At 58.2% G+C, this 113182-nt stretch carries 113 protein-coding genes and 2 tRNA genes (2 of these 115 cut by a window edge); 68 read left to right on the top strand and 47 right to left on the bottom strand.

What is annotated here, in order from left to right; all coding sequences use genetic code 11:
* Positions 1–551, bottom strand: partial view of a PP2C family protein-serine/threonine phosphatase gene (locus tag SJY32_RS12185; protein WP_376877717.1) — the start only. 667 nt of this gene lie to the left of the window's left edge; only the first 551 of its 1218 coding nucleotides appear in the window; its start codon is at positions 549–551; its stop codon lies beyond the left edge, outside the window.
* A gap of 214 nt (positions 552–765) precedes the next feature.
* Between SJY32_RS12185 and SJY32_RS12180 the strand changes: the two genes are divergently transcribed.
* Positions 766–1110, top strand: a complete 345-nt coding sequence (locus SJY32_RS12180; protein ID WP_376875600.1) for an Hpt domain-containing protein — start codon at positions 766–768, stop codon at positions 1108–1110.
* A gap of 5 nt (positions 1111–1115) precedes the next feature.
* Here SJY32_RS12180 and ilvA read toward each other — a convergent pair whose 3' ends face one another.
* Positions 1116–2363, bottom strand: coding sequence for a threonine ammonia-lyase IlvA (gene ilvA / locus SJY32_RS12175; RefSeq protein WP_376875597.1), 1248 nt, complete (start codon positions 2361–2363; stop codon positions 1116–1118).
* A gap of 38 nt (positions 2364–2401) precedes the next feature.
* A complete protein-coding gene (locus SJY32_RS12170) occupies positions 2402–3214 on the bottom strand; it encodes a hypothetical protein (protein WP_376875594.1) in 813 nt (270 codons plus the stop codon).
* Between the two features lie 100 nt (positions 3215–3314).
* Here SJY32_RS12170 and SJY32_RS12165 point away from each other — a divergent pair, with 100 nt between their 5' ends.
* A complete protein-coding gene (locus SJY32_RS12165; protein WP_376875591.1) occupies positions 3315–4541 on the top strand; it encodes an argininosuccinate synthase in 1227 nt (408 codons plus the stop codon).
* On the top strand, positions 4538–5065 hold the full coding sequence (gene mog / locus SJY32_RS12160) for a molybdopterin adenylyltransferase (protein WP_376875588.1): 528 nt from the start codon (positions 4538–4540) through the stop codon (positions 5063–5065). The genes SJY32_RS12165 and mog overlap by 4 nt, the downstream gene beginning before the upstream one ends.
* Before the next feature lie 21 nt (positions 5066–5086).
* Here the strand turns inward: mog and SJY32_RS12155 are convergent, their stop codons facing one another.
* A complete protein-coding gene (locus SJY32_RS12155; RefSeq protein WP_376875585.1) occupies positions 5087–6118 on the bottom strand; it encodes a LacI family DNA-binding transcriptional regulator in 1032 nt (343 codons plus the stop codon).
* A 282-nt stretch (positions 6119–6400) separates the two neighbouring features.
* Between SJY32_RS12155 and SJY32_RS12150 the strand changes: the two genes are divergently transcribed.
* The 6 genes from SJY32_RS12150 to SJY32_RS12125 all read left to right on the top strand — a co-directional run bounded on the left by SJY32_RS12150 (position 6401) and on the right by SJY32_RS12125 (position 11887).
* A tRNA-Arg gene (locus SJY32_RS12150) sits at positions 6401–6477 on the top strand.
* 855 nt (positions 6478–7332) lie between these two features.
* Entirely contained in the window at positions 7333–8025 is a 693-nt protein-coding gene (locus SJY32_RS12145; protein ID WP_376875582.1) for a YHYH protein, read from the top strand.
* A gap of 393 nt (positions 8026–8418) precedes the next feature.
* A complete protein-coding gene (locus tag SJY32_RS12140; RefSeq protein ID WP_376875579.1) occupies positions 8419–9390 on the top strand; it encodes a YHYH protein in 972 nt (323 codons plus the stop codon).
* The gene (locus SJY32_RS12135; protein WP_376875572.1) at positions 9387–9971 is read left to right on the top strand and encodes a YbhB/YbcL family Raf kinase inhibitor-like protein; all 585 of its coding nucleotides are present in this window, start codon (positions 9387–9389) and stop codon (positions 9969–9971) included. The genes SJY32_RS12140 and SJY32_RS12135 overlap by 4 nt, the downstream gene beginning before the upstream one ends.
* Positions 9972–10003: 32 nt before the next feature.
* A complete protein-coding gene (locus SJY32_RS12130) occupies positions 10004–10651 on the top strand; it encodes a PEBP family protein (protein WP_376875569.1) in 648 nt (215 codons plus the stop codon).
* A gap of 321 nt (positions 10652–10972) precedes the next feature.
* Entirely contained in the window at positions 10973–11887 is a 915-nt protein-coding gene (locus SJY32_RS12125) for a calcium/sodium antiporter (protein WP_376875566.1), read from the top strand.
* 165 nt (positions 11888–12052) lie between these two features.
* Here the strand turns inward: SJY32_RS12125 and SJY32_RS12120 are convergent, their stop codons facing one another.
* On the bottom strand, positions 12053–12514 hold the full coding sequence (locus SJY32_RS12120; RefSeq protein ID WP_376875563.1) for a DUF302 domain-containing protein: 462 nt from the start codon (positions 12512–12514) through the stop codon (positions 12053–12055).
* A gap of 288 nt (positions 12515–12802) precedes the next feature.
* Here SJY32_RS12120 and SJY32_RS12115 point away from each other — a divergent pair, with 288 nt between their 5' ends.
* Positions 12803–13261: a rhodanese-like domain-containing protein gene (locus tag SJY32_RS12115; RefSeq protein ID WP_376875560.1), complete on the top strand. Its 459-nt coding sequence runs from the start codon at positions 12803–12805 to the stop codon at positions 13259–13261.
* A gap of 27 nt (positions 13262–13288) precedes the next feature.
* Entirely contained in the window at positions 13289–14386 is a 1098-nt protein-coding gene (locus SJY32_RS12110; protein WP_376875557.1) for an FAD-dependent oxidoreductase, read from the top strand.
* 27 nt (positions 14387–14413) lie between these two features.
* On the opposite strand, the gene SJY32_RS12105 is transcribed toward SJY32_RS12110, so the two are convergent.
* Positions 14414–15541 carry an alkane 1-monooxygenase gene (locus SJY32_RS12105; RefSeq protein ID WP_376875554.1) on the bottom strand — a complete coding sequence of 376 codons (1128 nt, stop codon included), beginning with the start codon at positions 15539–15541 and terminating at the stop codon, positions 14414–14416.
* Between the two features lie 95 nt (positions 15542–15636).
* On the bottom strand, positions 15637–16668 hold the full coding sequence (locus SJY32_RS12100) for an A/G-specific adenine glycosylase (RefSeq protein WP_376875551.1): 1032 nt from the start codon (positions 16666–16668) through the stop codon (positions 15637–15639).
* A 183-nt stretch (positions 16669–16851) separates the two neighbouring features.
* Between SJY32_RS12100 and SJY32_RS12095 the strand changes: the two genes are divergently transcribed.
* Together SJY32_RS12095 and SJY32_RS12090 are read left to right on the top strand one after the other, a co-directional pair.
* Complete coding sequence (locus SJY32_RS12095; RefSeq protein WP_376877714.1) at positions 16852–17361, top strand: DUF721 domain-containing protein; 510 nt, start codon at positions 16852–16854, stop codon at positions 17359–17361.
* Entirely contained in the window at positions 17362–18027 is a 666-nt protein-coding gene (locus SJY32_RS12090) for a DsbA family protein (protein ID WP_376875548.1), read from the top strand.
* A 102-nt stretch (positions 18028–18129) separates the two neighbouring features.
* Here SJY32_RS12090 and lpxK read toward each other — a convergent pair whose 3' ends face one another.
* From lpxK to SJY32_RS12075, 3 genes are read right to left on the bottom strand one after another with little or no spacing between them, the layout of a single operon-like run.
* Complete coding sequence (gene lpxK, locus SJY32_RS12085; RefSeq protein ID WP_376875545.1) at positions 18130–19113, bottom strand: tetraacyldisaccharide 4'-kinase; 984 nt, start codon at positions 19111–19113, stop codon at positions 18130–18132.
* Positions 19113–20318, bottom strand: coding sequence for a 3-deoxy-D-manno-octulosonic acid transferase (locus SJY32_RS12080; RefSeq protein ID WP_376875542.1), 1206 nt, complete (start codon positions 20316–20318; stop codon positions 19113–19115). Before SJY32_RS12080 ends, lpxK begins: the two co-directional genes overlap by 1 nt.
* Before the next feature lie 6 nt (positions 20319–20324).
* Positions 20325–20582, bottom strand: a complete 258-nt coding sequence (locus SJY32_RS12075) for a DUF4170 domain-containing protein (RefSeq protein WP_376875539.1) — start codon at positions 20580–20582, stop codon at positions 20325–20327.
* Positions 20583–20722: 140 nt separating this feature from the next.
* Between SJY32_RS12075 and zapE the strand changes: the two genes are divergently transcribed.
* Entirely contained in the window at positions 20723–21802 is a 1080-nt protein-coding gene (gene zapE, locus SJY32_RS12070; protein WP_376875536.1) for a cell division protein ZapE, read from the top strand.
* Positions 21803–21825: 23 nt separating this feature from the next.
* Here zapE and SJY32_RS12065 read toward each other — a convergent pair whose 3' ends face one another.
* Positions 21826–23097 (bottom strand): bifunctional folylpolyglutamate synthase/dihydrofolate synthase, encoded by a 1272-nt coding sequence (locus tag SJY32_RS12065; RefSeq protein ID WP_376875533.1) that lies wholly within the window; start codon positions 23095–23097, stop codon positions 21826–21828.
* Between the two features lie 94 nt (positions 23098–23191).
* Positions 23192–24202: an acetyl-CoA carboxylase, carboxyltransferase subunit beta gene (gene accD, locus SJY32_RS12060; protein ID WP_376875530.1), complete on the bottom strand. Its 1011-nt coding sequence runs from the start codon at positions 24200–24202 to the stop codon at positions 23192–23194.
* 177 nt (positions 24203–24379) lie between these two features.
* Here accD and SJY32_RS12055 point away from each other — a divergent pair, with 177 nt between their 5' ends.
* The 3 genes from SJY32_RS12055 (at position 24380) to SJY32_RS12045 (ending at position 26403) form a co-directional block, all read left to right on the top strand.
* On the top strand, positions 24380–25117 hold the full coding sequence (locus SJY32_RS12055) for a hypothetical protein (protein WP_376875527.1): 738 nt from the start codon (positions 24380–24382) through the stop codon (positions 25115–25117).
* Positions 25118–25255: 138 nt separating this feature from the next.
* Positions 25256–26032 (top strand): DUF6478 family protein, encoded by a 777-nt coding sequence (locus tag SJY32_RS12050; protein ID WP_376875524.1) that lies wholly within the window; start codon positions 25256–25258, stop codon positions 26030–26032.
* Positions 26033–26043: 11 nt separating this feature from the next.
* Positions 26044–26403 (top strand): hypothetical protein, encoded by a 360-nt coding sequence (locus SJY32_RS12045; protein ID WP_376875521.1) that lies wholly within the window; start codon positions 26044–26046, stop codon positions 26401–26403.
* 24 nt (positions 26404–26427) lie between these two features.
* Here the strand turns inward: SJY32_RS12045 and SJY32_RS12040 are convergent, their stop codons facing one another.
* The gene (locus SJY32_RS12040; RefSeq protein WP_376875518.1) at positions 26428–28434 is read right to left on the bottom strand and encodes an FAD-dependent oxidoreductase; all 2007 of its coding nucleotides are present in this window, start codon (positions 28432–28434) and stop codon (positions 26428–26430) included.
* 258 nt (positions 28435–28692) lie between these two features.
* Here SJY32_RS12040 and SJY32_RS12035 point away from each other — a divergent pair, with 258 nt between their 5' ends.
* Positions 28693–29598 carry a LysR family transcriptional regulator gene (locus SJY32_RS12035; protein WP_376875515.1) on the top strand — a complete coding sequence of 302 codons (906 nt, stop codon included), beginning with the start codon at positions 28693–28695 and terminating at the stop codon, positions 29596–29598.
* 94 nt (positions 29599–29692) lie between these two features.
* On the opposite strand, the gene SJY32_RS12030 is transcribed toward SJY32_RS12035, so the two are convergent.
* From SJY32_RS12030 to SJY32_RS12020, 3 genes are read right to left on the bottom strand one after another with little or no spacing between them, the layout of a single operon-like run.
* Positions 29693–30661 carry an OmpA family protein gene (locus SJY32_RS12030; RefSeq protein ID WP_376875512.1) on the bottom strand — a complete coding sequence of 323 codons (969 nt, stop codon included), beginning with the start codon at positions 30659–30661 and terminating at the stop codon, positions 29693–29695.
* Positions 30658–31377: a GNAT family N-acetyltransferase gene (locus SJY32_RS12025; protein WP_376875509.1), complete on the bottom strand. Its 720-nt coding sequence runs from the start codon at positions 31375–31377 to the stop codon at positions 30658–30660. The genes SJY32_RS12030 and SJY32_RS12025 overlap by 4 nt, the downstream gene beginning before the upstream one ends.
* A complete protein-coding gene (locus SJY32_RS12020; RefSeq protein ID WP_376875506.1) occupies positions 31377–32102 on the bottom strand; it encodes a competence/damage-inducible protein A in 726 nt (241 codons plus the stop codon). The genes SJY32_RS12025 and SJY32_RS12020 overlap by 1 nt, the downstream gene beginning before the upstream one ends.
* 116 nt (positions 32103–32218) lie before the next feature.
* On the opposite strand from SJY32_RS12020, the gene map reads away from it, so the two are divergent.
* Positions 32219–33028 carry a type I methionyl aminopeptidase gene (gene map, locus SJY32_RS12015; protein ID WP_376875503.1) on the top strand — a complete coding sequence of 270 codons (810 nt, stop codon included), beginning with the start codon at positions 32219–32221 and terminating at the stop codon, positions 33026–33028.
* A gap of 112 nt (positions 33029–33140) precedes the next feature.
* On the opposite strand, the gene SJY32_RS12010 is transcribed toward map, so the two are convergent.
* The gene (locus SJY32_RS12010; protein WP_376875500.1) at positions 33141–35387 is read right to left on the bottom strand and encodes a transglycosylase domain-containing protein; all 2247 of its coding nucleotides are present in this window, start codon (positions 35385–35387) and stop codon (positions 33141–33143) included.
* A gap of 273 nt (positions 35388–35660) precedes the next feature.
* Here SJY32_RS12010 and SJY32_RS12005 point away from each other — a divergent pair, with 273 nt between their 5' ends.
* Complete coding sequence (locus SJY32_RS12005; RefSeq protein ID WP_376875497.1) at positions 35661–35999, top strand: P-II family nitrogen regulator; 339 nt, start codon at positions 35661–35663, stop codon at positions 35997–35999.
* Positions 36000–36025: 26 nt separating this feature from the next.
* Positions 36026–37387 carry an ammonium transporter gene (locus SJY32_RS12000; RefSeq protein WP_376875494.1) on the top strand — a complete coding sequence of 454 codons (1362 nt, stop codon included), beginning with the start codon at positions 36026–36028 and terminating at the stop codon, positions 37385–37387.
* A 75-nt stretch (positions 37388–37462) separates the two neighbouring features.
* Here the strand turns inward: SJY32_RS12000 and SJY32_RS11995 are convergent, their stop codons facing one another.
* The 6 genes from SJY32_RS11995 to smpB all read right to left on the bottom strand — a co-directional run bounded on the left by SJY32_RS11995 (position 37463) and on the right by smpB (position 43233).
* Positions 37463–38992, bottom strand: a complete 1530-nt coding sequence (locus tag SJY32_RS11995; protein WP_376875491.1) for a DHA2 family efflux MFS transporter permease subunit — start codon at positions 38990–38992, stop codon at positions 37463–37465.
* Between the two features lies 1 nt (position 38993).
* Positions 38994–40073, bottom strand: coding sequence for an HlyD family secretion protein (locus SJY32_RS11990; protein ID WP_376875488.1), 1080 nt, complete (start codon positions 40071–40073; stop codon positions 38994–38996).
* Positions 40063–40536, bottom strand: a complete 474-nt coding sequence (locus tag SJY32_RS11985; protein WP_376875485.1) for a MarR family winged helix-turn-helix transcriptional regulator — start codon at positions 40534–40536, stop codon at positions 40063–40065. Before SJY32_RS11985 ends, SJY32_RS11990 begins: the two co-directional genes overlap by 11 nt.
* Before the next feature lie 119 nt (positions 40537–40655).
* Complete coding sequence (locus SJY32_RS11980) at positions 40656–41837, bottom strand: aromatic amino acid transaminase (RefSeq protein ID WP_376875482.1); 1182 nt, start codon at positions 41835–41837, stop codon at positions 40656–40658.
* Entirely contained in the window at positions 41837–42688 is an 852-nt protein-coding gene (gene sseA, locus SJY32_RS11975; protein ID WP_376875479.1) for a 3-mercaptopyruvate sulfurtransferase, read from the bottom strand. Before sseA ends, SJY32_RS11980 begins: the two co-directional genes overlap by 1 nt.
* A 74-nt stretch (positions 42689–42762) precedes the next feature.
* Complete coding sequence (gene smpB / locus SJY32_RS11970; protein ID WP_376877711.1) at positions 42763–43233, bottom strand: SsrA-binding protein SmpB; 471 nt, start codon at positions 43231–43233, stop codon at positions 42763–42765.
* Between the two features lie 226 nt (positions 43234–43459).
* Between smpB and SJY32_RS11965 the strand changes: the two genes are divergently transcribed.
* The 5 genes from SJY32_RS11965 to SJY32_RS11945 are packed head-to-tail and all read left to right on the top strand — an operon-like array spanning position 43460 to position 50246.
* Positions 43460–46918: a chromosome segregation SMC family protein gene (locus SJY32_RS11965; protein ID WP_376875476.1), complete on the top strand. Its 3459-nt coding sequence runs from the start codon at positions 43460–43462 to the stop codon at positions 46916–46918.
* 39 nt (positions 46919–46957) lie between these two features.
* Positions 46958–47419 carry a RidA family protein gene (locus SJY32_RS11960; protein ID WP_376875473.1) on the top strand — a complete coding sequence of 154 codons (462 nt, stop codon included), beginning with the start codon at positions 46958–46960 and terminating at the stop codon, positions 47417–47419.
* The gene (locus SJY32_RS11955) at positions 47419–48174 is read left to right on the top strand and encodes a glycerophosphodiester phosphodiesterase family protein (protein ID WP_376875470.1); all 756 of its coding nucleotides are present in this window, start codon (positions 47419–47421) and stop codon (positions 48172–48174) included. Before SJY32_RS11960 ends, SJY32_RS11955 begins: the two co-directional genes overlap by 1 nt.
* Before the next feature lie 16 nt (positions 48175–48190).
* Positions 48191–49351 carry a GNAT family N-acetyltransferase gene (locus tag SJY32_RS11950; protein ID WP_376875467.1) on the top strand — a complete coding sequence of 387 codons (1161 nt, stop codon included), beginning with the start codon at positions 48191–48193 and terminating at the stop codon, positions 49349–49351.
* 37 nt (positions 49352–49388) lie between these two features.
* Positions 49389–50246, top strand: a complete 858-nt coding sequence (locus SJY32_RS11945; protein WP_376875464.1) for a mechanosensitive ion channel family protein — start codon at positions 49389–49391, stop codon at positions 50244–50246.
* Between the two features lie 85 nt (positions 50247–50331).
* Here the strand turns inward: SJY32_RS11945 and SJY32_RS11940 are convergent, their stop codons facing one another.
* The gene (locus tag SJY32_RS11940) at positions 50332–50820 is read right to left on the bottom strand and encodes a peroxiredoxin (protein ID WP_376875461.1); all 489 of its coding nucleotides are present in this window, start codon (positions 50818–50820) and stop codon (positions 50332–50334) included.
* 76 nt (positions 50821–50896) lie between these two features.
* On the opposite strand from SJY32_RS11940, the gene SJY32_RS11935 reads away from it, so the two are divergent.
* Genes SJY32_RS11935 through SJY32_RS11925 form a run of 3 tightly spaced genes read left to right on the top strand, consistent with a single transcriptional unit; the run spans position 50897 to position 53342 of the window.
* A complete protein-coding gene (locus SJY32_RS11935; protein ID WP_376875458.1) occupies positions 50897–52093 on the top strand; it encodes an NAD(P)/FAD-dependent oxidoreductase in 1197 nt (398 codons plus the stop codon).
* Entirely contained in the window at positions 52090–52656 is a 567-nt protein-coding gene (gene rsmD / locus SJY32_RS11930; RefSeq protein WP_376875455.1) for a 16S rRNA (guanine(966)-N(2))-methyltransferase RsmD, read from the top strand. Before SJY32_RS11935 ends, rsmD begins: the two co-directional genes overlap by 4 nt.
* A gap of 29 nt (positions 52657–52685) precedes the next feature.
* A complete protein-coding gene (locus tag SJY32_RS11925; protein WP_376875452.1) occupies positions 52686–53342 on the top strand; it encodes an HAD family hydrolase in 657 nt (218 codons plus the stop codon).
* Positions 53343–53403: 61 nt separating this feature from the next.
* Here SJY32_RS11925 and SJY32_RS11920 read toward each other — a convergent pair whose 3' ends face one another.
* Complete coding sequence (locus SJY32_RS11920; protein WP_376875449.1) at positions 53404–54027, bottom strand: phospholipid-binding protein MlaC; 624 nt, start codon at positions 54025–54027, stop codon at positions 53404–53406.
* Positions 53996–54733 carry a VacJ family lipoprotein gene (locus tag SJY32_RS11915; protein ID WP_376875446.1) on the bottom strand — a complete coding sequence of 246 codons (738 nt, stop codon included), beginning with the start codon at positions 54731–54733 and terminating at the stop codon, positions 53996–53998. Before SJY32_RS11915 ends, SJY32_RS11920 begins: the two co-directional genes overlap by 32 nt.
* Positions 54734–54849: 116 nt before the next feature.
* Between SJY32_RS11915 and SJY32_RS11910 the strand changes: the two genes are divergently transcribed.
* Positions 54850–56586, top strand: coding sequence for a type I secretion system permease/ATPase (locus SJY32_RS11910; RefSeq protein ID WP_376875443.1), 1737 nt, complete (start codon positions 54850–54852; stop codon positions 56584–56586).
* Positions 56583–57896, top strand: coding sequence for an HlyD family type I secretion periplasmic adaptor subunit (locus SJY32_RS11905; RefSeq protein WP_376875440.1), 1314 nt, complete (start codon positions 56583–56585; stop codon positions 57894–57896). The genes SJY32_RS11910 and SJY32_RS11905 overlap by 4 nt, the downstream gene beginning before the upstream one ends.
* A 72-nt stretch (positions 57897–57968) precedes the next feature.
* On the opposite strand, the gene SJY32_RS11900 is transcribed toward SJY32_RS11905, so the two are convergent.
* Positions 57969–59171, bottom strand: a complete 1203-nt coding sequence (locus tag SJY32_RS11900; protein ID WP_376875437.1) for a lytic murein transglycosylase — start codon at positions 59169–59171, stop codon at positions 57969–57971.
* A 208-nt stretch (positions 59172–59379) separates the two neighbouring features.
* Here SJY32_RS11900 and SJY32_RS11895 point away from each other — a divergent pair, with 208 nt between their 5' ends.
* Entirely contained in the window at positions 59380–59724 is a 345-nt protein-coding gene (locus SJY32_RS11895) for a hypothetical protein (RefSeq protein ID WP_376875434.1), read from the top strand.
* A gap of 44 nt (positions 59725–59768) precedes the next feature.
* Here SJY32_RS11895 and fmt read toward each other — a convergent pair whose 3' ends face one another.
* From fmt to def (SJY32_RS11880), 3 genes are read right to left on the bottom strand one after another with little or no spacing between them, the layout of a single operon-like run.
* Entirely contained in the window at positions 59769–60680 is a 912-nt protein-coding gene (gene fmt, locus SJY32_RS11890; RefSeq protein WP_376875431.1) for a methionyl-tRNA formyltransferase, read from the bottom strand.
* Complete coding sequence (gene def, locus SJY32_RS11885; protein ID WP_376875428.1) at positions 60680–61177, bottom strand: peptide deformylase; 498 nt, start codon at positions 61175–61177, stop codon at positions 60680–60682. The genes fmt and def (SJY32_RS11885) overlap by 1 nt, the downstream gene beginning before the upstream one ends.
* Entirely contained in the window at positions 61177–61710 is a 534-nt protein-coding gene (gene def, locus SJY32_RS11880; RefSeq protein ID WP_376875425.1) for a peptide deformylase, read from the bottom strand. Before def (SJY32_RS11880) ends, def (SJY32_RS11885) begins: the two co-directional genes overlap by 1 nt.
* A gap of 55 nt (positions 61711–61765) precedes the next feature.
* On the opposite strand from def (SJY32_RS11880), the gene SJY32_RS11875 reads away from it, so the two are divergent.
* Genes SJY32_RS11875 through SJY32_RS11860 form a run of 4 tightly spaced genes read left to right on the top strand, consistent with a single transcriptional unit; the run spans position 61766 to position 64176 of the window.
* Positions 61766–62944 carry a MalY/PatB family protein gene (locus tag SJY32_RS11875; RefSeq protein WP_376875422.1) on the top strand — a complete coding sequence of 393 codons (1179 nt, stop codon included), beginning with the start codon at positions 61766–61768 and terminating at the stop codon, positions 62942–62944.
* Positions 62941–63735: a murein L,D-transpeptidase family protein gene (locus SJY32_RS11870; protein WP_376875419.1), complete on the top strand. Its 795-nt coding sequence runs from the start codon at positions 62941–62943 to the stop codon at positions 63733–63735. Before SJY32_RS11875 ends, SJY32_RS11870 begins: the two co-directional genes overlap by 4 nt.
* A gap of 46 nt (positions 63736–63781) precedes the next feature.
* Complete coding sequence (locus SJY32_RS11865; protein WP_376875416.1) at positions 63782–64021, top strand: GlsB/YeaQ/YmgE family stress response membrane protein; 240 nt, start codon at positions 63782–63784, stop codon at positions 64019–64021.
* The gene (locus tag SJY32_RS11860; RefSeq protein ID WP_376875413.1) at positions 64021–64176 is read left to right on the top strand and encodes a hypothetical protein; all 156 of its coding nucleotides are present in this window, start codon (positions 64021–64023) and stop codon (positions 64174–64176) included. Before SJY32_RS11865 ends, SJY32_RS11860 begins: the two co-directional genes overlap by 1 nt.
* Positions 64177–64194: 18 nt before the next feature.
* Here the strand turns inward: SJY32_RS11860 and SJY32_RS11855 are convergent, their stop codons facing one another.
* From SJY32_RS11855 to SJY32_RS11835, 5 genes are all read right to left on the bottom strand, one after another.
* The gene (locus SJY32_RS11855) at positions 64195–64854 is read right to left on the bottom strand and encodes a trimeric intracellular cation channel family protein (RefSeq protein ID WP_376875410.1); all 660 of its coding nucleotides are present in this window, start codon (positions 64852–64854) and stop codon (positions 64195–64197) included.
* Positions 64851–65306: a ribonuclease HI gene (rnhA, locus tag SJY32_RS11850; protein ID WP_376875407.1), complete on the bottom strand. Its 456-nt coding sequence runs from the start codon at positions 65304–65306 to the stop codon at positions 64851–64853. Before rnhA ends, SJY32_RS11855 begins: the two co-directional genes overlap by 4 nt.
* A 22-nt stretch (positions 65307–65328) precedes the next feature.
* Complete coding sequence (locus tag SJY32_RS11845) at positions 65329–65760, bottom strand: DUF3429 domain-containing protein (protein WP_376875404.1); 432 nt, start codon at positions 65758–65760, stop codon at positions 65329–65331.
* A complete protein-coding gene (ispH, locus tag SJY32_RS11840; RefSeq protein ID WP_376875401.1) occupies positions 65757–66704 on the bottom strand; it encodes a 4-hydroxy-3-methylbut-2-enyl diphosphate reductase in 948 nt (315 codons plus the stop codon). The genes SJY32_RS11845 and ispH overlap by 4 nt, the downstream gene beginning before the upstream one ends.
* A gap of 186 nt (positions 66705–66890) precedes the next feature.
* Positions 66891–67439, bottom strand: a complete 549-nt coding sequence (locus SJY32_RS11835; protein ID WP_376875398.1) for an NYN domain-containing protein — start codon at positions 67437–67439, stop codon at positions 66891–66893.
* A 35-nt stretch (positions 67440–67474) separates the two neighbouring features.
* Here SJY32_RS11835 and folK point away from each other — a divergent pair, with 35 nt between their 5' ends.
* The 12 genes from folK (at position 67475) to recO (ending at position 77405) form a co-directional block, all read left to right on the top strand.
* Positions 67475–68119 carry a 2-amino-4-hydroxy-6-hydroxymethyldihydropteridine diphosphokinase gene (folK, locus tag SJY32_RS11830; protein WP_376875395.1) on the top strand — a complete coding sequence of 215 codons (645 nt, stop codon included), beginning with the start codon at positions 67475–67477 and terminating at the stop codon, positions 68117–68119.
* Between the two features lie 98 nt (positions 68120–68217).
* The gene (gene rpoZ / locus SJY32_RS11825; RefSeq protein WP_376875392.1) at positions 68218–68574 is read left to right on the top strand and encodes a DNA-directed RNA polymerase subunit omega; all 357 of its coding nucleotides are present in this window, start codon (positions 68218–68220) and stop codon (positions 68572–68574) included.
* A 27-nt stretch (positions 68575–68601) separates the two neighbouring features.
* A complete protein-coding gene (locus tag SJY32_RS11820; protein ID WP_376875389.1) occupies positions 68602–70719 on the top strand; it encodes a RelA/SpoT family protein in 2118 nt (705 codons plus the stop codon).
* A 103-nt stretch (positions 70720–70822) separates the two neighbouring features.
* Complete coding sequence (locus SJY32_RS11815; protein WP_376875386.1) at positions 70823–71515, top strand: DUF2062 domain-containing protein; 693 nt, start codon at positions 70823–70825, stop codon at positions 71513–71515.
* 87 nt (positions 71516–71602) lie between these two features.
* Positions 71603–72343 carry a pyridoxine 5'-phosphate synthase gene (locus SJY32_RS11810; protein WP_376875383.1) on the top strand — a complete coding sequence of 247 codons (741 nt, stop codon included), beginning with the start codon at positions 71603–71605 and terminating at the stop codon, positions 72341–72343.
* A gap of 24 nt (positions 72344–72367) precedes the next feature.
* Positions 72368–72814, top strand: a complete 447-nt coding sequence (locus tag SJY32_RS11805; RefSeq protein WP_376875380.1) for an ABZJ_00895 family protein — start codon at positions 72368–72370, stop codon at positions 72812–72814.
* Between the two features lie 84 nt (positions 72815–72898).
* Positions 72899–73675 carry a signal peptidase I gene (lepB, locus tag SJY32_RS11800; protein ID WP_376875377.1) on the top strand — a complete coding sequence of 259 codons (777 nt, stop codon included), beginning with the start codon at positions 72899–72901 and terminating at the stop codon, positions 73673–73675.
* Positions 73676–73679: 4 nt separating this feature from the next.
* Positions 73680–74711 (top strand): signal peptidase I, encoded by a 1032-nt coding sequence (lepB, locus tag SJY32_RS11795; RefSeq protein WP_376875374.1) that lies wholly within the window; start codon positions 73680–73682, stop codon positions 74709–74711.
* A gap of 26 nt (positions 74712–74737) precedes the next feature.
* On the top strand, positions 74738–75397 hold the full coding sequence (gene rnc / locus SJY32_RS11790) for a ribonuclease III (protein ID WP_376877708.1): 660 nt from the start codon (positions 74738–74740) through the stop codon (positions 75395–75397).
* Complete coding sequence (gene era / locus SJY32_RS11785; protein ID WP_376875371.1) at positions 75390–76301, top strand: GTPase Era; 912 nt, start codon at positions 75390–75392, stop codon at positions 76299–76301. The genes rnc and era overlap by 8 nt, the downstream gene beginning before the upstream one ends.
* Positions 76301–76633, top strand: a complete 333-nt coding sequence (locus SJY32_RS11780) for a DUF1491 family protein (RefSeq protein WP_376875368.1) — start codon at positions 76301–76303, stop codon at positions 76631–76633. The genes era and SJY32_RS11780 overlap by 1 nt, the downstream gene beginning before the upstream one ends.
* Positions 76634–76667: 34 nt before the next feature.
* Entirely contained in the window at positions 76668–77405 is a 738-nt protein-coding gene (gene recO, locus SJY32_RS11775; RefSeq protein WP_376875365.1) for a DNA repair protein RecO, read from the top strand.
* On the opposite strand, the gene SJY32_RS11770 is transcribed toward recO, so the two are convergent.
* The 3 genes from SJY32_RS11770 to SJY32_RS11760 form a co-directional block, all read right to left on the bottom strand.
* On the bottom strand, positions 77380–79017 hold the full coding sequence (locus SJY32_RS11770) for an acyl-CoA dehydrogenase family protein (protein ID WP_376875362.1): 1638 nt from the start codon (positions 79015–79017) through the stop codon (positions 77380–77382). The two genes, recO and SJY32_RS11770, sit on opposite strands and share 26 nt — an antisense overlap.
* Positions 79018–79176: 159 nt before the next feature.
* The gene (locus SJY32_RS11765) at positions 79177–80265 is read right to left on the bottom strand and encodes a Hint domain-containing protein (RefSeq protein WP_376875359.1); all 1089 of its coding nucleotides are present in this window, start codon (positions 80263–80265) and stop codon (positions 79177–79179) included.
* Entirely contained in the window at positions 80262–81845 is a 1584-nt protein-coding gene (locus SJY32_RS11760; RefSeq protein WP_376875356.1) for a Hint domain-containing protein, read from the bottom strand. Before SJY32_RS11760 ends, SJY32_RS11765 begins: the two co-directional genes overlap by 4 nt.
* A 355-nt stretch (positions 81846–82200) precedes the next feature.
* On the opposite strand from SJY32_RS11760, the gene dapE reads away from it, so the two are divergent.
* A complete protein-coding gene (gene dapE, locus SJY32_RS11755) occupies positions 82201–83340 on the top strand; it encodes a succinyl-diaminopimelate desuccinylase (RefSeq protein ID WP_376875353.1) in 1140 nt (379 codons plus the stop codon).
* A gap of 72 nt (positions 83341–83412) precedes the next feature.
* A complete protein-coding gene (rnr, locus tag SJY32_RS11750) occupies positions 83413–85674 on the top strand; it encodes a ribonuclease R (RefSeq protein WP_376877705.1) in 2262 nt (753 codons plus the stop codon).
* 91 nt (positions 85675–85765) lie between these two features.
* On the opposite strand, the gene SJY32_RS11745 is transcribed toward rnr, so the two are convergent.
* Complete coding sequence (locus SJY32_RS11745) at positions 85766–87364, bottom strand: phosphoenolpyruvate carboxykinase (protein WP_376875350.1); 1599 nt, start codon at positions 87362–87364, stop codon at positions 85766–85768.
* A 344-nt stretch (positions 87365–87708) separates the two neighbouring features.
* On the opposite strand from SJY32_RS11745, the gene SJY32_RS11740 reads away from it, so the two are divergent.
* Genes SJY32_RS11740 through SJY32_RS11715 form a run of 6 tightly spaced genes read left to right on the top strand, consistent with a single transcriptional unit; the run spans position 87709 to position 92201 of the window.
* Positions 87709–88410: a response regulator transcription factor gene (locus SJY32_RS11740; RefSeq protein ID WP_376875347.1), complete on the top strand. Its 702-nt coding sequence runs from the start codon at positions 87709–87711 to the stop codon at positions 88408–88410.
* Positions 88407–90134 carry a sensor histidine kinase gene (locus SJY32_RS11735; RefSeq protein ID WP_376875344.1) on the top strand — a complete coding sequence of 576 codons (1728 nt, stop codon included), beginning with the start codon at positions 88407–88409 and terminating at the stop codon, positions 90132–90134. The genes SJY32_RS11740 and SJY32_RS11735 overlap by 4 nt, the downstream gene beginning before the upstream one ends.
* 3 nt (positions 90135–90137) lie before the next feature.
* Entirely contained in the window at positions 90138–90584 is a 447-nt protein-coding gene (locus SJY32_RS11730) for an HPr kinase/phosphorylase (RefSeq protein ID WP_376875341.1), read from the top strand.
* A complete protein-coding gene (gene rapZ, locus SJY32_RS11725; RefSeq protein WP_376875338.1) occupies positions 90581–91534 on the top strand; it encodes an RNase adapter RapZ in 954 nt (317 codons plus the stop codon). The genes SJY32_RS11730 and rapZ overlap by 4 nt, the downstream gene beginning before the upstream one ends.
* A complete protein-coding gene (locus SJY32_RS11720; protein WP_376875335.1) occupies positions 91531–91932 on the top strand; it encodes a PTS sugar transporter subunit IIA in 402 nt (133 codons plus the stop codon). Before rapZ ends, SJY32_RS11720 begins: the two co-directional genes overlap by 4 nt.
* Positions 91929–92201: an HPr family phosphocarrier protein gene (locus tag SJY32_RS11715; RefSeq protein WP_376875332.1), complete on the top strand. Its 273-nt coding sequence runs from the start codon at positions 91929–91931 to the stop codon at positions 92199–92201. The genes SJY32_RS11720 and SJY32_RS11715 overlap by 4 nt, the downstream gene beginning before the upstream one ends.
* Before the next feature lie 49 nt (positions 92202–92250).
* Here SJY32_RS11715 and SJY32_RS11710 read toward each other — a convergent pair whose 3' ends face one another.
* Complete coding sequence (locus SJY32_RS11710) at positions 92251–93126, bottom strand: 3-hydroxybutyryl-CoA dehydrogenase (RefSeq protein WP_376875329.1); 876 nt, start codon at positions 93124–93126, stop codon at positions 92251–92253.
* Between the two features lie 172 nt (positions 93127–93298).
* Here SJY32_RS11710 and SJY32_RS11705 point away from each other — a divergent pair, with 172 nt between their 5' ends.
* Positions 93299–94132, top strand: coding sequence for a DUF6473 family protein (locus SJY32_RS11705; protein ID WP_376875326.1), 834 nt, complete (start codon positions 93299–93301; stop codon positions 94130–94132).
* 60 nt (positions 94133–94192) lie between these two features.
* Here the strand turns inward: SJY32_RS11705 and SJY32_RS11700 are convergent, their stop codons facing one another.
* The 6 genes from SJY32_RS11700 to SJY32_RS11675 all read right to left on the bottom strand — a co-directional run bounded on the left by SJY32_RS11700 (position 94193) and on the right by SJY32_RS11675 (position 98214).
* Complete coding sequence (locus SJY32_RS11700) at positions 94193–95119, bottom strand: FAD-binding protein (RefSeq protein ID WP_376875323.1); 927 nt, start codon at positions 95117–95119, stop codon at positions 94193–94195.
* Complete coding sequence (locus tag SJY32_RS11695; RefSeq protein ID WP_376875320.1) at positions 95119–95877, bottom strand: electron transfer flavoprotein subunit beta/FixA family protein; 759 nt, start codon at positions 95875–95877, stop codon at positions 95119–95121. The genes SJY32_RS11700 and SJY32_RS11695 overlap by 1 nt, the downstream gene beginning before the upstream one ends.
* Positions 95878–96032: 155 nt before the next feature.
* Entirely contained in the window at positions 96033–96605 is a 573-nt protein-coding gene (locus SJY32_RS11690) for a cob(I)yrinic acid a,c-diamide adenosyltransferase (protein WP_376875317.1), read from the bottom strand.
* A gap of 1 nt (position 96606) precedes the next feature.
* Entirely contained in the window at positions 96607–96810 is a 204-nt protein-coding gene (locus tag SJY32_RS11685; protein ID WP_376875314.1) for a twin transmembrane helix small protein, read from the bottom strand.
* 53 nt (positions 96811–96863) lie between these two features.
* Entirely contained in the window at positions 96864–97697 is an 834-nt protein-coding gene (locus SJY32_RS11680) for an SDR family NAD(P)-dependent oxidoreductase (protein ID WP_376875311.1), read from the bottom strand.
* Between the two features lie 94 nt (positions 97698–97791).
* Positions 97792–98214 carry an SH3 domain-containing protein gene (locus SJY32_RS11675; protein ID WP_376875308.1) on the bottom strand — a complete coding sequence of 141 codons (423 nt, stop codon included), beginning with the start codon at positions 98212–98214 and terminating at the stop codon, positions 97792–97794.
* Positions 98215–98364: 150 nt separating this feature from the next.
* Here SJY32_RS11675 and parC point away from each other — a divergent pair, with 150 nt between their 5' ends.
* The gene (gene parC, locus SJY32_RS11670; protein WP_376875305.1) at positions 98365–100617 is read left to right on the top strand and encodes a DNA topoisomerase IV subunit A; all 2253 of its coding nucleotides are present in this window, start codon (positions 98365–98367) and stop codon (positions 100615–100617) included.
* A gap of 60 nt (positions 100618–100677) precedes the next feature.
* Here the strand turns inward: parC and SJY32_RS11665 are convergent, their stop codons facing one another.
* Entirely contained in the window at positions 100678–101430 is a 753-nt protein-coding gene (locus tag SJY32_RS11665) for a DUF533 domain-containing protein (protein WP_376875302.1), read from the bottom strand.
* A 266-nt stretch (positions 101431–101696) separates the two neighbouring features.
* On the opposite strand from SJY32_RS11665, the gene tuf reads away from it, so the two are divergent.
* The 10 genes from tuf to rpoC form a co-directional block, all read left to right on the top strand.
* Entirely contained in the window at positions 101697–102872 is a 1176-nt protein-coding gene (gene tuf / locus SJY32_RS11660; protein WP_376875299.1) for an elongation factor Tu, read from the top strand.
* A gap of 162 nt (positions 102873–103034) precedes the next feature.
* A tRNA-Trp gene (locus SJY32_RS11655) sits at positions 103035–103110 on the top strand.
* A gap of 64 nt (positions 103111–103174) precedes the next feature.
* A complete protein-coding gene (gene secE, locus SJY32_RS11650; protein ID WP_376875296.1) occupies positions 103175–103447 on the top strand; it encodes a preprotein translocase subunit SecE in 273 nt (90 codons plus the stop codon).
* Positions 103448–103689: 242 nt separating this feature from the next.
* Positions 103690–104229 carry a transcription termination/antitermination protein NusG gene (gene nusG / locus SJY32_RS11645; protein ID WP_376875293.1) on the top strand — a complete coding sequence of 180 codons (540 nt, stop codon included), beginning with the start codon at positions 103690–103692 and terminating at the stop codon, positions 104227–104229.
* Between the two features lie 97 nt (positions 104230–104326).
* The gene (gene rplK / locus SJY32_RS11640) at positions 104327–104779 is read left to right on the top strand and encodes a 50S ribosomal protein L11 (protein ID WP_376875290.1); all 453 of its coding nucleotides are present in this window, start codon (positions 104327–104329) and stop codon (positions 104777–104779) included.
* Positions 104780–104782: 3 nt separating this feature from the next.
* A complete protein-coding gene (gene rplA, locus SJY32_RS11635; RefSeq protein ID WP_376875287.1) occupies positions 104783–105481 on the top strand; it encodes a 50S ribosomal protein L1 in 699 nt (232 codons plus the stop codon).
* A gap of 264 nt (positions 105482–105745) precedes the next feature.
* Entirely contained in the window at positions 105746–106258 is a 513-nt protein-coding gene (rplJ, locus tag SJY32_RS11630) for a 50S ribosomal protein L10 (protein WP_376875284.1), read from the top strand.
* 64 nt (positions 106259–106322) lie between these two features.
* Positions 106323–106694 (top strand): 50S ribosomal protein L7/L12, encoded by a 372-nt coding sequence (gene rplL / locus SJY32_RS11625; RefSeq protein WP_376875281.1) that lies wholly within the window; start codon positions 106323–106325, stop codon positions 106692–106694.
* A 257-nt stretch (positions 106695–106951) separates the two neighbouring features.
* The gene (gene rpoB / locus SJY32_RS11620; protein ID WP_376875278.1) at positions 106952–111088 is read left to right on the top strand and encodes a DNA-directed RNA polymerase subunit beta; all 4137 of its coding nucleotides are present in this window, start codon (positions 106952–106954) and stop codon (positions 111086–111088) included.
* A gap of 53 nt (positions 111089–111141) precedes the next feature.
* Positions 111142–113182, top strand: the 5' end (the start) of a protein-coding gene (rpoC, locus tag SJY32_RS11615) for a DNA-directed RNA polymerase subunit beta' (RefSeq protein ID WP_376875275.1). It continues 2192 nt past the right edge of the window; the window shows 2041 of its 4233 coding nt (coding positions 1–2041); its start codon is at positions 111142–111144; its stop codon lies beyond the right edge, outside the window.

Below are 113182 nucleotides of genomic sequence, written 5' to 3'. Positions count from 1 at the left end.
CCGACTTGTCCTGAGGGCCGCAGCAGCAGGGAAATTTCCGAGTTCCCGAAGGATCGGTTGCGTTCCTTCACTAGGCTTTGCTGAAGCTTTCCGGCCTCATCAAGATCGCGATCAACATTCGCATAGAGTTGCCGCAACTCGGTGAGCGTAGAGTTGACCAGCCGGTTCTTTTCTCGAAGCTCAGCCTCCATCCTGAGGATGCGATCGCCCGCTGAAAGCCGCGCGCGCAGTTCGTCGCCGTTCACGGGCTTTGATAGGAAGTCGTCCGCGCCACTTGTGAGGCCCTGAGCAATTTCGGATTTCTCGGACTTTGAGGTGAGAAGAATAAAGTAGCCGTAGGAGTCGCGGTTCATCTCCCGAAATGCCCGACAAAACTCTATTCCGTTCATTTCCGGCATCATCCAGTCCGAAATGACGATATCAGGTGTCGTTTCTGTGCACTTTTTCAATGCCTCGGCGCCGGATGCGGCCTCGACAACATCATAGCCAGCGCGTTGCAATAAGGTTTTGAGGATGCGCCGCTGCATCCTGCTGTCATCAACGACAAGCACGCGACGCTTGAAGGCGCGCTCGGGGGATCCTCCCTCGTTAGTCTGACTGTTTGACGCTTGCGACACGGCCAACCTGCTTATGTAAGTTGAAGCAGCCTAGCCGATGCCGCTTAACAGCAAGTGAAACCGCAACATTTTAGGTTTTAAACCTTCTACAACTTTTCGCGTGTAGCCTCATCCGCGGTGAAGAAAACACGTCAGTGTGGAGGGTGAAATGATTGACTGGGAACGGGTTGCCGAGTTGCAATCCGAAATCGGACGCGATGGCTTCGGCGAGGTGCTGGAGCTATTCGTCGACGAGGTTGAAGGGGTCGTCTTGCGGCTCGGTATGCGGCCTGAAAAGCTTGAGGATGATTTGCATTTCTTGAAAGGGTCGGCTTGGAATTTGGGCTTTCGATCCTTCGGGGCGATGTGCCAAGCAGGCGAGCGCATGGCTGCGGCCGGAATGGCGTCACACATCAACGTGCCGGAGTTACTGGCCTGCTACGGTGAATCTAAAAAGTTGTTTATGACGCGGGTTTCCGAATTCTGTGATCGGGATTTTTCCAGCGTCGCCTGAAAGTCTTAGATCAGGAACTCCGATAGCAACGCATCCTCAGTGATGTCGCGATAGCTAAATCCGGCGTTGTTCAACTGTTCCAAGAGGGCCGCGAAGTTTGCGGCCCTTTTCGTCTCAATGCCGATGAGGACAGAGCCGAAGTTCCGCGCGGACTTCTTAAGATATTCAAATCGCGCAATATCATCGTCCGGACCTAGCATGGAGAGGAACTCTTTCAACGCTCCCGGACGTTGCGGCATGCGGAGAATGAAATACTTTTTCAATCCGGCAAAGCGTTGCGCGCGCTCTTTGACTTCCGGCAAACGCTCAAAATCAAAGTTCCCGCCCGAGGTCACGCAAACCACCGTTTTTCCGCGAATTTGATCGGCAAGCTCGGGGAGAACATCAATTGACAACGCGCCTGCTGGCTCGAGGACAATCCCCTCCACGTTGAGCATCTCTAGCATCGTCGTGCAGATCCGATCTTCTGGTGCGAGTAGGATCTGATCGCTGTCGACCCATGTCAGATGCGAGAATGGCAACCCACCCAGGCGGGCAACAGCGGCGCCATCAACAAAGCTGTTCACATGCGACAGGGTGACAAGGTCTCCGGCCTCCACGGCGGCTTTCATCGAGGCGCCGCCAAGGGGCTCGACGAACCGGAAATCAGTCTGAGGCGTTGTCGCGCGCAGGTAAGCTGTGACGCCGGCGGACAGTCCTCCGCCGCCAACCGGAAGAATGACGAGGTCGGGTGGCGTTCCGAGCTGATCTAGGATTTCAACCCCGACGGATGCCTGACCCTCGACAACGTCTGCGTCATCAAACGGAGATAGGAAATGTGCATTCACCTCGGCGCAAAAGTTTTTCGACGCCGCAAGAGTTTGATCGAAGTAATCACCCGTCAGTTTAATCTCGATGGCATCGCCACCGAAGGTCATCGTCTTGTCAATTTTCTGCTGCGGTGTCGTGACGGGCATGAAGATCGTTCCCTTCACACCGAAATGCCGGCAGGCGAAGGCCACACCTTGGGCATGATTTCCTGCGCTGGCGCAGACAAAATGACCCTGATCGGGTGAGGCGTCGCGAACTTTGCGCATCGCATTAAAGGCGCCGCGTAGCTTGTAGCTGCGCACGGGGGTCAGGTCCTCGCGCTTAAGCCAGATGTCCGCCTCATAGCGCGCTGACAAAAAATCGTTGCGTTGCAGCGGCGTGGGATCGAACAGCGCGCGAAGGGCGCGGGTGGCGGCTTGAGCGTGAAGGGCAAACTGGGTCATGGGCTAGCTGTGCCAGAACCTTTGCGTCGGGCGCAAGCTTATTCCTGCGTGGGGGCAGCGCGCGCGGCCACCTCGGGCATGAATTTGATCATGAGCGCGCGGGTAAAGGATATGAGGAGAAGCGGCAGGATATAGCTCGATATTGGTGAGACCATGCTCAGTACCAAAAAACGCGCGCTGTTCGGATCGTCGACTGCAAATGCGTTGATCGCGGCGTAGGTGCTGTGTCGCAGGGCGACGTTCAGCATAGATGCGAGGATCAGGATCAGGGAGATGCTTGCGGTAATGGCGAATATGTATCCCCGCAGTCCCCGCGCCATATCGATGATGGAGATGCCGCGCCCAAGTGCAAGATGCGCGGACCAGAGGGAGAGAATTGCGAGAGCGCTATACGTAACGGACAGGCCGCTCCAGTAGAGACACGCCCGTATAATCTCAATCATCGCGCCCAATGTGCCAATGATCCGATGACTTGTTGCGGCGAGATAAAGCAACTCATCCACTGACCCGAGCAGCGATATCGATGCGTGACGTAAGACCTCGTAGAGGAGGGCTGCCATGAAGTAACGCGCGAAGGATAACGGGATGCCGCCGGGCGCGGTTATAAAACAGCGCCTGAACCAGTAAAAAGCGACAAGTGAGAAGCAGAACACAACGATGAGGCCCTCAAGCATTGGAACGCCGTTGGTTCCTAGCCAGCGCGTCAGCCAGTCGAAGAATGCGCCGTATCGGGGCAAGCTTTGCCACATTAACAGGCAAAGCAAAGGCCCAGCCGCGCAGATCGCCAAAGACCGCCCATCCTCGATGAAACCCAGAGCCGTCACTTTGAGAAGACTGATCACGGATCGCATCGCATGTCCCCGATAAACGGCGACAAGTTCCGGCCCGGAGCCCTTGTCGTCAAGGATAAAACCCATTATTCCGACGCAAACTCATATCTCGGAGATGCCCATGTCTGCTCCCAAGAAAGTCGTCCTTGCCTATTCCGGCGGCCTCGATACCTCGATCATCCTGAAATGGCTGCAAACCGAATACGGCTGTGAGGTGATCACCTTCACCGCCGATCTCGGCCAAGGCGAGGAATTGGAGCCTGCGCGTGCCAAGGCCGAACTTCTGGGCATCAAGAAAGAGAACATCCACATTGAGGACGTGCGCGAGGAATTCGTGCGCGATTTCGTGTTCCCGATGTTCCGCGCCAATGCGCTTTACGAGGGGCTGTATCTGCTCGGCACCTCGATCGCGCGGCCGTTGATTTCCAAGCGTCTCGTTGAATTGGCGCATGAACATGGCGCCGATGCCGTGGCGCATGGCGCGACCGGCAAGGGCAATGACCAAGTTCGTTTTGAGCTGTCGGCCTATGCGCTCGACCCCTCGATCCGCGTGATTGCGCCTTGGCGTGAGTGGGATTTGACCTCGCGCACCAAGCTGATCGAATTCGCCGAAGCAAATCAGATTCCGATCGCCAAAGACAAGCGCGGCGAAGCTCCGTTCTCCGTTGACGCGAACCTGCTGCACACCTCGTCCGAGGGCAAGGCGTTGGAAGATCCTTCCAAAGAAGCGCCCGAATACGTCTACCAGCGCACCGTGTCGCCGGAAGAGGCCCCCGATACGCCCGAATATATCGAAGTCGCGTTCGAGCGCGGCGATGCGGTTGCGATCAACGGCGAGGCGATGTCGCCCGCAACGATCCTGACCAAGCTCAACGAACTTGGCGGCAAGCACGGTATTGGCCGTCTCGATTTCGTTGAAAACCGTTTCGTCGGTATGAAATCGCGCGGGATTTACGAGACGCCGGGCGGCACGGTTTTGCTGGAAGCTCACCGCGGAATCGAACAGATCACGCTGGATGCGGGCGCTGGGCACCTCAAAGATAGCCTGATGCCGCGCTACGCCGAGCTGATCTACAACGGTTTCTGGTTCTCGCCGGAGCGCGAAATGCTGCAAGCCGCGATTGATAAATCGCAAGAGCATGTGACGGGCACCGTTCGGTTGAAGCTCTACAAAGGCTCGGCAACTTGCGTGGGCCGTTGGTCGGAGCATTCGCTTTACTCTGAGGCGCATGTGACCTTTGAAGACGATGCCGGCGCCTACGATCAAAAGGACGCGGCAGGCTTCATCCGCCTCAATGCGCTGCGCCTGAAACTGATCGCGACCCGCAATGCGCGTGTGAAAAAATGACCGTTTGGGCCGCAATTGTTGTCGTATCAGACCGTGCATCGCGCGGCGAATATGAGGACAAAGGTGGCCCGGGCTGTGAGGATTGGTTGCGGGGCGTGGTCACCACGCCCCTTTCCATTACGCGGCACATTATTCCCGATGGGCGTGAAAGTGTTGCGACGATGGTGCAGCAACTGGTCGATGAAGAAGCTGGATTGATCCTTGTGACTGGCGGCACTGGCCCCGCTCCGCGCGATGAAACGCCTGAGGGCGTGAGCGATGTGATCGAGAAAGAGCTGGCCGGATTTGGCGAGGAAATGCGTCGCGCGTCCCTGCTCGAGGTTCCGACCGCGATTCTATCGCGCCAATCCGCAGGTATTGCCGGCAAGAGTTTAATTATCACTCTGCCAGGCAAACCAAGCGCGATTGCAACTTGTTTGAATGCGGTCTTTGCGGCAGTTCCCTATTGCCTTGATTTGATCGGGGCAGGGCGTATCGAAACCGATCCGCAAAAAATCGAGGCGTTTCGCCCCAAAGGGGCGTAAACAGTGTTTTTCTGACCGCGATTAGATTTTCCGAACCGTATCGCCAAGCTCCAGCACTGGTTCAAGCTCAATCAGCGCGCCGCCGATTTGGCCATCTTGTGCCTTCCCTGATATGATATCGGCGGCCCGCAGGCCGATTTGGCGGCGGCAGGCATCCATAGTCGCCAGCCTGCGTGGCAGCCCATCGAGGAGTTCGACGCCGTTAAATCCGGCGAGACCAAGCCTCCCCGGGATGTCGATCCCGTTCTCAAGACACCAGAGCAAACCGCCCGCGCCGATCATGTCGTTGGAATAATATAGGAAATCGATATCCGGATTACGCTTTAGGATCGCTTCCGTCATTTCGCGACCCTTTAGGAGCGCAGAGCCGCCGTGATAAAACTCGGTATCGGCAAGCTCTAACCCCGCGAGGGAGAGCCCCTCTTTAAAGCCCTCAAAACGTTTACGGGCGCGGTGATCGTCCGGCATCTTGGTGCCGAGGAATCCAATTTTGCGATAGCCGGCCGCGATGATTGCCTCTGCCATGTGAAGACCTGCGCGGCGATGTGAAATCCCGATGACGGAATCGACGCCCTGCCCGTCAACATCCATAATCTCGACGATCGGGACGCCGGCGTTTTCCATCATCGCGCGCGCGGCGTCAGTGTGTTCCAAGCCCGCGACGATCACCCCTGACGGCCGCCATGAAAGCATTTCGTAGAGGACTGCTTCCTCTTTCTCGGGTGAGTAATTTGTAACCCCGACAACAGGTTGTAGCCCAGTCTCCTCTAGTCCGGCAGAAATCCCGCCAAGGACTTCGGGGAACACCAGATTCGAGAGCGAAGGTATGATGACCGCCACCAAATTGACGCGCTGCGACGCAAGGGCGCCGGCGATCTTATTGGGGACATAGCCCAAGCGTTTTGAGGCTTCGAGCACCTTTTCACGTGTTGTGTCCGAGACATCTCCGCGATTGCGCAGAACGCGGCTGACGGTCATCTCCGATACGCCGGAGGCTTCGGAAACGTCGCGCAAGGTCAACGGTCTACGTGGGGAAATTGGGGGCTGGCTCACGCGGGACCTCTCACAAGCGTTTCAATATCATTGATAGCGATAAAAGTTTCTCTTGTGCAAGCAAGGGGGCACGGGTATGTTAACGCTAACATTGCGGCTTTATTAATGAATACGCAAGAAATGTCCGGGCGCTCATCAAGCTCAGTTTGAACAGGCGCAACGGATTCGGGGGGGCGGTGGGCCGAAAACGCCCCCCCACCATACCGCACAAGCCACAGAAATCGCTATCTACCAAATCACCGGAGTTGCGATCTCTCGTCCGATGTCGCATTAAGCTGGCGTGGTCCCGTGGCTCAACTGGATAGAGCAGCCCCCTCCTAAGGGGCAGGTTACTGGTTCGAATCCAGTCGGGATCACCAAAATCTTGCTGTAGTCGGGGCAATCGATACGCGAGCGCAGCAAGCCCACCCCACAATCTAGCGTTGACGCCGCCGCGCACGGTGAGTGCGAAATCGTCTGGATCATTCCGAGAGGCCTGTGCCGTCCCCTTCCTGCATTTGGGCAAGAGTGGGTGAGGAGAATGCGAGTGCGATGCGCGCGCCCCCTGATCATCCGGTTCATTGCAATTCCTCCAATCTGGTTGAGGTGGAGCTCAACCTGTTGTCCGGTGCCCCAATCTCGGGCGCTCGGGAACACGGAGAACCTGAAACGCAGATAGCTTAGCATGCCAGCTTGGTGCGAGGCATGTCATCCACGCGTGATGAAGATCTCACAAAGAGGTGGAGCTTTTGATCATTTTGCGCTCGGCTTAGTCTCGGGGCGCTTGGCAAGCAGGCGTGCGAAATAGGTTTATCTCGCTTCATCATGCGTGATCGTATGCTTCAATTATAAGGCGCTTTGGCTGTTCTGTTTCGCGCCGCCATCCCTCCAAGTCTCGATGAGGAACGCATCAATTTCCGTCCAAGCGTAGAAAATTTCGCTCAAAAAGGCGCGGCCTTTTTCCGTGAGTTGCAGGATGTTCGCGCGGGTATCTGTGTCGCTCACATGCCGGCAGACATAGAAGCTGGCATCAGGCGCGCGGTCATCTGATACTTCGTATGCTAACTTTTCATGGATTTAGGTAGCACACAAAGTACCTTGCGCAGGAGCAGAACGGCAACCGGCCGCCGCGTCGCAATCATACCGCCACGCAAGTGCAGCCGATCGAGCTGGTTCCGGCCACGGTCCAACTTGACGGCTTTCTCTACAGCGAGAAAATCTCCGGCGATTAGCGCGTGATCGGGGTGACCGGCATCGCCAACCATCTCGTCGGCACCTTCCCAAATCCCGGCAACCCCAACAGCATTGTCGAACATGATCTGCAATTGCAGGTTCCAGTCACGCCCAAGCGCCTGTCCGAGCCGATGTATTTCCCGCTGGTTTGGGATTTCGGGATCGCGCGCTCCTCCACGAAAATCGATCCGTTGGCGGCGGAATGGTTGCATGATGATCCCAAAAGCGGCTGGCAATATGAGGCGCTGAGCGGCGCGGTGGCCTTGGGTCTCGATGCAAACCACGCCCATGTGCAGCCCACCGGCGAATACCATTATCACGGCTGGCCCACCGGCGTTTTGGAGGCGCTGGGCGCGGCGGATATGCAGGGCTCGCCGCTTATCGGCTGGGCGGCGGATGGCTACCCGATCTACACCGCCAATATGACGGAGGAGCCGCTGAGAAGCTCGTATCAGTTGAAATCCGGCAATCGGGATGGCGGAGCGGATGGCCCGGCCGGCCTGCATGACGGGGCATTTATCCAAGATTATGAATATGTTGCGGGGTTAAGCGCATTGGATGAGTGCAACGGCACCAATGTGGTCACACAAGGTTTCCCGCAAGACACCTACGCCTATATCATCACCGCCGATTACCCGACCTATCCGCATTGCTTCTCAGGTCAGCCCGATAAGAGCTTTATGAAGCGTCGCTAAATCGACGCACCTGCATAGTTTCGACCGGACCCACAAACTTGACCGAAACGCCGCTAATCCGACCCGATCAAACCTTGATGAAGAGTGCTGGGAAGGTCCGAGTGCCGTCTGTCGTACCTGTGGAGCAGCCCTGCAAAAGCTTTCAGGGTAGGGTTATGATCGAAAGCCAAACCCCCATACGGCCGTTTGCATCTAACTCGGATGTCGAGGGTCTTGCGCGCAGCCGGAGGCCCGATTGCGACCCCGTGCAGACCTACTGATCATAAAGCGATCACCAGTCTGAGGCGTCGACCACGGCCCCGCCTTTCAAATTTTATGAGGGGAAACGACGGAAAAGTCCAGAAACTGCGTATAATCCCGTAAACCATCCGTCATCCGACAAAGGGTACCCTTATGCGCGATTATCTCCTTCCGTCTAGCCTCGCCTTGCTTGCCTGCCTCTCCGCGACCACTGTACACGCCCATGATGAGGCCTCGCATTGCGCGGCGGTAACGCAATCGGTCGCGGAGGCTGGGTTTGCCGATGTGGTCACGGTGACTTGCACCGATGATCAGGCTTTGATCGCAGGCGATACCTATCCTGATCACGAGATGATGACGGGCATCATTGGCACGAACGAACAGGTGCCGGTGCCCGCGGTCAATTACGCCTCTCCCGTCGCATTGGCCCCCGTCAAGAGCACCGAGCCCCACACCCGCGATGCGGCGCTTGGCGTCGCAGTGAACGGCGTGCCGATCTATGATTACACCGCAGGCGGGGAGATGTCGCAGGAGGACCTAGGCAGTTATCAGGCCCATCTGGACACGGTTGCAACGGGTCAATTGGATGCCTGCGGCGGCCATGCGGGGCGGGGCGATGACTATCATTATCACGCGGCACCGACCTGCATGATCGAGCAAATGGCGAACAAAGGGCCCGATGCGATCATTGGTTGGGCGTTTGACGGATATCCGATCTACGCCGATACCAATCCCGACGGCAGTGCGATTGATGCGGGTGTTCTGGATGTGTGCAACGGGCAGGCCGACGATACCTTTGGCTATCGCTACCACACGTCCGAGGGCGCGCCCTATATCATCCAATGTCTGATGGGCGAGGTGCCTGATATCGATGCTCTGCCGCGTGTGCGCCCCTTGACTGCGGCGGAGGGCGGGCCGGAGGCCGGTCAGCCGCCACGCGGCGGGGTTGAGGATCTGGTCTTCGCGCAAGAGGGCGATGGCACCCGTACGATGACCTACAGCTATCAAGGCGGCCAGTATTACATTAAATATGCCCCGTCGGAGACCGAGAATTGTTATAATTTCGAAACCCGCACCGTCACCAATGGCGGCGAACTTTTCGAGCAAGAGCTGTGCCGCGAATGACCCGTTTGCGCGCCCTTACCCTTGCGCTGCTTTGCGGGGCGATCGCCTTGCCCGCCACCGCGCAGCAGACCCCGCGAGAGCCTCGCGCAGACGCGCGGGAGTTCACCCTGACCAGCGCCGCTCTGGTGGACGGCGCGGCCTTGCCCGCCGATCTGCGCTGTACCCGCAGCGGCGGAGAGGGCGTGTCCCCGCCGCTGTCATGGGACAACGCGCCCAACGGCACGCAGGCCTATGCCATCGTCATGAAACATTATCCCAAGGGCACCTATCCCGGTGTCAACGCGCCAAGCCACTATTGGCTGGTCTGGAATATTCCCGCAGACGCAACGGGCGTGGCGCGGGGCAACCCGACGTCCCTCGGCTTTGAGGGCAGCGATAAGGACCGCCGCGCAACCGGCTATACCCCGCCGTGTTCGCCGGCCGGTGCGGGCACCCATGAATATACGATCTGGGTCTATGCCCTTGATACGCCGTTGAAAGATTTACCGGAACAAGATGACATTGGCACGGGTTGGACTGAGGTCATGGCCGCGCTGAACGGTCACGTCCTTGCCGGCGATTCTTTGAGCTTTCTGAACTAACTGACGACATCTTTCATATGATTGGACACGACATGCGTTTTATCCTCGCGACAGTTGCCGCCCTGACGGCGGGCACCGCTCACGCCGAAACCCGCGACATCACCACCGATATCTGGGTCGATAACTGGTTCTCGATGTCGGCCAATGGTGAAACGGTGCTCGAAGACTCGGTGCCGATCACGACGGAGCGGTCGTTCAACAAGGAGACCGCGACCTTCTCCGTTGAATTGCCGGCGGTGATCGCGATTGAGGCCAAGGATTTCAAGGAAAACGATAGCGGACTGGAATATATCGGCACCCGCCGGCAACAAATGGGCGATGGCGGTATGATCGCGCAGTTTAGGGACGCGGTCTCGGGCGAGACGCTCAAAGTCACGGATGAGGATATGAAATGCCTCGTTGTGCACTTCGCTCCGGTAGAGACATCTTGCGCCGATGAGGCGAACCCCGTCGCGGGGCAGGGCGCCTGTGGATTTGTTGCGACGGACATTCCCGCCGACTGGACCGCGCCAGATTTCGATGACAGCGACTGGCCCTCCGCAACCGTCCATTCCGCCGCCGACGTCAGCCCGAAGGACGGCTATGACGAGGTCACATGGGACGAGAGCGCAGAGTTGGTTTGGGGTGAAAGTTTGAAGCAGGACAATACTTTGCTGTGCCGTTTGACGATCGGCGAATAGGCGAGTGAACTCTTGAAGGTGCGGCATGTAACATCCCGCACCTTCTATGCCTGCATATCTTTACCATGACGAACAAATGGCGGCCGCCACGCGCGGCCGTTGCCTTGCGCGCCCACTAGGGGCCGAACTCGGGTCGCGCCCTTGTTCCCCCAGACTGCCAGTTTAGAAACAGTGACTTCAGAGCCTCCCCGCCAAGGCCAAGCGAGCCGAAAATAAGTCTAATCTTCGGTTCGAAATATACTTCGCGCGGCCCTTGCAAGTGACGAGCCTCACTCACATTTCATCCCGAATGGCAGGGCAACTGCCTATGGGGGAACCGCTTTGGACTATCTTTACGTATTTAGCGGCTTGATCGGCCTGTTCTTCGGGGGGGAGGCGCTTGTGCGAGGCAGCGTCGGTATCGCCCGTCGCATGGCGATTCCACCGCTTTTGATTGGCTTGACCGTGGTTGGCTTCGGCACGTCCACGCCTGAGCTTCTGGTTTCGGTCGAGGCTGCTTGGCGCGGCGTTCCCGATATCGCATTGGGCAATATCATCGGATCCAATATCGCCAACATTCTTCTCATCGCAGGCTTCTCGGCCCTGATCTGGCCTATCAAGGTCATGGGCGCGACCTTACGGCGTGACACGGCGGTGATGGTGTCTGCGGCGCTTTTGCTGGTGCCGATTTTCGCCTTTGGCCAAGTGACGCGGCTTGCTGGACTGGTTCTGTTCGGCGGGTTGGTCGCCTATCTCGTCTGGGCCTATCTGGCGTCGGATGCTGCAGAAGACGTGGACGACGGTCAGAAACCGCCAGCCTCGATGCTTATCTCGATGCTCTATGTCCTCGGCGGTCTTGTTGCGCTGATGTTCGGCGCACGATTTCTGGTCGATGGGGCTGTGTCGATCGCGCGCGGATACGGCATTTCGGAGGCCTTCATCGGGTTGACCATCGTCGCCGTGGGTACGTCTCTGCCGGAGTTGGCCACGTCACTGATCGCGGCCCTCCGCCGTCAGTCTGAAATCGCCATCGGCAACATCATCGGTTCGAACATCTTTAACGTTTTAGGCATTCTCGGGGTCACTTCCCTTATCGCGCCGATCCCCGTGGCACCGCGGTTCTTAACCTTTGATCTTCCGGTGATGATTGCCATGTCGTTGATGCTGACCGTGCTGCTGCTCACCCGTCCGGTGATCGGACGTGGTATCGGGCTCGTGATGCTGGCGGTATATGCGGCCTATGTTTTATCTGCATAAAGCTGCCCAATGGGCGTGAGCATACAGTCAGGGAGATAGCCGCGACTCTGTCGCGGCTTTTTCATGTGCTCGCGCCCATCAAGGTGCATCCTTTCGCCGCGGAAACATCCAGACGAGCGTCAATGCCTCAGTGCGGCACACCGCAGGCCAACGCGCGCAGTCGGTTCACTTCGTTGCACTTTCCGCGATGGCTTCAAAAATCGTGTCCAACTCATCCGCAGCCGTTTCCAGATCAGGCCCCCCTTCGTCGAAATAGGGCGCGAAGACGGTGGTGGGTGTTTTGTAGGATAATGTTGCGGTGTCGTCTGGATTTTCCGTAACATAGAGCCTCACAGGGGCCTCGATCATTGCTGCGGTTGAAAGCCCCAAGATGCGCACAGCATAAACGTTATTGAATACACCAATCACGCGATTGCCCGGGATCGTGATCCCCCGAGCCCTTGCCGTCTCTGTTGGTCCGGCTTGTGTGACGATCCCCATCCCCTGTGCCTGTACCGCCGGCCCGATATCGGTCAGCAACTGATCGAAGGATTTCTCGGTTTGAAGGACGGACCACCCTTGGCGAGGCTTCATCTCGGCAGTTGCGGGCATCGCCAAAAGGCAAAGAGCAGCGGTGAGATAGCGCATCGCGATCCTCCTATCGGGGCTTCCTGACGTCGGCATCGAACTATTCCGCGTCTTGATACCAAAGCATCACCCCATTTTGAATTTTGTGCAAGATTAGCGAGGTCATGGATCACGTCCCCGTGCAATGCAGGCGGGAAGGGTGGGTTTTTCGTGACTTAGTCACCAAGGATCGCCATCTTGATCGCCTATTGGAAGACTATGTTTGCGGTATAGGGGCGGTGCGTAATGCCAAAATCTGGGGTCAGTCGCTTAGATGCGGGAGCCTTGAAGGTAAATCGGAGATGGGTCTTGTTCGGTAGCGCGGCGGCGCTGGCGGGGGCGGCCTTCGTATCGACGCGCTGGTTCAACGTCTTTGCAGATTCCGATGCCGCGGGCGCGATCACTGCGCGCCAAGCCTTTGAAATGGCGGAGGCCGGGGAGATTTATCTCGTCGATATTCGCCGACCCGATGAATGGCAGGCCACGGGCGTCGCCGCGCCTGCGACCCTGATCGATATGCGGCGTGATGATTTCGAGGCGGCTCTTCAATCCATCTTTACGCAAATGGGGGTACGACCCTTGGCGTTGATTTGCGCGCGCGGTGTCAGATCCGACCGGATGAATGAGCGGCTGGCGAAGGCTGGTTTTACCGATGTGCTCGATGTCCCCGAAGGTATGATCGGATCCGGTGCTGGGCCGGGTTACATTGAGCAAGGGTTGCCGTTGCGGGCGCCGACCGAGGCTGAATTAAGCGCGATTAAATCCTGACTTTGGCGAACCAAACGAGATGAGATCATGAGCGAGAAACCCGAAAAGTCTGTTGTGCTGGTCGGCGGTGGCCACACACATGCCCTTGTGTTGCAGGGGATGACCTCCGCGCCACTGGAGGGTGCGCAGGTTACGGTGATCAATCCGGGCCCCACAGCGCCTTATTCAGGCATGCTACCGGGGTTCGTCGCAGGGCACTACACGCGCAAAGAATTGGATATCGATCTCGCCGCCCTCGCGCAAAAAGCAAACGCGACGTTGATCGACGGGGAAGCGAAGGGCATAGATCTGGCGCATAAGCTTATCCATCTGGAGAACGGTGAAAGCGTTTCTTATGATTTCGCCTCAATCGACGTGGGGATCACCTCGCGGATGGATGGCTTGCAAGGATTTAGACAATACGCAATTCCGGTAAAGCCCTTGGGCCCGTTCTCCGCGCGTTGGGACGCATTTCGGAGTACGGCAGGCCCGAAGCATGTCATCATTATCGGTGGCGGAATAGCGGGTGCCGAGCTGGCGATGGCAATGGCCTTCGCGTTGAGGGGCGCGCGGGAACCGGTGTCTGTGCGTTTGCTCGATCGCGGGCGTATCTTGTCAGCAAATAGCGTGAAGGCTCAAAAACGTGTTCGCAAAGAACTCGACGCGAATGGCGTTCAGGTACTCGAGGGCGTGGAGGTCGCGGAGGTCCGCGAGCGCGGAGTGGTCTTCACGGATGGTCGCGTCTTTGAGGCGAATTTTGTGGTGGGCGCTGCAGGGGCGACACCTCACGCTTGGGTACCCTCCACGGGTTTGGTGACGAAGGATGGATTTATCGACGTAAATCGATCCCTTGAAACGAATGAAAAAGGCGTTTTTGCAGTCGGAGATTGCGCGAATATGACTGTCACCCCGCGTCCGAAAGCGGGGGTCTATGCCGTGCGCCAAGCCCCGATCTTGCTCGCGAATTTGCGCAAATCCTTGGCGGGTGAGGCGTTGGATCACTACAATCCCCAGACCGATTATTTGAAACTTGTATCGCTTGGCGGGAAACGGGCTTTCGGCGAGAAGTCAGGGCTGGGCTTTGCCGGCAACTTGGTTTGGCGGTTGAAAGACCGGATTGATCGTAGCTTCATGGACCAATTCTAATTCACCCGCTGTATCAGGCCGGAGGCATCAATACCGTTTTGGCGTCTGGCCCTTATTATAAGCAGACCAATCGGTGATATGCGGATAATGCTGACGACGCCATGCCCGCACGCGCGGGTTCATACGCCTGCGCCAAAGCGGCGGGATCATCGCGACAGCAGCCATTGCGGGATAGCCCAGCGGTAGTTGCGGAGCTGCATCGGCATCATAAGTTTGTAGCAACGGGAAGCGCCGGTCAGGCTTATAGTGATGGTCCGAATGTCGCTGGAGGTTAATCATCAACCAATTTGAGGCAGTGTGATCGGCATTCCACGAATGGTGTGGCTTAACATGTTCATATTTCCCGTCGCCGAGATGTTCGCGCGTAAGGCCGTAATGCTCGATGTAATTTGTCAGTTCCAACTGCCAAATAGCGACGACGGCCTGAACGATGAAAAGCCCGATCCCCGCCCATCCGCCAAGGATGAAGGCTAAGAGGAGCATACCGCCCTGCAATGCGGCGTAGCGCCAAAACGGGTTGGATCGGTGCCATGTGCTGCGCTTGGCGCGGGCCAGCTTGCGGGTTTCGGCGGCCCATGCCGAGCGCGGACATTCTTTCAAAACGCGCGGGAAGAACCGATGAAACCCCTCATTGTAGCGCGCTGTAACGCCGTCCATCGGTGTTCCGACATGCCAGTGATGCACCAAAAGATGCTCAGAGCGGAAATGCGAATAGAGCACGCTCGCCAGCAACAGATCGCCCATCCAGCGCTCCAGCTTGCTTTTTTGGTGCATCAATTCATGTGAGTAGACGATCCCGATTGTTCCAGCGGCAACGCCCATGCCAAAAAACAGGCCTAAGCTCTCACCGAGGGACAAATGATCCGTGTGCGTCACATAATAGATCAGCGAGAACACCGTGACGACCTGCACGGGAAACCAGAGCAGCGTGATGAGGCGATACCAGAATAGATCGGCATCGGGCGTCTGCGTATCGGGTTGATCCGTGTTGCGTCCCAAAATCGCATCGAGGAGGGTGATGAACAGCCACCCGTAAAGCGGCGGCAGAGCCAGTGTCCAACCACCCTGCACAGCGCCAATCGCAAGTAGCGGGATCATCCCCAACGATAGCCAAAACGGCAAGGCGCGGCGGACTGTCGTGAAGTCATTTGCCATCAAACACACTTACTCTCGCGCATGGAACAACGGGGTAGTGAAAGAATATCGAAAGTTGCGCCCGATACAACGCGACATCGTAGCATAGGATGTGCTCACAAAAACGGAACGGCGGCGTCCCAGGCTTTTCGCATCAACGTCGGGAGATGGGCGGGATCGAACAGCGGGTCGAACTCTCCGCGCTCGGGGTTGCCTTGCGTTTGTGCGACGCGCACTTCGAGCGTCAGGTGAAAATGCGTGAACGTGTGTCGTACATTCGTCGGCACGGTGCGCCACTCGGCGGCGACAGGCGGAAGGTCAATCGGCGTGTTCCGCCAATCGGTCGTGGGGAAACCGACCGTCCCGCCCAACAGCCCTTTCTCAGGCCGCGTCTCTACCAGAGTCGCACCTTGGTTTTGGGCAATCCAGACGATCCCGAAACATTCGGGTTTAACAGGCTTCGGTTTTTTGCGCGGCAATGTCTCCGCGGTGCCACTTTCGCGCGCGCGGCAGTCCTGCGAGAGCGGGCAAAGCGCGCATACCGGCTTGCGCGGGGTGCAGATCGTCGCACCAAGATCCATCATCGCTTGCGCAAAGTCGCCCGGCCGTAGCGTTGGCGTGATTCGGCTGGTCGCCTCAAAAATATCGGGTTTCGCGTCGGGAAGCTCTTTTGTGATTTCAAACAGTCGCGATACGACGCGCTCGACATTGCCATCTACAACAGGGGCAGGTTCGTCGAAGGCGATGGAGGCGATTGCCGCTGAAGTGTAAGGGCCAATTCCGGGGAGGGTTTGCAGTTCTGCGGCGGACTCGGGAAATCCGCCGCGCTCGGCAACCGCGCGCGCGCACTTCAGCAGGTTACGCGCCCTCGCGTAATAGCCTAATCCTGCCCATTGGGCCATGACATCGGCGTCCTGCGCGTGCGCTAATGCCTCCACCGTTGGCCACCGATCGGTGAAGCGCCGGAAATAGTCCCGCACGGCGGCGACCGTTGTTTGTTGTAGCATCACTTCCGATAGCCACGTCGCGTAAGGATCGGGCCGAATGCCGGCAGCGCGATCCGCTGGTGACACCCGCCAAGGCATCACGCGCGCGGAACGGTCATACCACGCGAGCAACGCGGCGCTGATATCTGTGTCGTCACGCAATGTTTATGGCGCCTCCTCACGCATTTGGGTGGCATCACCCGCCCTTGCGCATAGTATAGGGCGCGAACGAGGAACACCCAGATGGAAAACCAAACACCCTTTGAGCCGCCGGAATCGGCAAAGCCGCGCAAAACCGCGGCTAAAAAGGGTGCGGCTGCATCAGGTCCGAGCCCAAGGCGGCGGATGCGGGGGTTCGAGCCCACCGTAGGTTTGCTGCGCGAACGAATCCGCGTTGCCGGCGAAACACGTGGTTTCGCGGTTGCGAAGCTGCTCACGCATTGGCATGAGGTCGTGGGCGAGGAGTTTGCCAAATGCACGCGTCCGGTCAAAATCGGATACGGGCGCGATGGATTCGGGGCGACGCTTACGCTGCTGACGACGGGGGCTGCGGCACCAATGCTGATGATGAGCCGTGATAAAATTCGCGACCGCGTCAACGCTTGCTATGGTTATAGCGCAATTTCCAAAGTGGTGCTGACCCAAACGGCACCGATCGGGTTTTCTGAAGGGCAGGCGCAATTTGGCGCGGCCACGACAGTCGAAAAACCCGCGCCTTCCCCCCAAGTCGTTGCGCAGGCGCGGGAAACTGCGGAGGGAGTTGGAGATGACCGGCTTCGCGCCGCTATTGAAATGCTTGCAACAAATGTTCTCGCGCGGACTGAACAGCGGTCCGGTGGAAAGAAAGGCGATTAAATGTCGAACAATAAATTGATCCTTGGAGCTGTCGCGGCAGTCGCGGCGCTAGCGGTCGGCGGTTATGCTTTTTCGAGCATGAACAGTGGCGCGCAGGGTAACCTTTCGGTTCCGGCTGCAGCGCAAGCCGAAGAAGCGAACCTGTTGCCAGATATCCCGCTGGGTTCGGCACAAGCGCCGATCACTGTGATTGAATACGCAAGCTACACATGCCCGCATTGTGCGACGTTCCACGATACGGTGTTTGACAAGCTGAAGGCGGAATATATCGACACGGGCAAGGTGCAGTTCATCCACCGCGAGGTTTACTTTGATGCCTTTGGCCTCAAGGCCGCGCAGGTCGCGAATTGCGGTGGGGTGACGAAGTACTACCCGATCAACGATATGATCTACTCGACGCAAGGAACTTGGATTGGGGATGGTGATCCGGCGACGATTACCGAGAATCTCAAGAAAATCGGTCTCAAAGCAGGGCTGACCTCGGAGGCGATCGACGCTTGTATGTCGGATGATGCGCGAGCCGAGCAGATGGTTGCGACATTCCAAGCGCGCGCCGAAGCGGATGATGTGCAAGGTACGCCAACGCTTATCATCGACGGCGAGAAGAATTCCAACATGAGCTACGCCGACCTCAAAGCCATCCTCGACGCGAAGCTCGCGCAGTAAGCGAGCGCTACAGGTCAAAATTCAACGCCCCGCTAAGGTTTAGCGGGGCGTATTAATATCTTTATAACAGTAGATATCAGCGGCAGGCTTGGAGCGAACGGCTTAAAGCCCAAGACGATCTAGCGCAGCGTCCAACGCAGCCGGGTCCTCAATCGCCAGCCGCACGGGAAGCGCCAAAACTTTTGGACGAAAATGCGCAGGGAGACGTGCCGCGTCCTTTTCCGTCGTCACCAACTGCGCGCCCGAGAGCCGTGCTTCCGTTTCCAGCCGTGTCAGAAGGGCGGGTGTGTAGGGCTGGTGATCGTCCAACGATTCTGCGCGAATCAGCTTGGCGCCGAGGTTGCGTAAAGTTGTGAAAAACTTCTCAGGTTGGCCGATACCCGCAAAGGCCAAGACCTCTAGGCCTTCCCAATCCATACCCGTTTGCAGTGGCGCCAACGCTGCCTTCAAACGGGGAAGCCCGACCACTTCGCCCCAAGCTTCCTCAAATGCGGCCTGCGCTTTCGCGTCCCCGATGGACAACACAAGATCGGCCCGCGCGAGCCCTACGTTAAGCGGCTCGCGCAATGGGCCTGCGGGAATGCAGCGTCCGTTGCCGAAGCCCTTCGCGGCGTCGACCACGATCAAAGACAGGTCTTTTTCCAGACTTGGGTTCTGATGCCCGTCATCCAGCACAATTACCTGTGCCCCTGCCGCGACTGCGGCGCGAGCCCCTGACGCGCGATCCTTGGCGACCCACATCGGCCCGAACGCTGACAACAGCAAAGGCTCGTCGCCGACTTGGGCGGCGGTGTGAATGCGCTCATTCACCTGAACCGGCCCCTCCAACGAGCCACCAAACCCGCGCGACACGATATGCGCGTCGAGCCCGCGCGCCTGTAGACGTTGTAGTACGGCGATGGTTGTCGGCGTCTTTCCCGTGCCGCCTGCATTGATGTTTCCGACGCAAATAACGGGGACGGGCGCGCGCCAAGGCGTTGCATTGGCGATGCGGCGGCGTGTTCCCTCGGCGTAGAGGAAACCAAGGGGCGCGAGGATCCGCGCTTGCCAGCTCGATTTGCGATCCCAAAAGGACGGGGCTTGCATCAGGCGGGGATCTCCAGCGTTTCAAGTTGCGCCAGAATAGCATGGGTGATCGCCATTGTAACGCCCGCCCCCCCTGACGTGACGACCCAAGCGTTATGCGCAAGCATGGCCATCCGGTCGGGTGCGAGCAAATCCGCGAGCGCGTCCCCTAAGCCAGATGCCGAGGCGACGCGATGTGTGGCGCGCGCGGCCTCGAGACGCTCAAAATCGGTTGCGAAGCATGCGGTGTTCGGCCCATGCAAAATTGCTGAACCAAGAGCGGCGGCCTCAAAGGGCGATCGGGGCGCCTTCCCCTTGCCAAACAAAGTTCCGCCCAAAAAGGTCAGCGGCGCAATCCGATACCATAGTCCCGCTTCGGATGGATCATCTGCGATGAATATCTCGGTGTCATCATCGGGTTCACCCTCGGACCACCGAGTTGCGATGGACCAACCTGCTTCCTCTAGGGTTTCGGCAAGCTCATGCGCCCGCGCGGGATCCTCAGGTTGGAGAATTAGCAACGTGCGATGTGCATGGCGCAGGGCTTTGCCATGGGCGGCGAGAACCGCGCGTTCCTCGCCTTGAGGCACCGCCAAGGCCGCCCATACCGGGCGCGCGCGCAGCGTCTGTGAAAAGGCGTTCCGCTCGGCCTCGGATGCTTCCAACGGGTTTGGCGTTTCCGTGATCACGCCGGACACGATCGCAGGCGGCAATTTCATACGCGCGATTTCTCCCGCGCTCGCCTGATCCTCGACATGAATTTCGCGCATTTTCGCAAGCATCAGGCGCTCCGCCTTGCGCCAAAGGCGGGCGCTCATTCCATGCGGCGGCTCGACCCTTGCGCCGACGAGCATCTGTGGTGTCTCGATATGAGGTACGAGATCTGCCTGCAGCTTTGCACCGATATGGACGATCAGATCCGGCCGCCACCGCGCGAGAAACGCGAGCGCGCCGCCGTTTGACGGGGCGCAAATCACATTTGGCAAGTCGGACGGTGGAAGCGATGCGGAATCGCAATTGACCACAATCGCCAGATCGGGCCGCTTGTCGCTCATCGACCGCGCCAGCAACTTCGCGGCGGCGAGATCAGTCTCGTGCGCCGTATTGAGCCAAACCACGGGCCCTTTGGGCCGCGTGGGCTCGCTCCCGAGGGGGGCGGTGTGAGTTTGCGCAGTTTTCGTGCGCCGCGTCGCCGCCCACATCCCGAGAACGAGTTGACCGATCATAAGAGATTAGCCGCCCAATTCCTCGGTCGGGGAAGCCGGTGCGGCTTCGTCGCGCAGGCGATGCAGATGCGCGATGAAATAGCGCGTATGGGCGTTATCGACTGTGCGCTGGGCTTCTGCCTTCCACGCGGCATGTGCGGCCTCGTAGTTGGGGAAGATGCCGACGACATGGACATTTTCGGGGTCTTTAAACTCGGTACGCGTGGGATCGATCAGATCGCCGCCGAAGACAAGATGAAGGCGTTGAGGGGATTTGTCGCTCATTTGGGCTCCTAGGCGATAAGATTACGCGCCTAACCCTATGCGATGCGGGCCGCGCGCTCAAGTGGGACAGACGAGGCGCGGTGACATGCCCCGACTGCGAGGGGCTTCCCTTACGAGGTGGCGCGCGCTATCGGAGAGACATGAAAACCTTGATCGAGATTTACGAGGCGCGTGTCGCCAATGGTTCGCTTCGTGCAGACGCAGCGCAGCGCGCCGTCTTGCCCCTGCTGGAGCGGGTCCGCCGCGAGCTTGATGCACAACCTGCGCCCAAGAAAGGTCTGTTCGGCCTGTTCGGTAAAACCTCCGCGCAACCCGTGCAGGGCCTCTATCTTTGGGGGGGGGTTGGTCGCGGCAAATCGATGTTAATGGATTTGTTCTACGACGCGTGTGATGTGCCCAAAAGACGCGTGCATTTCCATGCCTTCATGCAAGAGATTCAGGCGCAACTTCACGAGGCCCGCAAAACCGGCGCGCAAGACGCCATCCGGCCCGTAGCGCAAGAGGTCGCGCAATCGATCCGCCTGTTATGCTTCGATGAGATGCAGATCACAGATATCGCGGATGCCATGATCGTTGGTCGATTGTTTGAATACCTGACAGAGGCGGGTGTGGTGATTGTCACAACGTCCAACCGTGTGCCGGAAGATCTCTATAAAAACGGATTGAACCGGCAATTATTCTTGCCGTTTATCGCCTTCATCAATCAGGTGATGGAAGTGCAGGAAATTGTCAGCGAAACAGATTACCGCCAGCATCGGCTCGCGGGGGCACAGGTCTATTTCACAGGCGCGGGCCGTGAGGCTGCGGTGGAGGGGCTCTGGTCGGATCTTGTGGGGGGGCAAAAGGCTGGCCCTCTGAAACTCGCGGTTAAAGGGCGGGAGGTTGTCATCCCCCGTTTTTATGCCGGTGTCGGACGCGCATCGTTTTGGGATTTGTGTAGCTCGATGCTGGGTGCGGCCGATTATCTCGCGATTGCTGATGCCGTTCGCGTGCTGGTGCTTGATGATATTCCGCTGCTCTCGGCGAGCAACTTTAACGAGGCAAAGCGCTTCGTTATGTTGGTTGATACGCTGTATGAGGCCAAGGTACGCCTGATCTGTTCTGCAGCAGAAGCGCCCGAGCAGCTTTATATCGAGGGCACAGGTAGCTTCGAATTTGAGCGCACAGCGTCCCGTCTACGAGAAATGCAGGCGGCAGATTGGGCCTCTGACGCGCAGTAACCGCCAGCGCGAGGCGAGTTGCGCTAGCCGTTATCTTTGAGGACTTGGCCCGCGAGGTAAAGCGATCCGCAGATCAGCACGCGCGCGTTCGGCGAGGCGGCAATAATAGCCTTTAGTGCTGATAATACGTCCGGTGCGGATTGCGCTCGCATCCCGACATCGCGCGCCGCAGCTTCCGTCGTTTCCGCCGGCAACGTATTGACTTCGTCCGGGATCGAGACCGCCGTGAGGCTTTTGGTATGTGGCACCAAGGGCGCTAGATAGCCGTGAATATCTTTCGTATTCAGCATGCCGCAAATCAGATGTGTCTCGCGCGAAGGCATACGCCCCAAGGTCGCCGCAACGGCTTTGCCCCCCGCAGGATTATGCCCCCCGTCGAGCCAAATCTCCGCAGACGGCGCACTCTCGACGAGCGGCCCTGTGCGCAGTCTTTGCATACGTGCGGGCCAGACGGCGCGCGTAACAGCCGCCTCGGCATTGCCTTTTTTAAGAACGCGGAGCGCGGCGATCGCGGCGCCCGCGTTTTCAATTTGGTGCGGCCCGGGCAGATTGGGCATCGGCAAATCGAGCAGGCCATCCTCATCTTGAAAGATCAGGCGGTCGCGTTCCTCAAAGGCATGCCAGTGTTGTCCGTGAACAAACAATGGTGCGCCAAGGCGGGCGGCGCGCGCTTCGATGACGTCCAATGCCGCCTCTTGTTGTGGCCCGACGATACAAGGCACGCCGCGCTTCAAAATCCCGGCCTTTTCACCGGCAATTTCTGCCAAAGTTTCCCCGAGATATTGCTGATGATCGATGGATACTGGCGTGATCACGGTTAAAGCGGGTGCGTCGATCACATTGGTCGCATCGAGGCGTCCGCCAAGGCCAACCTCGAGAAGGGTGAAGTCCGCGGGCGCGCGCGAGAAGGCGAGCATCGCGGCAGCCGTCGTGATCTCAAAGAACGTAATATTCTGACCGCCGTTCGCGACGTCGCATTCGTCGAGAAGCGCCATCAGGGCAGGCTCGCTGATCAACTCGCCTGCAAGCCGGATGCGTTCATGAAACCGTGCGAGATGCGGCGAGGTGTAGGCATGTACTTTCAGACCATCCGCCTCAAGCCCTGCGCGAATCATCGCTTGGGTCGAGCCTTTCCCGTTTGTTCCGGCCAGATGGATCACGGGGGGCAATTGGCGTTCCGGATTCCCAAGCGCCGCGAGCAAGCGCGTCAGGCGATCCAAGGTCAAATCGATAATTTTGGGATGAAGCGTCATGAGCCGCGTGAGGATGGCGTCGGAAGTTGCGGCATGCGTCATCTGGTGCGGCCTTTAAACAATGGGGAATGGGGCGCGGCTCTCCCGCGCAGCCGATGAATTCCGCGCCACCCGTCGGGGGCGCGGAATTGTATCGTTACTTGGCTTCGCGTTTCGCGCTAGGTGCGACGACGGCTTTATCCGAGGCCGCTTTTGGCGCCGATGCCTTCGCGTCGCCAGCCTTGGGCGCCTCGTCTTTCTTAGGTGCGACAGCAACATCCGTGGTCGCGGGAGCAGGCAAGTCCCCCTTCACCGCGGGGGGCATTTTCATCAGCAAGCGCACAATCGTGATCAACTCGTCGCGCATGTCTTTGCGATGCGTCACACGGTCCAGCATCCCGTGATCGAGCAGATACTCCGCCCGTTGGAACCCCTCGGGAAGGGTTTCCCGGATGGTTTGCTCGATGACGCGCGGCCCTGCGAAGCAGATCAAAGCGTTCGGTTCCGCGATTTGGACATCGCCAAGCATCGCATAAGACGCCGTCACGCCGCCCGTCGTCGGATGGGTAAGTACCACGATATACGGCAGGTTCGCTTCTTTGAGCATCTGCACCGCAACCGTCGTCCGCGGCATCTGCATAAGGGACAAAATCCCCTCTTGCATGCGCGCCCCGCCCGCGGCCGAGAACAAGATCAACGGACGGCCCAGCTCGACGGCACGTTCCGCTGCCGCAACGATCGCGTTTCCGACATACATCGACATCGAACCGCCGATGAACGAGAAATCCTGGCATGCGGCGACAATCGGCGTGCGGCCCATCTCGCCTTGCACGACGAGCATTGCCTCTTTCTCGCCGGTCTTCTTCTGCGCCGCTTTCATCCGCTCGGGATATTTTTTCTGATCGCGGAATTGCAGCGGGTCGGACACCGGCTCGGGAACTTTCACTTCGGTGAAAATACCGCCATCAAACAGAGCGCCAAATCGCTCTCGCGGGGTGATCGCCATGTGGTGATTGCAGTTGGTGCAAACGTTGAGGTTGTCCGAAAGTTCACGGTGGAACAGCATCGTCCCGCATTCGGGGCATTTCGTCCAAAGGTTCTCAGGCACCTCGCGACGCGAGAAGAGCGAGTTGATCTTCGGGCGGACGTAGTTCGAAATCCAGTTCATAATCTGGCCCTTTGGCACGGAATTTGAGCCATCGAAATAGTCCCCTGCGCAGAGAATTGCAATCCGCGAGGGCCAACCAAGCAAAACTTGATGTGGATGAGGTTGTTATCGACCATGTGATGCCATTTCGCGCCTTGGTATCGAAAACGCTGGTTGCCCCTCGGGGGGCACCCCCTTATGCCTGTTCCAGAGTTGAAAATCAGAAGCCGTGCGGGGATGCTCGCGGGCGGGGAGTTACAACGGGTGTCACACTTTTCCATTAAAGGCCGGACGGCGCCGCGGGCGCTTCGCGCACAACGACATCGTCTTGGCGCTGTGTTGGCGCTCGTTTTTGCGCTTTCTGGCTGTGCGGTGACCCAAGAGGGGGGCTTGGCATCGCCCGCAAAGCGCGATGTTTTGCTTGCCGCTGGAACAATGAAGTTTACGGCACCGCGTGGCTATTGTGTTGATGCGCAGGCCACTCGGGCGACGGCAGATGGGGGCTTTGCCCTGTTTGGAAGCTGTGCGTCGCTGAACCCGTTGCGGAGCTTCTCGCGCCCCAAATTGCCTGTTGCGCTGGCCGCGATGGTGACAGGGGCAGGGCCGGAACAACCCTTGCGGCAAAGTTTCCCAGCCTTGGAACGGTTTTTCCAAAGCAGGGCGGGGCGGGCAGCCTTGTCGCGCACGGGGGATGCGTCGACGGTCGCTTTAATCGAACTGCGGCGAGAGGGCGACATCTTGATGATTCACCTCACAGATACATCGGTCATGACGGATTCCGCACAGATGTCAGAGACCTACTGGCGTGCGCTGGCCTCTATCGGGGGGCGGATGGTGTCGCTGTCGGCTTTACCGCGCGCGGGATACGAGATTGATGATGCGGATCAACGTGCGCTTCTGCTCGATTTTGCGTCGCGCGTCGAGGATCTTCGCTGATGAGCTTACGCGTGAGGCAAGGCCTTTCGTCATAACCGAATTTTCAAGGCAATTAGCCATTTGTTCAGGTGTCCGACCTTTGCAAATCGGATACTTTGAGTCTTTATTGTTGCGACTAGTGAAACGATTGATCTGTAAATGAGTAAAACCCCTACATCCTTTTTGAAACGCATGTCCCAAAGTCGCGCCGTGGCGCGTTGGGCGCGGTTTGCGCGGCTCGCTAAATCCGCGCCGCTCAATGATGTGCGCACTCTATTAACGGATGCGGAGGCCTTGCGGGTTGAATTGGATGCGTTTCGGCGGGTTGCAGAAGATCGTGTCCGAATGCCGCCGATTGACGCGGAGAAAATGCGCCATCCTCTCGGCACAGATCGCTCGTGGCGGCCGGAATTGTGGAAGTCGCGGTTGAGCAACGGCGCAATCGCCGCAGCGGAAAGCCGCAGCGCGTTGGGCACGGAGCTGAAGGTCTTTCACGATTGCATCGAGTCGGAACTCACCTTGCGGCAGGTGCGCAACCAACGTGCCGAGGATCTTGCGCCGTTCGGCCTGAGGATGGATGTTTTTCGGTTCGATGGCACCTTCTTGTCGCTGGTATTGGATGTTCCGCAGATGATGCTGGATGGGTTGCGTCTGACGCATCTGGTCCGGTTGGATCTTCGCGTTGAATTGGAAAAACCGTTGGAGATGTTCGCGCGCTTGAATGTCAAACACGGGCCAAATACGGAGCAGATCGTTCGTGAAATTCCGTTGTCGGGCACGGTCGAAAGCTGGGTTGAGTTTGATCTCGCCTATACCAAATTGAATGAAAAACGGATCGAGCGTGCGTGGATCGATTTGATCTTTGAGGGGCCGCAAATGAACCAAGTTGTCCTGCGCGATCTCAACCTGTCGCGCCATCCGCGCGCAGAAATCTAAGGAGAGCCGCCATGTTGCAAATGTCGCGCCTGCGGGCGGGTCGCTGGGAGGGAATTGTCACCTCCGACGCGGCACCGGAGATCGAAGTCCTGCACCTCGACAAGCCGATTGGGGCGCCTGAACTTGAAGATATGGGGAAGGGGCGCTGGCGTGTCAGCGTTATGATCCCCGCTGCGCTGCTGAGTGAGGGAATCTTGTCGTTCATCGTGTTCGATAAGATCGCGCAGGACAAGATTGGCGAATTTATTATCAATGCTGGTCTGCCCGTAGGTGAGGACCTGCGTGCCGAGGTTGATCTGCTGCGGGCAGAGCTCGATCTTTTGAAGAAGGCTTTCCGACGTCACTGCGTGGAGACGGGCGCGCAGGGATAACCTGCACGCCCAAAGCCCTGAAACTTACAGTGCTGCGCCCAGTCGTACACCTTGATCAATCGCGCGCTTCGCGTCTAGCTCGCCTGCGAGGTCGGCGCCGCCAATGATATGCGCACGGGGCAGCGCATCGAACAGGCTACGTTCCGAAAGCTGGCCCGCGCAGAGCACGATCGTATCTGCGGCGATGGTTTCGGGCCGCTCGCGGGCCTCACCAAAACTGATCTCCAGCCCCTCCGGCGTGATGCGTTCGTAATTCACGCCCCCCATCATTTTGACGTTGCGGGCCGCCAATTGCGCGCGGTGGATCCATCCGGTCGTTTTACCCAGCCGTCGGCCCGGCTTTTCGGCCTTCCGTTGCAGCAGGGTGACTTGGCGCGCGGGCGCCTCGGGGTGCGGGGCTGTCAATCCGCCTGCGGTTTCAGCCGGATCCCCGACCCCCCATTCGCGACGCCATGCATCAAGGTCTAGGGTCGCGCTCTCACCCGACTGCGTCAGGAATTCCGCGACATCGAACCCAATCCCGCCCGCGCCAATGATCACAACCTTCTCGCCGGCGGTCACGCGCCCTGTCAGAATATCGACGTAGCTGACCACTTGGCCTCCCGATGTGGGAATGTTCGGGTCGCGCGGCACGACGCCTGTCGCGATAATAACTTCGTCGAACCCGTCGAGCATGGCCGCATCGACGTCTTGGCCAAGGCGAAGTGTTACGCCCGATCGATCTACCATCACCTTGAACCAGTCGGTCAGTCCGTAGAACTCCTCTTTTCCCGGAATTTTGCGTGCCATCGTCAACTGGCCGCCAATCTCGGTTGCACGATCAAACAGCGTGACGTGATGCCCGCGCCCCGCAGCGGTAATCGCGGCGCTGAGCCCTGCAGGCCCTGCGCCGACGATGGCGATGCTGCGCGGAGTCGCGGCCGGTGTAAGGGTGAGTTCCGTTTCATAGCCCGCAACGGGGTTCACGAGGCAGGTCGACAGCTTGCCGGAGAATGTATGATCGAGGCAGGCTTGGTTACATGCAATGCAGGGCGCAATTTCGTCCGCGCGGCCTTGTGCGGCCTTCGTCACGAAATTCGGATCTGCAAGGAATGGACGGGCCATGGAGACCATATCGGCCTGACCAGAGGCCAGAAGCGCGTCGCCCACCTGTGGCGTGTTGATCCGGTTCGAGGTGATCACAGGGATCGAAACTTCTGGCCGCAACCGCGCGGTCAGCCACGCAAAGGCGGCGCGTGGAACGGAGGTCGCGATGGTCGGGATACGCGCTTCGTGCCAGCCTATCCCTGTATTCAGCATCGTCGCGCCGGCGGCCTCGATTGCGCGGGCAAGCTCAAGAACCTCATCCCAAGTCGAGCCGTCCGGCACGAGATCGATCAGCGAAATGCGGTAGATCACGATGAAGTCTTGGCCAACGGCCTCGCGCACGCGCCGCACGACCTCGACAGGAAGGCGCATCCGGTTTTCATACGACCCGCCCCAGCGATCAGTCCGCTTATTTGTATGCCGGACGAGGAATTGATTGAGGAAGTAGCCCTCTGATCCCATTATTTCGACACCGTCATAGCCCGCCTGCTGGGCTCGTGTCGCCGAAGTGACGATATCGCTGATTTGTTTCTCGACCCCCTCATCGTCCAACTCTTTGGGAGGGAAGGGCGAAATCGGGGATTTTACGGCTGATGCCGAGACGCAGTCTTTGCTATAGGCGTAGCGGCCCGCGTGAAGGATCTGCATCGCGATGCGGCCGCCTGCCTCATGAACGCGATCAGTGACAATCCGGTGGTTCGCGATATCAACGGGCGAGAATAAGCCCGCCGCTCCGGGAAATACTCCGCCCTCTGCATTAGGCGCCATTCCCCCCGTTACCATGAGGCCAACGCCGCCGCGCGCACGGGTGGCATAGAATTCTGCAACGCGATTCCAATCGCCTGTTTCCTCTAGCCCTGTGTGCATCGAGCCCATCATGACGCGATTCGGCAGTGTTATGTGGCCCAGATCGAGCGGGGCGAGAAGATGCGGGTAAGCGGTCATGTTGGTCCTCCTGTTGGCATCAATCTTGCGCGCCCCGCGGTGGCTGTCACCTGAAACGCGGCGTCATTCGGGCGGGATATGTTCAATGATTGCGGGGCGATACGGCTATCCTTGCGTGTGAAACGCCCGCGGTTTGACCGTTTCGGAGATCGGACCAACCCGTCGAATTCCCTGCTATTGTCCGCGATGGGCCGCATTTGCGCCCGATTTGGCAACGATACCTTCTTTCAACGACGGACTGTAGAAGAGAGATGTGAAATGGATCGCCTAACGGAAATGGAAGCTTTCGCGATGGTCGTAGACCAAGGCGGCTTTACCGATGCTGCGAAAAAGATGGGCATTTCGAAATCTGCTGTCTCGAAGCATGTCTCCGCGCTTGAAGCGCGTTTGGGCGCCCGTCTGTTGAACCGCACGACGCGGCGTGTCTCTCCGACGGAGATTGGTCTGGCCTATTACGATCGTGCGCGCCGTGTTCTGAATGACGCTGGCGAGGCAGATGCCCTTGTCACGTCGATGCAAGTCGCGCCGTCTGGCCTCCTGCGAATTTCTGTTGCGACAGATTTCGGCGTCAATTTGCTGTCGCCCGTCTTGGGTGATTTCTTGCAAGAATTCCCTGATATCAACGTGAATATGGTGTTGAACAACCGCTATGTCGAACTCATTTCGGAGGGCTTCGATATGGCGATCCGCGTGGGCGAGTTGGAGGATAGCACCCTGCGTGCGCGCAAGCTTACCGAGACATCGCGCCGCATGATCGCATCCCCCGCCTATTTCGAGAAATATGGCCGTCCGACGAAGATCGACGACCTGAACGAGCACAAACTTCTCCACTATTCGAACCAATCAGCCGGAAATGTTTGGAAAATCACCGCCCCGTCGGGCGAGCGACGTCAAGTTCGGTCGGCCGGTTGGCTGACGGTGAATGACGGTCAGTCGTTGCTCCATGCCGCGACGGCCGGACTCGGCATCGCGTATCTCCCCTCTTTCCTCTACGCGGATGCGATGAAGGCAGGGCTGGTGGAGGAGGCTATCCCAGATCTGCCGATGGAAACGCTTGGTATCTACGCCGTCTATCCGCCCGGCCGGTTTACGCAACCTAAGGTGCGCGCGTTTATCGATTTCCTGGCGCAGACCTTTACAGATCGCGGGCCGGATAACTGGTAAACGTGGTTGATATCCCCTTCGCGCGGCGGGGTTAGTCGCGCGGTTCCCTGCCGCAAAGGCCGCTTCCCCCGGACCCTAGTCCGTGCGGCTTATGCTAACTTCGGGTCGAGGTGATAATCGCCTCGACCCTTCTGTTTTGCATGCGCCCTTCTTGTGTCGCGTTGGTGGCACGTGGCGCGAGCCAGCCCGCGCCTTGGGCAGTCAGTTGTGCCTCAGGCACGTTCCAACGCTCAATGAGGCGATCACGAACTGCCTCTGCCCGCCGTTTTGACAGGGCGATATTCGCGTCGAGAGACCCATCCATATCTGTATGACCAACAAGAGCGATGCGTAGGTCAGGTGACGCGATAAGATAATCTGCCAGCCGCTCCAACGATGCATAATCTTGTGGTTCGAGCGATGCCGAACCTGAAGCAAATACCAAATCATCCAAGGCCGCGCGGCCCAGCGCGCTCAACGCATGTGCGATATCGCCTGGGCTTTGATCGGCGGCCTCGCTCGAGTTGGAAACGGGCGCCTGTGTTTCAAACGTTGGCTGCACGTAGCCGGAGGTTTCTCGTACTTTGGTCAGGTGGATAAATCCGCTTTCGGAGGAGCGCGAAGTGACGAGTGACACGATATCCGCGCCTTTCCGGCCAATAAAATACTGAAAATCGGCTAAGTCTACGTGCATCTGAGGTTCTGGCAGGAGCGGAAGCGCATATCGGAAATCGAACCCCCCGCAATCCCGCGCGGCACATTCAAAGATTGTCGTGTATCCTTGCGCGAGTAGATCCGCGCGGATCGGTGACATCAGATCAAGCGGACTCATCCGACTTTGAGGGATGCGCCACGCGCTTTTCACAACTTCGCCTTCGATATTCGCCGTGGCAACATCATCGTTGCGCCATGCGTCAATGGGCAGGGTCAAACGTGCGGTCGTTTGCGGGGCGCTTGCGCTAAGGGTTGCATCGCTTGGTAAACCCGCGAGGGCTGGCGCGGCGGCCAGGCTGCCGGCGGTGTCCTGCGCGAAAGCTGGTGCCGCAACGGCGATCAAGCAAAAGCATAGAGAAAGGCGTTTCATACATGAGCCTTTAGACGATAGTGATAACTGCAGTGTTCACGCATCCCGAGCGATTGATACAGTGAGTTCGCGGGGTTTGCGCGGGTGACGGCAAGTGTGAAATCTTCCGCACCGTTTTCAGACGCCCAATGCGCAGCTTGCGCAATGACGTGACGCGCCAAGCCCTGCCGCCGGAATGATGGGGCGGTGATGAGGGCATGAAGCATTGCCGTGCGTTGATGAATGGCGACGAAGGCGCCGCCTGCGGCGCGATCGTGAAGGCGGCCCAGAATGGCGGTCTTTCTCACGGGGGTCCGTTCCATGACGGCTTGGCGCGGCGGGGTCACGCCGTTCGCGGCCCACACCTCGCGCAGAATTTGGAGAGGCGGCCAATGCGCGAAGGCGGTGACAGGGGGAACTCGGCTCAGGAGACGTGCGACCGGCGCGTGATACACCGTCACGGGATCATTAATACGGTAGCCTTTGCGCTTAAGCGCAACGTCCAGCGCCATCTCGTCGGGGCCGCGATACGGGCGGATCATGAAGAGGGAGGGTTGACCCAATTGGGATTGTGCTTGTTCAGCAGCGTCGATCTCGGCGTCGCTGAAAACGCCGTTGAGTGTCGCGCAGGAGATCCTCTGGATACCATCGCCGCCCTCGCGCAGCGTGAAGCCGCCGGCTACAGACATGGACTTCGCAGGCCATGTGACATCAAGGATCTCGTCGACGGGACGCATCACGCGACCGGAAAACTGGATTTCAGGTCGTCATACGCTGCGGCAAGGAGAGCGGCATCCGTGCCGCGGACGACGAGATTTGTACCGTATTCGCCCTTTATCGTGAAAGGGTAAGACCCGAATGACAGGGCCGGATAGGCGTCTGCCAAGGCACGCAATTGATCGGCTACGTCCGATTCCGGCCGTTGGACGCGCCAGCTTTCTGACAAAAGCGGCGCGCCGCCTGTGAGGGTCGGCAGAACCGTCGCGACCATCGCTTGGAAGACCGACGGAACGCCTGCCATCACGTAGGTATTCCCAATTGAAAAGCCCGGCGCCACCGAGACGGGGTTTTCAATCAACAGGGCCCCTTCCGGAATGCGGGCCATACGCATGCGTGCGGCGGTGAATTCCAAGTCGCGCGATTTGTAATGTGCCGCCAAAAGCGCGCGTGCGTCGTCGCGGACATCGATGCTGCGCCCGAACGCATCCGCCACCGCATCGGCGGTGATGTCGTCATGTGTCGGGCCGATGCCGCCAGAGGTGAAGAGGGTATCGTTGCGCCCTGATAACTCGACAACGGCGGCCTTGATTGTGGCGTGATCGTCGGGGATGACGCGGATTTCCGCAAGGGTGATCCCGGCGGCCAGAAGCTCTCCCGCAAGCCAGTAGGCGTTCCCTTCGCGGGTGCGCCCCGAGAGGATTTCGTCTCCGATAATCAGGATCGCTGCGGTTGGATTTGTCATGGCTATCACCCCTCGTTTTGCAAAGGTGTAGCGCCGGATGCGCGCGCGGGGAAGCCTCAGGCTGGTCAAGCCGCGGATTTGTGACTATTTGGGAAGAAAGTCTGAGGAGAATGCCTGTGCAAGACCATAAAGGACGCCTGACGAAGGACGGAATCCGTATTTACGAGACCTCCGAATTTGAGGGCATGCAAGCGGCGGGCCATCTGGCGGCGCGGATTCTGGATGAGGTTGCGGACCTCGTCGAACCCGGGGTCACCACAGGTGCGCTGGACGCGTTTATTAACCAGCGTGTCACGGAGTTGGGATCGGTTTCGGCGACCATCGGGTATCGCGGGTATCAACATGCGTCGTGTATCTCGGTGAACCACGTTGTTTGCCACGGTATTCCGGGCGATAAAGTGATTAAAGACGGTGATATTCTCAATATCGACGTCACCGTTATCTTGGATGGCTGGTTCGGTGATACGAGCCGGATGTATGTTGCGGGCACGCTTTCGCGCAAGGCCGAACGTTTGATCCAAGTTACGCATGATGCGCTGATGTTGGGGATTGAACAGGTCAAGCCCGGCAACACATTCGGGGACATCGGGTTTGCGATCCAGCAATTCGTCGAAGCGCAGCGGATGTCGGTTGTGCGCGACTTTTGTGGCCATGGAATCGGGCAAGTCTTCCATTCGCCGCCGAACGTTCTGCACTACGGGCGCAAAGGGTCGGGGGCTATGCTGGAAGAAGGCATGATTTTCACGATCGAACCAATGGTCAATCTGGGCCGTCCAGAAACCAAAGTTCTTGCGGATGACTGGACGGCAGTGACGCGTGATAAATCTTTGTCAGCTCAGTTCGAACATTCGGTTGGCGTGACCGCCGACGGGTGCGAGATTTTCACGCTTTCGCCTGCGGATCGATTCCACCCAACTTGGCGGTGATCACGCTGAATGGTCTGATGCGCGACAGGTAGCCGTCGCTTCATGTTTCACTAAAAAGGGCGCCAGAAACGGCGCCCTTTTTGCGTTTTTTGGGAGGCATCCCGACTTGGGGTCAATTGCCGCCTGAAAAGACGCCGAGCACCTCCCGAAGGATACGCTCTGCGATGTCGGGCTCGTCGGGGGCGGGCTGTTGCACTTGCGGCGCGGTCCACCCCGAGACGTTCCCATCCGTTTGCGACGACGACAGCGTTTGCCCGCCGTAGCTTTGTTGATTGGAGATGCCGCGCCACTCCGACGGATCGGCCTTTGGCAAAGGCACGACCGGCGTGCCCGCCGAAACACGCACCATTACCTCATGCCATATCTCAGCAGGAAGGCCACCGCCGGTGACCCCGTTCAGGGGGGTATTATCGTCATTGCCCATCCAGACGCCTGTGACGTAGTCACCGGTGAACCCGATAAACCAAGCATCGCGCGCGGCCTGCGTCGTCCCTGTTTTGCCTGCGACTTCGCGATCATCCAAAGCTGCGCGGCCGCCGGATCCCTCGGTGACGACTTTATTCATCATCCAAATGAGTTCCCGCGCTGCCTTCTCGGAGATCACCCTCTCCCCGATCCCGCCGGTTTGCGAGATCAGGGACTCTGTGTCGCCCTTGAAACGCAAATCAACGAGGCCGTAGGGGCGCACGGATGAGCCGCCGTTGAGGATGCCCGAGAAAGCGCCTGTCATCTCGATAAGGGTGGATTCGGAGACGCCTAAGGCAACGGCTGGCCCATTCGCGAGATCAGAGGCGAAGCCGAAATCGGTTGCGACCTTTTTAACGGCCTCCAAACCGACATCTTCCGAAACGCGCACCGTGGCGGTATTCACGGAATTGGCGAGCGCCTTGTAGAGCGGGATCGGCCCCAAGTATCGCTTGGTATAGTTCTGGGGGGACCATGGGCCGGAGCCCTTCACATTGATCGTCAGCGGCGCATCCTCGACGATGGTATCGGGCGTATAGCCTAGATCAAGCGCGGCGGCGTATACGAAGGGCTTGAAGGTAGATCCTGTCTGGCGCTTCGCGTGGGTCGCGCGGTTGAAGGCGCCCGTTACTTTGGTAGTCCGCCCACCAACCATCGCGCGGACGGCCCCATCAGCCGACATGACAACAACCGCGGCTTCCGCTTTGGAAGTTTCCTTCACCTTGGCGTCGAACACTGCGCGGATGGCATCCTCTGCCGCCGTTTGAACGCGCTGGTCCAACGTCGTTTGAATGATGACATCTTCGGTTGTGTCCGTGGTCAAGAAATCGGGGCCCGTTTCCATGACCCAATCCGCAAAATACCCGCCAGCACGCGCCTGCGCAGCTTCGGAGAGGGTTGCAGGATTGGCCCAGGCTTCGTCTCGCTCGGCGGTGGTCAGGAATCCTTGTTCCCACATCAACTTGATGACGGTGTCCGCGCGATCCTGACTGCGTTGCAAGTTATTCGTGGGCGAATAGCGCGATGGCGCAGGCAGGAGACCTGCGAGCATTGCGGCCTCTTGAGCGTTCACGTTCGCCGCCGATTTGCCGAAGTAGCGCTGCGCGGCAGCCTCAAAGCCCCGCGCACCCGCGCCCATGTAGGCGCGGTTCAAGTAGATCGTGAGGATTTCGGCTTTCGAGTACTTGATTTCCATCGCGAGCGCGTAGGGAATCTCCTTGATCTTACGCGATACGCCGCCCGAACGGCAGTCATCCTCGTATTCGACTTCGCTTTTCCACTGTTTTGGATCGAATGGCACCCCGAGGCAGACCAGTTTTGCGACCTGCTGGGTGAGGGTCGAGCCACCGTTGCCCGACAGCGGGCCGCGGCCCTCTGATAGGTTGATTTTCACTGCACCGGCAATCCCGCGCGGGGAGACGCCGAGGTGCCCGTAAAACCGTTTGTCTTCTGCCGCGATGACCGCGTTGCGCAGATGCGGTGAAACGTTCTCCGATGAACTTTGTCCGCCGAAAGTCTCACCGCGCCACGCGAAGACTTTCTGCTCTCTGTCGAGCAAGGTAACAGAGCCTCGCGAACGCCCGTCAAGCAGCGCCTCGAGAGGGGGGAGCTGGCTGTAGAAGTAGAATGTCGCACTGCCCAAGATCAGGGCGCCCACGGCGGCCACGCGCCACCCGATGCCCCAAATCACACGCCATATCAAAGTGAATAAGCCGATGATCGCGCCCATCAACAATCCGCGCTTGCGCGGGTTGCGTCGCGGAGCTTTCGCGCGGCGGGTAGGCGGTTTTCTCGGGGGCTTCCCGCCGCCTGATTTCGGTTTTGGTTTTGGGGCGCTGGGCGCATAGCGCCTGTCTGCCACCAGCGGCGTGCGCCGCCCGCCTGTTCCCGCCATGGATCTCCGTCCGGTATTCGCTCGTTTCGCGGAAACTACACCGGACGGCGCGCGTTATGAAGGCTCTTTACCTTTCGATTCGATTTGTTGATCGCCTAATATTTAGACTTAGCTGCTTAATTGTTGAATTTTTGGGCGGATATTGGCCGGTTCTCCCCCTTCTGGCCACGCGCTTTTATTGTCGGATGCCTCCGATGCGCGCTTTGTGACCCCATAGGGTTGTTTCGCCGCGACCCGAGACCACGCGGAAAAGCATATAAGAAGGGACAGCACGTGAAACTTATTATCGCAGCGATCAAACCGTTCAAGCTGGAGGAGGTGCGCGAAGCGCTCACCGTCATCGGCGTGCGCGGCATGATGGTGACCGAGGTTAAGGGCTTTGGCGCCCAGTCTGGCCATACAGAGATCTACCGCGGCGCAGAATATGCCGTGAATTTCGTGCCGAAGGTCAAGCTGGAGATCGTCGTCGCAGACGCGCTCGCGGAGACCGTTGTCGATACCATCCTCAAAACCGCCAAAACCGACAAGATCGGTGATGGCAAGATCTTCGTCCTCGACGTCGATCAAGCAGTACGTGTGCGCACCGGCGAGGCCGGCGACGACGCGCTTTGAGAATCAGGGACTCAGGGAAACAAAAAATGAAAAATCTCACCAAAATTTCGGGCCTCGCCGCGGCGCTTGCCGTTGCAGCCCTTCCGGTGCTTGCTCAGGACGCGCCCGCCGAGGCCGCCGCTGCAAGCGCCGTTCCGACAGATACTGTCTGGATCCTCAACACATTGCTGTTCCTTATCGGCGGCTTCCTCGTGTTCTGGATGGCGGCGGGTTTCGCAATGTTGGAGGCCGGTCTCGTTCGGTCCAAAAACGTTACGATGCAGCTTCTCAAGAACGTTGCGCTCTTCGCGATCGCTTGCACAATGTATTACATCATCGGTTACAACCTGATGTATCCTCTGGGCAGCTGGTCCATCGGTTCGGATGAAACCGGCGGCTATCTCGGTGCGTTCGCGATGGCGGTTCTTGAAGCGGTTGGCGTTGGCGCTGACGGCGTTGATGATTATTCCTACGCTTCGACCGGTTCGGACTTCTTCTTCCAAGTTATGTTCTGCGCAACAACAGCGTCGATCGTTTCGGGCACTTTGGCCGAGCGCATCAAGCTTTGGCCGTTCATGGCATTCACCGTCGTTCTGACCGCTGTGATCTACCCGATCGTCGGTTCGTGGAAATGGGGCGGCGGGTTCCTCGACTCGCAGTTCGGCTTCCTCGATTTCGCCGGTTCGACTGTTGTTCACTCGACTGGTGGCTGGGCGGCTCTTGCGGGTGCGCTTATCCTCGGCCCACGCCTTGGGAAATACAAAGATGGTCGCGTGACACCATTCCCAGGCTCCAACCTTCCGCTTGCAACGCTCGGGACGTTCATCTTGTGGCTGGGTTGGTTCGGCTTCAACGGCGCTTCGCAGCTCGCTATGGGCTCGATTGGCGACGTGGCTGACATCTCGCGCATCTTCGTCAACACCAACGCAGCAGCATGCGGTGGCGCCATCGTCGCGATGATCGCTACTCAGCTTCTGTTCAAAAAGCCGGATCTCACCATGGTGCTCAACGGCGCGCTGGCTGGTCTCGTGTCGATCACCGCAGAACCTCTGACGCCGTCGATCGGCGCAGCGACCCTGATCGGTGCTTTCGGTGGCTTCCTTGTGGTTGTTTCGGTTCCGATGCTCGATAAGCTGAAAATCGATGACGTTGTTGGCGCCATTCCGGTTCACCTCGTTTGCGGCATCTACGGCACCATCGCTGTTCTGTTCACCAACCCTGACGCGACCTTCATGGGTCAAATCGCACCGATCGTCATCGTAGGCGTGTTCGTCTTCGTGACCTCGTCGATCGTCTGGCTGGCTCTCAAAGCTCTGATGGGCGGGATCCGTGTCTCGGCAGAAGACGAGATGATGGGCCTTGATAAGGCAGAACTGGGTATGGAAGCCTATCCAGAGTTCAAAGCCTGATCTTAACGGCATGAAACCAGAAAAGGCCCGAGGATTACCTCGGGCCTTTTTGCATTCGCGCGTGCGTCCAGCTTGCTAGTCCATATGGACAGCGGGCGCCGATCCTCCCCCGACATCGGGTTTGCGCAAAAGAAGCGCCAAAGGAATAGCACCAAGCGTGATCCACATCATCGCCTTGAAGTCGTCGATGTAGGAAATCATCAAAGCTTGAATCGTCATTAAATTATCAAGCGTCTGCCAAATCGCGGTCTCACCGTATTTCGCGAGAGCCGAGCCTTGGGTGCTGATTGTTGATAGGTTGGGGTTATCGGCCGACAGAGTCGAGGCAAGCTCAAGATGGTTTATCCGGACGTTATGGGTCAGCAACACCGTCACGAACGAAATTCCAATCGATGAGCCAATGTTGCGCACCAAGCTGAACAGCGACGTTGCATCCCCCCGAAATTCGGGGGAAAGGGTCGCGAAAGCTACGGTGGATAATGGCACAAACACCATCCCCAATCCCAACCCTTGAATGAAGCCCGATGAAACAATCAATGTGGCGTCCATTTGCGGGGTGAACCAAGTCATCATCCAAAGCGATGCCGCCGTGAACATAAGCCCAGTGACGACGAGTTTGCGCGGATCGATGAACTGCATCAATTTGCCTGCGAGGATCATCGTGATCATCGTTCCCACGCCGCGCGGCGCCATGACCATGCCTGTCGTGATCGTCGGATAGCCATAGATCGTGGAGAGCATCGGAGGCAACAACGCCAGTGATGACAGCAAGATGATCCCCACCACGAAGATGAAAACGAGGCCGGTTGCGAAGTTGCGATCGATGAACATTCGCGGATCGAGAAAAGGCTCTTTCGTGCCGATGATCCAAGTCACAAAAATCCAAAAACCTGTCGCTGAAAGTCCAGCCTCGATCCAGATCTCGGTCGAGGCAAACCAGTCGACCTCGGCGCCGCGATCCAACATGAGCTGAAGGCAACCGACCCCGAGGGCGAGCATCGCAAAGCCGACGAAATCAAATTGCCGGACCCTGCGTAACATATTGGGCAGGAACGAATAACACCCCAGAAATGCGATAATGCCGATGGGCAGGTTGATGAAAAAGACATATCGCCAATTTAACGTTTCGGTTAGATACCCTCCCAAAGTCGGGCCGATGATGGGGCCAACCATGATGCCGGCGCCCCACATTGCCATGGCAGAGCCGTGCTTTTCGCGGGGGTTGATATCGAGCAGAAAAGTTTGCGACAGTGGGACAATGGCAGCGCCGAAGACACCCTGTAGGACGCGGAACATTACCATCGATTCCAGTGACCAAGCCAAGCCGCAGGCCATCGAGGTCATCACAAACCCTGCAATCGAGATCAGAAAGACTTCGCGCCGCCCAAACGTTTCCGATAGCCAGCCCGAGAGCGGCGTAACGATTGCGGCGGCAACGATGTAAGATGTCAAAACCCAGTTGATCGTGTCGGACGCCGCGCCGAGGTCGGCCCGCATTGAGGGTAGGGCGACGTTGGCAATCGTTGTATCAAGGACTTGCATGATCGTTGCCAACATCACCGACAGCGTGATCAACGTCCTTTGTCTATCTGTGATCTCGCCCATTTTACTCGGCTTTCGCGATGAGCGCGCCAAGCTTGCTATCGTGGGTCGTGTCCACGGTCACATGCGCCGAGAGGCCAGTTCTCAGGCCGGCTGTCGCCGCGCCGTCGATAAGCCGCAGGCGAACGGGAACGCGCTGCGTCACTTTTACCCAATTGCCGGTGGCATTCTGTGCCGGCAGAAGCGAGAATTCCGCACCCGTGCCTGCGCCAATGGCGTCGACAACCGCGTCAAAATGTCGATCTGGGAAGATGTCGAATTCGACCTCGGCGGTTTGCCCTATCTCGATATTTGTAAGTTGCGTTTCCTTGAAATTTGCCTCGATCCACGTATCCGCCGTCTCAACGAGTGTGAACGCTGACGAGCCGGTGCTCGCGAATTGTCCCGGCTTGAAAGAAGATGCTTGATAGACGAGCCCATCCGTCGGGGCGCGTACAAGTGTTTGATCCAGTTGCCACGCCGCTTGGTCACGTGCGACCTGCGCTGCGCGGACGGTTGGGTGGTCCTCGGTTTTGATGTCTGCGTCGCCGCCGAGGGCCGCGAGCGCGGCCTGAACGCCTTGTTGCGCAGCGGCAAGCGCCTCATCCGCCGCGGCGGAGGCGTAGCGCGCCTTGTCTAAAGAGCTATCTGATGCCGCGCCGCGTTGTGTTAGGTTTGTCTGGCGTGTGAACTCGGTTTTCAGATAGGCCGCTTCGTCGCGTGCAAGCGTGACTTGCGTCTCGGCCAGGCGGTGGGCGGCGCGGAGTTGCTCAACGCCGATTTGAGCCTGCGCGAGGGCCGCATCGGCCTGCGCAAGTGCGAATTTGTAGCTCTCTGGATCAATCCGGAACAGAGGCGCGCCCTTTTCAACCATTTGATTGTCGCCCACGAAGACCTCTGTGACGCGGCCCGACAGCTGTGGGGCGACGGAGATTCGCGCTTGTTGAACGGCTGCATTCTCGGTTGACTCAAAACGTCCGGCGCTAAGCCACATATAAGCGCCACCGACAATCAGAGCGACAGGAAGCGCAGCCATGAGCGCCTTGTTGGGGCGTTTGGAGGATTTCGCTTTCGCGGCGGTCGAGGGATTTGTCTCAGTTGTCATTGTGAGGCTCCGAAGGGGCGGTATTCGTTGGCTGTGCGAGATTGGTGATGATGAGGGAGAGGGTATGGCGAAGCGCGGATTGGTCGGCCTCGCTCACGCCCTTGAAGGCTTGGGCGTAAACGGTATCCGCCATCTTGCGCGCATCTTCGAATGCAGCCTCGGCCCGCGGCGTCGGCGTGATGATGCGGATACGGCGATCATTAGGGTCGGCGTGACGATCAACCCAGCCGCCTTCTTGCATTCTATCGACGATGCGGGACACAGAAATTGGCTCAATCTCCAAGGCTTCCGCGAGGCGCGCCTGAGGCAGGGATCCGTTCACGATCAGCTGAACCAAAACCCGCCATTGCGCGGAGGTTAAGCCCAGCATCGCGGCGTGCATCTCGAATTGGCGTTTTACCGCGCGTGCCGCGTTATGAAGCAAAAAGCCCAAGGAGTTTTCAATATCATGTTTTTGCGACATTCCGCCCTCACTTTCGTAAGCCTCGTTATTATAAGCATGTATACCTTTTCAAGAAAAAAAAGGGCGACCCGGTGAAGGCCGCCATCTTAAAGAGTTATGTTATCGCTCTAAGGCTTCGCTTAAACGCCCGCGTCGATGATCGCTTTTGCCAAGATAGGCACGGTGGTGGGGTTCAAGCCCGCGATATTCAGGCGCGAGTCACCCACCATGTAGATGCCGTTATCAACGCGCATTTTCTCGACCGCCTCAGGCGAGCAACCAATGCGTGAAAACATCCCGCGGTGCTCTGCGATGAAGTCGAAACGATCCGAGTTGGAGAGCTGGCGGAGTTCAGCGGCCAATTGCTCGCGCAGGCCGAGCATCCCGAGGCGCACGTCTTCGAGTTCCGCCTGCCATTGGGCGCGCAGCGTGGGATCGGTGAGAACCTTTGTGACCAAAGCCTGTCCGTGGAACGGCGGAAAGGAGTAGTTCTGGCGATTCAGGTAAGCCAGCGTGCTCTGGGTCAGATCTCGCGTTGCGACATCGCCAAGAACAAACAAAACGCCTGCGCGCTCACGGTAGATGCCGAAGTTTTTCGAGCAAGATGCCGCGATCAGAACTTCCGGCAAACGCGACGCAATGAGGCGCGTTCCTGCGGCATCTTCTTCGAGGCCATCGCCGAAGCCCTGGTAGGCCAGATCGATCATGGGGATCGCGCCAGTGTTTTCCAACAAATCGGCAACCGCGCCCCATTGGTCCAAGGTCAGATTGGCGCCGGTCGGGTTATGACAGCAGCCGTGCAGCAAGACGATATCGCCTTTCTTCACGCCCTTGAGATCTTCCATCATTGCGTCGAACGAAACCGAGCGCGTTTCGCTATCGAAATAGCGGTATGGCTTGTGGGCCTGCCCCATGAAATTCAAAATCGACAGGTGGTTTGGCCATGTCGGATCCGAGACCCAGATCGTGCAGTCTGGATTTGCCATCGCGGCAAGCTCAAACCCCTGACGGCAGGCGCCTGTGCCACCAACGGTGGACAAAGCCGCGAGGCGATCCGCTGGATAGCCCGCACCCAGCACCATTTCCGCCATCGCGGCGTGGTAGTCGGGCTCACCTGCGAGGCCGGAATAGGTTTTCGTGATCTCTGTATCCCAAAGCAGCTTTCCGGCAGCTTTGACGGCGTGCATGATCGGCGTCTTGCCGTCCGCGTCCTTGTAAACACCGACGCCAAGGTCGATCTTTGTGTCGCGCGGGTCGGCGCGAAATTGGCCCATCAACGCAAGGATTTTGTCTTGCGCTTGCGGTTTGAGATTGTTGAGCATCATGCTTCTCCGGTTGCGACGCGAAGGTCGTTATACATTCCCCATTCGGCCCATGATCCATCATAAACTGAATGATCGCGATGGCCGATCCGTTCGAGCGCGAGGGCTAGAACGCAGGCGGTGATCCCCGATCCGCAGGACAAGATAGCGGGCTTCGCGAGATCGATCCCGGCTGCGGTGAAAATCTCTCGCAGGGTATCGGCGGATTTCATCGTTCCGTCCGGTGCGATAACCTCTCCGAAGGGGACGTTTTTAGCGTTTGGAATATGCCCTGCCCGCAAACCGGGGCGGGGTTCCGGATTGGCGCCCGCGAAGCGCGGCTTTGAGCGTGCATCGATAATCTCGAAATCACCGAGTTTGCTCGCATGAGCGACTTGGGTCACGTCTTTGATGAGATTGGCCTGACGTTGCACCGTGATGTGACGGTCGCGGATCATTGGCGGAACGTCTTCGGTGGCGCGGCCCTCAGCGATCCATTTCGGAAGGCCTCCGTCGAGCACTGCGATATCGGTCTTACCCATCAACCGGAACAGCCACCACACACGCGGCGCCGAGAAAATCCCTGATTGGTCATAGACCACGACCTGATGACCGTCTCCGACACCTAAAGCCCGCATGCGCGAGATGAATTTCTCTACGGGCGGGGCCATATGCGGCAATTCGGAGCGCTGGTCCGATATTTCGTCAATATCGAAGAAGCGGGCGCCGGGGATATGCGCGGCGTTATAATTTGCTTTCGCGTCTTGTCCCGCATCTGGCAAAAACCATGACGCGTCGAAAATCCGCAAGTCGGGATCTCGAAGATGCGCCGCGAGCCAGTCCGTCGAGACCAGTGTTTTCGGATCATCCATTCGCAAGCCCCCCAATTTCGCTGGTTACTCCTTGCCGCGAAACCGGATTAGGTGCAAGGGGCAGCGCCAAATCGTCAACCCTGCTTGAGCAGGCGTTGTTTTTGGCGACCCCAATCGCGCTTTGCTTCGGAGGCGCGTTTATCATGGGCCTTTTTGCCCTTTGCGACACCGATTTTAAGCTTAACTTTGCCGCGATCATTGAAATAGAGCGACAGCGGAACGATGGTCATCCCTTCCCGCCCGACCGCCTGCCACAAACGCGAAAGCTCTTTGCGTGACACAAGTAGCTTGCGGCGGCGGCGTTCTTCATGCCCGAATACGCCAGCTTGTTTATAAGTGGCGATATAGGAGTTGATGAGCCAAAGCTCGCCGCCCTCAACGCTCGCGTAGCTTTCCGCGATGTTTGATTGGCCCGTGCGAAGCGATTTGACTTCGGATCCGGTCAGCATGATGCCCGCTTCGAGATCACTCTCGATCGCGTAATGATAGCGCGCCTGCCGATTTTCGGCCAGCTGCTTGGAGTTGGGGTCTGATTTCTTACCGATCATCCGCTTGAGATAGTGCGCGCGATTGGCTCTGTCTAGGGATAGCAGCCGATGAGGCGCGCGATGCCGCGTAAATTGCGGGATGCGAAGGGGTAGGCTTTCGTCTAATCTGGCGATATTGCGCGCAAACTGGCCTGTAACAGGCGGTTGTGACCGCGGCAGGAATTGACTCGGGCCGCGGAGTTGCCAAGAGTCTCGGCTTGATGAGAGAACGGACGGACGAACCTTGCGCTTTACGCGACTCAGATTGAACGGCTTCAAGAGCTTTGTGGACCCAACCGATCTCGTCATCCACGACGGGTTGACGGGCGTCGTCGGGCCAAACGGTTGTGGAAAATCCAATCTGCTGGAGGCGATGCGTTGGGTGATGGGCGAAAACCGGCCTTCTGCCATGCGCGGCGGCGGCATGGAGGATGTCATTTTCGCGGGGGCGGCGACGCGCGGAGCGCGGAATTTCGCAGAAGTTTCCTTGTCCATCGATAATTCGGAGCGGCTTGCGCCATCTGGGTTTAACGAACTGGATGTGTTGGAAATTGTGCGCCGGATCACGCGGGATGCGGGGTCGGCGTATAAAGTGAACGGTAAGGATGTTCGCGCACGTGACGTTCAGATGCTGTTTGCGGACGCATCCACGGGCGCGCATTCGCCTGCGCTGGTTCGGCAGGGGCAAATCTCCGAGTTGATCAACGCGAAACCTAAAGCGCGGCGCCGTATTTTGGAGGAAGCGGCGGGGATTTCTGGCCTGTATCATCGCCGCCACGAGGCGGAACTGAAGCTCAACGGAGCCGAGCAAAACCTTACGCGCGTCGATGATGTGGTCGAACAATTGGCGGGGCAGCTCGCCTCTTTGGCGCGGCAGGCGCGCGCTGCGGCACGCTATCGCGAAATCGCGGCCGAGTTACGCCGCGCCGAGGGCATGTTGCTTTGGCGTCGCTGGCGTGAGGCCGATGAAGCGCGTTTAACGGCTGTCAACATGTTGGCAGAAAAGTTGCGCCACGCCGCGCAGGCCGAATTGCTCACCCGAGCCGCCGCGAGCGAGCGGACGAAATGCGAAGATGTGCTCCCTTCCTTGCGCGAGGAGGAGGCTGTGGCCGGGGCGATTTTATCGCGACTGACAATAGAGCGCGATGCCTTGTCGGATCAAGAAGCGCGGGCGCGCGCTTTGATCGCGACGTTGGCGGGGCGGATCGATCAACTGGACCGGGACATGGAGCGTGAGGCGGCTCTTAATAAAGACGCAGGCGAGACAATCGCGCGTTTGGAATGGGAGCAGGCGCAGATCGCCAAGGTTTCCGACGGGCATGATGCTCGGTTGGAGGAGGCGGCAGATCGTGCTTCCGAGGCTGCGAATATTCTCTCTAGCCATGAAGCCTTGATGTCGAAGCGCACAGAAGATGTGGCGCGTCTTTCTGCGCGTCATCAGTCAGCGCAACGCCTATTGGGCGATAGCCAGACGAGCCTCGCGCGCGCTGAAGCTGCGGCTAAGCAAGCGGAGGAAACGCGCGCCGCCGCGCAAGATGCCCTTACTCAATCGGTGATCGATTTTGATGCGGCGCGCGACGCGCAAGGGGAGGCGTCGGAGAGCGCCGCTGAGGCGGAGGAGGCTTTGCTCACCGCAGAGGAAGCGCGTGCGGAGGTTCAATCTCGCGAATCGGCGGCGCGCGCGATGCGCTCCGAGGCCGAGGGCGAGGCCAGCGCATTGCGCGCCCAAGTCACGGCGCTGGCACGTTTGGTCGAGCGTGAAGCGGCGAGCGGGAAGCAGCTTCTGGATCTGGTTGCTGTGACCAGCGGATATGAAAAGGCGCTGGGCGCGGCGCTCGCGGATGATCTTCGGGCACCGAAGTTGGGCGCTGGTGTGCGATCAGGCTGGGGGGCATTGCCCGCCTACGATACGTCGCAGCCTTTGCCGACAGGGGTCAACCCGCTCTCCGCCTATGTCGAGGTGCCCGATGTGTTGGCGCGCCGTATGGAGCAAATCGGACTTGTGGAGTCGCGTGAGCAGGCGGAGGCAGTGCAGCCTCATTTGCTGCCCGGGCAGCGCATTGTGACGATTGCGGGCGATCTTTGGCGTTGGGATGGGTTTCGAGCAGACGCGGAGGATGCCCCTTCAGCGGCGGCGTTGCGGTTGCAGCAGCTTAACAGGCTTGTGGAATTGAAACGCGATCTGGAGGATGTCGCCGCGCGTGCCGAGGGCGCTCGGCAAGCGCATGAGGTGCTGACGCAGGCGCTGGCCGACGCGTCTGCGACCGATGCACGGGCTCGTGAGGCGCGGCGGCTCGCGGATGCCCGCGTTGCGGATGCAGGGCGGGCGCTCTCGCGCTTTGAGGCCGCTCAATCCGTCGCGGCTGGTCGGGTCGAGGCGGCAGGGCTGGCCGTTGCGCGCCACCGGGAGGAGGCCGTTACAGCCAGTTTGGCGCTTCGTGAGGCGGCAGCCGCAGCGGAAAAATTGCCCAATCTGGAGGCCGCACGCTCGCAGGTCGAGGATTTGAAAATGGCCGTGGAGGCCGCGCGCGTTACGATGATGACCTATCGCGCCGCGCATGATGAAATCCGTCGGGAAGGCGAGGCGCGGCTGCGGCGTAAACAGGAAATCATCAAAGAACTCTCTGGCTGGCGTCATCGTTTAGAGACGGCAGAAAAGCGCAGCGCTGAATTGCTGGAGCGTAAAGAGGCGACCGTCTTTGACCTTGAAGAGGCTGCCCAGGCTCCTGAAGAGATTTCGGAAAAGCGAGAAGAACTCTCTGAGGCGATCGAGACTGCGACGGAGCGTTGTACGGATGCGAGCGAAGCGGTAGCGACCGCGGACGCCGCGTTGCGGAAAGCTCAGGAAGCTGAACGCGAAGCCGTGCGGTTGACGGGTGAGGCCCGCGAGGCCCGCGCGGGGGCTGAGGCGCGCGCGGAGGCTGCGCGTGAAACCGTTGCGTCTGCGGCAGACCGTATTCGGGAAACATATGACCAGACGCCCTCAGAGCTGTTGGCAACCCTCGCGACCGAGCCTGACGACATGCCTGCGGCTGATGTGTTGGATGCGGAGGTCAACCGTCTTAAGCGGCAACGCGATTCAATGGGCGCGGTGAATCTGCGCGCGGAAGAAGACAGCCGCGAAGTCTCTTCGGAGCACGACGCGCTGGTGAAGGAAAAGGCCGACCTTGAGGAAGCGATCCGCAAGTTGCGGGCGGGGATCGCTGGGCTAAATCGTGAGGGGCGCGAGCGCCTTCTGGCGGCATTTGAGCAGGTGAACGAGAGCTTCCGATTGCTGTTTACGCATTTGTTCGGTGGCGGCGACGCCAGTTTGATGTTGGTCGAGAGCGATGACCCATTGGATGCCGGTCTGGAAATCATGTGTCAGCCCCCTGGCAAAAAGCTATCCACGCTGTCTCTGTTGTCGGGTGGCGAGCAAACGCTCACCGCGATGGCCCTCATCTTTGCGGTCTTTCTGGCGAACCCCGCCCCGATCTGCGTTCTTGATGAGGTGGATGCGCCATTGGATGATGCGAATGTCACGCGCTTTTGTGACTTGCTGGATGAGATGACGCGGCGCACCGATACGCGCTTTTTAATTATCACTCACCACGCGGTCACTATGTCGCGGATGGATCGACTTTACGGCGTCACCATGGGCGAGCAAGGTGTCTCACAACTGGTTTCCGTAGATCTTAAGAAAGCGGAAGCGCTCGTCGCGTAGAATTTTGTTAACGTTTTATAAATTTCGGAAGGATCAGAAATGCCGTCTCTTATCGAAGCTCGTCTCATTGAACTAGGGCTCACTCTACCTGCGGCGCCCGCGCCCGCAGCGAACTATGTTCCCTATGTTCGCACCGGATCGCAATTGTTCGTCTCTGGGCAAATCAGCGCGAACGATGAGGGGCTGATCAAGGGACGTCTCGGCGAGACTCTCGAAGTCGCTGCAGGCGCGACCGCGGCACGTCACTGTGGTCTCGCGTTGATCGCGCAGGCAAAGGTGGCGCTGGGCGATCTTGATCGTATCAAGCGGGTCGTCAAGCTCGTCGGGTTCGTAAATTCCTCGCCCGAGTTCAGCGATCAGCCAGAGGTCATCAACGGCTGTTCGGATCTCATGGTTGAAGTCTTCGGGGAACGTGGGCGTCATGCTCGCTCGGCGGTCGGCGTCACTGTGCTGCCGCGCGGTGTTGCGGTGGAGATCGAGGCGATTTTTGAGGTTGAGTAATGTCGCGTCTGCCTGACATCTTCCTGCGACGCCCGATTGCACATCGCGCGTATCATGATCGCGCGATGGGACGCCCCGAAAATTCTATCGGCGCGGTAACGGCGGCATTGGACGCAGGCTACAATATTGAAATTGATGTGCAGTTATCATCAGATGGGGTTGCCGTCGTCTTTCATGATTACGATTTACGCCGCCTCACCCATCACGCTGGACGGGTGAATGCCCTCTCCGCGCGGGCTTTGGCCGATGTGCGATTGCGTGACTGCGATGAGGGGGTACCAACCCTGCGAGAGGTGCTTGATCTCGTTGTCGGGCGCGTCGGTGTGCTGATCGAGATCAAGGATCAGGACGGCGGGATGGGGCCTGATGTCGGCGCGCTGGAGACAAGCGTCGCGGAGGCTCTGCGGTCTTACGTTGGGCCTGTCGCGGTCATGTCATTTAACCCGCATTCTGTGGCGGCGTTCCAGTGTCTTGCTCCGGATGTGCCTATTGGGCTGACAACTTCGGCCTATTCTTCGGACGGATGGCCGTTGCTGCCCGCCAAGACGCGCGAGCACCTACGGTTTATCCCCGACTTTGAAAAGCTCGGGGCCGATTTTATCTCGCATGAAGCGGCAGATCTGGATCGGTCGCGGGTCGCGGAGCTGAAGGCAAAGCAGGTGCCCATTCTATGCTGGACAATCCGGTCGCCTGAGGCGGAGAAATCGGCGCGGTCGGTTGCTGATAATGTCACTTTTGAGGGCTATCCAGCCTGAGGGTTTGATCGGAGTCATGACAAAAGACACTGAAATATCTATTCATTCGTCTATTTCTGAAATTTCCGAAAATGATTGGGATCGTTGTGCGCGAGGGAATGGCTCGGGCGTGACGGATCTCTTTTTACAGCACAGGTTCCTTCTCGCTCTGGAGGCATCCGGGTCCGTGGGGGGAGATACAGGATGGTTGCCTCACCCGATGTCTGTAAAGCACGGGGATGACATCATTGCGGTCGCACCACTTTATTTAAAGCTTCATTCGCAGGGTGAGTATATTTTTGACCACGGGTGGGCGGATGCTTTGGAGCGCGCGGGGGGACGGTATTATCCCAAGCTTCAATGCGCCGTGCCCTTTACCCCTGTTACGGGGCGGCGTCTTTTGGCCCGTGCGGGATATGAGGAGCTTGGCGCGAGGGCGCTGTTGTCGGGCATTGCGCAATTGACGAGTGTCAATGGCCTCTCCTCCGCGCATCTCACCTTTTGCACCGAAGATGAACAACGTTTGGCAGAAGCGGAGGGCTTTTTGCCCCGCCTTACCCAGCAATTCCATTGGGTGAATGATGACTACATATCCTATGAGGCATTTCTGGCGAGTTTAACGTCACGCAAACGTAAGGCGTTGCGCAAGGAGCGCGCGCAGGCGCAAGATGGTGTCGAAATTCGTCAACTTGTGGGGGATGCGATCCAGCCGGAACACTGGGATGCGTTCTGGGTGTTCTACCAAGATACGGGCGCACGCAAATGGGGGCAACCTTATCTCACCCGCGCCTTTTTTGAGGCACTTCATGCGATGCGAGATCAAATCCTGCTGGTTTTCGCCTATCGTGAGGGGCGCCCTATTGCCGGCGCGCTGAACATGATCGGTGAGGACGTGCTGCACGGCCGGTACTGGGGATGCACTGAGGATCGCCCCTTCCTGCATTTTGAACTATGCTATCATCAGGCGATTGATTACGCGATTTCGCATGGCCTCAAACGCGTCGAGGCTGGTGCACAAGGCGAACATAAACTCGCGCGCGGCTATCTCCCCACCCCGACGTATTCGGCGCATTTCATCACCAATCCGAGCTTGCGCGATGCCATAGGCCGTTTTCTGGCGGCGGAACGCGCTGCGACGGGGGAAGATATTGAAGTATTAACGGAAATGGGCCCTTTTCGCAGCCAAGGACGGAACTAACCCAGCGCAGAAGCGTTGATGGCGAAAGGAGTCTATAATGGAAAATCTCACTCCCGCATTGCTCGCGGAGTATGTAACACCAGAACGCGTCGACACGGCCATCGCACTTGCCTTGAATGTTCTCTATGCGATGTTCATTCTGTTTGTATCTTTAATGTTTTCGGGGTGGGCAAAGCGCCGGATTGAGGGCATCGCGATACGGCATCCAAGGTTGGACCCGACACTTTTCGGGTTTCTTGGAAATGTCGTAAAATACGCCATCCTCGCGATGGCGGCCATCTTCATTCTAAATCGATTTGGAATTCAAACGACCTCTCTCGTGGCACTGATCGGTGCTGCGGGCCTCGCAATTGGTCTCGCCTTGCAGGGTGCGTTGTCGAACCTTGCTGCTGGGGTGATGATTATCCTGTTCCGTCCCTTCCGTGTTGGCCAATATATCGAGGCGGGGTCGACTGCTGGCACGGTGCGCGAAATCTCGTTGTTTTTCACAGAGCTGAAAACCTACGATGGACTGCAGGTTATTTTGCCAAACTCTGACATCTGGTCGTCATCAATCAAAAACTATTCGGTCAATCCGACGCGGCTCGTCGATCTGACAATCGGTGTCAGCTATGATAGTGACCTCCGTGTCGCGGAGCGTGTGCTCAAAGAGATCGCGGCGAGCGATGAGCGTGTTTTGGATGACCCCGCGCCGTTCATCAAGGTGCGCGAACTGGGGGATTCGTCGGTGGATTTCGTCTTCCGCGTTTGGGCCAATTCGTCTGACTGGTGGGCGCTGAAATGTGATCTCAACCGTGAGATCAAAGACCGCTTCGATGCGGAAGGTGTTGGCATTCCATTCCCGACGCAGACTGTGGTCTACGCACCCGAGGGCACGGCGGTGAAAACGGCTTAGCCGAATGTGTAAGAAAATACCTCGTTTACGGCAGATTAAAAAAGGGCGCCCCGCAAGGCGCCCTTTTCCATATCCCGATCTAGATTTAGATCGCGGCCAAGAGCGACTCGCCCCCTGACGCCTCGCAGGTGCCAGGGCTTTCTTCCGAGTGAAGGACTTTGACGACGCCGTCCTCGACATACATCGCATACCGTGCCGAACGCTTGATCAGACCCGCCGGCGGCGCGGTGAAGCCCATATCAATCGCGGATGTGAACGCACTTTCCGCATCTGCGAGCATCGAGATACCCGCCGCAGTCGCACCGGTGCTCTCGCCCCATGCGGCCATCACAAACGGATCATTGACGGAGATGCAGATGATCTCGTCGATCCCTTTAGCCTCAAATTGCGCCTTCGTACGAATGAAAGAAGGCACATGCGCGGTGGTGCAAACGCCTGTGTAAGCTCCAGGCACTGCAAAGATAACGACCTTCCGCCCCTTAAGCTTTTCACTCAAATCGACCGCTTCCGGCCCGTTTTCGCCCAACTGAAGAAGGGTCGCACCTGGAAGGGTATCGCCGACTGTAATGCTCATTTCGCTGTCCTTTCGCGTTGCGCATCAATCGGTGCAAGATATAGTCCCGCGGCGGCATAGGGCTAGGGGTGAAATGATGTCAGGTATCGTGATTATCGGCGGCGGCCAAGCTGCGGCCTCTACATCGGCTAAGCTGCGTTCGCTCGGGTATGACGGCGATTTAACCATATTCGCGGAGGAGCCCGTTGCGCCCTACCAACGCCCGCCGCTATCAAAAGGGTATCTGCTGGGCGAGATGCCGATTGATCGACTTACGTTGCGCAGCGAGGAATTCTGGGCGGCAAACAGGATCGACTTACGGCTCGGCGTGAAAGTTACGGATATCTCGCCGGACGATAAATCTGTGGGTTTCGCGGGCGGTAGAGTGCCCTACGCTTCGCTCGTGCTCTGCACAGGGGCGCCGCCGCGCCGTTTACCTGATGCGATCGGTGGCGCTTTGCGGGGCGTCTTCACTGTCCGCACGCTCGCGGATGTCGATGAGATGGCGGCGTCGTTCAAGCCGGGAGCGCGCCTCGTTGTTATCGGCGGCGGGTATATTGGCCTGGAGGCCGCCGCCGTTGCGCGCAAGCTCGGGTTGGAAGTCACCCTGATCGAGGCCGCCCTGCGCATTTTGGGCCGCGTCGCCGCGCCGGAGACGGCTGATGCAATCCGTGATCTTCACCACGCTCACGGCGTAAATATTCTCGAAGGCGTTGGGATCTCACATCTTGTCGGGACGGATCATGTTTCCGGCGTCGCACTGACGGACGGCCGTGAAGTCGCCGCTGATTTTGTGATTGTCGGGATTGGCATTTTGCCTGCGGTTGAACTCGCGCAGATGGCAGGGTTGACGATTGAGAACGGCATCGCCGTTAACGAGTTTGGTCAAACTTCCGACCCGAACATCTGGGCGGCGGGCGATTGTGCCTCTTTCAACATTGATGGCGACTATCGCCGCATCGAGAGTGTCGGGAATGCCGTCGATATGGGCGAACTGGTAGCGACCAATCTTATGGGCGCTCGGGTGGCCTATGTGCCAAAGCCTTGGTTCTGGTCCGATCAATTTGATACGAAGCTCCAGATCGCGGGGCTAAATATCGGTTATGATGAAACGGTGCGGCGCGAAGGGGACGGCCTGTCGATTTGGTATTTCCGGAGCGGAACACTGGTCGCGGTTGATGCCCTCAACGATCCGCGCGCCTACATGGTCGGAAAACGGCTGATTGAGAGCGGCAAGCCCGTTACTGCCGATATGATCCGTACGGCGGAAGATCTGAAAGCATTGATGAAATGAGAATTATTGGCGGTGAAAAGCGCGGGTTGAAGTTGGCGGATGTCGGCGAGGGGGATAGCGCGGCGCACTTGCGCCCGACAACTGACCGTGTCCGCGAAAGTATCTTCAACCTGCTGATCAATGGAACGCACGGAAACCCAATTCCGCAAGCGCGCGTGTTGGATCTCTTTGCTGGTACCGGTGCACTCGGTTTGGAAGCGTTGTCACGCGGCGCTGCACGCGTTGCCTTCGTTGATGATGGCTTGGCGGCGCGGGCTCTGCTTCGGCAGAATATCGAGAAGATGCGCGCAATGGGTGTCACGGATGTCTGGCGGCGCGATGCCACAAAGATGGGGCCGTGCCGCGGCGCTGGATATGATTTGATCTTCCTCGATCCTCCCTACGGCCTCGGGTTGGGGGAGAAAGCGCTTGAATCGTGCTTGGCTGAGGGGTGGATCGCGCCCGGATGTGTGATCGTTTGGGAGGAGAGCAAGTCTCCGCTCGTCCCCGCGCCTCTGGTTCAGATCGACCAACGTAAATATGGCGATACCATTGTCACTTTGGCGCAGATGCCAGAGGCTTAAGTTATTCTAAAATCAGGATTGGATGAAACATGACCCTGCCCAAGGCTGTGCTTTTCGATTGCGATGGCGTGCTCGTGGATACCGAGCCGCCGACGTTTGCGTTGCTGCAAGCGGAGCTCGCCACGCGGGGCTTGGTGATGGATCTCGATGAGATGGAGCGCGTTTTCATTGGCGGCACGATGGAGAAACTTGCCGATATGGCGCGCGACATGGGCGCGGATCTGCCGGATGACTGGGTGCCGTATTTTTATGAAAAACTGCATAAGCATCTGGAGACGAACGCGCCCTTGATTACAGGTATCGAGGCGGTCCTCGACGCGCTGGATGCCGCGGGTATACCCTATGCGATTGGGTCAAACGGTCGCGCGGGCAAGATGGCAATCACTCTGGGCCAGCATCCGGCCTTCCTCGCGCGGTTCAAAGGCCATGTGTACTCGGGTCAGGAGTTGGGGTGCCCCAAGCCGGATGCGGGGTTGTACCTACATGCGGCGGCGGCTCTGGGTGTCAGGCCGGCGGATTGCGTCGTGGTTGAGGATAGCCCAACCGGCGCTATGGCCGCGAAGAACGCGCAGATGCGCTGTATGGGATACGCGCCGCACGGGCCTAATCCTGTATTGGAAGCAACCGGCGCGCGATTGTTCACATCGATGGCCGCGCTCCCCGCGCTCCTGGGCTTGCCGGCATAAAAAAATCCCCCGCCAGAGCACCTGTCTGGCGGGGGACTTCGCGTCTCGTCACAAACAGCTGTTAACCAGCGGTTTTCAAATCCGCGATCAGCGCGTCGATATTGCCTTTGCGTTTGTCGAGCATCGCCCCAATTTCCGAGCGCTCCGACGCCAGCATATTGACGCCCTCAATAATAATATTGAAGAACAAGTCTTTGCCCGACTTGTTCGACACGTGCCACATGACCTCAAATGGGCTCTTGCCCTTAAGGAAGGCGTTGGACTTCACTTCGTAATAGGATTTTACCGGACGCGAGCTGACAACCTCGAACCGCGCGCCATCGAATTCCTTGAAGCGACGGCCGTATTTCCGCGCAAGATAGCCGCGATAAGCGGTTGTGTAAGCGCTTAGCTGAGCAGGCGTCGCTTGACGCGCGGCGATGCCCAATGCGCTTTGCGCGATGATCGGAACATCCGCGTATTTGTTAAAGATACGCTCGAAATCCGCATAGAGAGCGTTTCCGTTCTTTCCCGATGCAATCGCGGCGTTAACATCCTTCAAGGACGCGGTGATCAACGCCGTCGCCTGTGCGTCGTTCAAAGCGAGGGCCGGGGCCGCTGCACCAAACGCCGCAAGAGCGACACCACTCACGATGAAACCGCGACGGTTGAGCTTATTGCTCGTAAGGGTCGTCATAAGGGTCATAGCTTTCACTTCCCGCTGTCGTTCCAAGTTGGTAACGCCGCGCCTGCAGATAGAGGAGCTTCGTTTGAGCATAACTATCAGCACTTTCGTAAAGAAGGGAGTCTATGGTGTCGTCATAACGCAGACGATCACCGACTTTTGACCCCACGAAGGCAGTGGTCTTGACGGTATTCATGCCTGCCGAAAGCGTATTGCCAAGAGGATCGAGCGCGAAATCAACGACCAACCCGACGGTGTCTCGTTCGGTCGATGGACCCTTGATTGGGAGCTCGATGAAGTCGCCCTCACCTGCGCCCCACACATGGAGTGTCTCGCCAAAATCGGTGTCCGTCTCGGGCAGCGAAAAGTCATTTCCGGCGGGATCGAAGATCCCTGCGAGCCCTAGGGTCGAGTTGATCGCGAATCGGAATGTATTCTTGATGGCGGGTTCTGGGCGGCCCTGCAAAAGGGAATTCACGACTTTCCCCGGGAGGGAAAGGTTGTCCGAGAACCGACCGACACCTTCAAAGACAGCTTCAGTCGTGGGAGAAATCCCATCAACATTGCCGAAAATTGCCGTATCTACATCCTTGTTAAACTGATGCATTTTACGATTAGACTGTTCGTAACGATCGATGTCTTGTGGCGCGGGCGCTGGTGCGCAAGCGGCAAGCCCCAGAAGGGCAGCAGAGGCGGCGGTCATGGGCAGGGCGCGGAGCGGATTCATGGCGTACTCTGAGGCTGAGGCAACAAGGCAACATCGATAAACCGCATCGGCCTTGGTGACAAGCCCGCGGCGGTCAGTGAAACGTGAGCCAAACTGGCACGTGAAAGGGAAGATATATGGCGCGAGCCGAGCATTTAAAGGGGACGCAGGAATTACGGGATGCGCGGTCGCAGAGCGGGTCGCTTCTGTGGGTTGTCGGGCTGTTCTCTGTCTTCGTCAACCTCCTGATGCTGACGGGGCCGCTCTTTATGCTGCAGGTCTACGATCGTGTTCTAGGGTCTCGATCTGAGGCGACGTTGATCGCGCTTTTCGGTTTGGTCACGTTCTTGTTCTTGATGATGGGACTTCTCGATCTGGCGCGTGGGCGGGTCATGGTGCGCGTCGGTGCGGCGTTTCAAGCGCGATTAGAGGGGCGGGTCTTTCGGGCGGCGTTGCAGCGTGCTTCCGAGCTTCCAGATGATCCCGCGTCCGCTGTCGCGCTTCGCGATCTGGAAGCAATCCAGAAACTCATCGGTTCGCCGGTCCTGCTCGCGCTGTTCGATGCTCCTTGGGCACCGGTGTTCCTGATCGCGGTGTTCATCTTCCATCCGCTCTTAGGTGTGCTTGCGCTTTGCGGCGGCTTGGTGCTTGTGATCGTTACCGTGGCGAACCAGCGCGTGACATCAATGCCCTTGCGCAAAGCCGCAGCCGAAGGTGTGACGGCGGAGAGGATCGCCGATGAGATGCGCAACGAGCGCGAGCTAATCCAGGCTCTCGGTATGCAGCAAGCGGCTTTCGGACGTTGGCGAGGCGCGCGACATACTGCAATCTCTGAGGCGATCCACGCCTCCGATAAAGGCGGAAGCTTTTCCGTCTTCAGCAAGATATTCCGGATGTTTCTACAATCTGCGATGCTCGCTCTGGGTGCTTGGCTTGTCCTGCGCGGCGAATTGACGGCGGGCGCTATGATCGCCTCCTCTATTTTGATGGGGCGCGCGCTCTCCCCGATCGAACAGACAATCGGGGGGTGGCCTTTGGTCGCGCGCGCCCAAGAGGGTTGGCAACGATTGGGCGCGATGCTGACAGTGACGCCGCCGCCAACGCCGCGCACGGCCTTGCCGGTTCCAAAGGGTAAGATCGAGGTCTCAAATCTGGTGGTGATCCCACCAAACCACGCCAAGCCTGCGCTACGCGGCGTGAGCTTTAGGATCGAGCCGGGGCAGGCGGTTGGGGTCATCGGCCCTTCGGGGGCGGGCAAATCAACCTTGGCGCGCGCCGTCACCGGCGTATGGGCTGCGGCGCAAGGACAAGTGCGGCTGGATGGCGCGACACTTGATCAGTATGACACAGACGCTCTGGGTGCATACGTCGGATATCTGCCTCAGCGCGTTACCCTGTTCGAGGGTACGATTGCTGAAAATATTGCACGGCTTGCGCCCGATCCTGATCCCAAGGCTGTAGTCGAGGCGGCACAAAAAGCCGCCGCGCATCAGATGATCCTCGATCTGCCTGACGGATATAATACGCGTATCTCATCCCTCGGGGGCCAATTGTCTGGCGGGCAGGTGCAACGTGTTGGGCTTGCGCGTGCACTTTACGGAACCCCTGTTTTGCTTGTTCTGGATGAGCCCAATTCGAACCTCGATAATGAAGGATCGATTGCGCTCAATTCGGCGATCCGGTCCATGAAGGCCGCTGGCGGGGCAGTTATGATCATGGCGCATCGGCCTGCGGCGATTGCCGAATGCGACAAGCTGCTTGTCTTGGAAAAGGGCGCAGCGCGTGCATTCGGCCCGCGAGACGAGGTGCTGAAATCGGTTGTGCAAAATGCGACCGAGGTCGCGAAGCTGGGCCGCCGGGGGGGAGTGGTATGACCCATCCAAGCAAGCAATCGTCAGTTCCATCTGCGCGGGCGCCGATTGTCGTTGGCCTTCTCGCCCTTGCCTGTCTTGTGCTCGGTTTTGGGACATGGGCGGGTTTCACGACTATTTCCGGCGCGGTGGTGGCGTCGGGGCGCGTTGAGGTCGAACAAAACCGGCAAATCGTGCAGCATCCTGACGGTGGTGTCGTGGTAGAAATCATGGCGAAGGATGGTGATTTGGTTTCGGCGGGCGACACGCTTTTGAGTTTGGACGGTGCGCTTCTGACCTCCGAATACGCGATTGTGGAGGGTCAGTTTTTCGAGATATTGGCCCGTCGGGGTCGGTTGGAAGCTGAACGCGACGAACTTGAACTAATCGACTTCCCGAGCGAGCTTACCCTTTCCGCCCAGACCAACTCTGAGCACCAAGATTTAATCGTGGGGCAAACCCGCCTGTTCGTTGCTCGCAAGGAGACGCTTGCAAAATCGCTTGAGCAGCTCGCGAAAAAGCGTGAGCAAACTCAAGCCCAGATTGGCGGGACGAATGCACAGATCATCGCGCTCGAACGCCAATCCGCCTTAATCGGGCGGGAGCTTGCAGACCAGCGGAGCCTACTTGCGCGTGGTTTGGCGCAGGCATCACGTGTTTTGTCTTTGGAGCGCGAGGCCGCGCGGATCGAGGGGCAGGCGGGCGAGTTGCTGGGCGCGCGCGCGCAGGCCGAGGGCCGCGTCACCGAAATTGATCTTGAGCGACTGCGGCTTGAATCGCAGCGGCGCGAGGACGCGGAAACCGAGTTGCGCGATATCGGTTACCGAGCACTGGAATTGGCCGAGCGGCGCCGTGCTTTGGCAGGCCAAATTGAGCGCTTAGTGGTGCGCGCGCCGGTCTCGGGCATTGTTTACGCGATGGCCGTCACGACGCCGCGTTCGGTGATCCGCGCGGCAGAGCCTCTGTTATATCTTGTACCGCAGGATCGTCCTCTTGTTATCGGAGCGCGCTTGTCTCCGATCAACATTGATGAGGTGCGGATTGGTCAGCCTGTGGTCATACGCTTCTCTGCGTTTGACGCGCGCACGACGCCTGAACTGAACGGCCAGATCGTGCGAATTTCGGCGGATGCCTTCAACGACGAAGCAACGGGCGCACCGTATTTCCGCGCTGAGGTGACCGTTGACGAGTTGGAGCTTGGCAAGCTTGAGGGCCTGACGCTTTTGCCGGGGATGCCGGCGGAGGTCTTCATCCGCACCGGTGACCGAAGCCCGATGGCTTATCTCCTCAAGCCGTTTACCGATTATTTTCGCCGCGCATTCCGCGAAACTTGAGCGCGATCCGCAAGCCTTCGAGATCAGAATGAGGCGACCGATACATGCTCGGCCGCCTCGTTTTGTTCGCAGTTATAGACTGTCGAGGAGTTGTTTTGTTGGCCATGCGTCAGCAGGCATGCCCAATCTCGCCTGCTCGCGCTGCACGGCGTTGCGGGTCAGTGCGCCCAAAATACCGTCGACAGCACCTACATCATGACCTCGCGCGCGCAGTTTCGTTTGCAGCGCCTGCATCTGATTTGGCGAGAGGGCAGGGTCTGGGGAGCCAAGATTATAGGGCGGGGCACCCTCTAAGCGGGTCGCAAAATAGGCAGCTGTTGTGACGTAGACGAAGCTTTTGTTCCATTCGAAGAGGACGTTGAAGTTCGGGTATACGATGAACGCAGGCCCTTTCCGGCCCATCGGCAAAAGAATGGAGGAGGGGAGGTTGTAAAGCTGGCCCGAGCGGGCTGTGACGCCGCGCTTGGCCCATTCCGCACCGGATAGTTTGCTATCGATACCGGTTTTCGACCAATCCAGCCCGTCGGGAACGATAACCTCTTGCATCCACGGCTCGCCGCGCCGCCAGCCGAGCTCGGAGAGCATTTTGCCGCCCGACATGAGCGCATCGGGGGAGGAGCCTTTAAGATCGACATGCCCGTCGCCATCGCCGTCCACCCCGTTGCGCAGCAAGTCTGCGGGCAGCATCTGCACCTGACCGATCTCGCCCGCCCATGCACCCGTTGTCCGTGCAGGATCGAAATCACCGCGCGCGGTGAGAGCAATGCCGGCAAGAACTTGCGGCTGGAACAATTCGGGGCGACGACAATCATGAGCGAGCGTGACGAGCGCGTTACGTGTATTCAAGTCGCCCTGAACCGCGCCGAAGTCCGTCTCCAGCCCCCAAAAGGCGGCCAAAACGCCGCGCGAGACACCCGATGAGCTTTCAACCCTGTCAAAGACGTTGCGGTAAGCTTGCAGCTTCGCAGCGCCATTTTGAAGTCGGTTCCGCGATATGACCGATTGTGAGAATGCGTCGAACGGCTTTTGGAAAACGCCCTGCGCACGGTCAGCCCGCAACACGCGTGGATCTTGCTTCGCGCCTGCGAAAAACGTGGAAATGGCTTGTGACGGAAGGCCTTGCGCGGCAGCTTCTCGCGACATCTCCTGGACGAAGCTGTTGAAACTTCCACCGCAGGTGGCGGCGAGCGCAGGCACCCCGAAGGCCGTAATCACGGCGCTCACCGCGATCCGCCGCGCGTATGTGGACGCGATAAATTTATATGATCTAGGCATAATATAACCCTCCATTTGGCCAAAGCCTACCTGATGGGGGCGCCGCTGCAAAGCTTCACACCGATGATCCCGCTTGACGGGCCGCCATCGCTTCATTTTTATTCATCGTCGGGGAACTTGAAGACCGCCAAAGGGTTTTGGAAAGACTTATAGCCCATGCTGGCCGAGGAGAACGGACGCCAGCCGGTATTTGGAGGAGGAAAAGGCGATGGAGATTTTACCTCGGGAGATCGTTACCGCTTTGCAAGAAAAGCATAAGAGGGAGAGCCGTCCGACGGGACGGCTGCATGTTGATGCGAATGGCGAGACGTGGCGGGTGTTACGGCGCTGGCGTGGAGGGTTTTCACTCGATGCCAGCAAGGTCGCGCATCTGCGGGGGGCTGTTGATCTCTATGACGGGCCTCGACACGAGGCACATTGCCTGATCGTCGCCTCGGAAATCGTGAGCGGCGAGTTGATATGCACGTCAAAGCGCGAAACCAAGGCAACGCATCATGCTGCGCTGGACTTTGTACGTGAAAACGACGTGCCAATCCTACTGGGCAGCGGCTGATTGTGTCAGCTTCGCAAGGCGCGTGAGAAGGCGTTGACGGTTGCCTAAAGGTTTTGGGGCAGGTCCAAGCCCTTTAAAATCTCGGGTGCCGACATCGGCTTTTTACCTTCCCGCTGGGCCACAAGCACTTCGATCGCGCCCGATCCACAGGCGACCGTGAACCCTGACAAAACTGTGCCGGAGGGGCCGGAGCCTTCTGTAACGCGCGCTTGAAGAAGTTTGATCCGCTCCCCCGCCGTGGCAGCATCGGTGGGGATGAGGATGTATGCGCCAGGGAAGGGAGAGAGCCCGTTAATCTGTCGGACGATCTCGACCGCAGAGCGCGACCAGTCGATCGCGGCCTCGGCCTTATCGATCTTTTTGGCGTAGGTAACACCGCGATCCGGTTGCGGCACAGCGGTGATGGTTTCATACCGTGCCACGGCGTCACAGATCATCTGCGCGCCCAGTTTTGAGAGGCGGTCATGAAGCTCGCCCGTGGTCTCGGTTGCGCCGATTTCAACCGCTTCCCGGAGCAAGACCGGACCAGTATCCAATCCCGCCTCCATCTGCATGATGCAAATGCCGGTTTCGGCATCGCCCGACATGATCGCGCGGTGGATTGGCGCCGCTCCGCGCCAACGAGGCAAGAGCGAGGCGTGTATATTCAGGCACCCGTGCTTTGGTGCGTCCAAAATCGCTTGCGGTAAAATCAGCCCATAGGCGACCACGACAGCAATATCCGCCTCGAGGTCGGCAAAGGCCGTGATCTCGGCCGTGTCTTTGAAATTAAGGGGGTGCCGCATGCAAAGACCCAAACGCTCGGCGCAGGCCTGAACCGGCGATGGTCGGTCTTTCTTTCCTCGCCCGGCCGGACGGGGAGGTTGCGAATACACGGCAACGATCTCGTGCTTCGCCGCGAGCGCCTCCAGCACGGGCACCGAAAATTCCGGCGTCCCCATAAAGACCACACGCATCAGCGCGTCGCTTTCTTGGATTTTTGCACCAGCATTTTGCGGCGCAGCGGGCTAAGGTGGTCGACGTAGAGTTTACCGTTCAGATGGTCGATTTGGTGCTGCACGGATGTTGCCCAGAGGCCAACAAAATCGCGCTCCTCAATTTCACCAGCTTCGTTGAGGAACTTGACCGTCGCCGCGCGCGGGCGCTCGATCGCGGCGAAGACGCCGGGAAGGTTGGGGCTCGCCTCGTCGTGCTTGCGCATCTGGATCGAGGCGTGGAGCACCTCTGGGTTGGCCATCCGCACTGCTTGCCCGCGCTTATCGGAGGCATCGACCACTGCGAGGCGCAAAGTAATCCCGATCTGAGGGGCCGCTAAGCCGACACCGGGCATGGCGTCCATCGTCTCGACCATGTCATCCCAAATCATGCGAATGGTTTCAGTGATCTGCGGCACTTCATCAGCTTTGCTGTGAAGGCGACGGTCCTCATAGGCGATGAAGGGGCGCACCGGCATCAGGCGTTCCCCTTGTCGCGCGCCAATCCACGCTTCAGCTTTTCCATCTTGCGGGTGATCATTTGACGCTTGAGCGGGCCGAGATAGTCGATGAACAGCTTCCCGTTCAGGTGATCCAATTCGTGCTGCGCGCAAGTCGCCCAAAGACCGTCGTATTGTTCTTCGTGCAACTGCCCATCCAGCCCGAGCCACCGCATCCGGACTTCTTTCGGGCGGGTGACTTCGGCGTATTGGTCGGGGATAGACAGACACCCCTCCTCGTAGACATTGGTCTCGTCGGAGGTCCAAGTGATCTCGGGGTTCAACATGACGACCGGATCAGCCGCCGCATCATGGTCTTTCACGCAATCCATCACGAAGATGCGCGATAAAATACCAACCTGCGGGCCAGCAAGGCCGACGCCGGGCGCGTCATACATTGTGGCCAACATATCGTCGGCAAGTTTTCTCACCTCCGCGTCAACGGTGGCAATCGGCGCGCAAAGCTTCTTGAGCCTCGGGTCGGGATGGATCAGGATGGGACGAATACTCATGCGCTCGATTTAGGCGATGGCGATGAGCTTGGCAATCCGTGAGCAGAGGCGACTTATGACGAATTCCCCCAATTTCGACGAAGAAATTAACCGTGTCGGGACACATTCGGCTAAATGGGACGCGATGGAGGGCGCTTACGGCGTCTCACCTTCCGACGGAATCGCAATGTGGGTCGCGGATATGGATTTCCGCCCGCCGGCCTGCGTGCAGGCTGCGTTAGAAGGCATGACGGCGCATGGCGTCTACGGGTATTTCGGGAATGAGGGGCCTTATCGCGCCGCGATACAGTGGTGGATGCGCACCCGTCACGGGTGGGAGATCGAACCGGAGTGGATTTTCACAACGCATGGTTTGGTGAATGGCACGTCGATTTGTGTCGATGCCTTCACACAGCCGGGCGACGCGATTGTGCTAATGACGCCAGTTTACCACGCCTTCGCGCGGGTTATCCATGCGGCGGGGCGAACGGTGACGGAATGCCCACTCGCGGTTAACGAGGGCCGCTACGAAATGGATTTCGATGCGTGGGAGGCGCGCCTCACGGGCAAGGAGAAGATGCTGATCCTGTGCTCGCCGCATAATCCGGGCGGGCGCGTCTGGACAAAGGCCGAGCTAAACGCCGTGGCGGCTTTTTGCGTGAAACATGACCTAGTTTTGGTGTCCGATGAAATCCATCACGACCTGCTCATGCCCAATCAGCAACACACGGCCTTCCCGTTGGCATGTCCCGACCATCCCGTTGTGATGATGACGGCCGCCACCAAGACCTTCAACATCGCAGGCGTCCATACGGGCAATGTAATCATTAAAGATCCCGATTTGCGGACGAAATTCTCGCAGCGGATGAATGCCTTGGGGATCTCGCCCAATTCCTTCGGTCTGGTCGCGACGACGGCCGCCTATTCGCCCGAAGGGGCTCTATGGGTCGATCAATTGGTCGCGTATCTCGCACAAAACAAAACCGTATTTGACGAAGGCATCGCCGCAATACCAGGTCTTCGAGCGATGGAGTTGGAAGCCACCTATCTCGCGTGGGTTGATTTCGCGGGTACGGGAATGGAGCCGCAGGAGATCAAGCATCGTATCGAGAAGGTCGCGCGCATCGCGGCAAATCATGGCGAGACATTCGGCTTGGGCGGCGAGAGCTTCATGCGGTTCAACCTTGCGACGCCGCGCGCGCGGGTCGTTGAGGCTGTCGCGCGCTTGCAAGAGGCATTTGCGGACTTGCAATGATGCGGGCTTACTGGCGCCTCGCGATTGGCATCGTGCTTGCGGCGCTTTCGGGCGTGGCCTTTCTGTATGTGATCTGGGGGCACAGCATGATGTCCCCATCGTCAGGCTCTCCAAATGACGCAACGCAAGTGGTAACGCCCCCGCGGGTGCCGATTGCGGTGATTCCGGATGCGGAGCGGCAACCGGACGCAGGCCCGCTGGAAGCCATCCCGCGCGATGACATGGCCGCGGGCGATCCGGGGGCGGACGCGACTGTCTCACAGCCAGATGCGTTGACCGAAACCCCGAACATGGATGCCGATCTTGATGCCGCAACCACGCGCCTGACGGCCGATCTCAAGCCCATGGCAAAGCCATTAACACTTCAGCCGCTTGAGACCGTGTCGCGTATTCTCGTCGAGAAATCAGCGCGCCGCCTTACGGTTTATTCGGGCGATCAAATCGCGCGGCGGTGGGCAATCGCTTTGGGCCGCTCGCCCATCGGCGATAAATCCCGTGAGGGTGACAATCGAACGCCGGAGGGTACTTTTCGCGTGGATCGTCTGAATGGGGGGTCGGCCTACCACCTTTCGCTTGGGTTGGATTACCCCCATCCCAAACACCGTGCGGCGGCGCGGGCCTTAGGGGTCTCCGCGGGGGGCGACATTATGATCCACGGTCAACCGAACCGGTCACCCTTTGAGAAGCTTGCGGGAGATTGGACGGCGGGGTGTATCGCGTTGACCGATGCAGAGGTCACGCAATTGTTTGCCGCAACCGAGATCGGAACAATCGTCGAGATCCGGCCGTGACTTCCCAAAGCGGCGTAGATCACGCATAGTCATGGCAGGAGGAGTCATGCCCGTTTTCGCACTTATCATCATTGGAATTGCGGCGGGGTTTCTCGCGACGCGGCTGATGAAGATTGACACAGACATCGTCACGACGATCGCGATCGGAATCCTCGGGGCGTTAATCGGTGGCCTCGCCCTTCGATTGCTGATTGCGGTGACGGGCTTTATGGCGGGGCTGGTGGGGGCCGTTCTGGGCGCGATGGCCCTGATCTGGCTCTATAAACATTACTATCGGGGACGATGATGCTCGGTTTTTTAGCAATGGGAGTGGGCGGCGTTTTCCGGCGCCTATTCTGGCTGATCCTGTTCTTATTCTCGCGTCCGGGAGGATGGGCCGTCGCATTGGCGTTGATCATCTTCATCCTGAAGTTCGGCAAGGATTACCTTCCCAGCTACTGATCAAAAAAGTGAGGGGTGTCATTTGTGGCGCGGCGGGCGTGCCTTATAAACCGGCAGGGCCCATCCGAAGCGTAGTGTCCCCGCACGAAGCGCAAATGTTACACCGGCGCAAATCAGCAAACAGGGCAGCATTTGATCGATAAATTGCTTGGAGATCACCGCAGCGACAGCCCCTGCAAACGCGCAGCTCAGGTAGAGCTCACCCTGTTTTATAACCAGCGGGACCTCATTGCACACAACATCGCGCATGAGCCCGCCGAACGTCCCCGTGACCACGCCCATAATGAGAACGGTGATCGGCCCGTGGCCTAGGTTCATCGTGACGGCAACGCCTGCGGGTACCGCAACGGCTAGCGCGGCCGCGTCGAGCCAGAGCAGCGTGCGATAACGGCTTTCCAAGAAATGGGCGGTGAAAAACACGATGACCGCCGCGAATGCGATCAGCACGATATATTGCGGTTGCCCAACCCAAAATACCGGATCTCGTCCGAGGAGCAGATCCCTCAGCGTGCCTCCTCCCACCGCCGTGAGTGCCGCGATGAAGATGAAGCCGACAAGATCAAGCTGTTGACGGCTTGCGACGAGCGCGCCCGTCAAAGCGAAGATTAGAACGGATGTGTAATCCAATGCTGCGCCGATCGGAAATGCGGCGACCCAGCTCAGGGCTTCAGCGTTCATTTCGCGGACTTGAATGGCGCCATGCCGGCACGCGCCAATTCGTCCGCTTGCTCATTTTCGGCGTGGCCTGCATGACCCTTGATCCATTTCCACGTTACGTGATGGCGCGACTGGGCCGCATCAATCCGTTGCCAAAGGTCGACATTTTTGACCGGCTTGCGATCTGCAGTCTTCCAACCGTTTTTCTTCCAGCCGAAGATCCAGCTCGTCACCCCGTTTTTAACATAGGCGCTATCGGTTGTGATGGTGATCGCGCTGTCGCGGGACAAGGCCTCCAAGGCGGAAATTGCCGCCATAAGCTCCATCCGGTTGTTCGTCGTATCCGCCTCGCCGCCTTGCAGCGTTCGCTCTTTCAGCAGTTTCCCGTCATCGAATGCGCGCATCAAAACGCCCCAGCCGCCCGGACCGGGGTTTCCCGAACATGCGCCATCGGTCCATGCGTGAATTTCCATCGGGCTCTCCTCGGGGCGCGGTTCAGATGCCCGCACGCCATACCGCGATCAAGCATGCCACGACAACCGTTGTCAGAACCAATCGCAGCGACATCCACCAAGCGGGCGCCGCGTGGCATCGCGCGAAGGCGAAATCGAGCGGCAGGAGCGTGATGAAGCCAATAATCAGCGCATCAATCGGCCTGACGCCCCCCGAAATCACGGCAAGAAATCCGATCACGACAGGCGCGACAGACAGAACGTACCCGAACGCCCAGTTCGATTTCGCCGCAAATCCCCAAAGCGCGCCGGACATGAAAGCGAAGATCATGATCCCGTAGCCGAGCAATACTTTTTCGGCGGGAAGCGCGAGGGGAAGTGCGACGCCAAACCGTAAAGCGAGCGTCGTGGCGAGGAAGGGTATCAAGCCGCCGAGGCCGAGCCACAGCGCGGTTTTCGGGATCGTACGTATCATGCCGGAACACGCAGCACGCGGGGCACTTTAAACTCGATATCTTCGCGGGCTGTTTCAACAAGCTCTAAAGTGACGTCAAAGCGGTCTTTGAAAGCGGCAATCACTTCATCGATCAAAATTTCGGGCGCTGATGCGCCGGCCGTGATCCCCACCGATTTTATGCCCTCAATCGCGCGCCAATCGATCTCTGGGGCGCGGTTCACGAGTTGGGCATAGGCGCATCCCGCGCCGCGCCCCACTTCGACAAGGCGTCGCGAGTTGGAGGAATTCGGGGCGCCGACGACAAACAACGCATCAATCTTACCTGCGATGGCTTTGACCGCTGCTTGTCGGTTTGTGGTTGCGTAGCAAATATCTTCTTTTGCGGGCCCCTTGATGCTTGGGAAACGCTGTTGAAGTGCGGCGACAATCGCCGCGGTGTCGTCGACGGACAGGGTCGTCTGGGTGATGTAGGCGAGGCGCTCAGGATCACGCGGCGAAATGCGCGCAACGTCTTGGGTCGTCTCGACCAAGAGAACTTCGCCCTCCGGCAATTGACCCATCGTACCGAGCACCTCGGGGTGGCCCTCATGCCCGATCATCACCATTTGCAGACCGGCGTCGTGGTGGCGCTCTGCTTCGATATGCACTTTGCTGACAAGGGGGCAGGTGGCGTCGACATAGACCATCTCACGCCGGGCCGCTTCTGCGGGCACAGATTTCGGGACGCCGTGCGCCGAAAAGATAACCGGACGATCATCGGGGCATTCGTGCAATTCCTCGACAAAGACGGCGCCTTTATCGCGAAGGCCGTCGACGACGAATTTGTTATGCACGATCTCATGGCGCACATAGACCGGCGCGCCCCATTTCTCCAACGCCATCTCGACGATCTTCACAGCACGGTCGACACCCGCACAAAAGCCGCGTGGCGCGGCGAGGTAGAGCGTGAGGGCAGGTTTCATGGCGCGTCTCCTTGAGGTCTGACAAGAGGTAGCGAGGCGCGGCGCGAAGGTCCAGTGCCTCGCCTGTATTTGAATATCGGGCAAGGTAGGTGCATGCGCGATATTCCGGGTTGGAGATACGAAAAAAGGGCCGTTAAGGCCCCTTTCACGTCTTGTAGGGATGTTTCGACCTAGGCGTCAGGAAAGTTATTCCTCGCCGTCGGTTTCACGTGGAGGCCTGCCGATGACATCGCGCAGGGCGTCCAGCTCGATGAAGTTATCAGCCTGGCGGCGCAACTCATCCGCAATCATCGGGGGCTGAGAGCGGATCGTCGACACGACCGAAACGCGAACGCCCTGACGCTGCAAGCTTTCGATAAGGGGGCGGAAGTCGCCGTCGCCAGAAAACAGCACAGCGTGATCGAGGCGCGGCGCGAGTTCCATCGCGTTCACGGCCAATTCAATATCCATATTGCCTTTGACTTTCCGCCGGCCCATCGAATCAGTGAACTCTTTGGCCGGTTTTGTCACCATGTGGTAGCCGTTGTAGTTCAGCCAATCGACCAGAGGCCGGATCGGGGAGTATTCCTCATTTTCCAAGAGGGCCGTATAATAGAATGCGCGCACAAGCTTGCCTCGGCGTTCAAACTCTTGACGCAGCAGCTTGTAATCGATGTCAAATCCCAGCGCTTTCGCAGCTGCGTATAGATTCGACCCGTCGATGAACAGCGCTAGCCGTTCGTCCTTATAAAACATCCCTTGGTCCTTTCTGGCCCCGTCGCTTGTTCTTTATGGTGTCGGAAATTACTAGGTCGTGGACGGGTTCATCCCGGACACTAACAACGCATTGGGGTAAAATGGAATTTGTCGAAAAGGATAGTAGCGCTATACTTTTGGCGCTTGGCGCGAATCTGCCATCAGCCGCCGGGGCGGCTTCCCAGACCCTTGTCGCTACCTTAAAGGCACTGATCGCCGAAGGTATGAAGCTGGAGGCAGTGAGCCGGTTCTATAAAACCCCTGCGTATCCTGCAGGGTCGGGCCCCGATTACGTTAATGCGTGCGCAAAGGTCAAGAGCGCGCAGCCCCCTCATTCTATTTTAGCGGCGTTTCACCGAGTTGAAGCGCGGTTTGGCCGCGTCCGGGAGACGCGTTGGGCGTCGCGCGGGTGCGATATTGACCTTTTGGCGATGGACGACATGATCCTTCCGGACGTTGCAACACAGGCCAAATGGCGCGATTTACCATTGGAGCGTCAGATGCAGGACGCCCCCGATCAGTTGATCCTTCCGCACCCGCGCATGATGGAGCGCGCGTTCGTTCTGATACCGCTTTTTGATATTGCGCCGACTTATGTTGACCCTGTGTCAGGCGTGGCGATTTCGGATATGATCGCAGCCCTGCCATTTTCGGAAAAAGATGCAATTCATCCGATTTGAGTTGGGGCAGGCCGCGAATCTGGGGAATCGGCGCTTGTCTTTAGGGGCAGTCTTCCTTAAGTAGGCCTCTCCAACCCCAATTCCGTTTGGAGTAGACCATGGCCCGCGTGACGGTTGAAGATTGCGTTGATAAAGTCCCGAACCGCTTCGAGCTCGTTATGCTCGCGGCGCATCGTGCGCGTGAAGTCGCAGCGGGTTCTCCGCTGACGGTGGATCGTGACAACGACAAGAATCCGGTTTGCGCATTGCGTGAAATCGCTGATGAAACGCAATCGGCAGATGATCTGCGCCAGCGTCTCATCGAGAGCAATCAGACCCAAATTGAGGTCGATGAGCCGGAAGACGATGATATGGCGCTGCTCATGGGCGGTGAAACGGCTGATCGTCCGCGCGAAGATGATATGTCTGAAGAGCGGATGCTGCGCGCCTTGATGGACGCGCAGGGTCGCGAGTAAGCAGGCATCGGGGGCGAACGCGCGAGAATGATCGACGTCGAAGACCTGATCGCGCTCGTTCGCAACTACAACCCGCGCACCAACGCTGATCTCATCAGACGTGCCTATGATTATGGCCTTCGTATGCACGAGGGCCAATTTCGCCATTCTGGCGAGCCCTATTTTACCCATCCCGTTGCCGTCGCCGCGATCTTGACGGAGCAACGGCTTGATGATGCGACCATCATCACCGCGCTTTTGCACGATACAATCGAGGACACCCGCTCGACCTACACAGAGGTCTCGGAGCTGTTTGGCAAAGAGGTCGCGGAACTGGTGGACGGCGTCACCAAACTCACCAATCTTCAGCTTTCTTCAGCGGCTTCGAAGCAAGCTGAGAACTTCCGCAAGCTGTTCATGGCGATGTCAAAAGACCTGCGCGTGATTTTGGTGAAGCTCGCGGACCGGTTGCACAATATGCGCACAATTCGCTCTATGCGCCCGGAAAAACAGGCGCAAAAAGCCCGCGAAACCATGGAGATCTTTGCCCCGCTTGCTGGCCGAATGGGGATGCAGTGGATGCGCGAAGAGTTGGAAGATCTTGCTTTCAAGGTCCTCAACCCCGAGGCGCGGACATCGATTATTCGTAGATTTGTGAATCTACAAAAGGAAACTGGCGACGTTATTCCGAAGATTACCGCAGATATCCGTTCAGAAATGGACGAGGCGGGCATTGAGGCTGACGTGTTTGGCCGTGCAAAGCGCCCCTATTCGATCTGGCGCAAGATGGAAGAGAAGCAGCTTTCATTCTCTCGCCTGTCAGATATCTACGGTTTCCGCGTAATCACCCAGACCGAGGCGGATTGTTACCGGGTTCTTGGCGCGATCCACCACCATTGGCGCGCCGTGCCCGGGCGGTTTAAAGATTATATCAGCCAGCCCAAAACCAACGGCTACCGGTCAATTCATACGACCGTGTCGGGCCGCGATGGCAAGCGCGTTGAGGTGCAGATCCGCACGCGACAGATGCACGAAGTAAACGAATCGGGTGTTGCTGCGCATTGGTCGTACCGTGAGGGCGTCCGCGCGCAAAACCCGTTTGCGGTCGACCCCGCAAAATGGGTCGCGACCTTGACCGAACGCTTTGATGAGGGTGATCACGACGAGTTTCTCGAGAACGTGAAGCTCGAAATGTATTCCGATCAGGTATTTTGTTTCACCCCGAAGGGGGACGTGATCAAGCTACCTAAAGGGGCGACGCCGATTGATTTCGCCTATGCGATCCATACGCGCATCGGGAACGGATGCGTCGGGGCGAAGGTGGACGGTATCCGTGTGCCTCTTTGGACACGCCTCAAAAATGGTCAGAATATCGATATCATCACCGCTGCCGGTCAGCGGCCGCAATCAACGTGGCTGGATATCGTCCAAACAGGTCGCGCCAAAGCATCGATTCGAAAGAGCCTGCGCGAGGAAGACCGCACGCGTTTCGTTAAGCTCGGGACCGAGCTCGCGCGTGTCGCATTCGAGCATGTGGGCCGGAAGGTAACAGATAAGGCGCTGCGGACCGCCGCGAAAACGCTTCGCCTTGAGGACGAGACAGAGGTTCTGGCGCGAATCGGGTCTGCGGAGCTTTCGGCATCGGAAGTTCTTGAAATTCTCTACCCAGAACTCGCGACGCAGACACATGAAGAAGTGACGGTGCAGCGCGCCGTTGTCGGGCTTGCGGCTGATCAGAATTTCCGTCGCGCGGATTGCTGTCAGCCCCTTCCGGGAGAGCGTATCGTCGGGATCACCTACCGCGGAAAAGGCGTTGTGATCCATGCGATTGACTGCCCTGCGCTTGAGGAGCTTGAAGACGAGCCGGGTCGCTGGGTCGATCTACATTGGCATTCGGGGCGGCACGCACCGGTGTATTCCGCTACGCTTAAAATCACGATCGCAAATGACGCGGGGGTTTTGGGACGGATCTGCACCTTGATCGGGCAGCAAAAGGCCAATATCTCGGATATGCAGTTCGTTGACCGTAAACCAGATTTCTACTCTATCATTGTAGAAACCGAACTGCGGGATACGGAACATCTCCACATGCTTCTGACCGCGTTGGAAGCTGAAAGCGATGTGGCTCAGGTGGCGCGATTTAGGGATTTGACGCGCAAACCGTGAGAAATGCCATCCTGCGGTCATGATCTCACGCGAGATGGTGGCAATGAGCGCGAGGCAGATTGCCCGATTGGGCGGCCCGATCTTTCGGGCATGAGGAGGTTTGGTGGTTTTTAAGCGGCGAAACAAGCGGAGCTGGGGGCGCGTCCTGCGCGAATCGCTCTGGCCGCAGGGCGGTTGGACGCGCGCGTTTCATTACGTCCGCCACCGGATTCACCGCCTGCCGGATGACCCTTCCCGTATCGCGCGCGGCGTGGCGGCGGGCGTGTTCGTGTCGTTCATTCCGTTGTTTGGGTTGCATTTTTTCACTGCCGCGGGGATTGCGCTTTTGATCCGCGGAAATGTGCTGGCGTCCATTCTAGGGACATTTTTCGGCAACCCGGTGACCTTCCCGATCATCGCGGTTCTCTCGACAAAATTCGGGAACTTCCTTCTGGGGCGTCATCATGGTGGCCCGCTTGATCCCGACGCTGGCGATGGGATTGTCTCGCTCTTTATCCATGCCGCGGGTGACCTCAAGCACAACTTCTTCGCCGCATTCACTGATCAAACGGCCCAATGGCACGGGTTGTCGGCCTTCTTTGACGACATCTTCGTGCCCTATCTTGTTGGGTCGATCGTGCCCGGGCTTGTCTCCGCGGTGGTGTGCTATCTGCTCGCGTTACCTATCATCACGGCCTACCAAAATCGCCGCCGCGCGCGCATCAAAGAGCGCCTCACCCAAATTCGCGCGAAACTTCACGCAAAGCTGGAGGCGAAGATTGAGGAACGAGCCGAACGCAAAGAGGACCGGACCTAGATTCCGGCCCTCCCAACCCTTTACTCCCCCCTTCATTCTTCTGGCGAGGTGGCCCATAGTCGGGCGGATCAGATCATGGGGCAGCAGATGACTAAACTTCGACTTGGCGTGAATATCGATCACGTGGCAACCATCCGCAACGCGCGCGGCTCCGCCTATCCTGACCCGCTGCGCGCTGCGCTCTTGGCCGAGCAGGCCGGCGCGGATGGGATCACGGCGCATCTTCGCGAAGATCGTCGGCATATTCGTGATGCTGATATCGAGGCGTTAATGAATGGGTTGACCGGCCCACTCAATTTCGAGATGGCCGCGACCGAGGAAATGCAATCTATCGCCCTGAAGTACCAACCACATGCCGTGTGTATCGTGCCTGAAAAGCGCGAGGAACGCACGACGGAGGGCGGCCTTGATGTCGCGGGGGATATCGCGCGACTGGCGGATTATATCGCGCCCTTACGGGAAGCGGGGTCGCGGGTTTCAATGTTCATCGGCCATGATGCCGCCCAAATCCAAGCCTGCGCCGAAATCGGAGCGGCGGTTGTCGAGCTGCACACGGGACAGTATTGCGATCTTCACGCGGAAGGCCGTTTTGATGCGCGCGACGCCGAACTCGCGGCACTCCAAAAAGGGGCTGCCTATGCGGCGTCTTTGGGCATGGAGGTGCACGCTGGCCACGGATTAACCTTCGAGACGGTTGGCCCAATTGCCGCGATCAAAGAGGTTGCCGAGCTCAACATCGGGCATTTCCTGATCGCCGAATCTGTATTCTTGGGATTGGAAAATGCAATTGCACAGATGCGGCACCTGATGGATGCCGCGCGCGCCTGAGGCTTGGTTACGATAGGAAATTTGATGAGCTACCCACGATATGCGCTGGTATTTTTGATCGCCAGCTTCGCCATTCCGGTTGGCCTTTGGGCAATTGAACGCGTGACCGGCTACGCCCCTTCCGCGACAATCCTTTGGATCCTTCCTGTGCTGTGTGCCGGCATGATTGAAGGTCAGAAATTTGCAGCCGCGACGGGTCGCACGCCAACCGGTTTGGAGGCGTGGGGGTTTGCGCGTGTCGCCACGATGCTCGCGATGGCAATTTCTCTCGCGCTCGCGGTGCCGCTCATTATTTTTGCCGGCGGTGAGATCCGCTCGAGCTTGGACGCCGTGATGGGGGATCCTGAGTTGCGCATGATCGCGGGCGCAGTCTTCGTGTTCTATATGCTTGTGATCTTCGGGATGAATCGGTTGTTCTTCGGCATGGGGGCGAAAAACGAGATGAAGGCCCTCGCACGCCGACGGGGGTGATGGGCCTGTTCACTGCCTCTTTCCTTGACTTGCGCCCCCCTAAGGGCCAAGGAATGGCCCAATAGTTTTCCGAGGAATATCAGCATGTCCAGCAAGGCCGAAGAAGGCATCGTCGAGACCATCAAAACCGTGGTCTACGCGCTCTTGATCGCGGGGGTCTTCCGGACCTTGTTCTTCCAGCCTTTCTGGATCCCGACCGGTTCGATGAAAGACACATTGCTGATCGGGGATTTCCTGTTCGTCAATAAAATGGCGTATGGTTACTCAAAGTATTCATGCCCGTTCTCGGCCTGCCCGATTGAAGGACGTCTTTTGGGCTCCGAGCCTGAACGCGGCGATGTCGTCGTGTTCCGCCATCCGACCGCGGGCACCGATTATATCAAGCGTTTGATTGGGTTGCCGGGCGATACGGTGCAGGTGAAGGGTGGCCTGCTGTATATCAACGGCACCGCGGTCGAGATCACAGAGCAGCCGCCATTCGTTGAAACAAAAGAAGCGCAAGGCTCGGCGGGGTCGGTGCCGCGTTGCATGGCGTTGGAGAACGGCGACCAATGCGTGAAAGAGCGCGCGATCGAGACGCTGCCCAACGGCGTTTCGCATGCGATCCTTAACATCACCAATGGTGGTGAAGCGGACGACACTCCGCTGTTTACCGTTCCTGCGAAACACTACTTCTTCATGGGTGATAACCGTGACAATTCGCTGGATTCGCGTTTCTCCACGGCGCGCGGTGGCGTGGATTACGTCTCCGAGGAATATCTGATCGGTCGTGCCGACCGTGTGATCTTCTCGTCCGAAGGCAAGTCGCTGTTCTTCTTCTGGACGTGGCGGATGGATCGCTTCTTCAAGGCGATCGACTGATCTGATGCTGGATCTCATCGCGGCTGTGTTTGACTGGAGCGGTGGCGCCACGCGCCGCAGGTTCTGGAGCATGGCCGCGTTGACCTCTGTCCTTGTGCTCGGTGTTGCTGGGCTGGAGTTCGCGCTCTCGCAAGAGGTCGCGTTTCACCGGCTGAGCTTTGCGTTGGCGGGGCTATTGTTGCCGGTGATGATGTCGCTCGCGGTACGCCGACTGCACGATGCGGGTTATTCGGGGCTGTGGTGTTTTCTGCTTTGCGTGCCGTTCGGAGCCCTTGTCCTGATCTGGCTTTGGGCAAAACCGTCCAGCCGGACCCAGCGCGGACAATTTACGTGGAAATCCCGCCATGCGTGGGGCGTCGGGTTCGTCTGCTGCATGTCACTCTTGCTGATTTTGCGAGGGTTCTATCAACCCTTCTGGATTCCCTCAGGATCGATGAAGCCCGCCCTTTTCGCGGGAGATTACATTCTAGCAGCACCTATCCCGAACTACGAACCGCAGCGTGGAGACGTCGTTGTTTTCAAGCATCCGGTTGCGGGTGGGGACTATGTCAAACGGCTGATCGGCCTTCCCGGCGATCGCCTTCAGATGCGTGATGGGCGTGTTATCTTGAATGGCGACCCTCTCGTGCAAAGCCCGATGCCCGACTTGACGGAGCTGAAATCTGACGCTGGCCCCGGCAAATCATTGCCCCGCTGCGCAAATGATCCTGTCGGGATCGGCGGCACCTGTAGCAAGCATCAGGCCATGGAGGCGCTTTCATCGGGCCGCGCTTATCGCGTATTGGATATCGAGCCAAATGCTTTCGCGGATAACACCCATGAGGTGATTGTGCCGGAAGGTCAGTATTACTTTTTGGGCGATAACCGTGACAATTCCCTCGATAGCCGTTATTCCACTGCGGTCGGCGGCTTGGGGTTTGTTCCTGCAAGTCATATCATTGGCCCTGTCCGATGGGTGGTCTTTTCTGCGGGCGGTGCGTCGCTCGCTGCATTTTGGGCATGGCGCCCTGACCGTTTTCTGAAGGTTGTAGAGTGAAAATTGCGATCGAAATAAGCCAGTTCATGACCCGACTGGGGTATGACTTCAAAAGCGTCGAGCTTCTGGTTCGGGCGTTGACCCATGCCTCCATTTCGACGCCGACAAGGCCGGATAACCAGCGACTTGAATTTCTGGGGGATCGTGTCCTCGGTTTGGTGATGTCGGAAGCCTTGTTCTTTGCCGATACCGCTGCGGCTGAAGGGCTTCTTGCGCCGCGTTTCAACGCATTGGTGCGCAAAGAAACCTGCGCCGATGTCGCAAGGCAAATCGATTTAGGGGCTGTCTTGAAACTAGGGCGGTCCGAAATGATGACGGGCGGGCGTCGCAAGGAAGCCCTGCTTGGCGATGCGATGGAAGCGGTGATCGCGGCGGTTTACCTTGATGGTGGGTTTGAAGCAGCGCGTGATCTTGTGCTGCGCTTGTGGGATAAGCGAATCGACGGCGTCGCGGAAGATGCGCGCGATGCTAAAACCAGCTTGCAAGAATGGGCGCAGGCACGCGGCCTTCCGCCCCCGAAATACAGCATCATCGAGCGCACGGGCCCTGACCATGCGCCAGTTTTTACAATTGAGGCGCAACTCGTGACGGGTGAGAGTGAACGCGCTACCGCTGGTGCCAAGCGGCAGGCCGAACAAGCCGCCGCAAAAGCCCTTTTGACCCGCTTGGAGACGACCAATGACTGAAGCTACCCGCGCGGGATTTGTTGCGCTGATCGGTGAACCGAACGCTGGCAAATCAACCTTGCTCAACAAGATGGTCGGGGCGAAAGTTTCGATCGTGACCCATAAGGTGCAAACGACACGCGCGCGCATCCGTGGGGTCTGCATGTCCGGCGCAAGCCAGATCGTTTTTGTGGACACGCCGGGCATCTTCCGGCCACGCCGCCGTTTGGACCGCGCAATGGTGACCGCCGCTTGGGGTGGCGCATCGGATGCGGATATCGTTGTCCTTTTGATCGAAGCGCATCGCGGTTTAACCGAAGGCGCGAAAGAGATTATTGCGGCGCTGAAAGAACGTGCGGGTGAGCAGCCAGTCGCGCTTGCGATCAACAAGATCGACAAGGTCAAAGCCGAGGCCTTGCTGCGGCTTACTGAAGAAATGAACGGCCAATATCCTTTCGCCAAGACCTTCATGATTTCGGCAGAGCGCGGCCACGGCGTCGATGATTTGCGCGAATGGCTTGCGGGCGAACTTCCTGAAAACCCGTGGTATTATCCTGAAGATCAGATTGCGGATTTGCCGATGCGGAACATCGCGGCGGAGATCACGCGCGAAAAATTGACGCTACGCCTGCATGAAGAGCTGCCGTATCAGATGACGGTTGAAACCGAAAAGTGGGAAGACCGCCCTGATGGCTCAACCCGTATCGATCAGCTGATTTACGTCGTGCGTGATGGCCATAAAGGCATCGTGTTGGGCAAGGGGGGGGAGACCATCAAGTCGATCTCCAAATCGGCGCGCGAAGAAATGGCGGAATTTTTGGGCCGCCCGGTTCATCTGTTCTTGCAGGTGAAAGTTCGCGCGAATTGGCTGGACGACAAGGAACGTTACACCGAGATGGGGCTCGATTTTTCGGACGGTGACTGATGTCGCGCCTCGCCTCTGGTTTTTGGGTCCGTGCTTATTTGAAGCGTTTGGAGTTAGAACATATCCCCGCCTATGTGACGGCGCATGGCCATGACGAGGCGGGGGCGGTTCTTGTCAAATGCGCGACGCTGGACGGGCAGGCCTGTGCTTGGCATCGAGGTTTCGATCTCATGACCGGAGAGCGTGCTTGGGTGGCGTTGCGGGAGGGGCCGGAGCGCGAGGTCGACGAGGCTATCCGCAAACAGCGTAGCTTTGATCCGGACCTTTGGGTGATCGAGATCGAGAGCCGCGATGGTCGGACCTTGCTGGACCAAGAGGGGCTGACTGGCTAGGCTGGTTGGCCCAGATGCGGCGCGGCGGGGTGACATGATAGACTGGCAAGATACCGGCACGATCCTTTCTATGCGACCGCATGGCGAAACATCGGTGATCATCGATGCGTTCACCGCGCAGCACGGGCGACATTCCGGCGTTGTGCGAGGCGGCATCTCGAGGAAAATCGCGCCAAATCTACAACCCGGCACCCATGTGATGCTGACTTGGCGCGCGCGATTGGATCATCACATAGGCGCGTACACGGTCGAACCGTTAAAATCCCGCAGCGCGGTTTTGTCAGATCGCCTTGGACTTGCGGGACAAAATTCCGTCTGTGCGCTGCTTGGGTTTACCTTGGCTGAACGCGAGCCTCATCCCACGCTCGTGGAACGGACGGAGCCTTTGTTCGACGCAATCGCAACGAACGAAAAGAATTGGACCCAACGCTATATGCAGTGGGAGCTGGCCCTGCTGGATGAGATTGGCTACGGGCTCGATCTGCGGAGCTGTGCTGTCACGGGCGCGCGGGATGACCTGGCATATGTTAGCCCGAAGACGGGTCGTGCGGTCTCGCGGGCGGGGGCGGGGGACTGGGCGGATCGGCTGCTTCCACTGCCGGAGGGGCTTCAAGGGCAAGGGAGCGCCAGCACCCTAGAGGTAGTGCAGGGCCTCCGCATCACGGGCCATTTTCTGGCCCGTTTCGCCGTCGACTCGCGACCGCTTCCCGCCGCACGCGAGCGTTTTGTGGAGATGTTGGCGCGTCTTACCCCAGAAGACGCCGCGCGATAACTTGCGCCTGAATTTCTGCGGCGCCCTCGAAGATATTGAGGATGCGGGCATCGCATAGAATCCGGCTAATTGCGTATTCCAGCGCGAAGCCGTTGCCCCCGTGAATTTGCAGCGCGTTGTCCGCGCAGGCCCAAGCCACCCGCGCGCCGATCAGCTTTGCCATCCCCGCTTCCACATCGCAACGATGACCGTGATCTTTTTCCCACGCCGAGAAATACGTTAACTGTCGCGCGATCATGATTTCGACAGCCATCATCGCGAGCTTGCCGCCAACCCGAGGGAACTCGATCAGAGATTTTCCGAATTGCTTGCGATCGATCGCATATTGCATCCCGATTTCGAGCGCCGCCTGCGCCACCCCGACAGCCCGTGCCGCCGTCTGGATACGCGCGGATTCGAAGGTCTCCATCAGCTGTTTGAAGCCTTTACCTTCCTCACCCCCCAAGAGATTTTCAGATTTCACCTCGAATCCGTCGAAGGCTAGCTCGTATTCCTTCATCCCGCGATATCCCAGAACTTCGATCTCGCCCCCCGTCATGCCTTCGGTGGGGAAGGGGGTCTCATCAGTGCCGGAGGTTTTCTCCGCCAAGAACATCGAGAGGCCCTTGTAATCGGTCGATGTGGGGTCTGTTCGGGCGAGAAGCGTCATGACATTCGCGCGCGCCGCATGGGTGATCCACGTTTTGTTGCCCGTGATTTTCCACGTCTCTCCGTCTTTCACCGCGCGCGTGCGCAGGCTACCGAGATCGGAACCGGTGTTGGGTTCGGTAAAGACAGCGGTCGAAAGGATCTCGCCGGAGGCGAGGCCTGGAAGCCACTTTTGCTTCTGGGCTTCAGTGCCCCCGCATAAAATCAGCTCCGCGGCGATTTCGGACCGCGTGCCGAGCGAGCCGACACCGATATATCCGCGCGACAATTCCTCCGTCACAACCGCCATAGAGGCCTTCGAGAGGCCGAGACCGCCGTATTCCTCGGGGATGGTCAGGCCGAACACGCCCATCTCTGCGAGTTCTTCGATAACCTCTACGGGGATCAATTCGTCTTTCAGATGCCATTCGTGCGCGTGGGGCATTATGCGATCGTTCGCGTAGCGGCGGAACTGATCGCGGATCATTTCCAATTCTTCTTCGAGGCCTGATGTCCCGAATGTTGCCCGCCCCGCGTTATCTTGCATCAGCTCGATCAACGCCATGCGCGCTGCGTTCGTGTTTCCGCGCGTGATCAGCGTCGCTGCTGCGTCCTTTGGGGTCCATTCGATCCCCAAATCTTGGAGGCGCGCCGATTCCTGTTGGCTCATCGGGATGCCGCCCGCGATCTGCGCCAGATATTCCCCAAAGCCGATCTGAAGAATCAACGCTTCCATCTGGCCAAGTTGTCCCGCCGCATCGGCGCGTTTTGCCCAGTCGAGAAGTTGTGTCAGCGATTGGCCGTAGGTTGCGAGCCAAGCGAGACCGTGCGCCGCATGCTGGTCGGTCTCGAGCGCTTGAGTGGAAATCTTCCCATCGGTTGTCACGCGCGCGCGCAAAGCATCCGTTGCACGGGCGACGAGTTCGGTTACCTCGTGATTGGCGGCTTCGGTGATCGACAGGAGATTGTCGAGAAGAACAGTCATGTGATCTCTCCCTCAGAGGGCCATCACCGCGCGGCATGGAATCGCGCGCAAGCCCTGATGCTGCAGTTGCATCATAGCTACCCATTCAAAATCGATCACGCAATATAAATGCGATGTGCGGTTGTATTTTGTTTTAATATGTCCCTCTTATCATGTGCCTTAAGCCGCGATCGGGCTGCGTGCCTGCGCGCGGGCCGTGACGACAGTGATTTCCTCTACGTGACTGATTTCGCGCAGGAAAAGCGGTCTTTGAAGGGGGAGATCACCCGCCAAATCCGCGAGGGCGGTGGTTTTTTGCACATCAATGCAGGCGCCTAGCCCCCCTGTGAAAAGGCTTTCTACCTGACATCCATCCGCGTTCAGGAGATGGTGCTCCCGCAGCAAAATCCCGTGCCACGTGAGTAATCTGGGCGCATAGACGCGGCTCACCGCGCAGTTATCAACGAGGTGGCGCGCAGCGATGAGCATTGTTTCGCGCCCTGTGTTGTACTCCACGGACGCGCCGGAGACCGCGACGCGGTGTGATGGCATCAACCACAGATCTGATCCCAGTCCGAACGCCGGAGCGCCCAAACGGACAGGGGCGAAGCTCCCCATCGCCGGCCAAGTCGTGCGCCCTGCCCAAATCACCTGTTGCGGGCCGGCATCGCTTGTTTCGACCCAATCGCCGGCTCTGATCTGCGCGGCTGGGCAGGGGCCGTTAGGCGTCTGAATCGCGGTGGAGGGCGCAAAGCACGCCGCAGGGCCAATGGGCTGATAGTGATCTCCCACAGCGAGCCATGCCACGTGATCCCCTTGCGCGTCTCGGTCAAAGAGTGCGCTAAGATCATTGCCCTCGATTGGGGGCGTGCCCGCGCCGGATTTTTGCCGGATGATGCCTTCATCCGGCGCTTCAACGGTAAGGAAACTCCTATCCGACGCCCAGTGATACGTGATGCGGAGGCATCCGCCATTTGCGAGGGTTGAGCTCGCATCCAAATGAAGGCTTCGGCGGTCGGTTCCCTCCATGCGTGTAAACACCAACTGTCCCGTGCCTGTGACATGCATGGTGATCATCTTCATCCCGCTGTCGCGCGTAGGCGGCATGGTATGCTCCAGAACCGAAAACGGGCCGATTTGTCCGCGCGGGACTGTGAGTTCAACGACCAAAGATCCCGACGGGAGCGAGGTCGGCATTGTGCGTTGCGCGAGAGACGTCGCGCGGCCCTCGGTGAGGGGGCCGCTGCATGCGATCCAGCCTCTGGTCATGCCGCCTTCGCTTCAGACTTGAGGAGTTGCGCCTCATAGCCCCGCAGCATCGGTCGGGCTGCGGGATAGCTCTCGGGGGATGCCGCCAGTTCGGGGAATATCGCGAGAATTTCCGCCTGAACGGCCTCCTCCATCGTGTTCATCACGTGAGGGCCGGGCAGGAAACTCTCGGTCGCGAGCCCTTCCGCGCGCACAACTTGATGGCGATCAAACAAGATATGCACGTATGTCACATGGCCCCCTTCGACCACGCGGATCGATGCGCCGTTCACCAGATCTTTCGCCGCGATCAGCACCTCGGCATTTCCGAACAGGATTTCCGCCGCAGGATCGCGCACCAGTACACGGTGCTGCGGGGATAAGCGCAACGCGCCGTGATCACCCAAGCTGTTTGCTTCAATTGCGATGGGCGCAAAGCACCCCTCCGCCACAACCTTGCGCATCCCGATCCAGCGCAGGGGCTGGGGCCCGTCATCTTCCGTCAAGATAAGATCACCGATCTTCAGGGTCTCGACAGGTCGCATCCCGTCGACCGTCGCAATCATAGTGCCGCTTACAAAGCACGGCACGGTCCCGATTGTGATGAACCCGACATCCGTTTCTCCGGATGAGGACGTGATTTCATAGGTGAGCGAGGCCGTATCAATATCCGAATCCGCTACGAAAGTGAGGGTGCCATCCGCGTTCAAGGTCACCGTTTCGCCGCTTTGCAACGTCACGGAATCGCCTGCGTTGACGGGAACGCCGTTGATCGCGGTAATCGTCAAAGTGCCCGTCGTGTTGTTCAGATCATTTGCGAGCACGTCGAAGGTGCGGGTTTGATCGGGAAACATGGCAACGGCGTCATCTTCTGCGATCAGAACCGTTTGGATGGAATCCGCGGCAATCAACACAGCGCTGTCGTAGTTGCTATCCGTGACATCCGCGATCCCGAGGCGCAGCGAGTTAAGTGCGCCCGAATTGACGGGGAACGTAAGGGACATGGTGATCGTGAACCCGTCCATCTCGGTATTATAGTCGTCGTTCGTGTTCGAGACGTAGAGGTTCTCATTGTTGATCGACGAGACATTCGTGATCGAGCTGTCTCCGTTGCCGATGGACAGGTCGACGGGCTGGCCGTTGACCCAGACGACGAACATGTCGTTATAGATCGAGCCCGCATATTCTGGATATTCCTCGGATGCGAAAGTGAAAGAAACCGTCATCACGTCGCCGGTGGGAATGAAATCCACGTCCAGCCACGCGGCGTCGTACGTGTTGCTGCCGACTGCGGCATTGAAGTCCGCGTTATTGTCGACGCCTTTTGTATCCGTAGATGTTGAGCTGGATCGGTTCGGGTCCGAGCTATACCATGAGGATGAATTGGTGAATCCATCGGCTCTGCCGGTTGAGAGAATGACGCCGGTGTCGGACGGTGTTGCCTCTGATGAAAGGCTGTCACCATTCGAATAGATCGCCGCCGAACGAGAATCGCCGGTGTAAGACGCGCTCACCACATCAACGCCGTCACCGAAGATCGTATTCGCCATCTGAATCGCTGATGCGTTCGTGTTGTAGCTTAACTCTGCCGCTCGTGCCATTTGCCTGCCCCAATACGTTGGAGACATTGCGAACGCGGACACCGTATTTTGTGTCCGGCCATGTGCGTCGGTCCGTTTATACGGATCTCTTGCCTATCTGGTCGTGCCGGTCTGTTGCCGGTTTCGCTCGCCCTGCCTCGGGTCACTTATTAATTATTCAATATAGTGACGGAGTTATGGGGCTCTGTTAACACTTTTTGCATTTCTGCAACGCGGTAGTTGCGGCTGTGCAACAGCGAGCCTCTGGCAAAGCGGATGGGGGCAGATCTGCTTTTCACCCTGCGGTTGCGGTGCCGCTGTGGTTGCGCGCGGGGCCGCTCGGAGGTAGGGCTTGGGCAAACAGCCGGAGATTAAAATGACAGTTTGCCCCGCAAAGCTCACCGCCGATCTGATCCGTTGCGCCTCGGTTACGCCAGAGGAGGGCGGGGCTTTGGTTCTGCTGGAGGGCGTTTTGACCGATGCGGGATTTTCGTGCACGCGCGTCGATCGCAACGGGATTTCCAACCTGTTTGCGCGCTGGGGCGATAAGGGGGCGAAGACTTTCGGGTTCAACGGGCATACGGATGTCGTGCCGACAGGGGATGCCGCGGCCTGGACGCACCCGCCATTCTCAGCCGCCGAGATTGACGGCGTGCTCTGGGGGCGCGGGGCGCAGGATATGAAATCCGGCGTTGCTGCCTTCGTTGCGGCGGCCGTCGATTTCGTGCGCGAGACGCCGCCCTCCGGCGCGTTGATTTTGGCGATCACCGGAGACGAGGAAGGCGCGGGTAAAGATGGCACGCGGGCGCTTCTCGATTGGATGGCGCAGGCCGGCGAGAAAATGGATGTCTGCCTCGTGGGCGAGCCAACATGCCCGAATGAAATGGGCGAGATGATGAAAATCGGGCGCCGAGGTTCGATGACCTTCTTCATTGAGGCGGTCGGGGTGCAGGGCCATTCCGCCTATCCGCATCGCGCAAAAAATCCGCTGCATGCGCTGACGGATCTGCTGGGTCAGATGACCGCGACGCCGCTAGATGAGGGCACGGATCACTTTGACGCTTCGACGCTACAGATTACGACGATTGATTGCGGCAACCCCGCCAACAATGTCATTCCGCGTGAGGCCCGTGCCACGGTCAACATCCGGTTCAACGACGCGCACAGCAGTCAAACGATCGACGCGTGGGGGCGTAGCTTGGCCGACGCCGTTGCAAAGGCGACAGGGGTTCAGTTCACCCTGCGGACCGAAGTCTCGGGCGAAAGCTTCGTGACCCCGCCGGGGGCATTCGTTGAGATGATTGCCAGCGCGGTGGAGCGGGAAACGGGGCGCAAGCCCGTTCTGTCGACTTCCGGCGGGACGTCGGATGCAAGGTTTGTGAAGGACCATTGCCCGGTGGTGGAGTTTGGCCTCGTCGGCGACCGGATGCACCAGACGGACGAGCGCGTGCCTGTCGCGCAGATCCATGCGCTAAAGTCGATTTACGCACGCGCTTTGCATGACTACTTTGCCTGACCGGTGAAAACTGAGGGGAGCGTTTCTCCGCATGACGCGGGCCGCGCGGCGTGCTAAAGCGGGCGCATGAGCATTCCCCAGATCCCCAGCAAGCAACAGATCCTCGACTGGATCACCGATCATCCCGCTTCCAGCGCAAAACGCGATATCGCGAAGGCGTTTGGTATCAAAGGCGCGGCGCGCATCGAATTGAAACGCATCCTCAAAGAGATGGAGGCGGAAGGGAAGCTGGAACGGCGTAAGACGACCTATGCTGATCCAACCAAACTGCCGCCTGTGACGATGTTGCGCGTGATGGCGCCCGATGCGAATGGTGATTTGTTTGCGGAGCCCGCGGAATGGGCGCTCGACACGCCAGCGCCGCTCGTTTCGATAATCACGCGCGATGGCGATCCCGCACTTGGTGGTGGCGATCGGATCTTGGGCCGGTTGACCGAAACACCCGAGGGATATGAGGCGCGGCTCATCCGTAAGATTGGTCAAGCGAGCCACCGTGTCGTCGGGATTTTCCGCAAGACGGCCGAAGGTGGCCGTATCTTGCCGATCGACAAGAAATCCGATCAGGAATGGCGGGTTGCATCGGGTGGTACGAATGATGCGCGCGACGGTGAACTTGTCGAGGCCGAGCAAGTCGGGCCGAAACGCATGGGGTTACCGCAGGCGCGGGTTATTGAACGTCTGGGCGACCCATCTGCGCCGCGTGCGGTTTCATTAATCGCGATTCATCAACATGGTATCCCCGATGATTTCCCTGATGCCGTGGTGGCGCAAGCGGATGCGGCGGAGCCTGCAACATTAGGCAAGCGCGAGGATTTGCGCGGTTTGCCCTTCGTCACGATTGACCCCTCCGATGCGCGCGATCGCGATGACGCATGCCATGTCCACCACGACGACGATCCTGCAAACAAGGGCGGCTTTGTTCTTTGGGTCGCGATTGCGGATGTGGCCGCCTATGTCACACCCGGATCAGAGCTTGATCGGGAGGCGCGCAAACGTGGCAATTCGAGCTACTTCCCTGACCGCGTTGTGCCGATGCTGCCGGATCGCTTGTCCGGCGATTTGTGCTCATTGCATGAGAATGTGGATCGGGCGGTCCTTGCAGTCCGGATGCAGCTTTCGGCAGATGGGCGTAAGCTGGCACATCGGTTCACGCGCGGGATGATCCGTTCGGTTGCGTCGCTTGCCTATGAGGATGCGCAAGCCGCACGCGACGGCCATGCCTCTGACCGTGTGAGCGCGCTTTATGAGGACGTGATTGCACCACTATATGGCGCGTATGAGGCCCTTCTCAAAGCGCGGCAAATGCGTCAGCCGCTGGAGCTAGATTTGCCCGAGCGGCAAATTGTCCTTTCGGAGGACGGTAAGGTGACCTCGGTTGCTTTCAAAGAGCGGCTGGATGCGCATAAGCTGATCGAAGAGTTTATGGTCCTTGCGAATGTGGCGGCCGCCGAGGAGTTGGAGCGTCTCAAGCGCCCCTTGCTCTACCGCGTCCATGAGGAGCCATCGGCAGATAAGCTCGAATCTTTACGTGAAGTTGCGCAGGCGTCTGGCTTCAACTTCGCGAAGGGGCAAGTGCTCAAGACGGCCCATCTGAACAAGCTTTTGAGTGATGCCGAGGGGACCGAATTCGCCGAATTGATGAATGTCAGTACGTTGCGATCCATGACGCAGGCGTATTATTTTCCGCAGAATTTCGGGCATTTCGGATTGGCATTGCGGTCTTACGCGCATTTCACCTCGCCGATCCGGCGCTATTCGGATTTGATCGTGCACCGTGCGTTGATCGCGGGCCACGACTGGGGCAAAGATGGCCTTTCCGAGTGGGACGTCGAAAATCTGGAAGACACAGCCAAGCAGATCTCCGACACCGAGCGTCGTTCGATGATTGCGGAACGCGATACGACCGATCGCTATCTCGCGGCGTATCTCTCGGATCGCGTCGGGAGCGAATTTGCAGGCCGGATTTCGGGCGTCCAAAGCTTCGGATGTTTTGTAAAGCTGACCGAGACCGGTGCTGACGGGCTTGTGCCTGTGCGGTCGATCGGGCGCGAGTTCTACCACTACGACCGCGATGCACAAACGCTGACCGGGGGCGAGAGTGGCTTGGTGTTGGGGATTGGCCAAAAGGTGACTGTGCGTTTGGCCGAAGCGGTGCCTTTGACAGGGGGCGTGATGCTCGAGCTGTTGTCCGTAGACGGTGATCCGTTGCCGACCGGTGGCGGGGGCGCGCGGGGCAAGGGGCGCGGACGTGGTGCGCCGCGCAAGCCTGCATCGTTCAAGTCTCATGAGCGCGGCGTAAAGCGAAAGCTGAAGCGGATCCGGCGCGATAAGTAAACAACGGCTGTGCGCTGCGAGACTGCGCAAGCGTCTGAAATCAAAAAGGCCGAGCATTGAGCTCGGCCTTTTCTTTACGTGTTTTCAGCTATCAACCGATCGCGGCCGCCTTAACGTCCTCGTCGATGAACGGGACGTATTGTGCGAAGTTGTCGCAGAACATGCCGACAAGTTTCGCCGCTTGCGCATCATATGCTGCCTTGTCTGTCCAGGTATCGCGCGGGTTGAGCAAGGTATCGTCAACACCTTCGACAGAGACCGGCACATCGAATCCGAAGTTCGGATCTTTGCGGAACTCTGCAGTGTTGAGCGAACCGTCAAGCGCCGCGGTCAGCAGGGCACGGGTTGCCTTGATCGGCATGCGTTTCCCAGTACCGAACGCGCCGCCGGTCCAACCGGTGTTGACCAACCAGCACGACGATCCAAACTCTGCGATCTTGGCTTGCAAGAGCTTGCCGTAGACCTCTGGCCGACGCGGCATGAAAGGCGCGCCAAAGCATGTTGAGAATGTCGGCGTGGGCTCAACGATTCCGACTTCCGTTCCCGGTGTTTTCGACGTGAAACCGGATAGGAAATGATACATCGCTTGCGCAGGAGTCAGCCTCGAGATCGGGGGCAAGACACCGTAAGCGTCGCACGTGAGCATGATGATATTCTTCGGGTGACCGCCAAGCGAGCTTTCCGAGGCGTTCGAGATGTAATCAAGCGGGTAGGCGCAACGCATATTGTCGGTTATCGAATTGTCTTCGAAATCGAGTTCCAGCGTGTCTGCATCGAACACCATGTTCTCAACAACAGTGCCGAATTTCGAGCATGTCGCGTAGATCTCCGGCTCGGCCTCAGCATTGAGGTTGATGGTTTTCGCGTAGCAGCCACCCTCGAAGTTGAATGTCCCGCGATCTGACCAGCCGTGCTCGTCATCACCGATCAGGATGCGCGACGGGTCCGCCGAGAGCGTCGTCTTACCGGTGCCCGAAAGACCGAAGAAAATCGCCGTGTCGTCTTCGTTGCCAATGGCGTGGTTGGCGGAGCAATGCATCGCCATCACACCCTTGCCGGGCAGGATGTAGTTGAGAAGCGTGAAGACGGATTTCTTGTTCTCGCCCGCATAAGCGGTGTTTGCGATCAGGATCAGCTTCTTCTCGAAGTTCATCGCGATCACGGTCTCCGACCGACAGCCGTGACGCGACGGATCTGCTTTAAACGTCGGGCAGTTGATGATCGTGAAATCTTGTTGGAATGCCTCTAGCTCTGACGCTTCTGGACGGCGCAGCATGTGACGGATGAAGAGGCCGTGCCACGCGAGCTCGGTTACCACCCGCACGTCAAGGCGTTCTTCGGCATCGGCACCTGCATAGAGGTCTTGGACGAAGTAATCCTTGCCCTTCATGTGCGCGATCATATCGGTGTGCAGGATGTCGAAATGGTCAGGCGACATCGGGGCATTGTTATCCCACCAGATGCTGTCTTCGACGCCGGGCGTGCGCACAACGAATTTATCCTTGGGCGACCGTCCCGTATGGGATCCGGTGGTGCAATAGAAAGCGCCCCCTTTGCCCAGTGTTCCCTCGCCGCGCTGCAAAGCGCTTTCGACGAGGGCGGGCTCGATCAGGTTATAATAGACATTGCCCAGACCGGAAATGCCCTGATCTTCAAGGCGGTTCGTCGGGTTCACACGTCCAATGCTCATCTTGTAAGCTCCTGATGCCGTCATGCGGCGTCTATTTTAGGATTCCTCCCGGCATCCCGGGCCTTGGGATACCGACCGGGTCGATTTCGACGTCCCGATAAGGGGGTATAACATGACGTTTTCATGATGGGCTACCCTACCTAACCCCTGTTAGCGCAACCACTTTTCGGGTTAGCGCAACCAAATGAACCAGATGCTCAGAGGTGCGGCAAATTAGTCGAACTTCTGCTTTTTTCGCACGGATGATTCGGTGCCGCCCTGTGATTCGCACATCAAGGTTGATTCCCCGCGCGCGAAAGGCGACAATCGCCGAAAAATAACGAATGTGTTGTGGGGTACAAACGATGTCGAGAATCGCGTTGGTCGATGATGACCGCAATATTCTAACTTCAGTTTCAATGACGCTTGAGGCTGAAGGCTTCGAGGTTGAGACTTATAATGACGGGCAATCAGCGTTGGATGCGTTCAACAAGCGCCTGCCCGACATGGCCGTTTTGGACATCAAAATGCCGCGCATGGATGGCATGGACCTGCTGCAGCGTCTGCGCCAGAAAACGACGATGCCCGTGATTTTCCTGACGTCGAAAGATGACGAGATTGACGAGGTTTTGGGCCTTCGGATGGGCGCCGATGACTACGTCAAGAAGCCGTTTTCCCAACGCCTACTCGTCGAGCGCATCCGGTCGTTGTTGCGTCGCCAAGATGCGATTACGACAGGCGAAGTCGCGACGACCGAGGATACGAAAGTCATGGTCCGCGGGGCGCTTTCGATGGACCCTCTGCGCCATTCGGTGACGTGGAAGGGGAATGAGGTCACTTTGACGGTGACAGAGTTCTTGTTACTGCAAGCGCTTGCGACTCGCCCTGGCTTCGTGAAATCGCGGGACCAGTTGATGGATGTGGCCTACGACGATCAAGTCTATGTCGATGACCGCACAATCGACAGCCATATCAAACGCCTTCGCAAGAAAATGCGGACTGCGGATGACGAGTTTTCAGCCATCGAGACACTCTATGGCATCGGCTATCGTTACAACGAAGAATGACTATCGCGTCGGGGATCGGAGTGGGTAAGGCAAAGCCGCCTAGAACAGATGTGGTCCTCGGAGAGGATTGGATCGCGCCCGAAAGCGCGGTTGACAATGAGTTGCGCGAGGGACGTTCTCGGCGGGGGGTGATTTCGCTCAACTCGTCGCCGCTCGCGCGCAAGATCATCATGTTTAACTTGATCGCGATGATTATTATGGTGGCGGGTGTCCTCTACCTCAACCCGTTCCGCGATAGCCTCGTGCTTCAGCGCGAAGCCGCGATCGCGACCGAGGCGCAGCTTCTGGCGGACGTATTTGAGGCGCGGATGCCCAAAGAGGCGCCCGTAAATCTTGCGGTGGGCGACGGGCTGGATGTCGCGGATGTTTTGTCGGGAATTGAGCTTCCGATCGGGGCAGAGTTGTTCGTCTTTGATACGACGGGCGCTTTGGTTGCTTCCAGCGCCTCCGTGCCGACTGCTGCGCCTGAGGCTGTCAACGGATTGAATTCCGATCATCGTTCAACCTTGATCACCGATGCGCTCGGGCGGCTTTGGGACGGGCTCGCGATGCTTCTCAACCGCGCGCCAAGCGGAGACTCCACGGTTGATACCCGCGGAATTGCCGATGCCGTGGTGCGATCCCTTTCGCCAGATGTCACGCAAGTCGAAACCAGTCGTGACGTGAATGGCGCGATGATTTTCGCGGTCGGCACAGGGCTTTATCAAAACGGGTCTCAGGTCGGGCGGATTGCTCTTACATCGGCTGCGGGCGAAATCGACCAGCTCGTGCGCGTTGAGCGTGAGCAGGTATTGCAGATGTTCGTCATTGCGATCATCGTTTCCATCGGCTTGTCGCTCGTTCTGGCGTCGACAATCGCCAATCCGTTGTCAGATTTGGCGGCAGCTGCCGAAATCGGGCGCGATAAGAATGCTCGCAAAATGTCGCCCTCGCGCGTTCGCATTCCCGATTTAACAGCGCGGCCTGACGAGATTGGGCGATTGTCCGGCGCGATGCGGGGCATGGTCGCGGCGCTTTACGACCGGATCGATGCAAATGAACAATTCGCGGCGGATGTCGCCCATGAGATCAAAAACCCCCTTGCCTCAATGCGCTCTGCGGTGGCTTCGCTTCATATTGTGAAGCGGGAGGATCACCGAGCGCGATTGCTGGAAGTGATCGATCATGATGTGCGGCGGCTCGATCGGCTGGTGTCCGACATCTCGAATGCATCACGTCTGGACAGTGAGCTGGTGCGCGAAGAAGAAGAAGCGTTTGATCTGATCAAGACGCTCTCGAACCTTGCAGAATACCTTGGCCAGCAAGCAACGGCGAAACAAGTTGAGTTTATCACCGACCTTCCTCAGCGCCCGATCGAGATCCTCGGTCTGGAAGGGCGTCTAGCGCAGGTTTTCGTGAACCTGATCACCAATGCAATTTCCTTCTGCGAGGAGGGGGATGCCGTACGGATTTGGGCGCGTAAACGTGAGAACCGTGTTTTGATCGTGGTAGAGGATACAGGCCCCGGCATTCCGGAGGAGGCTTTGGGTAAGGTCTTCAAGCGGTTTTATTCAGAGCGGCCGGAGGGCCAGTTCGGGGATCACTCGGGCCTTGGCTTAGCCATCTCAAAGCAGATCGTTGAGGCGCACGGTGGCGTGATCTGGGCCGAGAATATCCGCCCCACGGATGCCGACATCACATCGGAGCCTTTGGGTGCGCGCTTTGTCGTGGGGCTGCCGGTTTAACCTATGTCGATGGCGTCAAAGCCTCCTCTATCCGATCCGCGTACCATTCACGCTTCGACAGTCGCGCTCAACGGGCGCGGCTGTCTTATTTTGGGGCCCTCGGGCACGGGTAAATCAACCCTCGCTTTGCAGTTGATGGCGCATGGCGCGGTTTTGGTTGCTGACGATCAGACTACGCTTGTCGCGCGCGACGGCGCGCTGATTGCGTCGGCGCCGCCTGTGCTGCAAGGCAAGATCGAGGCGCGAGGCATCGGACTCTTACGCGCGCAGTTCTTGAGTGAGGCGCCGCTGCATCTGGCCGTTGATCTGGGGCGTCCCGAACCTGATCGCTATCCGTCTGCGCATCTTTGGAGTGCCGAAAATATCGCTTTGCCTCTTGTGCTCGCGGGCGGCTCTGCGCAGGCTTGGCTAGGGATTCTGCAGTATTTGAAGGAGGGGCGAGACATATGACCGAAGTTGAGCACCCTCACGCGAAGGACTCGGCGCAAGATGATGCGCAAGCTGATCCATCCCAAAGCCAGCGTGTTGTGCTCGTCACGGGGCCATCGGGAGCGGGACGATCCACGACGATCTCGACGCTGGAAGATCTTGGATATGAAACGATAGACAATTTGCCATTGTCGCTCGTGCCGCGGCTTTTGTCTTCGCCTCTCGGACAGCCGCTGGCGTTGGGGATTGATGTCAGAAATCGCGAGTTTTCCGCTGCGGGTTTGATCGAGATGATTGATCGCCTCACACGGGAACCTGCGATCACACTGGAAGTTCTCTATCTTGATTGTGCGGCTGATGTTTTGGTCCGGCGTTATTCAGAGACGCGCCGGCGCCATCCGCTCTCGATCGATAGCCCTTTGGTTGGTATCGCACAAGAATTGGATATGCTCGCGCCAATCCGGCAGCGCGCGGACGTTCTGATCGATACCTCGGCGATGACGGTGCATGACTGTCGGGCGGAAGTGACGCGATGGTTTTCGCGGATGCATGTGCCACAGATGTCGGTGTCGTTGCATTCGTTTTCCTACAAACGTGGGACGCCGCGCGGGATCGACATCATGTTTGATTGCCGTTTCCTGTCTAACCCGCACTGGAACGCGGATCTGCGCCCGATGGACGGGCGTGATGCGGCCGTTCAGGCCTATATCGCACGTGATGAACGCTTCACTGGCTTCGTCGATCACGTGCACGGCTTGCTGCAATTTGTATTGCCGGCGCATCTGGAGGAGGGCAAAAGCCACCTCTCGATCGGCTTCGGCTGTACAGGAGGGCAACACCGCTCCGTTGCCTTGACAGAAATCATGTCCAATCTGCTTGCAGAGGGCGGCTGGCACGTGTCTAAAAGACATCGTGAACTGGAGCGGCGGGGCCTCGTCTCGCATGGCAATGTGACAGGGAAAGACGCTTGATCGGAATCGTGATCGTTGCACATGGCGGGCTCGCGCGAGAATATCTCGCAGCGATTGAGCATGTTGTTGGGCCGCAAAGTGGTATCCGCGCCATAACTATGGAAGCGGACCATGACCGTCAGTCGAAGCAGGCGGAAATCTGCATCGCGGCGGATGCGGTGGACAGTGGCGACGGGGTTGTCGTGGTGACCGATATCTTCGGTGGCTCGCCCTCGAACCTGTCTTTGATGGCCTGTGAAGCTGCGAACCGCGAGATTATTTACGGCGCCAATCTCCCGCTATTGATCAAGCTTGCCAAATCGCGCTCGCTCGACGTGCAATCGGCCGTGGGGGCCGCGTTGGAAGCAGGGCGCAAATACATCAACAGCTATTCGATCCCCACCGGAGGATATAAATGACCGACCCGATGGAGCTTGAGATCGTCAACGTCAAAGGATTGCACGCACGCGCCTCGGCCAAGTTTGTCGAGGTAGTCGAGCAGTTCGAGGCGCAAGCGCATGTCGAGAAAGACGGGATGCGCGTCACCGGCGATTCTATCATGGGGTTGTTAATGTTGGCTGCCTCAAAAGGCACATCTATTCTGGTAACCTGCACAGGCCCCGACGACGAAGCTTTGGCGCAGGCGCTGCGTGAACTCGTTGCAAACCGGTTCGGCGAAGATATGTGATCGGCTAGGGGGGCCACGGCCCCCCGTTTACAAATCTCTATGTCCGCGCTTACCGCGTCGGAACCGGCGTTTCGCCGCGATAGTCGTAGAAGCCACGACCCGTTTTGCGTCCCAACCAGCCGGCCTCAACATATTTGGTCAGAAGCGGACACGGACGGTATTTCGTATCCGCCAATCCATCGTGCAGCACGTTCATGATGGCAAGGCAGGTGTCCAGACCAATGAAATCTGCGAGCTCGAGTGGCCCCATCGGGTGGTTCGCGCCGAGCTTCATTGATTCGTCGATTGATCGCACGTTTCCAACGCCCTCATAAAGCGTATAGACCGCCTCGTTGATCATGGGCATCAAGATCCGGTTGACGATAAAGGCAGGAAAGTCTTCCGCACTCGCCGCGGTTTTCCCAAGCTTTTCAACGACCTCATGGAGGGATTTGTAGGTCGCCTCATCTGTCGCGATGCCGCGGATCAACTCGACCAACTGCATGATCGGAACAGGGTTCATGAAATGGAACCCCATGAATTTTTCGGGACGATCGGTGCGCGAGGCAAGGCGCGTGATTGAAATCGACGAAGTATTCGAAGTCAGGATCGTTTCCGGCTTAAGGTGTGGCAACAAACTATCGAAGATCTTTTGCTTTACCTCTTCGCGCTCGGTTGCAGCCTCGATAATCAGATCGCATTGACCGAGATCTGTGAGGGTCAGCGTCGTCGAAATGCGGCCAAGCGCGCTATCGCGATCTGATTGGCTGATCTTTTCGCGCGACACTTGGCGATCAAGGTTCTTCTCGATCAGCTTTAGTGCGTTTGAAAGGCCTTCGGCGTTGATATCGTTGAGAAGAACGTCATATCCGGCCAATGCGAACACATGCGCAATACCGTTGCCCATCTGCCCCGCGCCGACGATCCCGACCGATTGAATGCCCATAGTGATCCCTTTCCACTGCTAAGCCAGACCATAAGCGGCAGGCTTAGGGCGGCGCAAGCTCTATGCGTCATCATCGAAATGGGCCCACAGTTGAATCGCATTTTTCCTTTAGCCAATTCGAAAGCCTTCATCGGCAAGGTGGGGGCGGGTGACTTTATTGAGAGGTGGGGCAATGGCTTTCGAGCATCAGGGCGCAGGCGCGCTCGATTACTATCCATGCCGATATGGCAAATCAAAATTACTCTTCCGCGGGCCTCAATGCGCGCTGGATCGACCTTACATCGCTGCCATCGGAGGCACGGAAACCTACGGTAAATTCGTGCAGGACCCGTGGCCCTATCTGATAGAGCAGGCTTTGGAGATGCCTGTTGCGAACCTTGGATATCTGAATGCGGGCGTGGATGTTTTCTTGAATGATGCCGAGGTCGGCAAGATGACCCGCAAAGCGCATGTGACGATTGTCCAAGTGCTGGGGGCACATAATATTTCAAACCGATTTTACGCTGTACATCCACGGCGGAATGATCGTTTCTTGCGCGCAAGCCAATTGATGCAGACGGTCTTCAATGAGATCGATTTTGCGGAGTTCAACTTTACGCGGCACATGCTTAAGACGTTGCAGCGACGCGCACCTGATCGATTTGAGGAGCTCGTGGTTGAGTTACGAAAGGCGTGGGTCTCGCGGATGCGCCTACTTCTCGCGTCGAGCAAAGGGGCGGTAATTCTCCTCGACATTCGGGATCACAGGCCACTTCCCCTTGATAGCGGCTTGGGCTGTGAGCCGTTGCTCGTGACCTCTCGCATGCTGGATGAGATCAAGGCGGGGGCAGATGCCTTGGTAACGGTGCGCCCCTCGTCTACGTCTCGGGCGGTCGGTACGGCAGGGATGCGTTTTGGACCACTGGAAGAACTCGCGGCGACGGAAATGCCGGGCCCGATGGTGCACCGAGAGATCGCGGATGCGCTGCTGCCGGTTGTGAAGCGGTTGATGGCGCAGCGGGGATAGTCAAAAAGATGGGGCGAGGAAACTCCCCGCCCCATCCAAATCTAAAGCTTTGCAACTGCGTCAGAGCTTGCCCGTGAGTTCCGGCACCGCTTCAAACAGATCTGCAACCAAGCCGTAATCAGCAACTTGGAAGATGGGTGCTTCCTCATCTTTGTTGATGGCGACAATGACTTTGGAGTCTTTCATGCCCGCCAAATGCTGGATCGCGCCAGAAATCCCGACGGCGATATAGAGGTCGGGCGCGACGACTTTACCAGTCTGGCCGACCTGCCAATCGTTCGGGGCATATCCGCTGTCGACGGCCGCGCGCGAGGCACCAACCGCGGCGCCGAGCTTGTCCGCGAGGCCTTCGATCAATGCGAAGTCATCTTCCGATCCAACACCGCGACCGCCGGACACCACGACTTTCGCCGAGGTCAATTCCGGACGATCCGATTCCGCGACTTTGTCTTCGATCCAGCTCGACAAACCTTTGTCAGCCACAACGGCCGCTGATTCAACAGTAGCAGAGCCGCCATCGCCAGCAGCCTCGAAGGAGGCTGTCCGGATCGTCATGACTTTAACTGAATCCGTCGACTTAACTGTCTGGATTGCGTTTCCTGCGTAGATCGGGCGCTCGAATGTGTCGCCATCGACCACGCCAGTCACGTCGGACAGGATCATGACATCAAGCAATGCGGCAATGCGCGGAAGGGCGTTTTTCGCAAAGGCGGTCGACGGTGCGACGATATGGGTAAACCCACCGGCCAAAGAGACGACAAGATCCGCAACCGGTTCGGCGAGGCCATGCGCATAGGCGGCATCATCCGCGGTCAGAACTTTGGCCACACCCTCCAGCGTGGCAGCCGCAGCGGCGGCTTCCTTGGTTTCGCCGCTCGCGACGAGCACGGTGACGGGGCCAAGGGCTTTCGCGGCCGTCAGCGCCTTCGCGGTCGCGTCAATCGCGAGCTCCGCACCGTTCATTTCTGCAATCAGGAGAACCGACATCAGATGACCCCCGCGTCTTTAAGTTTCGCCACAAGCTCATCTACCGAGCCGACTTTAATGCCTGCCGAGCGACCTGCGGGCTCGGTGGTTTTCACGACCGAGAGGCGCGGCGTTACATCAACGCCGTAATCGGCTGCGGTTTTCTCGTCGAGCGGCTTCTTCTTCGCCTTCATAATATTCGGAAGCGAAGCGTAGCGTGGCTCGTTGAGGCGCAAATCCGCAGTGATGATCGCGGGCAATTGGACCGAAATCGTCTGCAGGCCGCCATCGACTTCGCGGGTTACTTTTGCGGCGCCATCTGCAATTTCGACCTGCGACGCGAAGGTCGCTTGCGACCAACCCAACAGCGCGGAGAGCATCTGGCCCGTCGCGTTCATATCGTTATCAATCGCCTGCTTACCTGCGATGACGAGTCCGGGCTGTTCGTCTTGCACGACTTTCGCGAGCAACTTCGCGACCGCCAATGGCTCGATGTCATTGTGCACATCATCCGCCGCGACAATCAAAATCGCACGGTCTGCGCCCATCGCCAAAGCGGTCCGCAGGGTTTCCTGCGATTGCTTGACGCCGATTGACACAACGACGACTTCCTCGACAACGCCTTTTTCTTTCAGGCGGATCGCTTCTTCGACAGCGATTTCGTCGAACGGGTTCATCGACATTTTTACGTTGGCAAGATCGACCCCGCTGCCATCCGCTTTCACACGAACTTTCACATTATAGTCGATCACGCGCTTAACCGGTACCAAGACCTTCATTTGCGGTGTCTCCCTCGTTGTTTATGCCATCTACTTGAGGTGGCGGAACATGCTCTCGGTAATTTTGTTACAAGACGACGGCTCTCGGCGACAGAGTAAAATCGACACGTTTCTGGTAAGAGACGCCACGTTTAATGCTACTTGGCCGCGTCTTGTTAGCGATTTGCGCCGGGCACCCACAGGACGTCGGATCGGCCGTCGTCATTGGCGATGCGGGCTGCGCAGAAAAACCAATCCGATAGCCGGTTGAGATATTTGATCGCGTGCGGATTGACGTCTTCGTCGAGCGCCAATGCCGTTGCATCGCGTTCAGCGCGCCGCGCCACTGTGCGGGCGACATGTAAATACGCGGCAAGGGCGCTGCCACCTGGAAGGATGAACGAACGCAGCGGCTCAAGCCGTGCGATCATTGCGTCGATCTCGGTTTCGAGGCGTTCGGTTTGTGTTTCGACGACCCGCAGGACTGGGTAGCCGGCCTCGGAATCCTTATGCATGTCAGGGCGGGCGAGATCGGCGCCAAGATCGAAGAGATCATTTTGAATACGCTCGATTGCGGCGGCCGTGTCACCCTGTGCATGGAGGCGGGCAACGCCAAGCTGGGAATTTAGCTCGTCGACCGTTCCATAAGCCGAGACGCGCAGTGAATGTTTGGCGACACGCGATCCATCGGCAAGAGCGGTTTCGCCCTTATCACCGGTTTTTGTATAAATCTTGTTCAGAACAACCATGTTAGCTCCCTCCACGCAGCCAGACGAATAGCAAGATCATGACGATTGCGATGGCTTGCGCGATAATCCGCAGTCGCATGACTTTATTCGCGTGCTTTTTATTGAAATCGCCGCCTTTGGCGAAGCCTCCGATGCCGATCATCAGAATCACCAATACGGCAAGACAGGCGGCGGCGACGATATAAAAGAGTGGGTCGTTACGCATTGGAGTTCCTTATGTGCGTGAGACACTGCGCGAGACTATGCCACTTTGAGGCGCTAGGCCTTCGCCATGACCCAATCAAGAAGTCTCGGCGGCAAGATACGTCGCGAGAGTGCGGAAATCCATGTGGCTTTGGTCACATAATACCGTGCGCGCGGATTTGCCACGGTCAGGGCGATCAGGATTTTGTCGCTTACCGCGGAGGCAGGGAGTTGGAAGCGGTCGGGTTTGGAGCTCGGCTCGTAGAGGCGCTTGAGCAAACTCGCCTCGTATTGCGCGCGGCGAGCGGAGGCCTTCCAATCGATCCAGCGCTCGAAATGAGGGATCGAATTTACGCGGATGTTGGAGGGAATAGGGCCGGGCTCAATCAGAATGACCTTGATCGCTGTATCGCGCATTTCCAGCCGCAAAACATCCGTCAGCCCCTCGAGCGCGAATTTTGTCGCGACATAGGCGCCCCGCCAGCGGATGCCGACAAGCCCGAGAACCGACGAGCATTGTAAAATCCGTCCGTGCCCTTGTGCCCTCATCACTGGGATAATGAGGCGCGTCAGCTCTTGTAGGCCAAATAGATTAACCTCGAAGATCTCGCGCAACGCACCGGAAGGAAGATCCTCCACCGCGCCGGGGCAGGCGAATGCCGCATTATTGTAGAGGGCATCTAGCGTGCCCCCCGTGCGAGAGAGTGTCTCTTTGACGCCATCTTCGATTGAGGATTGCTTCGTCAGGTCGAGAGGGAAGCTCTCCAACCCTTCGGCCTCCAGCTTGGCGCAGTCGGCTGCGTCACGGCACGTTGCCAGAACACGCCATCCTTCGGCGTGCAATCTGCGCGCGGCGTCGAGGCCGATCCCTGACGAGCACCCCGTAATGAGGATGGATTTTTGTGTCATGTGCCCCTCGCTTTGTTCCCCTGCGGGATATTTGGTTGTCGGGGCGACGACAAGCGTTACTGCGTTGGCGGGGGCTGTTAAGATGGTGGCGCGGTTACTGAGTACGTTGAAGGAGGGAGGTGGCGATCCAGCCTTCAACGCCGTCGCCTTGGATCAGGACTTTCGCCCAACCCTCGCCGTTGTCAGCGATCAGCAAGACCTCCTCATCCTGCACGAGTTTTGTCAGGACTTCATCCGAAGTTGACGGGCCACCACGAACATTGACGCGCGAACCGGTCACCCGCCAAAACTCGGTTGTCTCCGAGTTGGCGATGGCTGGGGCAGGGTGACGCTCGATTGCAGCGACCTCCTGCAAGCCGACCAAGTCCATGACGGAGCGCTTCTCGGTCTGGGCGTGATTGGTTTCATCCTGATGCACATTGGAAGCCTGTGCGCTAACCGAGGCGGTATCACTCGTTCCGGCGGCAGCCATAGCTATGAAAATTACGACGCATAGGTTTAGGACCAGTTTCCACATGACAAACTCCATTACTCTTACAAAATGTTTAATGATCTAAGGGTGACGGAGGCTTCCCTGTACGTAAAGTGGCAATTCTTGCCAGTTTTGCGACAATTTCGGATAGTTTTCCCGCTGGACCGAGGCCGCGCCCCGATTTAAACACCTCCTATGACCGATCATGATCCCTCCGCCGCCACCCATTCCGAGCCGCTCGCGAAAGCCATTGGCGAGCGTTATCTGACCTATGCGCTCTCGACGATTATGCACCGCGCCTTGCCGGATGCGCGGGACGGGCTGAAACCTGTTCATCGCCGCATTCTTTATGCGATGCGCGAACTCAAGCTGTCGCCGTCTGGGGGCTTCCGTAAATCCGCAAAGATTTCGGGCGACGTGATGGGGAACTACCATCCGCATGGCGATGGCGCGATTTACGATGCGATGGCGCGTCTGGCGCAGGATTTTGCGATGCGCTACCCGCTCGTTGACGGGCAGGGGAACTTCGGGAATATCGATGGCGATAATCCGGCCGCGTCGCGGTATACCGAAGCGCGTTTGACAGCCGCTGCCGAGTTGTTGATGGAAGGCCTAGCCGAGAACGCGGTCGATTTTCGTCCGAACTACGACGGAACTCTGGACGAGCCTGCGGTCTTGCCCGCGGCATTTCCAAATCTTCTCGCCAACGGGTCCTCGGGGATTGCTGTTGGCATGGCTACCAACATCCCGCCGCATAATCTTGACGAGTTGATCGCGGGCTGCCTCGCGATGATCAAAAAGCCCGAGATTGAGGATGACGCGCTCGTTGATCTGATTCCCGGCCCTGATTTCCCAACCGGCGGTATGCTGGTCGAGCCGCGCGACTCCATCGCCGATAGCTACCGTACAGGGCGCGGCTCATTCCGCTTGCGCGCGCGGTGGGACGTCGAGGATCTGGGCCGTGGCCAGTGGCAGATTGTTGTCACCGAGATCCCCTATCAGGTCCAGAAATCCAAGCTGATCGAGCGTCTTGCTGAGTTGATCCAAACCAAAAAGGTGCCCGCCCTCGCGGATGTGCGCGACGAAAGCACCGAGGATGTCAGGATCATTTTGGAGCCGAAGGTGCGGACCATCGATCCTGAAATGCTGATCGGGATGCTGTATCGGAATTCCGATCTCGAAGTGCGTTTCTCATTGAACATGAACGTTCTGATCGACGGCCGCGTGCCAAAGGTCTGTTCGCTGAAGGAAGTGCTGCGCGCGTTCCTTGACCATCGCCGCGATGTTTTGTGCCGCCGCTCGATGCACCGTCTTGATAAGATTGCGCATCGTTTGGAAGTTCTGAACGGCTATATCACGGCCTATCTGAACCTCGACCGGGTGATCGAAATCATCCGTCACGAAGACGAACCCAAGCCCGCATTGATGGCGGAGAATTGGGCAGTAACCGACGGTGATCGTGTCTTCCTGACGGAAGTTCAAGCCGAAGCGATCCTGAACATGCGTCTGCGCAGCTTGCGGCGCCTTGAGGAGATGGAGCTTCGGAACGAACGTGACGCATTGATTGCCGAACGAGAGGATCTGACGTTCTTGTTGGCGTCCGAACCGGAGCAATGGAAGCGGATTTCCGTCCAGCTCAAAGATGTCCAAAAGCAGTTTGGCAAGGCTTCCAAAGGCGGCGCGCGGCGCACAGGCTTTGCCGAGGCGGGCGATGTCGAAGAGGTTCCGATCGAAGCGATGATCGAGCGCGAGCCGATTACGGTGATCTGCTCGAAAATGGGTTGGATCCGCGCGATGAAGGGTCATCAGGCGCTGGATGCGGAAGTGAAGTTTAAAGATGGCGATACCGGACGCTTTGTGTTCCACGCCGAGACAACCGATCGTATCTTGCTGATTGGATCGAACGGACGAGTCTATACATTGCTTGGCGCGAACTTGCCGGGCGGGCGGGGCATGGGCGAGCCGGTGCGTCTGATGGTCGACTTGCCCAACGAGGCCGACATCACTGATCTTGTCCTCTACCGTGCGGGCGAAAAATACCTGATGGCTTCGACGGACGGCGACGGGTTCGTGGCGCCCGCCGAGGAGCTTTTGGCGCAAACGCGAACGGGTAAGCAGGTTCTGAACGTGCGCGGCGAGGCCAAGGCAGCGGTCTGCCGGAAAGTTTCGGGGGACCATGTCGCGGTGGTCGGGCAAAATCGTAAGCTGTTGATCTTCCCGCTCGATGAGTTGCCGGAGATGGGTCGCGGCAAGGGTGTGCGCCTGCAGAAATATAAAGATGGCGGGCTCGTTGATGCCACGACTTTTGCTTTGGCGGATGGCTTGTCTTGGAAAGATCCGGCCGGTCGTACCAGAACCGAAATGGTTTTGGACGAATGGCTTGCCAAGCGCGCGGCGGCTGGGCGAATGGCCCCGCGAGGGTTTCCACGAGATAACAAGTTTAACTAGCTTGGGGATTTGAGGATCTAAAGGCGGCCAATCTGGCCGCCTTTAGAATTGGATCGGACGTCAGGCGTAGAGTGCTGGCGCGCCGAGTTCAGAATGTATCTTGTTCACGTCCTCTTCCCGAAGCTCAAGCATCTGGGCAAGCGAATGGAGGTATTGAGCCTCTTGTTGGTTATCGAGATCAATGGCCATCACGGACATCGTGTAGACCTGCGCCTCCAACCCTGGGGGAATTTGTGCCGCGAGGGCCTCTACATCCAGCGGGGCCTCTAAGGCGGCTTGCACAAAAGTGGCTTCCTCCGTACTCACATCACCCAAATGCTGTAAGATCGTTTCTTGCTCCCTCGCATCAATCTCCCCATCCGATTTTGCGGCTTGGGTCATCGCTAGAATCATCAACCCTGCTAGGGCCTCGTCAGAAGCGGTTGGTGCTTGTGCGGGCTCCCCTTGACTCGCGAGAGCGGAGTTAAGCTTGCTGCCAAACCCGCTGGAGCCTGCCAAGAGCGCCCCTAAGCCGCCCGCGCCCCCCAAAGCACCCAGCAAGCCGCCAAATCCGCTCGATGTCGGGCGGTCGTTACTTGTGCGGCGTGAGGTTTGTCCGCTTGTAAACTGCGCTAGAAGCCCGCCCAACCCGCCGGTCAAGCCAGTCGCCCCCGATGTTCTCTGGCCAAGCAATGATTCCATCATCCCGTCCAGCCCGCTCACGGATGAGGTCTCGGCGCGGCCAGTCCGCCCGCCGCTCCCTGACATTGATTTCATCCCTTTCGCAACGGCAACACCGAGTGCGACCTTGGCCAAGGTCTTCATCAAGGACATCGCAATTCTCCACAAATAATCATTTAGGACGAGCCTACAGGAGATATTGCCATTTCTCTAAAAATCTTTTGACCGTAGCTGTTTGGCCCATCTCGCCTGCGCGATTTTACGCGGATTGGCGGCTGACCGTTGCGGATAAACCGCCTCTTTTACGTCCTGTGCGACTTCTGTGCTCAAGCGGGCTTGATTTTTCCTCTTCCAGCCAATAGTTAGCGCGCGATGTTCCACCGGGCCGCGAGGCCCTTTCAGCACGAGGCGCCCGCACAATGGCAAAGGCAAAGTTTGAACGTAACAAGCCGCACGTCAACATCGGCACGATTGGCCACGTTGACCACGGCAAGACGACCCTTACGGCAGCGATCACGAAGTACTTCGGTGACTTCCGCGCCTACGACCAGATTGACGGCGCACCGGAAGAGAAAGCTCGTGGTATCACGATCTCGACCGCGCACGTTGAGTATGAGTCGGAATCGCGCCACTACGCGCACGTCGACTGCCCCGGCCACGCTGACTATGTTAAGAACATGATCACCGGTGCTGCACAGATGGACGGCGCGATCTTGGTTGTGAACGCCGCTGACGGCCCGATGCCCCAGACGCGCGAGCACATTCTGCTCGGCCGTCAGGTTGGTATCCCGTACATGGTTGTGTACATGAACAAGGTTGACCAGGTTGACGACGAAGAGCTTCTCGAGCTCGTCGAAATGGAGATCCGTGAGCTTCTGTCGTCGTACGACTACCCGGGCGACGATATTCCGATCATCCGTGGTTCGGCACTGCACGCTATGAACGGCACGCAGCCAGAAATCGGCGAAGAGTTGATCAAGGCGCTGATCGCAGCGGTTGATTCGTACATCCCGACTCCAGAGCGCGCGATCGACCAGCCGTTCTTGATGCCGATCGAAGACGTGTTCTCGATCTCGGGTCGCGGCACTGTTGTGACCGGCCGTATTGAGCGTGGCGCTGTTAACGTTGGCGACGAACTCGAAATCATCGGTATCCGCGACACGAAGAAAACGACTTGCACGGGCGTTGAGATGTTCCGCAAGCTGTTGGATCGTGGTGAGGCAGGCGACAACGTTGGCGCATTGCTTCGCGGTATTGACCGTGAAGGCGTTGAGCGTGGTCAGGTTCTGTGCAAGCCGGGTTCGGTTAAGCCGCACACGAAGTTTGAAGCAGAAGCTTACATTCTGACGAAAGAAGAGGGTGGCCGTCACACGCCGTTCTTCGCGAACTACCGCCCGCAGTTCTACTTCCGCACGACGGATGTCACCGGTACCGTTAAGCTGCCAGAAGGCACTGAAATGGTTATGCCAGGGGACAACCTGAAGTTCGAAGTTGAACTGATCGCGCCGATCGCGATGGAAGAGAAACTGCGCTTCGCGATCCGCGAAGGCGGCCGCACCGTTGGTGCAGGCGTTGTTTCGAAAATCCTCGCATAATCGCTTGAGCGATGAGAGTTGAAAAGGGCGCCCCAAGCGGGCGCCCTTTTTGCATCCGGAGATGAGGTGGTTAGGGTCTCAATTTACTGAAATTCTCTCCCTGAAAATTGCATAACAACACTTGCGTTCCGCGCGGCCATGGAATATCCCGCCTTCAGGCTTAGGAGTTTAGCTCAGTTGGTAGAGCATCGGTCTCCAAAACCGAGGGTCGTGGGTTCGAGTCCCCCAACTCCTGCCAAGCCTATTTTCCCGAAAAGCAAGCGGCTAACATCTCGTGGATCTCGCGGCACGGTTGGCAATTCATGGATCGCACTTCCAAAGTGCTTGAATTCATGTCGCATAGGGCGTATCTCGCCCCCGTCGCAATGGTTGTGATTAAAAGGGCAAAGCTAATGGCAAATCCGGTCAAATTCGTTGAAGAAGTTCGGTCCGAGATCGGTAAGGTCGCTTGGCCGACGCGTCGCGAAGTTATTCTGACGACTGTGATGGTCTTCATTATGGCGGCTCTCATGGCGGTCTTCTTTTCGCTCGTGGATATGGTGATCCGCTTCGGCGTTGGCTTCCTCGTCGGCTAAGGATTTCTACCTCGCCCCGGAGTGCCCAGTTTTCATCGGGTTTTCTTGTCTGGCTCTTGAAATATTGGGGCGCAGGGGGTATTGGGGCTGAACTCACCTAGAGCCGGCGCGCACCGATTCGGTACTGCGCGCTGTTTTTTATTCTGGGTGGCGGGGGGTAACCCCTTGGGAATATGAGGCAAATGCCTCGTGGATATTGGAATTTCGGCGTTCTGCGTCGGTGGGAAAGAGGCTGATTGAGCATGGCGAAGCGTTGGTATTCGGTAAGCGTTCTCTCGAACTTCGAGAAGAAGGTAGCCGAGCAAATCCGTCAGGCTGTTATTGATCAGTCGGCAGAGGAATTGATCGAGGAAGTTCTTGTCCCCACGGAAGAAGTGATTGAAATCCGTCGCGGTAAAAAAGTGACCTCCGAGCGTCGCTTTATGCCGGGCTATGTGCTCGTGCGCATGGAGATGACCGACAAAGCTTATCACCTGATTAACTCGATCAATCGCGTGACGGGTTTCTTGGGTCCGCAGGGGCGTCCAATGCCGATGCGCGATTCGGAGGTGAACGGTATCTTGAACCGCGGTGGCGATGCGGGTGAAGCGGTTGCACCGCGTAACCTGATCCGCTTCGAGGTTGGTGAGAATGTCTCGGTGACGGATGGTCCGTTCGAGGGCTTCGCGGGTATGGTTGAGGAAGTCGATGATGTGGCGAGCCGCCTGAAGGTGACTGTGTCGATCTTTGGCCGTCCCACGCCCGTTGAGTTGGAATTCACTCAGGTGACAAAGGTCGCCTAAGTGCAAACCGTGGGAGGCGATGTCGCGCAGCGCGCGTCTGACCCGCACCACTAAACTTCGCACCGCTCTGGTGTGACAGTGATAAAGGAGAGGCCACATGGCCAAGAAAGTTATCGGGCAGCTCAAGCTGCAAATTAAAGCGGGTGCTGCAAACCCGTCCCCGCCGGTCGGTCCGGCGCTAGGTCAGCGCGGCATCAACATCATGGAATTCTGCAAGGCGTTCAACGCTAAGACGCAGGAAATGGAAAAGGACATGCCGGTCCCGGTGGTTATCACCTACTATGCCGACAAGTCCTTCACATTCGAAACGAAGACCGCTCCTGCTTCCTTCTACCTGAAGAAAGCTGCTGGTCTGAAGCCACAAGGCAAGCGTAACCGCCCACGCGGTTCGGAAGCGCCTGGCCGTTCGACCGTTGGTTCCGTGACCGTAGCGCAAGTGCGCGAAATCGCTGAAGCAAAAATGAAAGACCTGTCCGCGAATGACGTGGAAGCCGCGATGCAAATCATCCTCGGCTCCGCTCGTTCGATCGGTATCGAGGTGAAAGGGTAAGTCATGGCGAAGTTCGGTAAACGTACGGTCGCCGCGCGCGCCGCTTTCGAAGGCAAAGACAACCTCTCCGTTGAGGCTGCTGTTGCTTTGATCAAGTCGAACGCTAACGCGAAATTCGACGAAACCCTTGAGATCGCTATGAACCTCGGTGTTGACCCGCGTCACGCTGATCAGATGGTTCGCGGTGTTGTCCAATTGCCAAACGGCACTGGCAAAACCGTTCGTGTTGCAGTGTTCGCACGTGGCCCGAAGGCTGATGAAGCCAAGGCTGCAGGAGCGGACATCGTCGGCGCAGAAGATCTGATGGAGATCATCCAGTCGGGTAAGATCGAGTTCGACCGTTGCATCGCAACGCCGGACATGATGCCGATCGTTGGTCGTCTTGGTAAGGTCCTTGGCCCACGCAACCTGATGCCGAACCCTAAAGTCGGCACTGTTACGATGGACGTGAAAGCGGCCGTCGAAGCAGCAAAAGGCGGCGAAGTTCAGTTCAAAGTCGAAAAAGCTGGCGTGATTCACGGCGGCATCGGCAAAGCATCCTTCACCGCAGAAGCTCTCGCTGAGAACGTTCGCGCCTTCGTGGACGCTGTTTCCAAGGCGAAGCCTGCTGGTGCCAAGGGCGCTTATGTGAAAAAAGTTTCGTTGTCGTCGACGATGGGCCCGGGCGTTTCGCTCGACCTCGCCTCCGCGACCGGCAACTAAGCATAGAGTTTTGCTGTCGTCCTTCGGGGGGAGAGCAAATGGCGGGGCGTGCGAGCGCCCCGTCCTGTCCGAGACGGAGGGAGGCCAATACGCCGGAAACGGTAGGCCTTAATGTCCTTCCTGAGATGGGAAACGAGACCATTTCCGAGCCACAGCAATGTGATCTCGGGCGATCTGGCCTCGGGACCCTGAGCGGACCCGACCTTGTTCTTCGGAGCAGGGAAATTGGAGCCGGGGGGAAACCCCCATACTTGGAGTGAAACCGTGGATAGAGCCCAAAAAGAGAAATTGGTCGAAGAGCTCGGCCAAATCTTCGCAAGCTCTGGCGTCGTAGTGGTTGCCCACTACGAAGGCATGACGGTTGCTCAGATGCAGACCCTCCGCGCGCAAATGCGTGAAGTTGGTGGGTCGGTACGCGTTGCCAAGAACAAGCTCGCCAAGATCGCCCTTGAAGGTCAGCCATGCGCAAGCATTGCTAACTACCTCACGGGCATGACCGTTCTTGCCTATTCGGAAGACCCTGTCGCTGCTGCGAAAGTGTCTGACGCCTATGCGAAAGCGAACGATAAGTTCGTGATCCTTGGCGGTGCAATGGGCGAAAACGCTCTGGACCTTGCCGGTGTTAAAGCCGTCGCTCAAATGCCGTCGCGTGAGGAGCTTATTGCTTCGATCGTTGGTTGCATCGGTGCGCCTGCTTCGAACATCGCTGGTGCCATTGGCGCGCCTGCATCGAACATCGCGAGCATTCTCTCGACTATCGAAGAGAAAGCTGCCTGAGCAATTTATTGCCTTCGTCGAAGCTGACGTCGGATAACAACCTTATATGAGAATGGAACGGAAAATGGCCGATCTTAAAGCACTTGCTGAGCAAATCGTGAACCTCACGCTGCTGGAAGCACAAGAACTGAAAACGATCCTCAAAGACGAGTACGGCATCGAGCCCGCAGCTGGCGGCGCAGTCATGATGGCTGGCCCGGCAGCAGCAGCAGAAGCTGCTGAAGAGAAAACCGAGTTTGACGTCGTTCTGACGGATGCTGGCGCAAGCAAGATCAACGTGATCAAAGAAGTTCGCGGCATCACCGGTCTTGGCCTCAAAGAAGCTAAAGACCTCGTCGAAGCTGGCGGCAAAGTCAAAGAAGGCGCTTCGAAAGCAGAAGCAGAAGACATCAAAGCTAAGCTGGAAGCAGCTGGCGCGAAAGTCGAGCTCAAGTAATTGGGCCGGATGCCTGAGCATCCGACTTTGTGAAAAAGGGCTGGGTCCGGAGTTTTCCGGGCCCAGCCGAACCTGTCTTGGAGAGGGCTTTAGGAATTACTCCTGACGCTGAGCCTTCTCCAAGGCGGGTAATACGGTTCGGGAGCCCCCCTTTGGGACGGGGGGCATGAATGGAACCGCCCCCTTGATCGCCACGCGCCGCCTACCGGGCCCCGACGGTATGCGCGCCTGCGAAAAGACGAAAGGTGACGACGAGCATGGCTCAAGCTTACGTTGGTCAAAAGCGTATCCGCCGGTATTACGGCAAAATCCGCGAAGTCCTCGAGATGCCGAACCTCATTGAGGTTCAAAAATCTTCCTACGACCTTTTCCTGCGGTCGGGCGATGCGCCCAAGCCGCTCGAAGGTGAAGGCATCCAAGGTGTTTTCCAATCGGTATTCCCGATCAAGGATTTCAACGACAACGCGATTCTGGAGTTCGTAAAATACGAGCTAGAAAAGCCGAAATACGACGTTGACGAATGTCAGCAGCGTGACATGACATATGCGGCTCCCCTCAAGGTGACGCTGCGTTTGATCGTGTTCGATGTCGACGAGACCACGGGCGCACGCTCGGTCAAGGATATCAAAGAACAAGACGTCTACATGGGCGACATGCCTCTGATGACCGCAAACGGGACGTTCGTCGTGAACGGGACCGAGCGTGTTATCGTGTCCCAGATGCACCGCTCGCCTGGCGTGTTCTTTGACCATGATCGTGGCAAGACGCATTCGTCGGGTAAGTTGCTGTTCGCATGCCGGATCATTCCGTATCGCGGCTCGTGGCTGGACTTCGAATTCGATGCGAAAGACCTTGTCTTCGCGCGTATCGACCGTCGCCGCAAACTCCCCGTAACGACGCTGCTCTATGCGCTTGGTCTCGATCAAGAAGGCATCATGGATGCGTATTACAACACCGTTGACTACCGCGCCGAAGGCAAGCGCGGCTGGGTCACCAAGTTCTTCCCCGAGCGTGTGCGCGGCACGCGTCCCCTGTTCGATCTGGTGGATGCAGCGACCGGTGAAGTGATTTGCAACGCGGGCGAGAAAATGACCCCGCGGATGGTCAAGAAATTGATCGACGAGGCGAAAGTGACCGAGCTTTTGGTCCCGTTCGAGCAAATCGTTGGTCGTTTCGTTGCGAAAGACATCATTAACGAGCAAACCGGTTTCATCTTCGCGGAAGCGGGTGACGAGCTTACGCTTGACTATGATCGTGACGGCGAAATCTCGGGCGGTTCGCTCAAGACGCTTCTCGACAACGGTATTACCGATATTCCGGTTCTGGATATCGATAACATCAACGTTGGTCCCTACATCCGTAACACGATGGCGGCTGACAAGAACATGGGCCGTGATACCGCGCTCATGGATATCTACCGCGTTATGCGTCCCGGTGAGCCGCCGACCGTTGAAGCTGCGTCGCAGCTCTTCGACACGCTGTTCTTCGATAGCGAGCGCTACGATCTCTCGGCTGTTGGCCGCGTGAAAATGAACATGCGTCTCGCGCTCGACGCGCCAGACACCCAACGCACATTGCGTCACGACGATATCTTGTCGTGCATCAAGGCATTGGTTGAGCTGCGCGATGGCAAAGGCGAGATCGACGACATCGACCACCTCGGCAACCGCCGCGTTCGGTCCGTTGGCGAATTGATGGAAAACCAGTACCGCGTGGGCCTCCTTCGCATGGAGCGCGCGATCAAAGAGCGCATGTCGTCGGTCGAAATCGACACCGTCATGCCGCAAGATCTGATCAACGCGAAACCTGCCGCGGCAGCTGTACGTGAATTCTTCGGCTCCTCGCAGCTGTCCCAGTTTATGGACCAAACCAACCCGCTTTCGGAAGTCACGCACAAGCGTCGTCTCTCCGCACTTGGGCCTGGCGGTTTGACCCGTGAGCGTGCCGGCTTCGAAGTTCGCGACGTTCACGCAACCCACTACGGCCGGATGTGCCCGATTGAAACGCCGGAAGGTCAGAACATTGGTCTGATCAACTCGTTGGCGACCTTCGCGCGCGTCAACAAATACGGCTTCATCGAAACACCGTATCGCAAAGTCGTGGATGGTCAGGTGACGGATGACGTCGTCTACATGTCCGCGACAGAAGAGATGCGTCACACGGTCGCTCAGGCGAACGCGGAGCTCGATGCAGACGGTCGTTTCGTCAATGATCTGGTATCGACGCGTCAATCGGGTGAGTACTCGCTCAATCCGATCGATGTTGTTGATCTGATCGACGTTTCGCCAAAACAGTTGGTATCGGTCGCTGCGGCGCTGATCCCGTTCCTTGAAAACGACGATGCTAACCGCGCTCTCATGGGCTCAAACATGCAACGTCAGGCGGTTCCGCTGCTCCGGTCCGAGGCGCCCTTCGTGGGCACCGGTATGGAAGCGGTCGTGGCGCGCGATTCCGGCGCCGCAATCATGGCGAAACGTGGCGGCATCATCGACCAGGTCGATGCGTCGCGTATCGTTATCCGCGCGATCGAGGATCTCGGTGTCGGCGATGCTGGCGTGGATATCTACCGATTGCGCAAGTTCAAGCGCTCGAACCAATCCTCCACCATCAACCAACGTCCGTTGGTGAAAGTGGGTGATCGCGTTCACACCGGTCAGGTGATCGCAGATGGTCCGTCGACGGATCAGGGCGAACTCGCGATCGGTCGTAACGTGGTCGTCGCGTTCATGCCTTGGAACGGTTACAACTACGAAGACTCCATCCTGATCTCCGAGCGGATTCACCGCGACGACGTGTTCACCTCGATTCACATCGACGAATATGAAGTTGCTGCGCGTGATACGAAGCTTGGGCCGGAGGAAATCACTCGCGATATCCCGAACGTCGGTGAAGAAGCGCTGCGCAACCTCGACGAGGCTGGCATCGTGTATATCGGCGCGGAATGTGGGCCGGGCGATATCCTTGTCGGCAAGATCACACCGAAGGGCGAAAGCCCGATGACGCCAGAAGAAAAACTTCTGCGCGCGATCTTCGGTGAGAAAGCATCTGACGTGCGCGATACCTCGCTGCGTCTTCCGCCGGGGGCCTTCGGGACCATCGTCGAGGTGCGTGTCTTCAACCGTCACGGCGTTGATAAAGACGAACGCGCGCTTCAAATCGAGCGCGAAGAAGTCGAACGTCTCGCACGCGACCGCGACGACGAACTTGCGATCTTGGAGCGTAACATCTACGCGCGCCTTCGCACCCTGATCATGGGCAAGACGGCTGTCAAAGGCCCGAAAGGCGTGAAGCCGGGTTCAGAGATCAACGCCGATCTTCTGGGGACGCTCTCGCGTGGTCAGTGGTGGCAGTTGGCTCTCGAAAACGAGGGTGATGCGAAGGAAGTCGAAGCGCTCAACGAGCAATTCGATGCGCAAAAACGCGCTCTCGATCATCGCTTTGAGGATAAGGTCGAGAAGGTCCGTCAGGGCGACGATCTGCCGCCGGGCGTCATGAAGATGGTGAAAGTCTTCGTCGCGGTGAAGCGTAAGCTGCAAGCGGGCGATAAGATGGCTGGTCGTCACGGCAACAAAGGTGTTGTTTCGAAGGTCGTTCCGATTGAGGACATGCCGTTCCTCGCAGATGGCACGCCCGTCGATCTCGTGCTGAACCCACTCGGTGTTCCATCGCGGATGAACGTTGGTCAGATCCTTGAAACCCATATGGGTTGGGCATCGCGCGGTTTGGGCATCCAAATCGACGAAGCACTCAAGGAATACCGCCGTTCGGGCGATTTGACGCCAGTGCGTGAGGCGATGCGCCACGGTTATGGCGACGAGACTTATGATGAAGCTTTCGGCAACGTTGATGAAGAGACCTTCATCGAGAGCGCCGAAATGGTTCGCACCGGTGTGCCGATTGCAACGCCTGTCTTCGACGGCGCGAAAGAGGCAGACGTCAATGACGCGCTGCGTCGTGCGGGCTTCTCGGAATCGGGCCAATCGGTTGTCTTCGATGGTCGCACGGGGGAGCAATTCACACGTCCGGTAACGGTCGGTGTGAAGTACTTCCTCAAGTTGCACCACTTGGTCGATGACAAGATGCACGCTCGTTCGACCGGGCCGTACTCGCTCGTCACACAGCAGCCGCTGGGTGGTAAGGCGCAGTTCGGTGGTCAGCGTCTCGGGGAGATGGAGGTCTGGGCGCTTGAAGCTTACGGCGCCGCCTACACCCTGCAAGAGATGCTCACCGTGAAGTCGGATGACGTTGCTGGCCGGACGAAAGTCTACGAGTCGATCGTCAAAGGCGAGGACAACTTCGAAGCCGGCGTGCCGGAATCGTTCAACGTTCTTGTCAAAGAGGTCCGAGGCCTCGGCCTCAACATGGAACTCCTGGATGCGGAGGATGAGGAGTGAGGGCGTAAGCCTTCACTTCCTTTCCCCCTTCGCCCGTATTCAAGGAATATCAGATGAACCAGGAAATCACTCAAAACCCGTTCAACCCGTTGGCGGCGCCTAAGCAATTCGACGAGATCAAGGTCTCGCTCGCATCGCCAGAGCGCATCCTTTCGTGGTCGTTCGGGGAAATCAAAAAGCCGGAAACCATCAACTACCGGACGTTCAAGCCGGAGCGTGATGGTCTGTTCTGCGCACGGATCTTTGGCCCGATCAAAGATTACGAATGCCTGTGCGGCAAATACAAACGCATGAAATATCGCGGCGTTGTCTGCGAGAAATGTGGCGTTGAAGTTACCCTGCAAAAGGTCCGCCGCGAGCGGATGGGCCATATCGAGCTGGCTTCGCCGGTCGCTCACATCTGGTTCTTGAAGTCTCTTCCCTCGCGGATCGGCCTCATGCTGGATATGACGCTGCGCGATCTGGAACGCATTCTCTACTTCGAGAACTACGTTGTGATCGAGCCGGGCTTGACGGATCTCACCTACGGCCAGTTGATGGGCGAGGAAGAGTATCTCGACGCGCAGGACCAGTACGGCGCAGATGCGTTTACCGCCAATATCGGCGCTGAAGCGATCCGCGAAATGCTGGCGCAAATCGATCTCGAAGGCACCGCCGAGCAACTCCGCGCCGACCTCAAAGAGGCGACGGGCGAGCTCAAGCCGAAGAAGATCATCAAGCGTTTGAAAATCGTTGAGTCGTTCCTCGAGTCGGGCAACCGCCCCGAGTGGATGGTTCTGACCGTGCTTCCGGTGATCCCGCCGGAGCTGCGCCCGCTGGTGCCGCTCGATGGTGGCCGTTTCGCGACGTCGGATTTGAACGATCTGTATCGCCGCGTGATCAACCGGAACAACCGCCTCAAGCGCCTCATCGAGCTGCGCGCGCCCGATATTATCGTGCGCAACGAGAAGCGGATGTTGCAGGAATCGGTCGATGCGCTGTTCGACAACGGCCGTCGTGGCCGCGTCATCACGGGCACCAACAAGCGCCCGCTGAAGTCGCTCTCCGACATGCTGAAGGGGAAGCAAGGTCGTTTCCGTCAAAACCTTTTGGGCAAGCGCGTGGACTTCTCGGGTCGTTCGGTCATCGTGACCGGCCCGGAATTGAAGCTCCATCAGTGCGGTCTGCCCAAGAAGATGGCGCTCGAACTGTTCAAGCCGTTCATCTACTCGCGTCTTGAGGCCAAAGGTCTCTCGTCGACGGTGAAACAGGCGAAGAAACTGGTCGAGAAAGAGCGTCCCGAGGTTTGGGATATCCTGGACGAGGTGATCCGCGAGCACCCGGTTCTGTTGAACCGCGCGCCCACGTTGCACCGTCTGGGGATCCAAGCCTTTGAGCCGATCTTGATTGAAGGTAAAGCGATCCAGCTGCACCCGCTCGTGTGTTCGGCGTTTAATGCCGACTTCGACGGTGACCAGATGGCTGTTCACGTTCCGCTCTCGCTGGAAGCCCAGCTTGAAGCGCGCGTTCTGATGATGTCCACGAACAACGTTCTGTCGCCTGCGAACGGCGCGCCGATCATTGTTCCTTCGCAGGATATGATCTTGGGCTTGTACTACACGTCCATGGAACGCGAAGGCATGAAAGGCCAAGGCATGGTCTTCGGCTCCGTCGAGGAGGTCGAACATGCGCTGACCGCGGGTGTTGTGCATTTGCACACCAAGATCCAAGCGCGGATCAAGCAGATCGATGAGACCGGCAATGAAGTGTTCCAACGCTTTGACACAACTCCGGGCCGCGTGCGGCTTGGTGCGTTGTTGCCGTTGAACGCGAAAGCGCCGTTCGAGTTGGTCAACCGCTTGCTGCGTAAGAAAGACGTTCAGAATGTCATCGACACGGTCTACCGCTATTGCGGTCAGAAAGAGTTGGTTATCTTCTGTGACCAGATCATGGGCATGGGCTTCCGCGAGGCGTTCAAGGCGGGTATTTCGTTCGGTAAGGACGATATGGTCATCCCTGACTCCAAGTGGGAAATCGTGAACGGCGTTCGCGATCAGGTTAAAGAATTCGAACAGCAGTATATGGACGGTCTGATTACCCAGGGCGAGAAGTATA

Source organism: Albirhodobacter sp. R86504 (assembly GCF_042466415.1).
GTDB lineage: Bacteria > Pseudomonadota > Alphaproteobacteria > Rhodobacterales > Rhodobacteraceae > Albirhodobacter.
Note: the sequence above shows the minus strand (reverse complement) of the source record. Positions and strands in the feature narration are given on the sequence as shown.

Coding starts and splice junctions, on each gene's coding strand:
- sseA (WP_376875479.1), bottom strand. CDS start 42,688: ATGGATGATCCGAAAACACTGGTCTCGACGGACTGGCTCGCGGCGCAT.
- tuf (WP_376875299.1), top strand. CDS start 101,697: ATGGCAAAGGCAAAGTTTGAACGTAACAAGCCGCACGTCAACATCGGC.
- SJY32_RS11995 (WP_376875491.1), bottom strand. CDS start 38,992: ATGGGCGAGATCACAGATAGACAAAGGACGTTGATCACGCTGTCGGTG.
- SJY32_RS12010 (WP_376875500.1), bottom strand. CDS start 35,387: ATGGCGGGAACAGGCGGGCGGCGCACGCCGCTGGTGGCAGACAGGCGC.
- SJY32_RS12030 (WP_376875512.1), bottom strand. CDS start 30,661: ATGAAACGCCTTTCTCTATGCTTTTGCTTGATCGCCGTTGCGGCACCA.
- SJY32_RS12120 (WP_376875563.1), bottom strand. CDS start 12,514: ATGCGCTATCTCACCGCTGCTCTTTGCCTTTTGGCGATGCCCGCAACT.
- SJY32_RS11710 (WP_376875329.1), bottom strand. CDS start 93,126: ATGGGCATTCAATCGGTCGGGATCGTCGGCGCGGGGCAGATGGGCAAC.
- SJY32_RS11895 (WP_376875434.1), top strand. CDS start 59,380: ATGGAGATTTTACCTCGGGAGATCGTTACCGCTTTGCAAGAAAAGCAT.
- recO (WP_376875365.1), top strand. CDS start 76,668: ATGATAGACTGGCAAGATACCGGCACGATCCTTTCTATGCGACCGCAT.
- SJY32_RS11745 (WP_376875350.1), bottom strand. CDS start 87,364: ATGAGCATTGGACGTGTGAACCCGACGAACCGCCTTGAAGATCAGGGC.
- rplK (WP_376875290.1), top strand. CDS start 104,327: ATGGCCAAGAAAGTTATCGGGCAGCTCAAGCTGCAAATTAAAGCGGGT.
- SJY32_RS11715 (WP_376875332.1), top strand. CDS start 91,929: ATGACCGACCCGATGGAGCTTGAGATCGTCAACGTCAAAGGATTGCAC.
- SJY32_RS12045 (WP_376875521.1), top strand. CDS start 26,044: ATGTTGCAAATGTCGCGCCTGCGGGCGGGTCGCTGGGAGGGAATTGTC.
- accD (WP_376875530.1), bottom strand. CDS start 24,202: ATGAACTGGATTTCGAACTACGTCCGCCCGAAGATCAACTCGCTCTTC.
- SJY32_RS11705 (WP_376875326.1), top strand. CDS start 93,299: ATGGCTTTCGAGCATCAGGGCGCAGGCGCGCTCGATTACTATCCATGC.
- folK (WP_376875395.1), top strand. CDS start 67,475: ATGGTGTCGGAAATTACTAGGTCGTGGACGGGTTCATCCCGGACACTA.
- SJY32_RS11910 (WP_376875443.1), top strand. CDS start 54,850: ATGGCGCGAGCCGAGCATTTAAAGGGGACGCAGGAATTACGGGATGCG.
- SJY32_RS11700 (WP_376875323.1), bottom strand. CDS start 95,119: ATGTCGGTTCTCCTGATTGCAGAAATGAACGGTGCGGAGCTCGCGATT.
- SJY32_RS11915 (WP_376875446.1), bottom strand. CDS start 54,733: ATGAATCCGCTCCGCGCCCTGCCCATGACCGCCGCCTCTGCTGCCCTT.
- def (WP_376875428.1), bottom strand. CDS start 61,177: ATGCCGGTGCGCCCCTTCATCGCCTATGAGGACCGTCGCCTTCACAGC.
- mog (WP_376875588.1), top strand. CDS start 4,538: ATGACCGTTTGGGCCGCAATTGTTGTCGTATCAGACCGTGCATCGCGC.
- SJY32_RS12020 (WP_376875506.1), bottom strand. CDS start 32,102: ATGACAAATCCAACCGCAGCGATCCTGATTATCGGAGACGAAATCCTC.
- SJY32_RS11845 (WP_376875404.1), bottom strand. CDS start 65,760: ATGATACGTACGATCCCGAAAACCGCGCTGTGGCTCGGCCTCGGCGGC.
- SJY32_RS12075 (WP_376875539.1), bottom strand. CDS start 20,582: ATGAGCGACAAATCCCCTCAACGCCTTCATCTTGTCTTCGGCGGCGAT.
- SJY32_RS11730 (WP_376875341.1), top strand. CDS start 90,138: ATGTCGATGGCGTCAAAGCCTCCTCTATCCGATCCGCGTACCATTCAC.
- SJY32_RS11875 (WP_376875422.1), top strand. CDS start 61,766: ATGACGAATTCCCCCAATTTCGACGAAGAAATTAACCGTGTCGGGACA.
- SJY32_RS11950 (WP_376875467.1), top strand. CDS start 48,191: ATGACAAAAGACACTGAAATATCTATTCATTCGTCTATTTCTGAAATT.
- SJY32_RS12170 (WP_376875594.1), bottom strand. CDS start 3,214: ATGCGATCCGTGATCAGTCTTCTCAAAGTGACGGCTCTGGGTTTCATC.
- SJY32_RS11765 (WP_376875359.1), bottom strand. CDS start 80,265: ATGACCAGAGGCTGGATCGCATGCAGCGGCCCCCTCACCGAGGGCCGC.
- SJY32_RS11680 (WP_376875311.1), bottom strand. CDS start 97,697: ATGACACAAAAATCCATCCTCATTACGGGGTGCTCGTCAGGGATCGGC.
- lepB (WP_376875374.1), top strand. CDS start 73,680: ATGCTGGATCTCATCGCGGCTGTGTTTGACTGGAGCGGTGGCGCCACG.
- SJY32_RS12035 (WP_376875515.1), top strand. CDS start 28,693: ATGGATCGCCTAACGGAAATGGAAGCTTTCGCGATGGTCGTAGACCAA.
- ilvA (WP_376875597.1), bottom strand. CDS start 2,363: ATGACCCAGTTTGCCCTTCACGCTCAAGCCGCCACCCGCGCCCTTCGC.
- SJY32_RS11985 (WP_376875485.1), bottom strand. CDS start 40,536: ATGTCGCAAAAACATGATATTGAAAACTCCTTGGGCTTTTTGCTTCAT.
- SJY32_RS12065 (WP_376875533.1), bottom strand. CDS start 23,097: ATGACGCATGCCGCAACTTCCGACGCCATCCTCACGCGGCTCATGACG.
- zapE (WP_376875536.1), top strand. CDS start 20,723: ATGAAAACCTTGATCGAGATTTACGAGGCGCGTGTCGCCAATGGTTCG.
- SJY32_RS11940 (WP_376875461.1), bottom strand. CDS start 50,820: ATGAGCATTACAGTCGGCGATACCCTTCCAGGTGCGACCCTTCTTCAG.
- SJY32_RS12135 (WP_376875572.1), top strand. CDS start 9,387: ATGACCCGTTTGCGCGCCCTTACCCTTGCGCTGCTTTGCGGGGCGATC.
- SJY32_RS11990 (WP_376875488.1), bottom strand. CDS start 40,073: ATGACAACTGAGACAAATCCCTCGACCGCCGCGAAAGCGAAATCCTCC.
- SJY32_RS11855 (WP_376875410.1), bottom strand. CDS start 64,854: ATGAACGCTGAAGCCCTGAGCTGGGTCGCCGCATTTCCGATCGGCGCA.
- SJY32_RS12025 (WP_376875509.1), bottom strand. CDS start 31,377: ATGCGTCCCGTCGACGAGATCCTTGATGTCACATGGCCTGCGAAGTCC.
- fmt (WP_376875431.1), bottom strand. CDS start 60,680: ATGCGTGTGGTCTTTATGGGGACGCCGGAATTTTCGGTGCCCGTGCTG.
- SJY32_RS11900 (WP_376875437.1), bottom strand. CDS start 59,171: ATGCCTAGATCATATAAATTTATCGCGTCCACATACGCGCGGCGGATC.
- SJY32_RS12055 (WP_376875527.1), top strand. CDS start 24,380: ATGCCTGTTCCAGAGTTGAAAATCAGAAGCCGTGCGGGGATGCTCGCG.
- SJY32_RS12050 (WP_376875524.1), top strand. CDS start 25,256: ATGAGTAAAACCCCTACATCCTTTTTGAAACGCATGTCCCAAAGTCGC.
- rpoB (WP_376875278.1), top strand. CDS start 106,952: ATGGCTCAAGCTTACGTTGGTCAAAAGCGTATCCGCCGGTATTACGGC.
- SJY32_RS11690 (WP_376875317.1), bottom strand. CDS start 96,605: ATGGTTGTTCTGAACAAGATTTATACAAAAACCGGTGATAAGGGCGAA.
- SJY32_RS11810 (WP_376875383.1), top strand. CDS start 71,603: ATGACTAAACTTCGACTTGGCGTGAATATCGATCACGTGGCAACCATC.
- SJY32_RS12165 (WP_376875591.1), top strand. CDS start 3,315: ATGTCTGCTCCCAAGAAAGTCGTCCTTGCCTATTCCGGCGGCCTCGAT.
- SJY32_RS12110 (WP_376875557.1), top strand. CDS start 13,289: ATGAGCGAGAAACCCGAAAAGTCTGTTGTGCTGGTCGGCGGTGGCCAC.
- SJY32_RS12140 (WP_376875579.1), top strand. CDS start 8,419: ATGCGCGATTATCTCCTTCCGTCTAGCCTCGCCTTGCTTGCCTGCCTC.
- SJY32_RS11665 (WP_376875302.1), bottom strand. CDS start 101,430: ATGTCCTTGATGAAGACCTTGGCCAAGGTCGCACTCGGTGTTGCCGTT.
- SJY32_RS12095 (WP_376877714.1), top strand. CDS start 16,852: ATGCGGGGGTTCGAGCCCACCGTAGGTTTGCTGCGCGAACGAATCCGC.
- SJY32_RS11760 (WP_376875356.1), bottom strand. CDS start 81,845: ATGGCACGAGCGGCAGAGTTAAGCTACAACACGAACGCATCAGCGATT.
- rnhA (WP_376875407.1), bottom strand. CDS start 65,306: ATGGAAATTCACGCATGGACCGATGGCGCATGTTCGGGAAACCCCGGT.
- SJY32_RS11860 (WP_376875413.1), top strand. CDS start 64,021: ATGCTCGGTTTTTTAGCAATGGGAGTGGGCGGCGTTTTCCGGCGCCTA.
- SJY32_RS12130 (WP_376875569.1), top strand. CDS start 10,004: ATGCGTTTTATCCTCGCGACAGTTGCCGCCCTGACGGCGGGCACCGCT.
- SJY32_RS11945 (WP_376875464.1), top strand. CDS start 49,389: ATGGAAAATCTCACTCCCGCATTGCTCGCGGAGTATGTAACACCAGAA.
- SJY32_RS11935 (WP_376875458.1), top strand. CDS start 50,897: ATGTCAGGTATCGTGATTATCGGCGGCGGCCAAGCTGCGGCCTCTACA.
- rpoZ (WP_376875392.1), top strand. CDS start 68,218: ATGGCCCGCGTGACGGTTGAAGATTGCGTTGATAAAGTCCCGAACCGC.
- rplA (WP_376875287.1), top strand. CDS start 104,783: ATGGCGAAGTTCGGTAAACGTACGGTCGCCGCGCGCGCCGCTTTCGAA.
- SJY32_RS11805 (WP_376875380.1), top strand. CDS start 72,368: ATGAGCTACCCACGATATGCGCTGGTATTTTTGATCGCCAGCTTCGCC.
- rapZ (WP_376875338.1), top strand. CDS start 90,581: ATGACCGAAGTTGAGCACCCTCACGCGAAGGACTCGGCGCAAGATGAT.
- SJY32_RS11870 (WP_376875419.1), top strand. CDS start 62,941: ATGATGCGGGCTTACTGGCGCCTCGCGATTGGCATCGTGCTTGCGGCG.
- nusG (WP_376875293.1), top strand. CDS start 103,690: ATGGCGAAGCGTTGGTATTCGGTAAGCGTTCTCTCGAACTTCGAGAAG.
- rnc (WP_376877708.1), top strand. CDS start 74,738: ATGACCCGACTGGGGTATGACTTCAAAAGCGTCGAGCTTCTGGTTCGG.
- SJY32_RS12000 (WP_376875494.1), top strand. CDS start 36,026: ATGAAAAATCTCACCAAAATTTCGGGCCTCGCCGCGGCGCTTGCCGTT.
- SJY32_RS11685 (WP_376875314.1), bottom strand. CDS start 96,810: ATGCGTAACGACCCACTCTTTTATATCGTCGCCGCCGCCTGTCTTGCC.
- secE (WP_376875296.1), top strand. CDS start 103,175: ATGGATCGCACTTCCAAAGTGCTTGAATTCATGTCGCATAGGGCGTAT.
- SJY32_RS11865 (WP_376875416.1), top strand. CDS start 63,782: ATGCCCGTTTTCGCACTTATCATCATTGGAATTGCGGCGGGGTTTCTC.
- SJY32_RS11740 (WP_376875347.1), top strand. CDS start 87,709: ATGTCGAGAATCGCGTTGGTCGATGATGACCGCAATATTCTAACTTCA.
- SJY32_RS12080 (WP_376875542.1), bottom strand. CDS start 20,318: ATGATCGGTCAACTCGTTCTCGGGATGTGGGCGGCGACGCGGCGCACG.
- SJY32_RS11735 (WP_376875344.1), top strand. CDS start 88,407: ATGACTATCGCGTCGGGGATCGGAGTGGGTAAGGCAAAGCCGCCTAGA.
- SJY32_RS12180 (WP_376875600.1), top strand. CDS start 766: ATGATTGACTGGGAACGGGTTGCCGAGTTGCAATCCGAAATCGGACGC.
- rsmD (WP_376875455.1), top strand. CDS start 52,090: ATGAGAATTATTGGCGGTGAAAAGCGCGGGTTGAAGTTGGCGGATGTC.
- SJY32_RS11820 (WP_376875389.1), top strand. CDS start 68,602: ATGATCGACGTCGAAGACCTGATCGCGCTCGTTCGCAACTACAACCCG.
- ispH (WP_376875401.1), bottom strand. CDS start 66,704: ATGAAACCTGCCCTCACGCTCTACCTCGCCGCGCCACGCGGCTTTTGT.
- SJY32_RS12090 (WP_376875548.1), top strand. CDS start 17,362: ATGTCGAACAATAAATTGATCCTTGGAGCTGTCGCGGCAGTCGCGGCG.
- SJY32_RS11905 (WP_376875440.1), top strand. CDS start 56,583: ATGACCCATCCAAGCAAGCAATCGTCAGTTCCATCTGCGCGGGCGCCG.
- lpxK (WP_376875545.1), bottom strand. CDS start 19,113: ATGCAAGCCCCGTCCTTTTGGGATCGCAAATCGAGCTGGCAAGCGCGG.
- def (WP_376875425.1), bottom strand. CDS start 61,710: ATGAGTATTCGTCCCATCCTGATCCATCCCGACCCGAGGCTCAAGAAG.
- SJY32_RS11675 (WP_376875308.1), bottom strand. CDS start 98,214: ATGTGGAAACTGGTCCTAAACCTATGCGTCGTAATTTTCATAGCTATG.
- rplL (WP_376875281.1), top strand. CDS start 106,323: ATGGCCGATCTTAAAGCACTTGCTGAGCAAATCGTGAACCTCACGCTG.
- SJY32_RS11925 (WP_376875452.1), top strand. CDS start 52,686: ATGACCCTGCCCAAGGCTGTGCTTTTCGATTGCGATGGCGTGCTCGTG.
- SJY32_RS12040 (WP_376875518.1), bottom strand. CDS start 28,434: ATGACCGCTTACCCGCATCTTCTCGCCCCGCTCGATCTGGGCCACATA.
- SJY32_RS11920 (WP_376875449.1), bottom strand. CDS start 54,027: ATGACCCTTATGACGACCCTTACGAGCAATAAGCTCAACCGTCGCGGT.
- SJY32_RS11955 (WP_376875470.1), top strand. CDS start 47,419: ATGTCGCGTCTGCCTGACATCTTCCTGCGACGCCCGATTGCACATCGC.
- SJY32_RS11835 (WP_376875398.1), bottom strand. CDS start 67,439: ATGTTTTATAAGGACGAACGGCTAGCGCTGTTCATCGACGGGTCGAAT.
- SJY32_RS11780 (WP_376875368.1), top strand. CDS start 76,301: ATGTCGCGCCTCGCCTCTGGTTTTTGGGTCCGTGCTTATTTGAAGCGT.
- SJY32_RS12105 (WP_376875554.1), bottom strand. CDS start 15,541: ATGGCAAATGACTTCACGACAGTCCGCCGCGCCTTGCCGTTTTGGCTA.
- SJY32_RS11770 (WP_376875362.1), bottom strand. CDS start 79,017: ATGACTGTTCTTCTCGACAATCTCCTGTCGATCACCGAAGCCGCCAAT.
- lepB (WP_376875377.1), top strand. CDS start 72,899: ATGTCCAGCAAGGCCGAAGAAGGCATCGTCGAGACCATCAAAACCGTG.
- SJY32_RS11960 (WP_376875473.1), top strand. CDS start 46,958: ATGCCGTCTCTTATCGAAGCTCGTCTCATTGAACTAGGGCTCACTCTA.
- SJY32_RS11980 (WP_376875482.1), bottom strand. CDS start 41,837: ATGCTCAACAATCTCAAACCGCAAGCGCAAGACAAAATCCTTGCGTTG.
- dapE (WP_376875353.1), top strand. CDS start 82,201: ATGACAGTTTGCCCCGCAAAGCTCACCGCCGATCTGATCCGTTGCGCC.
- parC (WP_376875305.1), top strand. CDS start 98,365: ATGACCGATCATGATCCCTCCGCCGCCACCCATTCCGAGCCGCTCGCG.
- SJY32_RS11695 (WP_376875320.1), bottom strand. CDS start 95,877: ATGAAGGTCTTGGTACCGGTTAAGCGCGTGATCGACTATAATGTGAAA.
- era (WP_376875371.1), top strand. CDS start 75,390: ATGACTGAAGCTACCCGCGCGGGATTTGTTGCGCTGATCGGTGAACCG.